Below are 111459 nucleotides of genomic sequence, written 5' to 3'. Positions count from 1 at the left end.
TGTGGGCTCCTGTGATCTCAGCTCTTGAGAGATTCACTGCGGGCCTGACATCATTCGGTGCCTTCCATGTGAGCCGTTGAGCGTCCAGCGTCAACGTGCCACCACGCCAGAGGGTCCCCTGGGCCCGAGTTTCCCGATACCACGCATGCTCTTCCATTTTTGATGGCGTCCCGACCTCCGACTGGTCATCCCTCGACGTGGAAAGCCTAATCTCGGGGCGTTGTTGTTTAATCATGTCGCAGATACGAGCCGGGGCAACCGCCGAGAGAGTCGTAGCATCACCACTGTTGGTGTTCACCAGGAATCGTGTGCGTACTTCTGAGCCTATGGTTTGCTCATCGAATAAGCTCAGCGCGGTGATATCGTCCAGCGTGCTTTCCCAGAGGACTTCCTTTGGGTCGCGTCGATATGCCACGAGCCGTTGATTTGTGACGAAGATACTGCCTGGACGCCAAGTGTCACTGAATCCCTGCTGAAAATGCCCACCAGCCATTTTGGCGATGACTTCTTCACCGTCTTGCAGCGGAAAATGCCGGGCCACTGATTGTTGTACCCAAGCGCGTGTTTTTTCGTCCCAGTCACGCATCATGCCATATTCAAGCATTGTTTCCATCCCGGCGATGGTAGCTCGGAGGTTGATTCCGATCAGTGGTATATCTGCTACTGCAATGATCAGATCAAGGTTCAGGTAGGTTCCCTTATCCAACAGAACGGTGATGAGATCTGGCAGCGTCACTTCTGGGTTACGCGTCGGTTCCATCGGCCCCGATGAGGTGAGGGCGCCGGATAGTTCTGTCATGACCGCTCCTCGCTGGCTTCGTCGAGTTCTGGGTCTTCTTGGGTGCCTTCTGTCGCCTTCGGTGTGCTGTCCGAGGAGTTTTGTAGCGCTTGGGCCGATTGCCAACCGCACCAGGGGCAGAAATCATTGAGTAATTTAGTCACCGGCGATGTTTTCCCGCAGTTTGGGCAGCTTTCTTTCGCCTCAATGGCGTCTTGCCAGGCGACGGTTTCGGTGTTCGTGCCAGCAGGGAACTCGAGACCGTACCGAGCGGCGGTTTCAAAAGAGGCAAGCGCAGCTCGGATTCGTATGCCTAGCAGCTCCACACCGGCGACAGAGACCATGATGTCTGCGTTGAGCACCAACCCTTTGTCCAAAAGAGTTTCTACCACGTGCATTAGGGTGCCTTCGCGGCTTCTTTCCGGCTCCATACCGCCGCTGCTTCCGCTCCGTGCAACCGTCATCTCATGCTGCCTTCCTGTGTTCTTCCGTCGGCTGTTTCCCTCAATGGTGATGTTTTCTATTCATCTCGGGTACGACCGCGGAAGTACCTCGCACCACGAGCATATCCAGCCAGTTCACCGCTGCCATCGATATCCACATCGTATTCAGCCATGATGTCTGCCGTGTCTGGGATTCGCGCGGACTCGATTACTTCGACGGTCACGCGCCAACCGCTGCCACGAGGTTCAACCCCGGTGACAGACTCTGGGGTTCTCGTCGTCAGTTCTTGTAGCTGTTTAAGAGCTGCCGCTGCAGCCTTTCGTGCTGAGAGTTGGGGCTTGACTGGTTTCCGCTTTTTCGCGCTCGTCGACGAACGCTCTGTTGACTCGGCTGACCGTTCGGCGCTTTTTCGTTGCGGCCGTTTCTGTGTTGTACTTTCACGTTCATTTGATGAGCTTGGTCGCCGTTGACGGGTCGTTTTCTCATCTGATTCATGGGCTTGTTGCTCAGTCATAGTCTGTTACCTACTCATCTCCAAGCGGTGTAGTGCTGGTCCCAGTTACTGCTTACTTGTCTCGGCGTGGTCTTCGGTTTGAAACCATGAGCCGTTGGACCAATTCTTTTTCCATCTCTCGAGCTTCTTCATCCGAGAGCTGTCCCTGCCTACGAGCTTGTGCCACTTCTTCCAGCTGACGCCGTATCGCACCGGGATCGTAGTATTGTCGTTCAGCTTCGTCTTGAATTTTTTCTGCGACCCAGACCGTACCTTTGATGGGTGCAAAGGGTGCCATGAATATCCCAGATAGCAGTCCCATGAACTTGCTCCTTACTCGTCACCTACGAAGTCGTAGGGCGCTTGCGGTCCTAACAGCTGGAAATCGATCCGGCTATGCAATTGAGAGGCAACGTCTTCTAGCGCCTCTTCAAATATGGTGATGTTTTGATGTGCAACGAGTACAGCCAGTTCAACGACGTCTTCTACTTGGCCGACGTCACGCTCTTTTACATCTTCTGCGGTGGGGTGCACGGCGTCGAAGATCTGATCTGCATGTTCCGGGCGGATCCGATCGAATGCCTGTACGATCTGTTCGCCCAGTTGAATACGTTCTTGGCGCGTTTCATCTTCAGTAGTCCCGGCGATGATTTCACGCAAGCGCGCTACTGATGAATTCTCTTCCACCAGATCCGTAAGTACTTCGTCGCGTAAATAGCGGGCACGAACAGTAAATTGAACGGTACCTTCGAGTCGTTGCAGAGCCGCCAGGTGATCGTCCTGATGCACTTCAAGCACGGTTTCTACCATGTCGGTTTCCGAGGGCGCGACCGTTCCAAATGCCATCGGTAAGACTGCAGTGTGCGAACCAATGACATCAAGCACTGAAGTGTGGGCGAGGAGATTATCGGGGGTGCCAATTTCATCGTCTGAATCGAGACTCGTCACAACGGCAGCGAGGGGACCATACATGATGGCCTCCACGCTCCGTTCCTCCACACCGAGAAGCTCAGGTGGCAGGTCGGCTTCTGCCGCGACGATCCCATAGACATACAGCGGACCTATATCCCGCTGCTCAGTCATCTGAGAAGGATCTGTTTCTGTCATATTGGTTACTCGCTCGATTGTTTCTCACGTTTAGGCGCTGGCTTCTTCTCTTGGTCATCATCGTCTGGAGTTAAGGCGTCCTTGACTCCTTCGACGGCACCGCCAATTTTGCCTTTCGAACCGCTTTCGGTCATGCCTTCCATTAATTCAGTGAGGTCTTTACCACCCTGTTGGGTGAGGTCAAGGCGATTGGTTGCCTCAGCAAATCGAAGATACGTATCCACACTGGCGATGACAATTCGGGCATCGATCGTCAGAATTTCAATACCAACGAGCGAGACGCGAATGTATGCATCGATGACTAGTCCTTTATCCAGAATCAGTTCAACTACATCGGCGAGCGAACTGGAGGATGGTCGATCGACGTAACTTCCTTGGGATCGTGTAGTCGTTGTCATGGTGTCTGCTTTTCACATTTGGTGTCCTGGCTGACCTAACATTCCGATCGGCTGCGTTTAGTTTGTTTCCGCGTACTGGTGGATCGGGTGGACTTGGAACCGCTGCCAGATTTCGAGCCGCTCGAAGAACGCTTGCTAGTTGAGCGAGTGGATTTCGAACCGCCGCTGGATTTAGAACTGCGCGCTCAACAATACAAAGATTCGAGCTGAAGCTAGGCTCCCACCGCCCTAACGACGTCCCAGAGCTTGATCAACATAATTCATTATGTCCCGAACGCTGAAACCCTGTGCGCGCATCTTTGTGATGTACTCATCAGTGAGCTGCTGTGCTTGAGTCTTTGGATCGCCCGAAACTTGCGGCGCCACGACGGTGCCATTGCGTCCGCGTGAGACCAAGTACCCCTCGGACACCAGTTCCTTATACGCACGGGCTACAGTACCGGGGGCCAGGGCAAGGTCTGCGGCAAGACGCCGGACCGCTGGGAGTCTCGTCTCAGCTGCAAGTTGCCCCGTGGTGATCTGTTCAATCAGCTGTCGTCTGAGTTGCTCGAATGGAGGGAGTTCAGCGTTGGGGTCGACGACCAAAGTTTTCATGAGTCCACCCCGTGAGGCCACAGTTGCCGTTGCTCATAGCCACGACGAGCCCCACTGAGCCATGCCTTCAGCGGCCCAGCGCTAAGCACTCCGAAAAGCGCACCAAAAACCAGCAGGGAGACGATGCTAAGCACCATCGTTGCCTGCTCGTGATCGCGGTAGAAACCATCGGTGGTGAGCGCGACGCCGATGAACAACAGCCAGAACAATAGCGCGGCAGCGGCAACAACGATGATTAAGTTGGCGACTTGTCGCAGACTATCGGCGCGTTCGGCGTCATCCCAAGCGAGTTCAAGGTCAGTTTCACTTCGCGCCGGGGCATCGAGCACTTTTCGTAGCGCATACATCGACATAGCCCACGCGAGCAACGCTAAAACGGTGACAGTCGAAGCGGTGACAAAAGCTCCAGATCGCTGGTCCTCGGGCAGTTGCAGCAGGATCACGATGCCGGCTGCTGCGCCCGCTACCAGGGTCGCTGGAACCACCCAGAGACCAAAACGTTCCCCGCGTGTCAGATAATCGGAAAATTGTACTGACCGCACCCGGGCAACGACTGGACGGTGGATGTGTTCGGTGGGACGGTGCGAAATGATGGCCCAAGCCCCACCAAGGGCTGTCCCCATGGCTGCTACGAACAGCACCAGGAACCCGACGGCGCCGTCGTCATTGTCGAAAAAGATGATGTAGATCAGCGTGGCGACCACGATGCCGATGGTGCCCCCGCTTGCCATCCCTCGCTGACGGCGACGAATACGTTCCGCCACGGGAAGCATGAGGTGCTCGGGCAAAGGCAACCCAACTTGTACAGCATGTTGGTTGAGCTTGGAGCGTTCTGGGTTCCGTTTTCCACCATCAGTCAGTGAGGTTGCCGGTAAAACGAAACACACCAGGGCAATGACGATCCATATTGCGATGTTCATGGAGACCTCTTTTTGTATCAATACGTTTAGTGTACTAATACAAAATTGTGGACGTCAACACCTTCGATGGATCAGTGTGGAAATCAACACAAAACATCCGCTGGAGATCGAGGTGATCTCCAGCGGATGTCTCGCGCGAGAAGCCTAGGCTGTCGCGGCAGCTGCTGCTTTGGCGGCAGCCGGTAGTGCGTCAGCGATGGTGTTCATGGCTGCGTCATCGTGAGCGGCCGAAACAAACCAGGCTTCGAATACTGACGGTGCCAGATAGACCCCGGCATCGAGCATGGCGTGGAAGAAAGGACCGTAGCGGAACGCTTCTTGCGCTTGGATGTCCTCATAGTTGGTGACACCTGATTCGGCGGTACCGAAGGCGATGGAGAACAGGGAGCCTGCCGACTGGATTGAGTGGTTGACCCCTTCGGCGTTCAATGCTTCGGCGACCATGTTTTGCAGCTGCGTTGAGCGCTGTGCGATGGTTGCATAGGCCTCATCGGTCGCGTTGGACAGGGTGGCATAGCCGGCTGCCATGGCGATCGGGTTCCCCGACAGCGTGCCGGCCTGATAGACCGGGCCCAGCGGTGCAAGTTGGTCCATGACCGCTGCGGTTCCTGCGACCGAAGCGACCGGTAGTCCCCCACCGATGACCTTGCCGAAGGTGAACAGATCTGGTGCCCAGTCGGCGTTTTCGATTCCCCAGCCACCGGTTTTGGTGGCGCGGAAGCCGGTGAGGACTTCGTCCATGATGAATACGGCTCCGTGCTGGGTGGTGATGTCGCGCAGGAATGTGTTGAAGCCCGGTTTTGGCTGCACGACGCCCATGTTGGCCGGGGCGGATTCGGTGATGATACCGGCGATCTGGTCGGGGTATTTTTCAAACGCTTGTTTGACCGCGTCTTCGTCGTTATATGGCAGCACGAGGGTTTGGCTGGTAATCGCTTCGGGAACGCCGGCGGAGTCTGGCAGCGCGTGGGTTGCAAGTCCGGATCCTGCTGCGGCCAGTAGACCGTCAGAGTGACCGTGGTAGCAACCTGCAAACTTGATGATGAGGTTTCGTCCGGTGGCGCCGCGAGCCAACCGGATTGCGGTCATAGTGGCTTCGGTTCCGGTTGAGACAAAGCGAACGCGCTCTACCGGCATGATGTCGGCGATCAATTCGGCCAGGCGCGCTTCGCCGGGCACTGAGGTTCCAAACGATAGTCCGTCGTCGACTGCTGTATGGACGGCTTCCACGACTGCCGGGTGGTTGTGGCCCAGCAGCATCGGGCCCCACGAGCCGACGAGGTCGACATAGTTCTTGCCTTCGATATCGGTGAGATAAGGGCCGCGAGCTTTGACCATGGCGGCTGGGGTGCCTCCCACGGAACCGAATCCACGGACCGGGGAATTTACCCCGCCGGGAATGATGGCGCGGGCGGCGTCAAATACTTCTTGGTTTGTGGTCACTGCTTGATCTCCTAGGCGAGTAGACGTGCGGCTTCGGTAGCGTAATAGGTCAAAATGTTTTGGGCACCAGCACGGCGGATGGCGGTCAGGGATTCCAGCATGGCTGGTTCACGTTCAATCCAACCATTGGCGGCAGCAGCTTCGATCATCGCGTACTCTCCGGAGATTTGGTAAGCGGCAACCGGTACCGGAGACATGTTGGCGACGTCGCGCAGGATATCCAGGTAGGACATGGCAGGTTTGACCATGACCATATCGGCGCCTTCCTGGATGTCGAGTTCGGTTTCTAAAATGGCTTCGGTGCGGTTTGCCGAGTCCATTTGGTAGGTTTTGCGGTCGCCGGTTAGTGCGGAATCGACGGCTTCGCGGAACGGCCCGTAAAACGCCGAGGCGTATTTGGCCGAGTAGGCAAGGATCGCAACGTTGATGTGGCCTGCGGCGTCCAAGGCTTCGCGAATGACTTCGACCTGGCCGTCCATCATGCCGGAGGGTGACACCACGTGGGCGCCGGCTTCAGCCTGTGCGACCGCCAGTTGGGCATAAATCGCATTGGTGGCGTCATTGTCCACGTTGCCGGCGTCATCGAGCACGCCACAGTGTCCGTGGTCGGTGAATTCGTCCAGGCAGGTATCAGCCATGACGACCATGTCGTTGCCAACTTCGGCCACTACTTCGCGCAGGGCCACGTTCAGGATGCCGTTGGGGTCTATGCCTGCGGTCCCCTGGGCATCGAGCGTTTCTGGTACGCCGAAGAGCATGATGCCGCCCACGCCCGCCACGGCTGCATCGCGTGCCGCAGCTTTTAGTGAATCGAGGCTGTGCTGCTGCACGCCCGGCATTGAGGAAATGTCGATGGGCTGTTCGGCGCCTTCTTTAACGAATACCGGCAAGATCAGGTCAGCTGGGGCGAGTCGATTCTGGGCCACCAGGTTGCGCATCGGGCCGGATTGGCGCAGACGACGAGGGCGATGAGTGAACATGAAGTCCTTTCGAGATTGCTACTCAAGTGTATCGACGACGGCGGCGATGCCAGCGGCGTCAGGGGATGTGGCCGTGGCTGCCAAGCTAATTCCGGTTTCGTAGGCGGCTCGCCGCGTTGGCTGACCGATCGCAATGACGGCCTGGACCGGCACTGCGCTGGTTGCCCAACGCCGAGCCGCGCTCGGTGCAGTGAGCACGACGACGTCGTGGGTATTCAGGTCTGTTGGTTCCAAGATACCGGACTGTGCGGGCATGAGGGCAAGGTCGGCCTGCGCCGGGTAGTCGACCGTGTGGTAGGCGGCGACGTGGGTGACGTGCCAGCCACGCTGGGTGAGCCCGGCTCGCATGGCGTCGCCGGCCGCAGCGCCCTGTGGAAGGGCAAGTGTGCCGGGGCCGGTCGGAAATTGTTCAAGGATGCCGGCTGCTGAGGCGTCGTTTTTCGGCATCCAGGGTGTTCGACGGGCCCCGAAATCATGGAGTACTCGTGCGGTTCCAGGGCCGGTAACCGCGATGGTCGTGTGATGTTCGGTTACGGCTGGTTCCCAACCGCGGGCCACGAGAGCCCGAATGGTGTTGGGGCTGGTCAATAGGAGCGTGTTCCAGGTCCCAGCGTGGAGGCCGGCTACCAGTTCATCAAGCGCTTCGGTGTCTTGGGGATATTGGAAATCCGTGAGTGGTAAGAACCCGATGTGGTGGCCCAACTGCTGCAGGCCGGCCTCAATACGGCCGGCCTGAGCAGGTTGACGGGTCAGAATGATTCTCATCGAGTGCCGCGTGGCGGTCCAGCGCCCAGCAAGTCGGCGCCATCGGCGATCAACATGTTGGCCACTTCGACGCCCAGCGCGTAGGCGGTCTCGCGGGTTGCGTCGGTGACGGCCTCGACCTCGATGCTCGTGGAGGCTTCGCGTCGCATGGTTTTGCTACCGTCCATGGCGGTGACGATCGCGTCCATGTGCAATGTGCCGTTGCTGTACCTGGCTAAGCCGCCCAGTGGTGCTGCGCAACCGGCCTCTAAGGTTTCTAGCAGTGCGCGCTCGGCTGTGGCTTCCAACCGTGCACCGGCCTGTTCAAGATTGTCCAGAGCAGCTGCCAACGGTGCGTCCAGAGCATGCTCGGCAGAGACTTCGACGGCCAGCGATCCTTGCCCGGGTGCGGGCAACATGCTGGCCGAATCGATGCGCTCGGTGATGGCCCACTGGAGTTCGAGACGATCGAGTCCGGCACAAGCCAATACGACGGCGTCGAGGTCGCCTTTGGGCGAGCCCGCTGCCGCAGGCGCATTATCGTGATGCTGTTCGTAACCAGCCACGCGTGCTAGCCGGGTATGCACGTTGCCGCGAATATCGACCAGTTCAAGATCGGGACGGAGCGCCAAAAGTTGGCCGACACGTCGTGGTGAACCGGTTCCGATTCGGGCACCGGTGGGTAGCGTCTCAAGCGTCCAACCGTTCGATGCGCACAGTGCGTCGCGGACATCTGCCCGTTCGGGAATGGCCGCAATACGCAGCTCGGGTGGCTGTTTGGCCGGGAGGTCTTTGAGCGAATGCACCGCCATATCGACTTCCTGGTTGATCACAGCCTGGCGCAGCGCGGTGGCAAACACGCCGGTACCGCCCAGGTTGGCCAGCGACCCGGTGGTGACGTCACCCTTGGTTGTAATGATTACCTGTTCGAATACGGCGTCCTCGCTCGACATCGCATCTGCCGCCCATTGGGTTTGGGTGGTGGCAAGTGCGGAACCGCGGGTTCCAATACGGTAGGCCATTAGGCCAACACTCCTGCAACTTCGTCGATTTCAATGTAGCGACCGGTGTAGAACGGTACTTCTTCGCGCACGTAGTGGCGGGTTTCGTTATTGCGTAGCGAGCGCATCATATCGACCAACAAGTCGAGGCGCGGCGACTCCAGGCCGAGCAGCCATTCCCAGTCGTTAAGGCCGAAGGCCGAGACGGTGTTGGCCCAAACGTCCGGGAATTCTTGACCGAGCTGACCGTGGCCACGCAGCAGGCGGGCGCGCTCCTTGGGATCGAGCGTATACCAGTCATACGAACGGACGAACGGGTAGAAGCAGAGCCATTTGCGCGGCTTGCGACCTTCGGTAAAGGCCGGGACGTGCTCCGGATTGAATTCTGCCATGCGATCTGCACCCATCGCGGTGAACACCATGGTCGTGGTTGAGAACAGTCCTGTGCGACGTACCTGACGGATAGCGTCCTGCAGCGCTTCTGGGGATTTGGACCACATCCACACCATAATGTCAGCTTCGGCACGCATGCCGGAGACGTCGTAGAGTCCGCGGACCGTCACGCCGTTGGACTGCAGAGTTTCGACCAGAGTGGCGAACTCTTGATTGTCATCAGTGATGTCTGCATCGGACTTGGCAGGCGCGTCGTTCTTGCGGGCAAATACGGTGTAGGTGGTAAACCAGCTCGTGGCAGACTCTTGGCCTTGCACGACTTTGGTTGATTCAGTCACTTCTGCTCCTTGTGATTTTCTACAGGCTGTAGAAATTACTGTAGTGGATTAAAACTTAATGCTAAAGAGTGGTGGGCGATAGCTGCGAGCCCCGTTCCGGCAAACCATGCACCGGTCAGGTGCAACCCGTCGATATCTTGGACGGCTTCTTGGAGCCCTGCGATTCGGCGGGAGTTTTCCGGTGTTGTCAGCGGCATCGAAGTGCGCCAACGAATAATTGCAACCTGGGCCAGGTTATCGCCGATGTCTTCTTCGGCAACGTCGAACATCCTGGACAGGTCCTTCCGCGCCAGCCGCAGGAGTTCTTGCTCTGCGGTGTCATGGCCGGGCGCCGATCCGTCAGCCGAGTCGGTGACTCTGCCGTAGCTCAATCGCACAATATGCCGGTGCTTCTTCAGTTCCTGGGCGTCGTCACGGGCCCATTGCCATTTTGCTGTGACGTGGGTGGCAGCCTTGGCTGCGACGTCAGTGACGTTTGGTGACACCAGGATGCCGGTGCCGCGCGGCTGCGCATCCAGCGCGTTACAGTCCACCGCCATAATGACCAGTGCGACGCCCGCGCCAAGTGCTGGTTGCGCCGGAAGTTCGGCACGCTGCGGCAGTGCAGTGCTGGTGGCAAGCAAGTCGTGAACGGTTGGAGCATCTACGGCCAAGACGATGTGGTCGCCTTGAACACGCTGCCGTGTTTCGGTGACGACGGTGCGGGTTTCCATATCCAACGCAATAGCTTTAGCCCCATATTCGAGTTGACCGCGCGCCTGCACGAAAGTAACTAATGCGTTGACGAGTTGTTGCATGCCCCCGCGCACGGATTTCACAGCGGCACCGGGTGGCGCTGCCGCTCTCAGGTCCGCGATGGCCTTGGCGACCGAACCTTGCTCGATGGCTTTATCGACGAGACCCGGAGCGATTTTGTCGATATCGACGTCATAGGGGTCGGCAGAGTGCACACCGGCCACCACCGGGGCAACGAGCCGCTCAACGACGACGGGGCCAAAGCGGTCGGCCACTAGCTCGCCGACGGTAATGGCTGCACCGGCGGCACGTCGTTTGGCCCAGAGATCCATGGGGGTGTGCAGATCTTGAGCGGCTCGAGCAGCCCCGTCCACACCCAGCGCTGCAACGACCTCTTGTGCCGTTGGATCCCCGGGGATGCCCCACATACCCACCCGCGGGGCGGGGACCGCACCGACATCGGGCAGGTACATCCAGGACCCGGCAGGATTTGGGGTCACGATGTCGTCGGCGAGTCCAAGATCTTTGAGGAGCTCGTCGAGCACGGTGGAACGTGCAGCGTAGGCTTCTGCTCCGGCATCAACCGCAAGCACCCCTTCGGGCAGCTCCAGGTGTTCTGCTTGCACGGCTCCGCCAGGCCGTCCGCTGGCTTCCAGGACAGTCACAGTATGGCCGGCCTTGATCGCAGAGTATCCGGCGATCAGACCGGCCATTCCGGCACCGACTATGACAACGTGGGTCATTTAGTAGTCGATGGAGTGGATGAGTTCGACCAGGCGCGTCAGCACGGTTGGATCCGTGGTCGGTGGCACCCCGTGACCCAAGTTCAGTACATGACCGGGGGCCTTGGCGCCCTGGGCGATGACTTCACGGACGTGGGTTTCGAGAACGTCCCAGTCTGCATCCAACAGGGCGGGGTCAATGTTGCCCTGTAGGACGACGTTGGTTCGACCATCAGGACCAGGCGTATTGCCCAGGCGGCGGTTGGCTTCGTCCAACCGGAGTCGGTAGTCGACGCCCACCACGGTTGCGCCGGTGTCGCGCATGAGATCGAGGATTTCTCCTGTCCCGGTGCCAAAGTGAATCAGTGGCACCCCGTTGTCGCCGGTCAGATCTTCGATGTGTTCCAAGGCTTGCTGTGAATACGGCATGACCTTGTCTAAGTAATTGGTGCGAGACAGCGAGCCCGCCCAGGAATCAAAGAGTTGGGCAGCGGAAGCACCCGCCATGATCTGAGCGCGCAGGAACCGTCCGGAGGCTTCGGCTGTCCACGACATCAAACGGTCCCAAGACTCAGGGTCGTTGTACATCATGGTGCGAGGTCCAAGGTGATCCCGGGACGGGCGGCCCTCGACCATGTACGCCGCAACGGTATAGGGTGCACCCGCGAACCCGATCAGTGGGCGTGGTCCGAGTTCCGCAACGGTCAATTTCACGGCTTCAGTGATCGGCTCGAACATTTCATCGGTGATCTCCGGGAGATTCGCGATGTCCTGGGGTGTCCGGATTGGCGCGTCCAAGACTGGTCCAACGCCGGGCTGAATTTCCACACCCACACCCGCAAGTTTGAGCGGAATGACAATGTCGGAGAAGAAAATTGCAGCGTCAACGTCATGGCGACGCACCGGTTGCAGTGTAATTTCCGATGCCATTTCTGGAATGAGGCACGAATCGAGCATGGTGGTGCCTTCGCGTAGCTTGCGATATTCCGGCAGGGATCGTCCGGCTTGGCGCATAAACCAGACCGGTCGACGATCTGGCACCTCGCCTCGATAACCTTTAATGAGGGCTGACTGGGCAGTAGACTGTGCCGAGTCTTCAGTTCTGAGCGGGTGATTGGCCGGCAGTACCGGAGAAAACTCTTGGTTCATGCCTGCCTATTATTCCAGCATCTACTCATCAATTCCTGCACGTTTCCCCAAAAGCCCCTCTGTACCTCCAACAGCGAAACCTGCCAGGGCATTTTGATCCGGTCTTCAAATTTCGTACGATAGGACGCATTGTGGTGATGTTTTCATTAGTCGCTGCGCACACCTGGTTAGACCTCGAGACGGTGGCGCAACTTGCTAGCGGCGCCTCAGAGGTCTCAGAATCGCTCTCGTCCGACACAGTCTCCGGTCTCGTAACCCTGTCGACGTGCAACCGGCTAGAACTCTATGCTGAGGCCGGCACCTCAGATGTTGAACAAGCAGCCGATGAAATCCTGCATGCCATTGCTCACAGCGCAGGCCTCTCCTATGAGGACGTTGCTGCCGCATTTCGTCTCCACCGCAATGATGCTGCCGTACGACACCTCTTCGAAGTCGGCTCAGGCCTCAAATCAGCTGTTGTAGGCGAACGCGAGATCGCCGGGCAGGTACGCCGCGCTTTAGCCGATGCACGCGAAGCTGGCCACAGCACCGGCTCACTCACAAAACTTTTTGAATCCGCCAGCCGTACCGCCAAAGATATTGGTGCGCAGACAGCGCTGGGTTCAACTGGTCGTTCAATTGTTTCAGTAGCCCTGGACTTGGCGACCGAACTCCGGGCCGGCACCTCAGTAGTTGGGGCACGCCGGTTCTGGGAAGACGCCAACATTTTGATGGTGGGCACCGGTGCCTACGCTGGCACGACGTTGGCCCAGCTCGAAGCTCGCGGCGCCAAGAATGTGGCAGTGCATTCCTCATCTGGTCGCGCAGAACAATTCGTAGCCGATCGTGGCGGTTGGGCCATGGCATTAGGCGGCTCCGAAGTTGAGGGTGCCTTTGCTGAAGCTGACGTCCTGATTGGTGTTTCCGGTGGCGAACGCACTGTCAGCGCAGATCAACTGGCAGCACTTCGCGAGGGAACGCCCAATCGACTCACCGTGCTCGACCTGGCCCTGACACATGACTTCGATCCGGCCATTGGTGATCTGCCTGCTGTCGACCTGATCACCCTGGAATCTGTGAAGATGGCGGCGCCAACCGAGCAGCAAGCATCCATCACGCAGGCACAACAGCTGGTAGATTCTGCCGTCGATGACTATTTGACCGCCAAGCGCGAACGGAATGCCGCCGATGCCATCGTGACCCTGCGCAGCCACACCATGGCGGTCCTCGAAGAAGAAATGCAACGAGTCCGGGATCGACACGGATGCACCGCTGCGGCAGAAGAAGTTCAGCTTGCCATGCGTCGCATGGTGCGTCAGATGCTCCACGAACCGACTGTTCGCGCACGTCAAGCAGCCGCCGACGGTACGCTCGAAGAGTACGAAGCCGCGCTCGAGACGGTTTTTGGTCTCAACGTCGAAGAGTCCGCACCACGACGCAACAGCGACCGCTCCGAACCTACCGTCGAAACACTCGATGCCACAGCCGTTCGTCAACGGACCGCATAACCTGCCGCATACGGCAACGTAGAAGAGCCAATCCCGAACGGAGTGCTGCATGCCAAAGAGCAAAAAATCAGCAACTCGCATGACCAGGGAACAACGTCGCGCCCAGCTTATTGAAGTTGCTCTAGATATCTTCGCCCAGCACGGTTATGCGCACACCACCATGGATGAAGTTGCGCTGCACGCTTCTGTCTCAAAACCGGTGTTGTACCAACACTTCCATAATAAGCGTGACCTGTATTTCACGCTGCTTGACGTGGAATTTGATGCGCTACGAGATGCCATTACTTCGCGGATGAAGGCTGTGGACCCAGATGCCGAAGACGCGGATGAACAGCAGGTTTACCAAGCTGTCTACGGTGTCTTTGAATTTACGTCGGATCCACGTGGCCTCTACCGTTTGATCCTGGATACGACCATGGATAATCCGGCAGAGCTTGAAGATCGTAAGAAACAGTTCCTCGAAGAGCTCGTAGAGTTCATCTCACCGTATCTGCTCGATAATTCGATCTTGAGTCCAACAAGTTCCGAATTTATCGCCGGGGGTATTGCCTCGGTGGTCATTTACATGGCCGTTCGTTGGGCAGAACACTATGTCGGCGAAGAGTCGGGTGGCGAACGCCTCCCGCTGGAAGCTGCAGTAGAAGATACGTTTCGCTTCGTCGCACACGGCGCTATCGGATTTGATCTGTCCAATAATCCATCAGCGTAGTGATGACGCCCCTCAACCAATCACCCAATAATCTCATCTAAGCTGAGTGGTGGAACTGAAGCTACCACTCATTGTTTTTCTAGGAGGACTAGAACCGTGGAAATTCGTATTGGCATCCAGAACGTCGCTCGTGAAATCGCGTTTGAAACCGACATGTCCAAAGACGACGTTACCGAAAAAGTCCGTGCCGCAGTCAACGACGGCACCAACCTCGAACTGACTGACAACAAGGGCGGCACCGTTGTTGTGCCAGCTGGTGTGCTCGGTTATGTCGAAATTGGCGATGCTAGTGCACGCCGTGTTGGTTTCGTAGCTGGCTAACCGACACCAACTCTGTTTTAACAAGGTAGACTTGGATGCTGGTCCACATGTTTGGATCCCCTGACTTACACTGAAGGATGACCGGTCGTACGTGAATGCGTATCTGTTGCTTTTGACTTATCCACGATCGGCTCCGTAGGCACACCTCTTGTGCTGAACATCGATCATTAAGGAATTACTCGATAGTGACAAATACTCACAACGAAACGTTTGCAGACTTTAACTTAAGCCCCAGTATCGTTGAGGCGCTGGCAGACCAAGGTATTGAGCAGCCGTTTCCCATCCAGTCCATGACGTTGCCCATCGCACTTGATGGCCAAGACATCATCGGACAAGCAAAAACCGGTACCGGAAAAACCCTGGGCTTCGGACTACCCGTGCTGCAGCACATCGTCGGCCCAGACGATGCAGGATACGACCAGTTAGCATCACCGGGTGCACCACAGGCACTGATCGTGGCACCAACACGTGAACTAGCAGTCCAAGTCTCCAAAGACTTAGAAAATGCCGCCAAAAAATTGTCGGTACGGATCGGGTCCATCTATGGTGGCCGTGCCTACGAACCACAAATCGCAGAACTCCAACGCGGCGTCGATGTGATTGTTGGTACACCCGGTCGACTCATCGACCTCATGAAGCAGCGTTACCTCAACCTGAACCAGGTCAAAACCATCGTCTTGGACGAAGCCGATGAGATGTTAGATCTGGGCTTCTTGCCAGACGTCGAGACGCTGCTGCAGGCCCTGCCTGAAAAACGTCAGACCATGCTCTTCTCGGCAACCATGCCGGGAGCTGTGATCAATATGGCTCGTCGCTATATGGTGCAGCCGACCCATATCTCAGCCTCTGATCCCGAGGATGATTCGCTGGTCAAACGCGATATTCGTCAGCTGGTCTACCGTGCTCACCACATGGATAAAGACGAGCTGTTGGCCCGTGCCCTGCAGGCACGTGGCCGCGGACTGACCATCATCTTCACCCGCACCAAGCGTACTGCCGCGCGGGTGGCCGAGGAACTCGAGCGTCGCGGCTTCGCAGCCGGTGCCCTCCACGGTGACCTCGGACAAGGCGCTCGCGAACAAGCGCTCCGCGCGTTTAGAAATGGCAAAATTGATGTGCTCGTAGCCACCGATGTGGCTGCCCGCGGGATCGATGTGGAAGCAGTAACGCACGTGTTCAACTTCCAAGCACCCGACGATGAAAAAACCTACCTCCACCGTGTTGGCCGTACCGGTCGCGCTGGACTCACCGGCATTGCCGTGACCCTGGTGGATTGGGAAGACATGCCACGTTGGAAGCTGATTGCTCAGGCCCTGGAAATTGAGCAAGTTGAGCCAATCGAAACGTATTCAGCTTCACCACACCTGTATGAAGACCTGGATATCCCAGAAGGCACAAAGGGCCGATTGCCGAAAGCTCAGCGTACCCGCGAAGGTCTGGACTCCGAACATACTGAAGAGCTCGGTGGACCAGATAAACGCGGCCGCAAGCAGTCGTCACGCGGACGTCAACGCTCAGGTAAAGGCGGCAATCGCGGTGGCGGACAAGGTCGGCAGCGTCAGCGTACCCGCTCAGGCAAACCAGCAGCCGAGAAGCAAGGTGACGACCAGCAGTCCAACCAGCAGCCACGCCGCCGTCGCAACCGCACCCGTCGTCGCAACGGTCAGGTTGTTAGCCGCAATGACAAAGGTGAGTCGACGAACTAACCCATGACCACGATATTCTCGGGTGCAAATAAGATTATCCAGGCCGACAACCTTGAGTTCTTAGCGTCGGTACCGGATGAATCGGTCACCATGATTTATGTTGACCCACCGTTCAACACCGGGCGTACACAGGAGCGGACGTCTACCAAGACCATTCGAGTCGCCCACGGCGAGGGCGACCGGGTGGGGTTTGGTGGACACTCATACGAAACGCTGCGCGGCGCGCTTGCTTCCTATGATGATGCGTTCACGAACTATTGGGACTTTTTAGAGCCCCGAATCGAACACGCCTGGCGTCTCCTCGCCGAAGACGGCACACTGTATTTGCACTTGGACTATCGCGAGGTCCACTACGCCAAGGTCATGCTAGATATGATCTTTGGCCGAGAACACTTCCTCAACGAAATCATCTGGGCGTATGACTATGGAGGCCGATCACGCAGTCGCTGGCCGGCCAAACACGACACCATCCTTGTGTATGTGAAAGACCCCAAAAAGTATTGGTTCGATTCAAACGAGGTTGATCGGGAACCGTATATGGCCCCGGGTTTAGTCACCAAGGAAAAACGCGAACGCGGTAAGCTGCCCACCGATGTGTGGTGGCATACCATCGTGTCTCCCACCGGCAAAGAAAAAACGGGCTATCCAACGCAGAAACCCGTTGGTTTGGTCCGGCGTATGGTTGCTGCCTCATCGCGTCCCGGAGACTGGGTTTTTGATTTCTTTGCCGGTTCCGGCACGTTAGGCGCTGCCGCAACACAACTCGGCAGAAACTATGTCCTGGTCGATCAGAACCCACAAGCCATCGACGTGATGAGCAAGCGACTCCCCCAGGCCGAAGTTTTCAGGGCTTAGTTACCGTTCCAAAGCACTTTGAAATCCGAGGTAGCTTGGGCCTCAATAGCCTCCACTATGTGGCGTGGCGTGGTGTTCTCCCCGAGTTTATTCGACTTCCCTGCCCCGTGATAGTCCGATGATCCCGTCACCAGCAAATTATGCTCGTCAGCAAACTCTCGTAACCAGGCCTTCCCGCTACCGCTGTTATCACGGTGCTCAATTTCCACCCCGGCTAACCCGGCATCGAGCATGTCATAGAACACCTGTTCGGAAACCACCCTGCCACGAACCTTCGCCGCAGGATGAGCAAAGACGGGCACACCCCCGGCAGCGCGGATCAGCTCAACTCCCAGCACCGGATCTGGCGCATAGTGTGGCACATAGTATTTTGAGCCGCCGCGTAAAATCGAGTCAAAAGCAGCAGATCTATTGGGCACGGCACCAACCTTGACTAACGCATCAGCCAGGTGGGGGCGGCCGATGGTGGCCTCGACTGTGGTCTGTTGTTTCACCAGTTCCCAAGTAATCGGGTAATCCTGGGCTAACAGTTCGGTCATGCGTTTAGCACGGGTATATCTGGCGTTGCGTGACTTCGCTATTTCGGCGAGAAGATCAATATTAGTGGGATCATGCAAATATGACAGCACATGGACGGCCACCCCGTTCTCGGACACGGTGGATAATTCCATGCCACGTATCAGGGCAATACCGTGCTGCGCTGCGGCCGCTTCGGCGGGTTCCCAGCCGGCTGTTGTGTCATGATCCGTCAGTGCCACGCCCAAGAGACCAGTCTGCGCAGCCGACTCAACAACCTCTGTCGGCGAGGTCGTGCCATCCGAAAAACGCGAATGAGTGTGCATGTCGAAAGCCATAATTTGCCAGTCTACTAGGCGGTCTGTGATTCTGGGATACTCGCTCTGCTCGGCACCCCACCAGCGCGTCGGCTCTCCACAAGCTTGTCGCGAATTTAGTGATTGTTTATAGACTCCCAAATCAATCGTGGCAGGATATGAGTATGACTCAACCATCTGATGCTTCACATAACCCTGCCCAGGAACAACCGTTACAAGACCGCGTCGAGAATCGGTCCCACCGACCATCTTCAGATGCGTTCAAAGCCTTCATGGGCTCACAATGGCAAGAAGTAGAAGCAATCGACTTCCAGCCCGATGCAGCTGCTCCCTATGCGGCGCAGCGTCGTGCCGCCGTATCACGCCAATTCCCTACGGATCGTCTGGTCATTCCAGCTGGCGCGCCTAAAGTGCGTTCCAATGACACTGACTATCGTTTCCGTCCGCATTCAGCATTTGCGCATCTAACGGGCCTTGGCGTCGACCACGAGCCGGAAGCGGTCCTCGTGATGCAACCGGTAGCCGAGGGCTCCGGGGACGACGGTAGTAACCACGAAGCAACGTTGTTCTTCCGCCCGCTAGCCGGCCGTGATTCCGAAGAGTTTTATTCCAACACCAAAACCGGTGAATTTTGGGTTGGGCCGGTCCCCACGCTTAAGGAGCTCAATCAGCGCACCGGTCTGCCCACCAAAGATCTCACCGAGTTGGAATATGCGGTGACGGTTGATGCTGGGGTTGTGGAAATCGGTGGCACGCGGATTCGTTTGGTTCGCGAAACCGATCAGAATATGGATGCACTGGTTGATACTTCACGGATTAATACCGGGGTCGATCTGGAAATCTCGGATGCCCTGGACGGCGAACTTGCGGAATTCCTTTCAGAGCTCCGTCTTATTAAAGATGAGCACGAGATCGCCGAAATGTGCGGATCCGTCGAGTCAACCATCCGTGGTTTCGAAGACATCGTGCGTGCTATCCCCCAGGCCACCAAACATGACCGTGGTGAACGCGTCATCGAAACCGCGTTCTTTGCTCGTGCCCGCCTGGAAGGAAACGATCTCGGCTACGACACCATCGCGGCCGCCGGCAATAACGCCACGGTCTTGCACTGGATCCGTAATACCGGTCAGGTCAAAGAGGGCGATCTGGTGCTGGTCGATGCTGGCGTTGAAGCGGATTCACTCTACACCGCCGACATCACTCGCACACTGCCGGTCAGTGGCACATTCACTGAGATACAGGCGAAGATTTACAACGCGGTCCTGGAAGCAGCAGATGCAGCTCTGGCAGCGGCAAAGCCAGGGGTACTCTTCCGTGATATTCACCTGACCGCCATGGAAGTATTGGCTCAACATTTATCCGACTGGGGCATTTTGCCCGTATCGGTAGAGGAAGCGCTCTCGGCTGAAGGTCAGCAACATCGGCGATGGATGCCACACGGCACGTCACACCATCTGGGTTTGGATGTCCACGATTGTGCTCAGGCTCGTCGGGAAATGTACCTCGATGCGCCGCTGCGTCCCGGGATGATTTTCACGATCGAACCTGGTCTGTACTTCAAGAACGAGGACCTGGCGATTCCGGCCGAATTCCGTGGCATCGGTGTCCGCATTGAAGACGATATCTTAGTCACCCAAGACGGTGCAGAGTCCCTGTCAGCACACCTGCCACGCACCGTCCAGGAGATTGAGTCCTGGATGGCGCAAGTGTGGAACTCCTAGCGCTGCTCTGAGGAATCCTGTTCTGCACGCTCCGGATCCTCGTTGGGTTCCTGTTCTGCAGACTCGTCGACCCGCACTCCAAACTGTGGGCGGCCATCCGGCAAATCTGGGATACCCCGTGAGGATTCGGTGTCGTTCGACTCGGCTGGTTCTTGCACCGATGTGGACGAGTCTACGGAAGGTTGTGCCGGTGGCTGGGCTGGCGACTCGGCCGCAGGTGGTGGCGTTGGAGCTTGACCCTTAGGCTGGGAGCCCAACGCCGAAGTCACCTCGCTTGCAACGGCGTTATCGACCACGATGTCGTAGGAGACAGCGGACATTGACGGAATAACCGCGTATTTGAGTTGTTTGCGACGCATGACCTCACCGATCACGCCGAACAGCACCCAGATCACGGCACCCATGACCACAGTAGAGCCCAACGTCATGGTCATGTCTTGCCCGCCAGACATCATGCTGATCAGTAAGCCGATGAACAAACCAAAGAAGGCGCCTTGCAGCGCACCTCGACCTGCGACTGCGGCGTAGCTTGGCCGGTGACGCAATCGATAGACCGAACGTAGATCACGTCCTACGATAGAAAGAAACCGCGGATCGACGCCAGCTCCTACCGCCTTATCTATCGCAGCCATCGCTGCTTCATAGGACGGGTAGTTGCCGACCAGCTGTCCTTGCGGCAGTGGCGACCCAATTTGTGCTCCAGGACCAATCATACTCATAGCTCCATTTTCTACCCTGTGGCCCAGACTTTCCACCACACCACTCACTTTGAGCTGTGAGCAAGGAGAATACTGACGACTATGACCACCACCGACCTCTACCCCACAGGTCTTCTCGCTCCGGACGTAGTACCTGAGTCAGAAGGACAGATCGCGGCCTGGCGCGCGCTGGCCACGGTTATCGACCCTGAAATCCGGCAGCCCATCACAACACTGGGCATGGTCTCGGCTGTCGAGTTCTCCGAAACCGATGACGTTACGGTGGTCATTCGGTTGACGATCGCCGGCTGTCCTATGCAAGATACGATTCATTACGACGTTGCCAAAACCCTTAGCCGTGTCACGGATGGCGAGGTCAGTGTTCGACTTACTTCGATGACGCCGGAACAGCGCGTTGAGCTCCAGGAAAATCTGACGGCAAATCGTCCGAGAAATCCTTTCGGTAAAGAGTCGCTGACCAAAATCTATGCTGTCGCGTCCGGCAAGGGCGGGGTCGGCAAATCGACCATCACTGCAAATCTGGCGGTTGGGCTCGCCGATCAGGGGCTGTCGGTTGGGCTTATTGATGCGGATATTCACGGTTTTTCGATACCCGGTCTACTCGGCATTACGACGAAACCAACCAAGGTCCAAGACTTGATCATGCCGCCGGTTGCATACGGGGTAAAGGTCATGTCCATCGGCATGTTCTTGGACACCGATCAGCCGGTGGCCTGGCGTGGACCCATGCTGCACAGGGCGTTAGAGCAGTTTGTCACCGATGTGTACTGGGGTGATCTTGATGTCCTTCTGATTGATCTGCCGCCGGGTACCGGTGATATTGCTATTTCGACGGCTCAGCTGCTCCCCAATGCGGAGCTCTTAGTCATCACGACTCCGGAGCACACTGCAGCTCAGGTGGCTGCTCGAGCAGGTCAGTTGTCGACGCAAACTGATCAGCCGGTTTCTGGTGTTATTGAAAACATGGGACCAATGCAGCTGCCCGATGGCACGACCATCGAGGTGTTTGGTTCGGGCGGCGGTCAAGCGGTAAGCCAGCGTCTGACCCACGTCTTGGAGCAAGACGTTCCCTTACTGGGATCCATCCCTCTTGATCCAGTTCTGCGGTCCGATAGTGAGCAGGGCACGCCCACCATTGTGACCTCACCTGCCTCGGGCGCAGGCCAGGCACTTGGTGACATTGTCGCAAAGCTGGCTAGCACGCCGCGCGGATTATCCGGCCGAAAATTACCGGTTACCCCTCGCCATTCAACATCTTAACAGAGCAAGCTTAGGTTGCTTCGGCGTCAAAGGGTGTTCCCAAAACGGCTGGGGCTTCAGGCCCATTGTCTGCTGTTAGCTCCGTGGTGTCTTCAGCGGCAACCTGGTCGACCGGGTTCTCTAGAACCGGCTGATCTGCTTCCTGCGGTTCGGTCCGTGCAGCGTCGGCACTCGGTTTTGGCTGACTAGGATCAGGGAACTGTGACTGTTGTTCTAGCTGGTCTATCGGCACCGCAGCGGCCATGATCTCCGCCTGCGATAGTGCAGGGCGTGCTATGGGCTTTTGGGTAACGGTATCTGCAGCATCTTGAACAGTATTTTTCGCATCCTTCATGGATGCTTCGATATCTTCTATCGGTTCTGAGAGTGCTTCACGGATGACACGCCGTGGGTCATACTGACGAGGGTCGTATTTCTGCCAGTCAACCTCGTCGAAATCGGTGCCAGTTTCTTCTTTGAATTGATCTTTTGCACCTTCGGCAAAGACGCGTGCTTTGTGGATCCATTCACGCAGGGTGCGCAGGTATTGCGGGATCTTTTCTGGTCCCAACAGCATCAGGGCGAGCACGATTAAGACAATGAGCTCGCCACCATTAATACCGAAGATGTTCATACTGGCTCTAGCTTACCCGAAAGAGATATTGTCAGGCGCTTCGGGCTGGGTTATCGACCCAGGAGGCGATCAACACCGCGTTCAAAGCGTTGGCTAACGCCTTCACGCATATCGGAGCTGCCACTACTTAACCGGGATTTTTCTTCCACGTAGAGCGTGGACATGATACCGGCTGCGTAGTCGGAATCTGATGTCGAATCGACCCGATATTGGGACTTATTGGTAGCCATATAAGCGGTCCATGAGCCATCGGGGTAGGTGTAGACCCAAACGTCTTCAGCCACCGGCAGGGAAACTTCAACGGCCGCAGAGTCGGTGAAGTCCAGTGCATTACATGCTGAAACGCTACCGTCGTCCTGTTCCACGCGGCATTCACGGACAACAGTTTGGTCTTCGGCATTGACTGACGAACCGTTAAATAACGAGACGACGTTGACCTGGTTGCCTTCTTCGTCAACGACCGCAGATTCAAAACTCATGCCGAGCGCCTGAAACTGTGGAATCGTCCAACCTGCTGAACGCAGTTCGCTGACGGAATTCAGTTGGACAGGCGTACCATCAATACCCAGCGGGGCACTGCTATAGGAAAGTTCTGCGCTCGGGGAATTAAAATCCTCTGGAACTTCGGTCGAGTCATCGCTTGGAGTCGGCCGGATAAGTTCCTGCGGGTCAGCTTGGACGATTTCAACGTCTTCGGGGACGAGCGCCGGCGCACCAGAGTTTGCATTATCAATGGCACTCTGACTACCGCCGAGGATCCATAAACTCAAGACCAATCCGACAACAACTAGGCCAACGATGCTAGCTCCTGCAACGAACTTCCATCCGGACACTCCAGAAGACTCCATCACTGCGGGCTGGGCTGGCACAAAATGTGGGCTTGTCGCCGGGGTTTCTGGTTGAGCTGTGTTCGAAATGCGGTCGAGCTGCTGAGTCACAGAAAGCGCGGATGACCGCTGTTCTACTTCCTCAGCGCAACTGGTGCACACTGCCAAGTGTGCACGCATTCGTTTGTCGCCTGATGCCGACAGCTGACCTTCTAAGAACGCGTCGAACTTGGAGCGTGGATGAAAAGAGAAGCTGGGAGCACTTCTACTCATTCAACATATCCTTGCTTCCATGGTCGATTCAATGATTCATTTCAAAACTGTTGTTCTTTCATTGTCACAAATGATCCTGAGAATATTCTGAAATATTGGTGGTTGTTTCTCATGAAGCGGATATAGGTGGTCGCTACCTCTACAATGAAGTGTGCAGACTAGGTGCACATGATTACGACCCACGGGAGTAGACAGTTTATGAAGGCGCTGAGCCCCCAACAGACCGGCAAACATGCAAGCTGGGCTTATGCTGAAGCGCGTCCGGTTGAGGACGACGTGTTGTTGATGGCGCGCGATCGGTCGGCAGAACTTGGCATCACGCCGATTTCTGAAGGCACTGCCTCGTTACTGACTCTCTTATCGGCGGCGGCTCGACCACAAACCATGGTCGAACTCGGCACCGGTGCCGGGGTGTCTGGCTTAGCTCTGATGCGTGGTGCACCCGATGGTGCCGTCTTGACGACGCTAGACCCGGATGCTGAAGCACAGCGTGCTGCGCGCGAAGTGTTTGGTGCCGAAGGCTATCCAAGTTCTACAACCCGGCTCATCGCGGGGCGCGGCAGAACCGTTCTCCCCAAGTTATCGGCCCGGGCCTACGATTTAGTGTTTATCGATGCCGACCCACTGCTGTTGGAGTACCATGTCACCGAAGCAGCGCGTTTACTCCGCTCCGGTGGCATGATCATCATCCATGACGCCTTGGACCAAGACCGTGTGCCAAAGCCTGCTGTCCGCGAGGCCGCGACCGTGATGTTACGCGATATTGGCAATGAGCTGCGCGACAATACCAAAGTATGGCGCACCTCTACACTGGTACCAACCGGTACCGGTCTTTTACTAGCGACGAAGCACTAGCGTTTTTTAGGTCGCTGAAACAACGCCTGATAGAGCAGCTTTGAGTTCTTGAGCTTCCTCGTCGTTGAGTTCGACGACGAGGCGTCCCCCACCGTCGGTTGGTATACGCATTACGAGCTTGCGTTGTTGACGAACTACTTCCATGGGGCCTTCACCGGTACGGGGCTTCATAGCAGCCATTACAGTTCCTTTCCTGGCGCGTCATGACCGTGACGCAAGCGGTTTTTGAAAAACACCGACATTTATTCGTTGGTTTGATGCTGTTGGCGCTCGACCATTTCTTGCAGCTGGGAAATCTGTTGATCGCGATCTTGTACTGCAACGGTCAGACGTTCAAGCACCTGATCGACCTGATCGGTGCGGTAACCGCGAAGTCCAACAGCAAATCGAATGTCGCTGATATCTTGGGCTGCAATTTCATGTGCTTCGGGTAGGACTACGGGAGGTAATGAGGGCAGCGGCTCAGCAAGTGGTTCAACCATGCCTCGATCTCCGCGGGTCATAATCATTGCGAAGAATCCTATTACGAGTATGCCCAGCACCAGAATTTCAATCAACAATATTGCATCGCCCATAGTTCTATTGTCTCACGAAGTCGTTTATCCTGCTTGTGGGACCCAAAAACACGTGGGATTTTCGACTAGTGTCTGATCGTGGCTAAAAAACGACTGCAAAATTTTCGGGCGCTGTCCAGCATGGTAACTGCACTGGGCACTATCTTGATCTTGACGGGTTGCGATAACTCCGAAGGGGATCCGGATTCATCCACCGCCGAACAGCAGCCGCTAACAACTATCGGAATATCGCTTGCTGCACCCGGCCTCATCTCCGGTATCGATCCGGAACACGTGACTGGTGTTGAGGTCGACTTGGCAGTGGATCTCAGTCGGCAACTGGGCGTCATCAGTTCAGCCGAGGAAGTCACCTGGGTTGCCACCGAGGGATCACAGTCGGCCACACAACTAGCATCCGGTGAACTCGACCTCGTGATCGGCCAAATTAGCGGAACAAACCTCGAGGACGACATTGCCTGGGTGGGTCCCTATCTCAAGGTCGAGGCAGGCTTGCTGGTGCGATCGGGCTCGGGCTCAGAAGCCGAAACGGGCCCAGACCACATTGCTACCAGGACTGTAAGCTCCCTAGAAGCCCTTGAAGATGCCACAGTGTGTGTCGTAGCCGGTTCCCTGGCTGATAGTGAAGCACTTCCGGGGGAGCATCACACGACACAGCAAACAGTGTCCGCGTGTGAGACAGGCATGCGTTCTGGCCGTTATGACGCCATCGCTGCAGACGACGTGCAGTTGGCCGGGCTACTCGAAAACTCCTCAACGGCTGAGTCCTACGAGATGGTGCTGTGGGATGAATTGGCTGCTGCTAGCGACGAAGAGCTACCGGATCAGTTCCAGACTTCCGGGGAATATTGGATTGGCATAGCCTCTGACCAGTGCGAAGCTACATCGACGGCTCTTGAACAAGCACTCACAGACGGCGTGGTTGAACAGCACTTTAGCCGGTGGGATGAGCAAGGCGAGTATGTCGCGGAGTATGTCGACCCAGACGAAGTCACGACCCAGCACTGCAGTAGCTAAGGATGAGCAACAAAGCCCCGCACCATATGGTGCGGGGCTTTTGCTTCACTATCGACTAAACGCCTGGATAGCGGCGGAGGTCCTGGCCAACGTAGACCTGACGTGGACGTCCGATACGAGTTGCTTTGTCCTCGATCATTTCACGGTACTGTGCGATCCAGCCTGGCAGACGGCCGATGGCGAACAGCGGGGTGAACATGCGCGGTGGGAAGCCCATAGCGCTGTAGATGAGGCCGGTGTAGAAGTCGACGTTCGGGTACAGTTTGCGTTCCACGAAGTAGTCGTCGTTGAGGGCTTTTTCTTCGAGACGCATCGCGATTTCGAGGCGTTCGTCGCCAGCACCGAGTTTGTTGAGGATCTTCTCGGCGGTGGATTTAACGATGCGCGCGCGTGGATCGTAGTTCTTATAGACGCGGTGGCCGAAGCCCATCAGGCGAATGCCAGACTCTTTGTCTTTGACTTTATCCATGAATTCTTCTGGGGACAGACCTTCATCTTTGATCTGGTCCAGCATGGTCAGGACAGCTTCGTTGGCGCCACCGTGGAGTGGACCGAACAGTGCGTTGATGCCGGCCGAGATCGAGCCGAAGATGTTGGCGTGGGATGAGCCAACCAGACGGACCGTGGAGGTCGAGCAGTTCTGCTCGTGGTCGGCGTGCAGGATGAGCAGCATGTCGAGTGCATCGACGACGTCCTGGTCGAGTTCATAAGCTTCGGTTGGCACCCCGAAGGTCAGACGCAGGAAGTTTTCGGTGAGGTTCAGGGAGTTATCCGGGTACAGGAATGGGTGACCGATGGACTTCTTGAACGCGTAGGCGGCCAGGACCGGCACCTTGGACATCAGACGAATGGTCGAGATGTGGACTTGTTCCTCGTCGAAGGGATCCAGGGAGTCTGCGTAGAAGGTGGAGAGTGCAGAGACTGCTGACGACAAGACGGCCATTGGGTGAGCGTTGCGTGGGAAACCGTTGAAGAAGTCTTTGATGTCTTCGTGCAACATGGTGTGTTCACGAATGTTGGTGTCCCAGTTGGACAGTTCATCGGCTGTTGGCAGCTCGCCGTAGATGAGCAAGTAGGCGACTTCCAAGAATGACGAGTTCTTGGCCAGGTCTTCGATGGGGTAACCGCGGTAGCGCAGAATGCCAGCATCACCATCGATGTAGGTGATAGCAGACTGGGCGTTTGCAGTGTTCATGAAACCTGGGTCGTAGGTGACCGACTGGGTGTCGCGCAGAACTGAACCAATGCTGAGACCGTCGTTACCGACCGCTGCCTCAACACGTGGAAGATCTACGTTGATGTCGCCTACAGTCAACTTACCGTCGTGTTTTTCAGTCATGGTTTTCCCTCTTGTCTGTGCAGTGTGATCTGTGCACTTCGGCCACAGGTTCGGTGGCACTATTGGTTATGTCTCTGCCGTACAAATTTATCAACTTTGGTGACGCTTAGTACATTATGGCCAAGCGTTGTAATCTATATCCCTGCGTTCAGCCGAGTCACGGCCTGATCGATCGCATCGTCCGTGGCTGTGATGGATGCGCGGATGTACCCGTTGCCCGCTGCTGAGTAGAACACGCCTGGGCCAACGAGGATGCCGGCGTCAGCGAATCTTGATACGAGCGTCCAGGAGTTGTCGGCGGTGGGGGCGGTAACGTGCGGATCGCGGATCCACAGGTACAGGCCTGCCTCGGAATGTTCCACGGTCAGACCGGTTGCCTCGATGGCGGCCTTGAGGTGTTCTCGACGCTTGCGATAACGATCTTTTTGTTCGAACACGTGATCCTCATCGGCAAGTGCTGCGATCATGGCGTGCTGAATCGGTCCGGGGACCACCATGCCCGTATGGGATCGGAGGTTAATGAGCGCTGCGATGAGTTGTTCATCGCCGGCGACGAAGGCCGCCCGGTAGCCTGCCATATTCGATTGTTTCGACAGCGAATACACGGAGAGTAGATCGCGAAGGTCTCCTCCGGTTACGTCCGGGTGCAGGATCGATGGGACCGGTTCGTTTTCCCACCTGCCCCAGCCAAGTTCTGCGTAGCACTCGTCGCAGGCAACCACGGCGCCGATAGATCGCGCATCCTGCACGATGGTAGCCAGTGCTTGAGTGTCTTGGACGATGCCGGTGGGGTTGGCCGGGGAATTGACCCAGACCAGTTTGACCTTGGCGCGGGTGGTCGCATCGAGATCCGCAAGGGAATCGGCTGTTACCGATGTCGCCCCAACAATTTTGGCGCCGATATCGTAGGTCGGGTACGCAACGGTCGGGTACACAATGACGTCGTCGGGACCTAAGCCCAACAGCACGGGCAACCACGCAATAAACTCCTTGGACCCCACTGTGGCGGCAACGTGGTCTTTGGTGAGGCCGGGGACTTCACGCCGTCGGTTATACCATTCGGCAATGGCTTCACGCAGTTGGTCGGTACCGGATGATCCCGGGTATCCCGGCCAGTTCGACGCTGATTGCAGCGCCGTTTGAATGACAGCCGGTGTGGGATCGACCGGTGCTCCGATGGACAGGTCGACCATCCCGTTGGGGTGTTCACTTGCCGACTGTTTATAGGGGGCAAGCAGGCGCCACGGGTACTGGGGCAGGTCAAGCATTAGACGTTCTGTTCCTGGAACGGCAGAGCGGCCACCAGCGGGTGGTCTTTTTCGATGAGCCCGAGTTTTGCGGCGCCGCCGGGTGACCCGATGTCATCAAAGAATTCGACGTTGGCGTCGTAGTAGTCGGCCCACTCTTCCGGGGTGTCGTCCTCGTAGTAGATGGCTTCAACCGGGCAGACCGGTTCACATGCCCCGCAGTCAACGCATTCATCCGGGTGGATGTACAGCATGCGTTCGCCTTCATAAATACAATCGACCGGGCATTCGTCAATGCATGACTTATCCTTCAGGTCGACACACGGCAAGGCGATCACGTAGGTCATTTGGGTGCTGCTCCTTCACACGTTGTTGTTCCGATAGTCTACCGGTTATCCCACGCGGTGGCACTCGAGTGTAGGCCCGAGTAGTCGTCACGTTCCGTTGCTTGTTCGCGTATCCGGCGTACTTGCCGGCTGACCAGCAGCACGGAAATCATGGTCAGTATGACGATGCCTGCGTGCCACACCAGGGTGGCGATCACCAGGTGGGGCACGAACTGCCAGGTTTGAGCATTCAGAGCCACGCTGAAGTGGTCACCGGGTAGTAACCCGGTCAGCGCCGCAAGTGTAGCGTATTGGGAAATTCCGGTCAGACCTGGGGCCAGCATATTGGCGGTCATCAAACCTGTCCACCACTGGCCCAGGCCTGCAACGAGTATGGCTAGTGCCACGCCCCAGGGGATGCCGAAACTACCGGTCCAAAACGAATTCAGGTGCATCACGGTACCGATGGCACCGGTGACGATACCTACCGCGACGGTGCCCAGGATCCAGCCGATCCCGAGGCGGCCAGAGGTTTTACTGGGCTTCGGCGCGTGCCCGAGCTCGGGCGAGTTTGACACGTTCGTTTGCATCCAGCACAACCTTACGGATCCGGATTGCTTCCGGAGTTACTTCTACACATTCGTCGTCGCGTACCCACTCGAGTGATTCTTCGAGAGTGAGGACACGCGGTGGGGTCAAGCCCTCAAAGTTATCCGATGAGGCAGCACGCACGTTGGTCTGTTTCTTTTCACGGACGACGTTGACGTCCATGTCTTCGTTACGGGAGTTCTCCCCAACCACCATGCCACTATAGACTTCTGCACCCGGCTGGACGAAGAACTCTGCGCGTTCTTGCAGGTTGATCATCGAGTACGGGGTGGCGGTACCGGCACGGTCAGAGACGATCGATCCGCTGGAACGGTAGACGATGTGGCCCGCCCATGGGGCAAAACCGGCGCCGTAGGAGGATGCGATACCGGCGCCGCGGGTCTCGGTCAAGAAGCGTGTGCGGAAGCCGATGAGGCCGCGTGCTGGGACTTTGAAGTCCATCCGGACCCAGCCTGTGCCGTTATTGACCATGTTTTCCATGACGCCCTTACGTCCGGCCATGAGCTGGGTGATGGAACCCAGGTGTTCTTCTGGCAGGTCGATGGTCATGATTTCCATCGGCTCGTGGAGCACGCCGTCGATCTCTTTGGTAACCACCTGTGGTTTGCCGATGGTGAGTTCGAAGCCTTCACGGCGCATCTGTTCTACCAGAATCGCCAAGGCCAGCTCACCACGACCTTGCACTTCCCAGGTGTCTGGGCGGTCGGTTGGCAGCACTTTCAACGACACGTTACCAATGAGCTCGCGGTCCAGTCGATCTTTCACCTGGCGTGCGGTCACCTTGGCGCCTTTGACCTTGCCAGCAAGCGGCGAGGTGTTGATACCCACCGTCATCGAGATCGATGGCTCGTCAATGGTGATCTGTGGCAGTGGTTTGGGGTCGTTGGGATCGGTGAGGGTATCGCCAATCATGATGTCTTCGATACCGGCTACGGCCACGATTTCGCCCGGGCGGGCAGATTCGGCCGACACGCGTTCCAGGCCCTTGGTTTCCAACAGCTCGGTAATTTTGACGTTCTTGATACCGTTTTCGGAGGACCAAGCAACGGTCTGGTTCTTATTCAAGGTGCCGTTACGGACGCGCAACAGTGCCAGACGTCCAAGGAAGGACGAGTAGTCGAGGTTGGTCACGTGTGCCTGCAGTACTTCGCCTTCGGTGTAGGTCGGGGCAGGAATGTGCTCCATGATCGTGGCGAACAGCGGTTCCAGATCTTGGCTATCAGGCAATTCGCCGTCGGCAGGCTGTTCGGTGGAAGCAACTCCGGCTTTACCTGAGGCGTAGACGACCGGCACGTTCAGCACAGCGTCCAGGTCGAGGTCCGGCACATCTTCGGCAACGTCTTCGGCCAAGCCCAGCAACAGGTCCATGGAGTCGGAGACCACGCCGTCGATGCGCGCATTGGGGCGGTCCACTTTGTTGACAACCAGAATGACCGGCTTTTTGGCTTCGAGTGCTTTACGCAGCACAAAGCGTGTTTGTGGCAGTGGGCCCTCGGAGGAGTCGACCAGTAGGACGACGCCGTCGACCATGGAGAGTCCGCGTTCGACTTCGCCGCCGAAATCAGCGTGCCCGGGGGTATCAATGACGTTAATGGTGACGTCTTCGCCGTTGGAAGCCGGTCCGGAGTAGAACACGGTGGTGTTCTTCGCCAGGATCGTGATGCCCTTTTCTTTTTCCAGTTCACCAGAGTCCATCACACGGTCGCCAACATCTTTGTGGTCGCCGAATGCACCGGTCTGGGTCAACATGGCGTTGACCAGGGTGGTTTTGCCGTGGTCTACGTGAGCGACGATGGCAACATTTCGGAGATCTTCGCGTGTGGTGGTCTGATTGGTCATGGGCATACCTCGTTTGAAGGTAGAAAATGAAGGGTTTGCTTGGGGCCGAAGATACCTAGGGTGTGTACGTGACGACCACGGTACTAGTGTAAAGCACAGCGGGACTCATGCAAGAAGTTCCGCGTCGCATAGTTGTACGTGACGAAACACAGCGTTGCCGGTAGAACTGTGTCTATGCCACAAAACACACCACAAGCATCAACGCCAACACGACTCACACTTGGGTTGATGTTCCTTTCAATTCTGGCGCTAGCGCTGAATCTTCGCGCCGCTGCCAGCTCAGTTGGGCCACTGCTGGCGGAAATAGGGCGGGGCATGGACTTCGGTGGCGGGGCGCTTGGGTTCTTGACGTCACTTCCCGGTTTGATTTTCGGGGTGATGGGCCTGTTCGCCGTGCGCATTGGACGGCGTGTTGGTATCTCAGCCACGCTGTTCCTATCCGCCGCCGCGCTGACCCTGGGGATCGGGTTGCGCGCCTGGGTGGATAATGCCTGGCTGTTTCTCGGGCTCTCTATCCTGGGACTCACGGGGATCGCGATAGCCAATGTCTTGATGCCAGCGTGGATCAAAATCCATGCACGGCAGCATACGGTCAAACTCATGACCGTCTATTCGGTGTGCGTCGTGGCGGCAGGCTCCCTAGGCGCTGCAGCAACCGCGCCACTGGCCCAGGTCTTTACTACCGTGTTCACCGCTGAAACTGGCTGGCGTGCTGCACTGTCGACCTGGGGGCTCGTCGCCGCGATCCCACTGGTGCTGTGGGTGATTATTGCCAAGAAGATTGGCTACGACTACCCACAGAATCCAGCCCGTGCGGTGCCGACCCAGCGCATGTATCGTTCGAGCGCGGCCTGGGCTATGACAGCGTTCTTTGCCCTACAGTCCACCCAGGTGTACGTGCAATTTGGGTGGCTGCCACAGATTTATCGAGACGCTGGTATCAGCTCAACCGAAGCGGGATTGCTGCTGGCCGCCACGGCACTGATTGGACTGGTGGGCAGCTTGCTGATGCCCACCGTGGTGGATCGTTCCAAGCGGTTGTGGATCTGGCCGGTCGCGTTCGGTGCCCTCAGCACGATTGGCTATCTGGGCCTGTATTTATGGCCGGCCGAAGGTCGCTGGCTGTGGGTCCTGCTGTTGGGGCTTGGCGGGATGGCATTTGCAACAGCGATTTCGCTTATACCTGCCCGCAGTATCGACCCAGAAATTACCGCTCGACTCTCAGGGTTTGTGCAGCCGGTCGGCTATATCCTTGCCGGGATCGGACCGCTGGGGGTTGGCATGTTGTATTCGGCATCAGGAACCTGGACCAGCACGTTGATCTTACTGATGGCCACGGGTATTGCCATGTCCGTTGCGGGTGCATTTGCTGCCCGCAATGTGATGGTGGATGAGCAGCTCTAGTTTATTTCTGCTTCATCTAAAGTTGCGGTGGCCCGGTGGATCTCGCCCTCTTCGCTCTGCCAGACCACCTCGACTTCATCTCCCGGGTTGCGATCACGAACAAAACGGGAAATAAACGACGAGTTCACGACGTCTTCACCGTCAATTTCAAGCAGCACATCCCCGGGTGTAAGACCTATGGCTTCACCGGCAGAGCCGGGCGTGACCTCCATAACGCGAGCCCCACCGTTTGGTTCAGAGGACACCACGATGCCGAGTGCACCTCCGGAACCGATGACCACTCCCCCGGATTCGTCTCCGTTGAGTACTTGTTCGACGACCTCTAGGGCGCTCACGATCGGTACCGCGTAACCGTACGCGTCTTCGGTGTTGTTGGTCTCTTGAGTTGCGGCTGTCGAAATGCCAATCACCTGACCGTTACGATCAACCGTTGGTCCGCCCGAATAACCGGGCACAATATCGGAGGTAATCCTGATGAGGTTTTCATATAATTGCCCTCGTGAACCGGGTTCCGGAGGTTCAATGTGGATGGTCTCATTGAGTCCATCGATTTCACCGACCACAGAGGTCAGGTAGCCCTGTCCTGCGCCATTACCGACGCCTGCCACCTGATCGCCGACCTCAATATTGCCGGCATGGATCGAGGCAACCTGGAGTCGTTCTTCGGTGTCGATTTGTAAGACCGCAATGTCTTGTGCGGCATCTCGTCCCAGCACGGTGGCGGAATACTGTTGTTCGGTATCGGCCATGGTGATGTTCACGGAGGTTGAGGATTCGACTACGTGGTAGTTCGTGATGGCCAGACCACTCGAGCTGACGACCACTCCGGTGCCGAAGCCCATGTATTGATAAACCTGAGTGTCGACCATAAAGACACCGGGTGCAGACCCAACTTCTTGACCCGGGTCTAAGCCCGGTCCGGTGTGTTGGCCGCCGGCTTCCCAATCCACCGCGATGCCTTCGTGAACGTGCTCGAGACCGGCAATGAGGCTGTCGGCAGAGCCTTCTCCGTCAGGGACAACCTGTGGTGCTTGGGGTTCTGGATCAAAGAATTCTTGGACGGGATTACTCTGGGTGTCCCAGTCAAAAATCTGTGAGAGTAAGCCGATGAGTAAGAAGGCGAAGCCGAGAATGCCTGCGCCGGTGATCAGTGCATTGAGGGGGCCACGTCGTCGTTGCCGACGGTTGGCCGGCTCTACCGGCTCGAGGCCGTATGAGAAATATGGGATCTCGCGTGATTCATCGCGTGATGGGTGCGGTGAATAGACCCAACGGCGGTCATACCGCGGATCACCGCCCAGGCCCATTGTGGGTGGCCCGGGCGGTGGTGGCGGTGGTGCATCAGCTAAGTGTTCCTCAGAAGATTGGGCTTCGTTGCGCCGCGGGGGTTCTTCGGAGAAGTGTTGCTGATTCACTAGGTACTTTGTGTGTTTTGGACGTTAGGAACCCAGGTGTTCCATGACTTCGTCGTAGTTTGGTTCACTGGTGATTTCATCGACGAGCTGGGTGTAGGTGACTTCGCCGTCTGGGTTCACAACGATAACGGTACGAGTCAACAGACCGGTCATGGGTCCGTCGGCTAGCTGTACGCCATAGTCGTTACCGAAGTCCGAACGGAATGCGGACGCTGTGTGAGCATTTTCGATGCCTTCGGCACCGCAGAAGCGACCCTGCGCAAATGGCAGGTCCATGGAGACGTTGAGGACGACGGTGTTGTCGAGTTTGGCGCCGCGTTCGTTAAATTCGCGCACGCTTGCAGCACAGACGCCGGTGTCCAGCGATGGGAAGATGTTCAGTAAGACCCATTTGCCAGCATAGTCTGAGAGTTTGACCTCAGAGAGATCGGTACCCACGAGGGTGAAGTTCGGGGCTTTCGATCCGACCGCTGGGATATCGGCGACGGTGTTGACAGAGTTACCTTGAAATTTCGTAGTAGCCATATCCCTACCTTAGGCGTCGCAACCATAATTTATCGACGGGTGTTCGCCGCACAGTGGAAAGTATTTTTGCGTTACGGTGCTCACACTGTCGCTAGCGTCCATAGTTGGCGGCAGGCTCTGGTAGTCCAAAGACCCGGTCAAAGGTCCAGGCGTAGACGGCCGTATAGATCAGGAAGAAAATCAACAGCACAATTTCGAGCATGAAGGCTTCGAAGAGACTCACGCCGAGAACCCATGCGATTGCGGGAATCAGCATGAGGATCAGGCCGCCTTCAAAGAGTATTGCGTGACTGGCGCGCATATACCAGGGCCGGTGGGTCACGCCGATACGGCGTTCGAAGGCTTCGAAACCCCAGTTGAAAATGAGGTTCCAGGTTAGTGCCACTGTCGAGGAGATGACCCCAACGATAAAGGACGCACTAGAGTCGTTGCCCAACAGTGCCAGGATGAGGGTGGTGAAACCGACGGCAAGCACTTCGAATATCACGGCGTAGGTGATGCGGCGGCCAAGTGGCGAGGGGAAGATACGCCGACCAACGAGCGCCTCCCGACCGCCCGGTCCAACCGGAACTTCAGGGATGCTCACTTCGGAATCTTGATGTGTAGTCACGCCCGTTAGAGTATCAAATTCGCTTACCGGTGGCAGCGATACTCATTGCCAGCGGAATATCAGGCGTCGTCGTATCGGCCAGCGATGTAGTACTTGAGTGTTTCGATGAAGTGTTTAGGCTGTTCGGCGTGAATCCAGTGACCGGCATCGCGGATTTGTATGCGCCGGGTCATCGGGAAGAGCTCGCGCATGACCTCACCGGATTCGTCGTTGATGTAGTCGGAATGTTCACCCTTGATCCACAGCACCGGATGGTCCTCGAAGGTTCCTTCGACCTCAGGGAAGGCCACGATTGTGTCCAAGTGGTCGTACAACATGTGGATATTGGGTTCCCATTTGAAACCGTGGTCGTCATCGCGGGCGAGGTTTTGAAGTAAGAAGCCACGCACTGCAGCGTCGTCGATATCTTGTTTGATGGCCGCATGTGCTTCCCTGCGGGAGGAAATCCCGGTGAGATCAACTTTCGACAGCAATGTACCCAGCAGGTGTTTGAATTCACTGGTGGTGGAGCTGGTGGGAGCAATATCTTCAATGATGAGACCGGCTAGCAGTTCTGGATGACGCAGGGCCAACAGCATGGCGACCTTACCGCCCATCGAGTGGCCCAGCACGACAGCTGGCTCGTCTTTACAGAAGTCCCGGCGCAGCTCATCAGCGACGAGATCGGCCATCTCAACATAGTCGAACGCATCCGTCCAGCACGAGAGGCCGTGGTTGGGTAGATCGACCAAAAGGGAGGTGGCGGTTTCCGTCATCCCCTTGGCTATCGTCGTGAAGTTCTTGCCACGGCCCATCAATCCGTGGAGAAACACGATCCGTTGAGGACCGCCTTCGATGAGTTCAGTATGGATACGAGCGGCAGGGTCCGAACAGTTCAGCATGTCTCCCAGCCTAGTGATTTCTTAGGAGCTTGGGTCGATTGGGTCGGGGCTCAACTTGTATTCAATATAGCGTCGCGGGTGTTTGCGCTGCTCGTTGCGGTTTCGAGTGTGGTTGATGACGCCGATAAGAAAGAGTACTCCGGCAAGCAGCACGCTCACCGCGCCGATCAGGATGCCTGCGATAGCCGTGCCGTTCATGGTGTAGCTGCTACCGTCGCTGAGCAGACCAAACTGTTCGCAAGAGATCGCGTAGGTCCCCTTGGTGGTCTCGAAGCTTGTGTAGATCACATGATTGATACCGGTGAGCTCGTATTCAGAGGTGTCGACTTCTGATGCTTCTGCCGACTGGGTTGAAGTTTGGACCGGAACCTCGTCGCCGTGCTCGTCGCTGATCGAGCATGATTCAGCTTGTTCAGCCGGTGTGGGCTGGCTTGGATTATCAGAGAAAGACAGCAGCGCATAGCTTGCGTCTTCGAGTTCAAGCGGGGTCGCGATCGGGCCGATTTCGATGCCCGTTTCAAAGACATCTTCGTAGCTGGTCGATACTTCACTAAAATTATTGAGGATCCCAGATACGGTCAACACAATGGCTGTCACCAGCCCGATCACGCCCACGATGACGCTGCCCAGAATAAACCCGACGACGTGTCGTCGCGGCTGGGCCGTTGCAGTGTGGGTCATGCCTGTGGCGGCTGCTGCCCATACTGCTGTGGTGGTACACCATATCCTGGATAGCCGCCGCCATACTGTGGACCCGATGGTGGCGTCTGACGCTTGGATTTCGACCGAACAACGGCACCGATAATTGTGAGCACCAGACCTGCAAGGAAGATGATGCCACCGGCAATCGCCGCGCCGATTGCACCGAAGATCCCGCCGAGTGGAACCATTCCGCCGATCGCAACCGGATATGACGAGCACGAAATTTGGTACGTGCTGCCCGCTTCCGAGCTAAAGGATTGTACTGCCTCGTAGTCGAGCTCATTCGTTGAGACCGACGACGACATGTTGTTGCTGACGATGTTCTCGCCGGATTCATCGGTCACTTCACAGGTGATTGAACCGCCTGCCGCACCGGTTTGGTAGATGTACCACCGATTGTCACCCAGACCATCCATAGTCACCGACTGTTGGATTTCGTAAGTGTTCTCTTCGAAATTCTCAAACTGACCAGCGGCGGAGAAACCAAAGATCATAGCGCCGACGACCCCGCCGATAATGCCAACAGCCATCAGGATGATGCCCCACGTCAATCGGCGTTTTCCTCGGCGTCGACCAGGCTTATTCGGCACATGATCTGCTGGTCCTGGTTGTCCTGGATTGTACCCTGGCGGTGGTGGCCCCTGCGGGGGTTGTTGATATGACATGATTTCCTCAAAATGCTGATGATAGTCGATGCATCCTGCGGCAGGGTCGCCTACAGATACTGCACCTAGTCTGCCAGATTTTCCTCGTTCCTCGGCGGAATTCACGGTGAGGTGTCCGCCTTGCCAACGGCCCTCACGAAACTTCCACTCCCACACGGTTTCCGCTACAGTCCAGATGTAGCCCTAATCACACGTTAGGGCTACGACAAGGAGACTACGTGACACAGCGGCACACTCGTGCAACCGCAGTATCTATCGATGACAGTGCAGCGTCGACTGCGGCTATTCCGCCAGCCACCACGGTGGCTACTTCGGAACGTACTACACGGCGCCGCACCACCGTGGTGTTCGCGGTGGTGGCCTTCCTCCTGCTGGCCGCCGGGTGGTCGACGAATCACTTCGCCACCATGATCGCTGTGCTCCGCGACCAAGAACTCTTCACCCCGATCGTGGTGAACGCTGCCTTCGGGATCTACGCAGTGGGCCTGGTGCCGAGCTTGCTGATCGGTGGCATGTTAGCGGATCGTTTAGGCTCCCGCCCGGTCGTTCTCACCGGAGCATTAGCCGCAGCGACCGGGAACATGTTGATCTTGCTATGGCAGTCGACTCCCGGACTGTTTCTGGGTCGGCTGGTCATCGGGCTGGGTGTTGGTCTAGCCATCAGCGCAGGAACCGCCTGGGCCGGACGGTTGAAGGGGGCGGCAGGTATGGTGCTCGCCGGTATTCTATTGACCGCCGGGTTTGCCCTGGGCCCCATAGCTTCGGGCGTGCTCGCTTATTTACTCTCCGATACTGCCGCCGTTGCTGTGCCGTTTATCGTTGCGGCAGCTCTGACGTGTCTTGCGGTGATTGCCTCCCTGATCGTTGGCGACGCTCGGACGGCTCCGCTTGTTCAGCCGACCCAACCCACTGCCACAGCAGCATCCGTCCACCAGCCAAGTATGAGACGGGCACTGGCAACGTCTATTCCCATGGCTCTGTGGGTCTTCTCCACGGCCATCATCGCTCTGGTCACCCTGACCGAGCGGGTGGCACCTCAGGTGAATGCTGGCGTGTTATTACCCGGTATCGCTTCACTGTTGGCGTTTACCGCCGGGGTATTTGCTCAAGGGCTGGCTCGCCGCTTCACGTGGGGGCCGAAAGCTGGCATCGTGGCCGCCAGTATCGCCGGTGCCGGGTTTCTCTTGGCAGGTGTGGGTGGTCAATCACCACCGATTTGGTTGTTTGTAGTGGCCACGCTGTTCTTGGGCACCGCGTATGGCATGGCACTTCGCGAGGGGCTCTTAGATGTCGAAATTTATGCCCCTCCGAAACGGCGCGGCACCACATTGGGTATCTATTACGTGTTTACCTATGTCGGATTTGCCATACCGGTGCTGTTTTCCTGGATGCTTCCGGTCACCGGCTACGTCATGCCTCTAGTGGTCTTGGGGCTCCTGGCGCTTGGCTGTGCTGGCATCCGCGCGGTGCAAATACGACGCGGCATACTGGACCGACATTAATTCGACGGTTTTGGTAGCCAGATCCAGCCCTCCACGCACGCCACTTTTCGCTCATCCTCATCTGATCCCTCACAGTTGCCCTGGGCGATTTGATATGCCACCAATGCCGCCAGCACAGCGTCGAGCACATTATCGTCTGCGATAGCCGAAGCTTCGAATCCCTGCCAGTCAAACTCTGGAAATACCGTGGCAATCGCCTCCACCATGTGGTGCCGAACAGCGGTCTGCTGCGCACCCTTATACCCCCGATGTGGCAGACCCCAACGGTAGAGTGCCGCTGCCGGATACACTTCGGCTACTGCTCCGCTGCCATCTCGACTGGTGTCGATTCCTTCGTTCCGCAGCGTGGCTTCAATCCCAGCCCACCGGAACGCTGGATAGGCGATCAGGTTGGCTGCCACACTCATCGGTGCAATCCCGGTGCGACGATGCACCGCTATATCTGTGGCCCGTAGCGCTACACTCCGGCGCCAGTCCACATCGGTGGATTCAGGTGGTGGCAGCCGGTGCGCCGCGTGATCCTCGAGCAGCTCGACGAACCGGATTGGCCACCCGATCGGAACATCGACGCCTGTACCATCAGCTTGATGCACGGCGTCAACAATATGAGTATCACTGACTCCAACTGCGGTGGTAGTGACCATTAGGACACCGTCAATGTCCCGCAGAACAGCCATACCCGTCTGCTCGGGATTAGCTGCAAGATCAATACCGAGATACATTGTGTTCCATAGCGTCGCGGCTGTACCCAAATGCATGTGGATCCGGTTGTTGCAAATCTACGCGCCACTCTTGGGGGACTGACCCAATAACTGTCCCGGTCTGGGTTGAGGAGAAACCGCTTTCACCGCATCGTGGGCCGCCTTGTCCGCGAACTCTTTGGCCTCAAAGCGGCCGGCGGCTGTTCTGGCCCAAAAACATGCAGTGCCTAATTCCCAGAACAAGTCTTCATCGCCCACGTGCGCCCTAGGCACAGTTTTGGGCGGATCCATCGGGTTCGTCGAATGAACGAACCATTCTTTGCCATCCGCGGTTACATCGTGGAAGGTACCAAAGGATGCTTTGCCCTTTTCATCTTCATCGCGCGAACGCGCGTGCACCAGTTGCCGAGAAATGTAGCCAAATGGTCGACCATCCCATTTATGTTCACTGAAGTACTGCTGAATTTGTGCTCGAATCTTGAGCAGAGCACACCGTGCGTGGCCGAGGATCGGATAATTTTTGAGGACCCAGGAACGCTTGCGGACGAGATCATAAATGGCAGTGAGACCAGCCAGTACAGAGGCCTCGCCCGTCAGTTTGGCGGCAGAACATTTAGCAGAGCCCGTTCTGAACCATTTGTTGAGCATCTCGCCTCGTCCTCCTTCTGATGTTCAGAAGTTCCACTTGCCACTACTTCTTGCCGCGTGGTGGGTGCGAGTCTACGACCATTTACCACCAAAACCGAAGCTTCAGACTCCACACAAAAGTTACTCACAGGTAAGTTTCCCATCACATTTACGAAAGTTCGTCTTGTGTTATAGCTAACCTTGCAAGGGTATATCTTGATTTCAACTGATTTTGGGCTCTATGGTTGCGATAGTCCAGGCTTCTAAAACCACTCACACTGTGCCTGGTACGTATTCTGTTTTCAACGAGAGGACTATCATGGCGGATGCCGTGGACTCGCCTGATGCGAAACATGCTCAGGGATTGAAGAGTTCGGGAACCCCGGAACCCTTAGAGAGCGCGCCAAAACACGCTCCGGTCAATAAACCTGTCTTCATCACATCGGCACTGATTATTGTGGCGTTTGTGATCTGGGCTTCGATCTGGCCTGACCAAGCCGACACCGTGATCTTTGGATCCATGGACTGGATCGGCGCTAACCTCGGTTGGTACTACGTCGTCACCGTTACTCTGGTGGTCATTTTCGTGCTCGTTGTAGCACTGACCCGGGTCGGACGCGTCAAAATGGGACCCGACCATTCCAAACCCCGGTACAACCTCTTTACCTGGGCCTCGATGCTATTTGCCGCCGGTATCGGCGTTGACCTGATGTTCTTCGGAATATCCGGTCCGGCAACCAATTACCTCACCCCGCCAGAAGGCGCTGGACTATCCGATGAGGCAGCGCGCATGGCCCCACTGTGGACCATGTTCCACTACGGCACCCCCGGTTGGGCGCTGTACGCACTGATGGGTATGGGCATCGGCCTGTTTGCCTACCGCTACCACATGCCATTGAGCATCCGTTCAGCGCTTGCACCAATCTTTGGTAAACGTATCAAAGGTACCGCAGGCCACGCCGTCGATGTTGCCGCGGTCTTGGGCACCATCTTTGGTATCGCCGTCTCACTGGGTATCGGCGTTGTCTTCCTCAACTACGGGCTAGCGCACATCTTTGGTGTCCCACAAGGTATGAGTGTCCAAATTGCCCTGATGGTTCTGGCCGTTGGTATCACCATCATTTCCACCGTCACAGGCGTGGACAAAGGTATTCGCCGCCTATCTGAGCTCAACGTGCTACTGGCAGTAGCCATGATGCTCTGGGTGCTCATTTCCGGTGAGACACCGAAACTGATGAACCAGCTGGTCCAAAACATTGGCGACTACTTCTCACGTTTGCCCTCCATGTTGATGAATACCTTTGGCTACACCGACGGTGACCCCACATATTCGTCACAAGCCTGGATGCAGGACTGGACGCTCTTCTTCTGGGCCTGGTGGATAGCCTGGGCCGCCTTTGTTGGTCTATTCTTGGCTCGTATTTCCCGCGGCCGCACCTTACGCCAGTTCATTTTGGGTGTACTGCTCATTCCACTCAGCTACATCGTCCTGTGGATCTCAATCTTTGGCAATGGTGCACTGGCCTTCTTCCGTGCTGGCGATGAGGCTTTTCTCAGCGCAGCAATCGAAAACCCCGAATCCGGGTTCTTCAACCTGCTGACCCAGTATCCCGGCCAGACCTTCAGTATTGGCCTTGCGGTCCTCACCGGACTGTTGTTCTACGTAACCTCGGCTGACTCTGGCTCCCTGGTCATGGCAAACCTGACCTCCAAGCCAACGACCAATGACTCAGATGGTGCGCCATGGTTGCGCATATTCTGGGCGGTTGTCACCGGTGCCCTCACCTTATCGATGCTGTTCATTGACGGGGTCTACACGCTCCAAGCCGCCACCGTATTGATCGGGTTGCCGTTTTCGGTCGTGATCTACCTGATGATGATCAGCCTGTACAAAATCCTACGAACCGAAGTTCAAAGCTTCGACTCCAAACAGGCTGCTATGCCGGGCGTACTCTCCAGTTTGCGTGACAGTGGGAAATCCAGCTGGCAGCACCGACTACGTCGCCGGATGTCGTTTGCTACCGCACAGCAGACCACCAAGTTCATCAACGAGGTCGCTACTCCGGCAGTTGAAGACGTCGCTGAAGAACTCACCAAGCTTGGTGCCGATGTCACCTGCCATCGCGGTGAACACCCCGATTACCCAATCCCGTATGTGGACTTGATGGTTCGATTCCCCGAACAGGACGAATTCAAATACCAGCCGTATCCGGTTGCCTACGACGTGCCCAACTACGCATCCAACCTGGCTGCAGTCAAAGAAGTCTTCTTCAAGGTCGAAGTCTTCACCCTGACAGGCTCACAAGGCAAAGATATTATGGGATACACCAGTGACCAGATCATCGCTGACATCCTGGATGCCTACGACGCACACGTGCTGTACATGTCCATGATCGGAGATAAGGGTTCACCTTCTGGCATTGTCGAAGTGAATGTTCCCGACGAATGGACCGACAGCGACCAGGCTGATACTTCAACCACCTCGATTCCGACCGTGTCCGAACAGACTTCAACCACTGATGATCCCAACGATCAAGGAGGCGCCGATCATGAGCGCTGAAAACGTCAAATCTCTGTTTATTGATGGCCAGTGGGTGGCCTCATCGAATCAAGCCACCCGCACTATTTATTGTCCCGCTGATGGCAGTAAAGTTGGTGTGGTCTCTGAGGCAACAACCGAGGACACCGAACGCGCCATCGCTGCAGCGCGCGCCGCTTTTGAATCCGGTGTGTGGGCAGATAAGCCTGCCGCCGAGCGAGGTGACTTCTTGTTAGCCGTTGCCGAAGGTATTCGCGAACGCAAGGACGAGTTCGCCCGCGCAGAAGCTCTCGACACCGGTAAACGTCTGGTCGAGGCAGAAGGCGATATGGACGATATTATCTCGGCCTTCCGCCACTTCGGCAAGATCGCAGACCACTACCCCGGTCGTCTAGTCGACGCTGGTGACCCTACCGTCATCTCGCGTGTCGTGCATGAACCCATCGGTGTGGTCGGCATGATCACCCCGTGGAACTTCCCACTGCTGCAGGCGTCCTGGAAGATCGCCCCGGCGATTGCCACCGGCAACTCGTTTGTGATCAAACCAGCAGAACTTACCCCGCACACCACCATGTTGATCGTAGATGTCATGGACAAGCTCGGTCTGCCAGCAGGGGTTGCCAACGTGGTGTTGGGTGACGGCGGCACCGTTGGCGCACCGCTGTCCACCCACAAGGACATCGATCTGGTGTCCTTCACCGGAGGGCTGGTCACCGGTCGAAAGATCGCAGAATCAGCTGCTTACACGGTCAAGGATGTAGCACTGGAACTCGGTGGCAAGAACCCGAACGTGATCTTTGCGGATGCCGACTTCGAAGCTGCCGTCGACAACGCACTGAATGCGGGCTTCCTCGATTCCGGGCTCGTCTGTTCAGCCGGTACCCGCCTGATCGTTCAGGACACCATCGCTGACAAGTTCGTCGACGAACTGGTACGCCGCGCCGGCAACATTATCATGGGCGGACCATTTGATGAAAAGGCCGAAACCGGACCACTGATCTCCAAAGAACACCGCGATAAAGTCACCGACTATGTCAATCGCGGCATCGAAGCCGGTGCGCGTCTACGCGTTGGTGGCAACTGGGGTGGACCCGAACACGAAAAGGGCTACTTCTACGCGCCAACCGTGCTGGACCAGTGCACCGCCGACAACCCGGCCGTCATTGAAGAGGGCTTTGGCCCGGTCATTACCGTTGAAACCTTCGCAACCGAAGATGAAGCCATCGCCATTGCTAATAACACCGACTACGGCCTGGCAGGCGCTGTCTGGTCATCCGATACGGGTGTTACTACCCGCGTTTCGCGCAAGCTGCGTCACGGCACCATCTGGATCAATGATTACCACCCATACCTGCCACAGGCAGAGTGGGGCGGATTCAAACAATCCGGTGTTGGCCGTGAACTAGGTATCACCGGTATGGAAGAGTACACCGTTTCCAAGCACATCTACGAGAACACCGAACCGGCTGTCTCCGGCTGGTTCCCACAGAAATAGACGGCAACACGAATGGAGCATAACGTGGCAAAAGATAACTATGACTACCTGGTGATCGGTGGTGGCTCCGCCGGAGCCGTCGTGGCCGCTCGGTTGAGTGAAGATCCAAACGTTTCGGTTGCACTGCTAGAAGCCGGCCCAACTGATATTGATCAGGACGTTGTTCTGCAGCTCAACCGCTGGCCAGAATTGCTGGAATCTGGTTTGGACTGGGACTACCCGATCGAACCCCAAGAAAACGGTAACTCCTTTATGCGTCACTCCCGAGCACGTGTACTGGGTGGTTGCTCATCGCACAACTCCTGTATCGCGTTCCACCCACCGGCCGAAGACATGGACCTGTGGGAAGAAATGGGTGCGGAAGGCTGGAATGCTGAAACCATTCTGCCGCTGATCAAACGTCTGGAAACCAACGAGAACACGGCAGACCACAACGGTACCGACGGCCCAGTGCACCTGATGAACGTGCCAGAAAACGATCCCGTCGGGAAGGCGCTGCTGGATGCTTGTGAACAACAGGGCATCCCAAAGGTGCAGTACAACACCGGTGAAACCGTGATCAACGGTGCCGGCTTCTTCCAGATCAACTCGAAGAAAGACGGCACTCGCTCATCATCATCGGTGTCCTATCTGCACCCGATCATGGATCGTGAAAACCTCGATATTCTCACCGAGCACTGGGTCACCGAGATTCTGTTCGATGAAGACAATCGAGCAACCGGCGTCAAATACCTCAGCAATGCTTTTGACCGCATGGAAACCTTGACCGCCAACCGCGAGATCGTGGTGTCTTCCGGAGCCATCGACACACCAAAACTGTTGATGCTGTCGGGCATTGGTCCGGCAGACCATCTGGCAGAGCACGGCGTGAACGTTCGCGTCGATGCTCCGGGTGTTGGTTCCAATCTGCAGGACCATCCAGAAGCCGTCATTTCTTGGGCATCGAAGGTTCCGATGACCCGTGATGCCACCCAGTGGTGGGAAATCGGTATCTTCTCCCCGACCGAAGACGGCTTGGATCTACCGGATCTGATGATGCACTACGGCTCCGTGCCGTTCTCGATGCATACTCGTCGTCACGGCTACCCGCACGAAGATGAGTCGTTTGCGCTGACCCCAAACGTTACCCACGCTCGTTCGCGCGGTACCGTTCGTCTGCGCTCGCGCGACTACGCCGATAAGCCAATGGTCGATCCACGCTACTTCACTGACCCAGAAGGTCACGATATGCGTGTTGCCGTACACGGCATCAAATTGGCACGCAAGATCGTCGCGCAGTCTGCCATGTCTGAGTATGCCGGCCGCGAGCTCTTCCCGGGTGAAGACGTTCAGTCGGACGAAGACATCGCAGCCTATGTATCCAAGACACACAACACGGTCTACCACCCTGCTGGCTCATGCCGCATGGGCCCGGTTGATGATGAAATGTCGCCACTGGATCCACAGCTGCGTGTCAAAGGTACCAAGGGCCTGCGTGTGGTTGATGCTTCCGCCATGCCACAGTTGCCTGCCGTAAACCCGAACATCACTGTAATGCTGATGGGTGAACGTGCTGCTGATCTGATCAAAGCAGACCAGTAACCGCTCACCGCATAAAGCAAACGGCGCTTCGAACCTCGTATTCGAAGCGCCGTGTTGTATTGTCTGCAAGCCCGACAATACGGTCAGCTACTGAAAAACTCTACAGGTATATCCCTGGCAGTGTGCAGTACCCGATGAATCCGCACCACCTCGACTTCATAGGTGTAGAACGCCAAGTACGGAAATTTTTTCAAAGCAACGGTTCGCATCTCGGGGATACCTATCTCGATACCGATACGGATTGAGCCCAATTGTGGGTGCTCACCAATGATCGTCTTGACCTCCTCGAGAGCATCGACGAAGCCCATCGCTGCTTCAGGGACACCTTGACCAAGGTAGTGATCTATTGTCCAAGCAATGTCTTCATCTGTGCGTCGGGTCGTAACTACACGACGACTCATACGGCGCCGGTTGTTTGTATGCGCTCACGCAACTCTTCGAAGTACACTTCATCCATCTCAGAACCGTGTCCCGAGTTCATGCCGTCCTCAAGCATTGCACGAAGTCTCGTGCGCGATTGTTCACGTCGGATCAGGTCGCGGATGAACTCACTACTGGTCCCGTAGTCCAGCTCAACGACCTGCGACTCGACGAACTTTTTAAGCCCCTCCGGCAGAGATACATTCATTGTTACCATGAAGCTATTCTATTATTCTTGGCAAACTTTGTCATCAACGAGAATTCGGATTGTTGACTCTGGTTGGCCAGCTCTAGCTGCGTTTCCAGTGGGTTGTGAATAAGTGGAGTCCATGCACTACCAGGTCGAACATCCAAAACGTTGGAGCTGGTTTTTCGCCGTTGGGTAGCGGCGCGGGAGTGCCATGCTCCCACCCGACGCCCGCGTGCCACAGTGCTGTCGTTATTTTTCGATGCTCCATGCTTCACGAATTGCAGACACCTTGAGGGAATGTTTTCACAAATGCTTGGCCAAATACGGCTTGTATTCCAAGGATTGGTGCGAATTTCATGATTGATTGCTCATACAAATGTTAAATCATCACTGAGATAAATGATCGTGATAGGCAGAATATGTGGGTAACCTGACTCTCGCAGCAGTAGTCGAATATATTCCTCTGAGAATTCAAAACCAGATGTCGGCAAGCAGGTGCAATGAGCGATTTCGCACGGCCGGATCATAAGCATAGGTGACGGTCATGAGTTCATCGGCGCCTGTGCGCTCAACAAACTCTTCCAACTGTGCTTTGGCGGTCGTCGGTGAGCCCACGGCTTTAACTCGCAGCATCGGACTGTTTCCGCCACGGGGGAGAGTCTCCGGATCCACCGGCGGCTGGATCTTGCCGTGGTTGCCGATAATGCGATTGATAAACATCTGTACGACCGTCGTATATTCTCGTTCCGCTTCGACGTCGGTGTCGGCGATCATCACGTTAACCGCAGCCATCACGTATGGTTTATCGATCTGGGCGGTCTGCGCATCTGGGTTGAAAGATTCCCGGTACGACTGCAAGGCCTCATCAATCTGGTCCGGTGCAAAGTGCGATGCCAGCGAGAATGGTAAACCTAGCTGACCAGCAACGGACGCACCTTTGGGGCTTGAGCCAAGCACCCAGATAGGCACTTCAGTCCCAGCAGAAGGAGCCGACAGAGTCGAGCTGTTCGGGTCCCGACCGGTCTGGCTAAACCAGCCCTGGAAGTCTTCGACGCTGCGAACAAATGCTTCTGGTTCGGCCGAGGAACGCCTGAGCATTTGAGAGGTTTTCCCATCGGTGCCCTGTGCACGTCCCAGACCCAGGTCGATTCGGTTGCCATGAATATGAGCCATAGTGCCGAATTGTTCGGCCACCATTAACGGAGCATGGTTGGGCAACATGACACCGCGGGAACCTAACCGGAGGCGTTCAGTCACGGAAGCCGCCTGAGAGATCAGCAGCGCGGTAGCGCTGGAGGCCACGCTTGGGTCATTGTGATGCTCGGCGAACCAGAACCGCCGGTAGCCGAGTTCATCGGCCAAACGGGCCGCTAGCATAGAGGCTTCGATTGCGTCTCCAGCGCTGGAACCTTCAGCGATAGGGACCAAATCAAGAACGCTAAGTGGTACGGACAATGCGTTGTCTTCTGCCCTCACCTGTTGGTCCTCTGTTCCTGGCCTGTTTTACGGAGCCTCAGGTAGATGAACAGCATCAGCACAGCACCCATCGATGCCGAAGTGGCCAGGGGAGCGAGATTATAGGCTTCGTCATGGGATGTCATGACGCCTATTATGCCCAACGTAATCGCTGTTAGCGCTAGCAGAATTGTCAGACCAAAAACTATTCTCCGCCACATAGTTTCATGGTGGCAGATCTGACTGCATCAGACCAGGGTTGGATCGTTCATCACCCACTTCAATAGTGTTGGGGCTGTCTGATGCCACCACCTCTTTTTCGTTTCGGGTAGCCTCTCGAACACTGAAGACGACCGTTGCCGCAAATGTGAGGCTCTCCCCCAAATAGATTCCAGGCCCAGGTAACGCATTCAGCGCTCCAACCATCCAGATCGGGTGGGCCACGCTGTTGAGTATGCCCATCGACCGACTAATGCGTTCGTCTTCAACGGTGGGCTCGGCTTTGAACTGCGCAGCATGACGCATTTGGTGCATCCCACGAATTCCGACAACCACGGCGTAGGTTGTCGCGACTGCAAGTGCTGCAGTCCCAGCTGTTCCCCGGGCAAAGGGCCATCAGATGCTATAGAGCAGCACGTATGTGCTCATGAGTATGGGAAAAGCCGCAATCCCGCGAGCTGTGGCACCAAACCATGGTGGCACGTGCTCAGTCATGTGTCGATGACTCTCGATCCCGCTGCTCTGTGGTAACGCTCCACCACGTTAGGGCTCCAGCAACTACGCCCATGACCAACCGTGGGGCCCGGACTCCGGCTCGGCGCAGGGCACGATCCATTTTCTCATCGGCCCACAGTGCAACTGCGATGGACCCGGAGAACACTGCCCCTATCGCAACGCCTGGGATCAGCATTCGCGTGGCACCACGAACCCCACCACTGGTTTTCTGTTCCCCAGCATATTTGCCGTTTTCTAATGCATCGGAGTCATCAGAGTCGTCTTCTGCAACATGCTTGCGCACCAACTGTTGCATGACCTGGGGCTTTGCACCGAAGTATGCACTGGCGATGCTGGCTGAGGCCAGCGGGCCCCAAACAAGACTCCGACGCAGCCACCGCGGGTAATTTCGAGCGGGAATGAGCGTGAGCACGCCTGTGATAATCCCCTGGGTCCAGGGATGGCCAAGGAGATCGGCGATACCTGGGTCGTGTGCATGATGTGGGTGGCTCATACCGGTCATTGTAGTCATCCCGCTTTTTTCCATGCCACGATTGATACGGTGAGTTGCATGTCACTCACACTCACCACAGCTATACGACTGCCACGCGCCCATATCGCGATCGGGATGTGCGCGGGTGCGCTCGCGTTGACCGCCTGTGGATCGGGTACCGATGACGCGGTCGCGCAGAGCGTGACGGCGCAGTATTATATGTTCGCCGGTGAACCCAGCGAGAACGATATCCCGGATGTCGAGCTAGATGAACCTGCGCTCGAGGATACGGAGGATCACTATTTTCGGTACCTCGGTGTACACGGCTCAACCGAGTTCTATATGGCCCGCACCGATCATGAGGAAACCGTAGCGCAGGGGCTGTGCTTCATTGCCGTGGATACGGAAACCGACGAGCCCACCACCGCATGTAAGGGCCCCGACGAGCTCGACCCCATGGTGGTGCAAGTAGATACGCCGGTTGAAGCGTTTCTTATTCCGGATGGGACGCACATCGATGAGCTGCCCGAGGGATGGGCTCAGGTTCGCACAAACGTTCTAGCGGTCACCGAACCTGATGTCGCCGCAGACGAAGCTGAAGTCATGCTGCCCGTCGACTCAGAACCCCCACAAGAGTACACGCTACAGCGCAACTAGCCGTCGTGATCGATCCAGTCGATTTGGAAGGCCTGTTGGACACGATCTTGGAGTCGCTGCCACTGATCTTCTGGTTTGAGATCCATCGATAGAGTGTGCACCTCGGCGATGGTGTGCTGGTCGGTGGTTCTGACGCGTTGGATCATAGAGCCGGGCAGCAGATTCATCAACAGATAGCAGACTTCTCGTCCCGGTCCGGAAGGGAGTTCTACCGGCACCTCGACGACTTCAGGTTCGATATCTACGTTCCGCGTGAGCGCACGGCGGGCAACATCAAAACCACCACGGATGGACTGTTGCAAAAACCAGACGGCGAGCACAAGTGTTCCCCAGATTCGTGATGGCCATCGTTTGGGTTGTAGGTGCCCCGGTGGCAACAAAGCTAGGCTCAAAGCGGTCACAGCAAGAATGGAAACGATCCCATAGACCAGGGTGTCTGCTGACATGCCGGCGAGGCCGATCCAAATGCCGGAGAACACGATGATTCGTAACAGGGCACCAAGTATCCAGCGCATTAGCCTGTTCCTCCGATCCAGAGACTCAAAACCAGGATCAGCGTCAGCAGGAGCATGATGCCGGTGCCAAAACGTGGCCACTGGCGGACGTTGTCTTCGGTTTTTTCGATCGAAGCATTGGTGGATTCGGTGATGTTTGCCATCAAGGTCGCGGCGCCCCCTCGGGCTTTTCCGGTGTAGTTGTGCACAGAATCTAATGCGGCACCGCCTCGATCTTGAAGAATCCTGGCCCAGGATTCCTCTGCCGCCACTAAGTCCCCTGCGGGAATAGCGGGCTGGTCACGCTCGCGCCGTGGGAGCCAACCACGTTTGCTTAGCCACCAGAAGATGCCACCTAGGGCCAATCCCAGGCCGATGGGCCAGGTGGAATCCCACAGGGTTTGTGGATCGGCCCACTCTGGCAGGCTCAGCGGCGACCATTGAGCCCCAATCATCCAGGGCACCACGATGCCGGCGATGCAGACTCCCAACCAGGCCAACAGCTCGCCGTCGAGGCTCCGCTGTGGATCGCGTTGTTCGGTAAGCACGACCCATAAAAATCGCAACAGTAAAACAATTGAGCCGGTAGCAACCAGCGGCAGAATGTATTCGAGTCCTACGCCAGCAATCTTGAGTCCTTCGACGGCATCTTTGGAAACATATTTGCCGATGCCTCCGGAAGTGATTGGGGCACCGGCAACCGCAAAACCAGCGCCAACCATACCGATGGTCACCACAATCCCGGACAGGCCGCGTCCATAGTGTTTGATGACCGGGACCCCAAGGAACAGTGCTCCCTTGGCAAGTCCATGGTGAACGGCATACAGCACGGCGGCATCCACGGTGTCTTCGGCTAGGGTGCGGTCCAGCAGTCCGGCGGCGATGAGCGCACCGATGAAGCCCATCTGCGAAATGGTCGAGTAGGCTAATACGACTTTTCCGTCGGTCTGTGCCACACCGATCAGTGCGGCGGCGAAGGCTCCCAACAGCGACAGGATCATGAGGACCCAACCGAAAATCTCTAGGGTCGCGGCGGTATCTCCCGCAGCGGAGTTGTCAGTCTGAAGCGGGAAGAACCGGAGGAAACCCACCATGCCGGCCTTTACCATGGCACCGGATAGCACCGCTGAAGCGGCCGGTGGGGCTGCAGGATGGGCCAGTGGTAGCCACACGTGCAGCGGTGCCGTCCCCGCTTTCACTCCGAATGCGATGAGCAGCAGGGTCAAAATGAGACCGGTGCGTTCAGAAGCGAGCACTGCTTCGGGAGCGTCAGAAAGGATATTACCGCCGATGTGAGCGGTGAGTAGGAGCCCGGCCAGCAGTGCGGTTTCTGAAATGACCGTCATGATCAGATAGATTGCGGTGGCTCGATACGATTCGGGCGCACGATAGTGCACGATTAGTCCGACCGCAGAGAAGCTCATGACGGCAAATGACAGGTAGAAACTAATTGTATCGGCGGCCAGATAGACACCGATGTTGCCGGTATAGCTGGCTAGTAAAAATGCTGAGAGCGTGCCGAAGGCTTTTTCAGTGTTGCGCAGTTTGGCCCATGAGATGGACATCAGAGCTGCACCGTAGAGTAATGCACCGATCAGGAGCAGTCCACGAGAGATGGTATCGACCGCGAACGTGACCCCGAAGAGCAGCCATGGTACGTCGAGTTCAGTGCCCGGTCCAGCGATGGCGGCTGCGATGGACGGGAGGATGGCCGCGGGCGCCCCGATCGCAAGAACGCGGCGTGCGGTGTCACGTACGGCTGGGCGAGCCACTCCCGCCAATGGGATGAGGGCCGCGATGAGCGCGGGTAGGAGCAAGCTAAGGGCTATCAACATCGGAAAACACCCCTTCGCTTATTTGTTCGGCAATTTCTAGCGGCGCATAGGCGATGGAGGCTCCGGCACCGATGCCCACGACGAGACCGGCGGTAACCAGGGCTGGCCACAGCATCATTTTGGGTTCGGCCACGGCCCGAGCATCGGCGATCTGCGGGTAGAAGAACCACATCCGGTAGATGATGGGTAAGAAGTACATCGAGTTCATGAGTGATGACGCCAGCAGGATCGTGATCACCCAGGTGTTGTCAGAGTCCAATGCGCCGATGCCCAGTTGCCATTTGGAAATAAAGCCCGCGGTGGGTGGTATACCGATCATGCCCAGTGCGCCGATGGTGAAGGCCAACGAAGTCAACGGCATACGATAGCCAATACCGCGCATATCCCGAATGTTGGTGACGCCTGTGGTTTCTTGAAAGAGCCCAGCACAGAAGAACAAGGTGATTTTCATGATGCCCTGGTGCACCAGATGGACCACTCCCCCGGTGGTTCCTGCCACTGTGGCCATGGTCAAACCAAGGACCACGTACGAAACCTGCGAGACCGTGGAATAGGCCAGTCGTTTTTTCAAGTCCAACTGACGAAGGGCTTGATACGAACCGTAAATAATCGTCAGACTGGCTATCACCAGCAGCGGCGTGAGGAGACCGAGTTCGCTGGCCACCTGGATGCCGTAGACGTCATCAACCACACGCACAATGCCGAAGACCCCGGCTTTGACTACCGCTACGGCATGCAGCAGTGCGGAAACCGGTGCCGGTGCGACCATGGCCAACGGCAACCAGCCATGTAGCGGGACCAGCGCAGACTTTACGCCCAGGCCACCGATGAGCAGGATGAAGATGATGATGGCGATGGTCGGTGAGTACTCCGCAAGTTCGGTGACACCCTCGGCCCCGCCCGACTGGAAGTCCACATCACCGGTATAGATGGTCAACCAAACCACGCCAATGAGGAGGACGAGTCCACCGGTCAGGGTGTACCGCAGGTAAATGCGGGCGGCTCGAACAGCTGCTGGGGTGCCCCAGTGGGCCACGAGCGGGTAGGTGACCAAGGTGAGCATCTCGTAAAACAGCAAGAACGTCACCAGGTTGCCCGACAGTGAGATCCCCACACTGGCGGTGACACACAGGCTAAAGAACCCAAAGAATCTGGACTGGTGAGGTTTTCCGTGCAGATACCCGATGGCATAGATGGTGGTGAGCAGCCACAGTGACGACGACAGGGTAGAAAACAACAGTGCTAGTTCGTCGACCCGCAGCACGAGGTCGATGCCCGGCACAAAGGACATCGAGAACTCGGGGTGCAGACCCTCGCCCAACACCACGGGAAAGAGTGAGACGATCAGGGCGACTTTGACGGTAGCGATGGTCAGGTTCACGATGGCACGGAGTTTGGTCTGGCCCTCGCGCATCGGGAAGATCATGATGGCTGCCGATAAGGACAACAACACCATCAGCAGCGGGATCACGTAGTGCAGGTTTGTCAGCTCCATGGCGCCCCCACTTCTAGGAGGTCAAAGATGGGTGTCCCCATGAACCCGGTGAGGAGGGTCAAGACGCCTAGGGTAAATGGTGCCACCTGGGCGACGACTGGCATGGAGTTGCGGTGTAGTTCGGGGTGCGCTGCGTTCTCCTGGTCATTATCCATCATCAACGGCCCAAATGCGCGCAACAGGTACGCGGCTGATAGGAGCGTGGCCACGATGATCACCGGCAGGATCCAGTAGTGACCACCCGCCAAGCTTGCGCTGGTGAGCTGCCATTTCCCCGTGAACGACAGTGAGAATGGCAGTCCCGCCAGGCCGATGGCGGTCAATCCCATGGTCATGACCATCATCGGGTGGGAACGTGCCTCGCCGCTGAGCGCGGCAATTTTTTCTGTGCCGTACAGTTCTTTGAAATACCCGGCCGTCAAGAAAAGGGCAGATTTGGCAAGGCCATGTCCTAGAATCAAACCCACCGTGCCTGCGAGCGCGCCGGCAATGACTTCGGACGCATCGAAGGTGGTAACGCCCGGATCGCCCAGTGACGCAGATGTTGGCATGAAGACCACTGGCAACAGCAGGAACCAGTACCCGGCCTGTGCCACAGTGGAATAAGCGATCAGAGGTTTCAGTCGGGTCTGGCGTAGTGCCATGATCGCTCCGACGATCAGCGCGATGAGACCGAGCAGCGCAAAGACCCAGGCGACGATGCTTAGCGCCTCAGCGACATTCAAGGGCGCTTCCCCCGAAGTTTCGGTCAACGCCGGGGAGTAGGCCGGTGCAGCAACGTAGAGCCAACTACGGAGGAATACGAACAAGGCACCTTTGATAACCAGTGCAGAAAGGATTGGAGATACCGCAGATGGTGCTCCGGAGTGTGCCGGCACTAACCACTGGTGCATTGGGACCAGGGCAACTTTCATGGCTAGCCCGATGCTGAGAAGCACCATCGCCACTGTGGCAACACCAGCGGCTTCCGGGTTATCGGTGAGCTGTTGGGCCGCCTGGTTGATGTCCAAGGTGCCTGTGACGGAAACCAACAAACCGACGGCGACTAGGAACAGCAAGGAGCCCAGCACGGCGATAAAGAGATAGCGTAGGGCTGCCGGCCAAGACTTTTGACCACCCAGGGCGACCAATCCGACTGCTGTCAGCCCTACGAGTTCTAATCCAACGTAGGTGTTGAAGAGGTCTCCGGAAACAAAGACAGCATTGAGGCCTGCCCAGCAACCAAACCATAGCGGCCAGAAACCCGCATGTTCGGTCTTGCTTTGTCCATTGGCTTGGATGCGCTCCCCGGTGGCTTCAGGGGTGGCAGCTGCGAAAGCGGTGATCCCCAGGCCGACCAGGCTAGTCATGGCGATAAAAAGCACCGAAAGTCCGTCTGCTCGCAACACGATTCCCAGCGGAGCCCCGTAGGCGCCCAGGTCAACTTCAACAACCTCACCGGATCCGAGGTGTATGACCACCGGTACGGTAAACCCCACGATGAGCACTGCAACAACTACACCAAGGAGGCGGCGGAGCACATGGGTGCAAAGGGCCATGACTGCTGCGCTCAACAGTGGCGTTAGCACCAGGGCGCCTGTGCTGAATTCGGCAAGTGTCATGAAGAGGCCTCCCCGTCTTCAAGATCGGGGGTGTCTTCAATGCGGCGGATGAGTACTGCGGCCGTCGCCGTAAACGCGGCGGTGATGACCAGTCCGGTGATAACCAAGGCTGATAAGACAGGGTCGATTGGTTCAGAGCGGGCAGCCAACGATACCAACACCATCAACGAGCCCGCACCGGTGATATTCAGTGCGATCAGTCGCGCGACGAGATCTTGCACCGTGAGCAGCCTCAGGGCTCCGATGGTCACCACGATGACGCCAAGCAAGAGATACCAGGTGGCAGTTGTCATGGCTTCGCCTCCTGATGCACTGGCTCCCCTGGGTTGTCGAGCACATTGCCCAATGGGGGCAGCATGGCGAGGTAAAGCATAAAGAGGGCTGCAGCGATACCGGCGGTGAGCGTGATTTCCACGCTCAGGATGGCGCCGTAAGCGAAAGCAGACGGCCAAGTGAACCAGGCTTCGCCGCTTAACGGGCCCAGCAAGCCGGCGAGCACAAAGACGCTAACGCCCGCGATTGCCAGCGGAGTAAGCCAGTAACGGATGAAGTGGTCGAGTTGCACGCCGGCAAGGTGCAACAAGATCAGCATGCCGGCGATGACAGCACCCGATTGAAACGCTCCGCCGGCTTCGGTGGTCCCTGCAAACAGCAACCACAGGCCGACCAGGAACAGTAGCGGGGTCATGAGCCGAAAGACCCAACTAAAGCTGGCAGCTTGGGCCTGATGGAGTAGGTTGGCTCTGGACCGGGTAGCCGATCGCAACGAGTTGTCAGGCATGAGCGTCAGTGCTAGCAGGGCCGCAAACATGAGGACGGCGGACTCCAGCAAGGTGTCATAGGCACGGAATGCCAGCAACACACCGGTAATTCCGTGGTCGACTGGCAGCTGTCTCATTGCCGGGTCCAGCGCTGTTTCCCACTGAGGCAAAACGTGTTCAGTGCGCCACCAGATTCCGGCGACCACCGTGGTTATCACCACACCACAAATCCCGCCTAAGAGTCCGGTAAGCCAACGCGGGGCAGCCTTGAACTGCATCGCCTGCTGGCGCGTTTCTGCGGCTTGGCTGTTGGTTGATGCCGCGAGGACGACGAGCACGGCGCTGAGGATACCGCTGCCGAGTGCGGCTTCCGCCAGTCCGATGTCAAGGCTAGTGAGCCGAAACCAGACCAGGCTCAACACCACGCCGAGCCCTAGGAACGCCATAACCTCTCCCTTGCGGGAACGCATGAATACCGTGAGGGCGACGCCTACGAGCACGACCGCACTCAACGCAAAATCTACCGGTGTCACCTGCGCCATGAGTCCTCCCCCGTTTGATCAGCAGAGGCGGGTTCAGTTCCGGCCAGCACTCGCGCAGAAACGGAAGCAGCGATCAGCGCTAGCAACCAGATGAGTAAGAGAATCAACGCCGTGGACCAGCTGCCCAAATGGACCGCAACACCGGCAAACATGAGACCGAGACCTAAGTTGTCTGCCTTTGTCAGTGCGTGTAGCTGACTGCGAAGATCGGGAAATCGAATGATCCCCACGGTTCCGGCGGTGAAGAAGAATCCTCCCGCCAGCAATAACACTGCAACCACAAGATCACTCATCACAGGCACCCCTTGGTGCAGCATCGGCCCGGCGGATCAGCATGACCCGCATGACCACCGGCAGGGCGGCCAGCCCCATGAGGACGAGGCTCAAATCGGTAAACCGTGAAAGTTCTTCGGCAAACAAGGCTGCCATAACCGCAGCCAACGCAGCTCCGGTAGTGCCGGTGAGTAACAGCCCGAGCAGCCAACCGTTACCGTTGGTGCGGCGTCCGACGACAATCAGTGCCATCACCAGGTTAAACAGCAACAGGATGACGATGCTGATCATCACGATGTCCAGCATGTTTCATCCTCCCAGCGGCAGCGGCGAACGGCGATCTACTTCATCTTGTCCGGAATGGTTTGTAGGCGTCTACCTCTGACAGTTGATCCGCACCGATGTTCACGCTGCGCTTGAGGACTTTACCTGCAGGTGAGTCATTGAAAGCTTGGGGCACACTTGCTGCTGCAGTATCGTAGATTCGGCGTGGAGCATCAGTCTGCACATCACCATAAAGGAGCCACACAGCGTGAAACCGCAACCTGATATTGCCTGGAATGCCGGAGATATGGGCTGTGGTGAACTCGTCGTCAAACTCAAATTGAAACTGCGCGATGAACTTGCACCCGGTGAGGTTATTCAACTGACCGCCACCGATGCCGGTGCACCCGAGGACATTCCAGCATGGTGTCGACTGACCAGCAATCCGCTGTTATACCAAGATCACCCCGAGTATTTCATCCAAGCCAAGGAGTAAGACCATATGTCGGCAACTGGAAAATTCTGTGTCTCGATCACGAACGCCAAAAACGATACCGATAAAGCCACAGTGGGTTTCGTAGTAGCAAACGCTGCAGTCGGCTCAGATCAGGACACCATGGTGTTCCTATCCACCGAAGGTGTGCGCCTAGCCGAGCAGGGCTATGCGGATGACATTCACGAAGAGGGCTTCGCCCCGCTTGGAGAATTGATCTCAAACTTTGTTGAAGCCGGTGGCCAGGTCTACGTATGTGCCCCGTGTGTGAAGAAACGCGGCATTGAGCCCGAAAACTTGATCCCGGGCGCAACCGTTGTGGGCGGCGCAAAGCTCGTTGAGTTCTTGGCCGACGGCACCCCGAGCGTCACCTACTAAACCTCCGGATTCGAAAGGAGCAGCCATGACTGAAACCACCGTGCACCCCTATCCCCCACACGACAGTTTTGATGGTGGAGACTTAGATTGTGGCAACGGGCTGCTCCTTTTGATCCGTAAACACATTGATCCATTGACTCCCGGGGAACTCTTAGAAATTATCTCCCGGGATTCCACGGTGGAAGTTGACTTACCTTCCTGGTGCAACCTGACCAAAAACGAACTCATCAATGTGCATACCGAACCTGGTGTATGGCGCTTCTTGGTCAGCAAGGGACCGTTCACACCACCAGCAGATGTTGTCGAGCCGGTCCAAGCTGTCAGCACCACGAATGTGGATCCTGATATCGCGCTTCAGCCGCTAAAACTCAAGAAGAAGCGCAAGAAACCGCAAATGGCGATCACCCAAGAGGTGGTCGAACCGTTCATTCCCAACAGTCTGCCCGAACCAGCTGGCGCCGCCCCGATACTCCCCCTCTCCGTCCTGAGCCTGGGCAGTTGGCCCCGTCCACGGTGGTTGCTGTCTTCACTGCATCAGCACCTCGAAGGCCGCCTGAGCGCCGAAGATTTCGAAGCCGACGCTGACGATGCCGTACAACTGGCGCTCGCTGCACAAGAACGCGCCGGAATCGATGTCGTCACCGACGGTGAACAGCGCCGCGACAACTACTCCTCATTCGTCGGTGGCATTCTGCAAAACTGCCAGCTCATTCCAGTCACTGATCTTTTGCCTTACGTTGATGATCCTGAACAGTTCAATCAAGAACTGCAGGCTCTTGATGTACCGGCCGGCGAAGTCCGTCACCCTGCCGTCTTTGGTCCCCTGGGACGAGACAACCCCCTCACCGTGCACGAGGTCGAGTTCGCACAGTCAGTGGCGCGACAACCGGTCAAATTGAGCCTGCCCGGCCCGTACCTGCTGACACGAACCATGTGGATGGAATGCATTTCAGACCGCGCCTACGATGACCGGGAGGCCCTTGCCACCGACATCGTTCGGATTCTGCGCGAAGAAGTTGCACACCTCCTTGCTCAAGGCACAAGCATTGTGCAATTTGATGAACCCGTCCTCACCGAGGTGCTTTACGGGGAACAAGGCCAGGGTGGCCGCACGTTCATGTGCGGTGCATTGGGCGAACGAGGAGCCCAAGACGAAGAGCTAGCCTTCGCACAATATCTCTTAGAACAGGTCACCGAAGGCTTCCCCGCAGACCGTCTCGCCCTACACGTCTGTCGTGGGAACTGGACCACCGACGAGTCCTCGGCGCTGTCCGGCGGATACGCACCGCTGGTGCCATTATTCAGATCGATTAATGTTGGTACCCTCATTCTGGAACTATGTACCCCGCGAGCTGCTGAATTGGAGGCACTCGCTGGGATCCGTGACGATCAACGGGTTGGCGTTGGTGTGCTCAATCAGAAAGACTCGGCCAACGATACCGTCGACGATGTCATGGCTCGAGCTGAAAAAGCCATCGAGTTTTTCGGATATGACCGAGTACTACTCAATACCGACTGTGGCTTTGCCACATTTGCCGATAATCCGATCCAGTCTGCCGGGGCAGCAGAGCGAGACCTCGGTCTCCTGACCCAAGCGCGTGACCAATTACGAGTAACTTATGGTCACTCAGTCTGATCGAGTGAACCATTTTCGGCGTAGTGCTCAAGCTGCGTCCACAGACGTCTCGATACTTCCACTGACTGCGGCACGTCAGTCAGCTTTGTCACCCGAATCTTACTACCATGATCACGGGTGAAACTGTGCAACAACTCATCGATGCGTGCGGTATACCCGGGCATTTTCCCAGTATCAATAGCAATGATGCTTGCGCCGATCCCCTGTTGGCGCGTCCCGTCAATATACGGGGCCGCTTCATAGGACGAATCTCCGCCGCCAAGCATCGCAATAAATTCAACCAACAACGTTATATTGCCACCTTTATACCCGCCGAAGGGCAACAGTGTCCCAGCCAATGCCTCAGCAGCCTGGGTTGTCGGTTGGCCATGCTTGTCTAGGGCCCAGTCCTCGTGAATCGGCTGGCCTTGGTTTGCATATTTTTGAAAATTTACTCGGGCCGTTGATGATGAGGCTTGATCAATAACGATCGCCCGGTCGTCAGCCAGCGGTACGCCGTAGCTCAACGGATTCGTCCCCACCAGACGGTCATAGCTCCCGCCGACACTCATGACAGCTGGGCTATTAGCCATCGAAATCGACAGTATGTCCCTTTGGGCTAGACGGCGTGCATAATACCCAAGCTCTCCGCCAGCAAAAGCATTTTTTATCAGCAATACAGCAATCCCGCTTGTCTGGGCAGCCTCGAGCAACGCTGCTTCGGCTTGTCGGTACGCGAATTGCATCGGACCGTGATCAGCATCCACAGTGATCATCGATGGTGTCACTGATGCTTGGCTTATCGAAGGTGCCACATTGATCAGATGTTTGGCTGCGGCTTGAAAGTAGTAGAACAGGTGGTCCAATCCTACTGATGACTTCCCCCGCAGTTCTGCGTCCGTGGTCGAATCAGCAAAAATTTCTGCTACGGCCGACACAAAACCAGCTCGTCTGGCCGTTCGATATACCAGATTCCAAATGTCTTGCGAAGCGACAGATCTCATAAGGCCCCCAGTCCGCGAACATCTCGTGTCCACACTCTACCGGTAGGTATATAGTCCGCGTTCGGCATCGCGACAAAAATTCAGACAAATCGACACAGCAAAGCCCATATGCACCGGAACCAAACTGGATTCTGCACAGTAGAAACCACATTACTCAACAACCACAAAATCATCCAAGGATGTTTCAAGCTGGGCTTTGGTATTGGTGAGCTGTTTGATCAAACCAGCATCGATGACGGTGCTAAAGCGATCCTGTGGAATCGAAACGCTCAAGCCCGCGATTGGTGCACCTTGACCATCGTGTATGGCAACCGCAACGGCGCTGACTCCGACTTCTGTGGCCTCGAAGTTAATGGCAAACCCTCTTGCTCGTATGATCGCCAACTCGTTAATGAGACTGTCTAATCTCGACGTGTCAACGGGGGCGCCTCGGAGTTCTGCAGCACGCCGAAAGATCGACTGCACTTGCTCTTTACTCAACTGCGCAAGCACCGCCTTACCACCGGAAGCTTTATCAGCTGGTAGCACCACTCCCCTACGATCCCCCACAATATCGAGCTGACCCGGCATTGCGTCTGCAGCAACGTCGAGCTGCGAGGCATGCTTATGCTCAACCGAGGCAAGAAACCGCACGGCGTCACCAGCCAATATCACCAGGTTCGAAGTCTCACCAACCTGCTGTGTCAGCTGCTCCATATGGGTCCGGGCTCGATGTCGCAGTTCTGCACTCCACGACAACCCAGCTGGTGTGAGCCCCATGGCAGGACCTGGAACGTACCGGCGCGATGCATCCTGCTCGGCATAACCGCGATACACCAACATCGCCATCAAACGGTGTGCCGTAGAAACCGAAATCCCAAGCAGCTCAGCAGCCACGCTGACTCGGACACGGCCAAAATCTCGGACCATCTCCATCAGCGCCAATGCGTGGTCAACTGACTCCACCGGATATCGGGGTGGATCACGAAAAAACTGTGGTTTCTGCATACCAGAATAGTTTTGCACATTGACTGTACCCGCAGTCACAATGTGTCTATGACTACTGCCACACGCTCGAGGACTGCCACAGGCCAGACTCCTGATTCCCCTGCTGCGAATACAGCATCACCAATTTCCCGCCGCCAAGCATGGATAGCCGTCTTGGTCTGCTGGTTACTGGTGGTGTTCGATGGCTACGACCTGATTGTGTATGGCACCGTCCAGTCCTCACTGCTAGCCGAACCCGGTTGGGGGCTGAGCGAAGCCTCACTGGGCACCGTTGGATCGATGGCTTTTATCGGCATGATGATTGGCGCTCTCTTGGCGGGACGCATAGCCGATGTGCTCGGGCGGCGACGTACCATCTTGGCCTGCTCTGTGCTCTTTTCCGTGTTGACCATCGCGTGCGCCTTTGCGCCAAATGCCTGGGTGTTTGGCGGACTTCGCCTGGTCGCAGGTATTGGTCTTGGTGGACTCGTTCCATCGGCGAATGCCATGGTGTCAGAACTGGTGCCGCAGAAATGGCGCTCATCGATCGCCACGCTCATGATGTCCGGTGTGCCAATTGGTGGCTCACTGGCAGCCCTGCTGGGGATCCCACTCATCCCAGCGTTTGGCTGGCCATCCATGTTCTTGGTCGCAGCAGTAGCACTTGTGGTCATCGTTCCGCTGGGCTTCAAGTACCTGCCCGAGACGCTGCCATCCGCGGAACCCGCGACCGAGCAGACCGCTGAAAAGTCCGAAGCTGATACTTCCAGCGCCGGTTTCTCTTCCTTGCTCCGCGCACCATATTTGGGCATTTCTGTGCTGTTTGCCCTGATCACACTCTTCACGCTTTTTGCTTGGTACGGGCTTGGCACTTGGTTGCCGAACCTGATGGAGCGTGCAGGATACGACCTTGGTTCCGCCCTGACCTTTGCCCTGTCGCTCAACATTGGAGCGGTCGTTGGTTCAGTTGTGACTGCGTGGGCAGGCGATCGCTTCGGCCCGGTTCCCGCGGGTGCAGCAGCCGCGGGCCTGGCCGGCGTGGCACTGCTTGTCCTGCTGGCCAGCCCACCGGTCTGGGCTGTGTATGTCGCGCTGGTGCTAGCAGGTGTTGGCACCCACGGCACCCAGTGCCTCGTCATTGCAGCCGTGGCGAATCATTACCCGAGCCACCTACGCGGTACAGCATTGGGTTGGGCGCTGGGCGTGGGCCGTCTTGGCGCTGTCGCTGCACCACAGGTCGGCGGTCTCCTCTTGGCCCTAGGTTTCGGCACCGGATCCAACTTCATTGCCTTTGCCATGGGAGCCGTCCTCGCAGCGATCTTGCTCATCGTGGTCGCCATTGGGTACCAGCAGCGCAACAAGGCCGCCGCTGGATAACTCAACCGCCCTAGGCTTGCCCGCCCTGGCCACGTATCGTGGGGCGTATGGAGTTCGCATGGGTCTCAGAAACGCTGATCACCGAGTCGATACTGCTGGTGTGCTCATTCGTGCTGTCCGGGATCATCGGTCTTGAACGTGAACTCCGACAGAAGTCAGCCGGCGCCCGGACCCATATTCTTGTAGGGATGGGGTCGGCACTCTTCACGCTGGTGTCGTCATACGGGTTTGCCCATGTTTTAGGTGACGACGTCGTCTTGGACCCCTCGCGTATTGCGGCACAAATCGTCACCGGCATCGGGTTTCTGGGTGCCGGTGTCATCTTCGTTCGACGCAATATTGTTTCCGGTCTGACCACCGCGGCTTCCGTATGGGTGACCGCTGCGGTGGGAATGGCCTGCGGCGCCGGCATGCCAATCATCGCAGCTCTCACCGTGGTCCTATATCTCTTTGCGGTGACGGCCCTGACCTCACTGATCCAACGTTTGCCCCGCCAGCACGGAACCGAGGTCTACACCGTCCGGTACACCGACGGCGCCGGTGTCCTCCGCGACATTCTGCAGGTCGCTTCGAATAAAGGTTATGACGTGGCCCTGTCCCAAACCCGGCGCCAACGCACCGAGCAGGGACATGTCGTGGATGCCATCATGGAGTTTAACCATGGAAAGCAAAAACCACCCGAGCCACTCTTACGCCATCTCAGTGAAGTCGTCGGTGTCGTTGAGGTCACGGCCGAGGACCAAGACCACGATTAACGCAGAAACCGCACCCGGGGTTCCGCACAGAACACCGGGTGCGGCTATCTCCAGCGGCCTTAGCTGCGGTGTGTAGTGGTCAGCGCTTCCAACTGATCAAACAATCCGTTTGCTTCAGCGCTATGACGTTCCGCCGGTGAAAACGCACCGTCCTGCCAGTCGAAGAACATGTTGAAGTTCAACTCTGCCCTCACCACCGGCATCGAGAAGTTTGCGACAATCTGACGCCACTGTTCAATGGCACGCACGCCACCAACAGAACCGTGTCCAACAAACGCCACTGGCTTGCCAACCCATTCTGGGCCAAGCGAATCCACGGCGTTCTTAAAGCCGCCGGGAACGCCATGGTTATATTCAGGAGTAACAAAAACGAAGGCATCGAAGCTATCGATTTTATCCGACCAGCGCTGGACATTTGCATCCTTGTGGCTCTTATTGGCAACCATCGGATGCACCGGGCTGGTCAGCAACGGCACGTTGTAATCAACGAGGTCAACGTATTCGTATTCGAAGAAACCGTCGCGCTGTGCAGCAATTTCGTGTACGAATTTTGCGACGGGTTCGGTCGCGCGTTCGGCACGAAGTGAACCGTTGAGAATACCGATTTTCATAAAGAGTTACTCCTTGTAGCGGGGTGCTTTCCAGAGAGTTACTCTATCGACTCTGCAGACTGCAACGTTCCGAAACGTCATAGAAAAGCTCGTTCCTTGCCATGTATTTCAAATTTGCAACTGCTGGCTGAAAAGTTTGACGAGCGAGGCTGCACTCCTGACAATCTCGGTGCTGGGTTTTAGGCTAGCAACATGACACATACACGTGACGCGCTGGTACTCGTAGACCTACAAAACGCCTTCTTTGATGAGGAAGGGTTAGCTGAGCGTCAAACCGAAATTGTTGACGCCGCCAACCGCTTGATTGATGCGGCACACGCAGCGGGCTTGCCAATTTATATGATTACCACCGAGCACAGTCGCGATGAGTCCACCTGGACCCTCAACATGTTGGAGGCGGGTACAGGATTCCTCTTTCAAGGCGATGAAGGAACTCAGATTGTGCCGGGGCTTAAGACGACTGACACCACCAAGGTTGAAAAAACTCGTGACAGCGCTTTCTTCGGCACTGATTTGAACATGCGCTTCGTCAACAAACGCATCGGCAGGATCATCCTGGCCGGCGTCTCTACCCACGGGTGTGTGGCACAAACGACGCGCGATGCGTTTGCGCATAATATTCGAGCCACCATCGTCACCGATGCCGTGGCTGATACTCGCGATGATTACCACCGGACCCAAATCAACCAGCTGGAAGCCGACCGGCAAGCAACGCTTGCTACCGTCGACGAAATCATCGCACGGTGGCAAGCAGAAGCTTCAAGAAGCTAGACACCGTGGTTCGCACTCTTAGCCTGGCTCAGGCTCGCCGCGTCGCAATCGCTGCCCAAGGATTGGATCGCAGAGAACCAGAAACCGTGAGCATGCGAGATATCACGGCCACCATCAAACAGATTGGGCTGCTGCAGATTGATTCGGTGAATGTGCTTGCGCGTGCGCATTTGTTGCCGCTCTTTGCTCGCTTAGGGCCTTATGACACTGCCCTGCTGGATCGAGCCACCGGGCGTGCCCCGAGACGCATCTTAGAAACCTGGGCGCACGAAGCCACCTACGTGCCAGCCAGTACATTTCCTCTGCTCACGTGGAAACGTCGTCGGTGGCCAGGTATGAATCCAGCAGCACTGGAAGCGGAGCACCCTGATCTCTTTGCTCTGATCCGACAAATTGTCACAGACCACGGGCCACTGACGAGTCGAGAGATCACAGAGCGCATCGACCCACGCTATACACAGCGCGATAACAGCCGATGGGGCTGGGCGTGGAGTCCCGCCAAAGTTGCTTTGGAAATCCTCTTCGATGCAGGCGAACTGACACCGGCTCGCAGGAGCGGACAGTTCGAACGAGTCTACGATCTGACAGAGCGCGTGCTGCCGCCAACCGTGCGGACACAAGGCCCGGTCTCTAAGGATGACTCCCTTGTGGAGTTGGTCCGAATCGCTTCGCGTGCCCACGGCATTGGGACCATCCGGTGTTTTGCCGACTACTTTCGACTGGATCAGCGTGATGCTCGCCGGGCCGTTGAACAACTCGAGTCGGCGGGCGATCTCCTACCGGTCTCAGTAACCGGCTGGGAACGACCAACCTGGCTGCATGCCAAAGCGCGTGTTCCTCGCCAGACGTCTGCGCGAGCGCTTCTGGCGCCGTTCGATCCCCTTGTGTTCGAGCGACGTCGTCTCCTGGAACTCTTTGGCATGCACTATCGTCTTGGTATCTATACGCCGGCCCATAAGCGGACCCACGGCTATTACGTTCTGCCATTTCTTCTGGGTGAACATCTTGTTGCTCGCCTAGATCTCAAGCATGACCGTCACCGCGGTGCACTAGTCGTCCGGACAGCCTTCGCCGAGACTCCGGGCCCAAACGAGGAGGCGCTCGCGACGTGGCCAGAACGTAGCATGATTCTCCAAGAACTGGCTTCAGAACTCGCGGTAATGGCTCACTGGTTGGGCGCAGAGCGTGTCACTGTCGATCCGCAGGCGCACGGTGACCTCGTTGCCGAATTGGCTAGCCAGGTCTCGCGCTAAAGACCTTCTACGACAATGCTGGCCCAGCGCCAGCTTCTAGCCTATGGACGGGTTTGCCGAAACGCGCGTACGGTAAATGTGGCGGTGTTCATCGTGGACACCGCCACATGCATCCCAAAGCTCACGGAGGTTACTGTGGACATCACGGCAGCAATTACCCGAAATAAAGGCGAAGCTTTCGAAATCGCGACACTACAACTCGATGACCCGGCCTCAAACGAAGTACGGGTCAAACTCACCGCGACAGGAGTATGCCACACAGACGCTATTACCCGAGATCAGGTATACCCCACGCCACTTCCCGCGGTGCTCGGCCATGAAGGTGCCGGAGTCATTGAAGCCGTTGGAGAGGCTGTTACCTCTGTACAACCTGGGGATCGGGTCGTTCTTGGCTTCAATTCTTGTGGTGAGTGTGCCACATGCCTCAACGGGCGGCCCGCCTACTGCAAGAATTTCTACGACTACAATTTCGGCGGAACGAGACCGGATAACACCACGGCGCTGTCAGAGAACGGATCAGCCGTATCTTCGCATTTCTTTGGCCAGTCATCGTTTGCAAGTTATGCGAATGTGTCAGTTCGATCAGTCGTACCAGTTGGTGACGATGTGCCGCTTGAACTCCTTGGTCCACTCGGCTGCGGTCTCATGACCGGCGCCGGTTCCGTTATCAACTCGCTAAACGTTGGGGCAGGCGAATCCGTTGCAATCTTTGGCACCGGAGCTGTTGGTTCGTCTGCGATCATGGCAGCCGCGGCAATAGGGGCGACCACGATTATCGCGATTGATCTTGTCGATTCCCGTCTCGAGGCATCTCTAGAGTACGGTGCGACACACACCGTCAACTCTGGCAACGAAGATCTTGCAGAGCGCCTTTCAGAAATTACCAACGGCGAAGGGGTCAATGTCGCGCTTGATACGACCGGTGTTACAGCCGTTACGCGTCAAGCAGCAGATGCAGTTGGCATCAATGGTCGCGTTGGCCTGGTGGGCGCACCAAACTTAGGCGATGAGGTCAGTTTCGAAGTCGGAGCATCCTTGCTCAAAGGCTGGTCGTTCCAAACGATTATCGAAGGCGATGCTGTACCGCAGGATTTCATTCCGAAGCTGGTACACCTTTGGCGTCAGGGGAAGTTCCCCATCGAGAAATTAGTCACGACGTATCCGCTCGACCAGATCAATCAGGCTTTTGAAGACTCCGCCTCAGGCAAGACGATCAAACCTATTGTGACGTTCTAGCCAGACACTAAAAACGCCAGTGTTCGGCCCGAATTTACGGGCCGAACACTGGCGTTTGCAGCAATATTCTTTAGAACGTGACGATCATACCGCTGCGGTCTCTCGACTCGGTACGACGTCTTCAGCTTCAATTACCGCGGGCCTGAAGGCTTGTTCCTGAATGCTCCTCGCCCTGGTAACGCGCTGTCCTATCGCAACACAGAGCCACCCCATGGCAACGCCGACGATGCTGTCGATCAAGTAGTGCCAGCCAAAGTAGACGGTGGCAATAAATGTGGCGCCGAAGAAGATCCAGCCCGCCCAGCGGAGGATCTTGCTCGCGGTTGTCTTATGCGCGAAGAGAGCGATTGCAAAGGTAACGGAGCAGTGCAGGGAAGCAAAGGCTGCGACACCGTGAATCGTTTCTCCCGCGAGGGGATCTGCCAAGAATTCCAATCGATTATCCCAGAGCGCGGCTTGTAGCGCGCTCGTACCTGTCTCGGGCAGTACTTGGTAGTACTGGTCCTGATAATAGACCGGGCCGACCGCTGGGAAGGCGTAATAGCTGATCGTGCCGACAACCCAGTTCAAACTAATCGCGGTGACGTACCATGCTCCAATGGCCAGATTGCGGCATAGCACCAGCACCACCCCGATCGACAGCGGGATCAGTGGCATGTAGGCCAGATAAATAATGGAGAGGAATTCGGCGCTGAGTCCGATGCCGAAAAAGTCTTGCATGACGAAGGCTGGGTTGGTGCCTCCGAACATCCATTTATCAAGCTCAGCAAGCTGGGAGTCGTAGAGCACCCCGTCGGTGTAAATGGGCAACACGCTCTTGAGGTTGCGGTAGCCGACGTAGCAGAGATAGAACGCTAAGAAACCCGTGCAAATATACAGGACACGCTTCCATGTCCACTCGTGCTTCACAACGTCGAGCATCCCTTGCGGAATGTTTCGCCAGCCGGATCGTCGGATCGCTGCGGGAATGAGCCCAACGGCGAAGAGTAATGCTGCAATAAGGGGAAGTCGAATATACGCAGGGCCCAGGAAGCCCTCCGGGTCGCGCAGCGGTACCCCAGTATGCAAGGATGCTAGGATAGCTGCAACCATGGTGATTATGGCCACACTGATGATGAACGTGTAAGGCCGATTTCGAACGGAATTCATCTAAATAACATACATCCGTAATCGCGCAGATGGTAATTTTCTGCGCCCATTTTACGCTGATGGGGCTATTTTCCGCATGCTTGCAACGATCTGGGTGTGTCAACAAAATCGGCGTGTCGCCGTTTATTAGATTAACGCAATAATCTACGAACCATACGAAGGATTCCTCGTCGGCCAGCACGCTTTCCTAGCGCTTTGGGTCCTCGACGAGCAGCCCGAGCATCACCACGCATCCGACGTAGTCTCAATAGCCAGTTCAGCATGTGAACCTCCTGAAAAATTCTGTTCGGTCTGCTGATCGCAAGTTCGTGACGCTCATTATGCCATTGGTCCACCTAGTGCGGAACCACCGCCCTGGCACCTGTAAACAGTTACTGCTTTAGGGGATCCATGTTTTTAGGGGATCCATGTTGAAAGTTGTTGGGCCGAGACTTCACCGAGCCATTTCTGCCACAGTGGTCCGAAAGTAATACGACGTGCGCCCAGTTCTTTGAGCGTTGCTACATCGCCGGCGGCGTGGCCTTCGACCGGATGGGCAGTGAGATTGACTGGTACAGAAACGGCCTGCACCAGCCGGGTAATTTCTGCTGCAGAGGAGACGCCAACCGGATACACCGCGCGTGCTCCAGCTTCTTCCATAAGCGCCACGCGTTCAGCGGCTTCGGCTAGCGGATCAGGAAAGACTTCAGTCCCCAGTTTGATCGCGTCGGTTCGTCCGTTAATCACAAAAGAGATTTCGGCTTCATCAGCCACTTGACGTGCTGCAGCGATATAATCGGCGTGTTCAGCACGATCACGAACACGGCTGTTTTCGCTGTGCACGACGTCTTCAATATTTGCTCCGACCGCCCCGGCTTCCAGCAGCCGTTGGATGAGCTCTGCTGGTTCCAAACCGTAGCCCGACTCAACATCGGCGCTCACCGGCACATCGACGGTTTCGGTAATCCGTTTGATGACCTCAAGGTAGTGCACGAAGTCCATGTGCTCACCGTCAGCGCTCCCAAGGGCATCGGCCACCGGGTGACTTCCAACCGTCAGTGCTTGAAAACCGGCCTCAGCTGCGACATCGGCACTCCAGGTGTCCCAAACCGTCGGCAAGATGAGCACCTGACCTGATTCATGTTGTTCGGTCAGCGTTGCGGCGAGTGCTTTAACGTTCGACATAAGAGCCTCCTTCAAGAGTTTCATGTCCCAGCCTAAGACCGTGTTACCTGCCGCGGCTAGTCAAAGTTTGTGACATCGACTAGAAAAAGCCGCCCACCCCAACCGAACAAGCGTGTGCTGGATCGGTTGGGGCGGGCGGGCTGTTATACAGCGCGCTGGAGTTGGTCTGAGCCCAGCATTTTTCGGCGGACCAAGGAACTGAGCTGTTCTGCCAGGAACACGACCACCAGGATCATCAAGATGATCGTCAGGGCTGTGTCAAACTGCCGCAACGTAAAGGCCGGGGTGAGTTCCATACCGATACCGCCAGCTCCAACCATGCCCAAGATCGTGGCGCCGCGGATGGCCTTTTCTAAGCAGTAGAGGCTGGTGGCAGTAAATGATGCGAAGGAAGCCGGCATGACGGCGCTCGCGACCACAGCGATTCCGGTCGCGCCGGTTGATCGCAGTGCGTCAATCGGACCACGTTCGACTTCTTCAATCCGTTCGGCGAAGAAGCGTCCAGCAAATCCGACCACGTCCACGGCGATCGCGAAAATCCCTGCGAGCGGACCGAGACCGACGGCCATCACAAAAATCAGTGCCCACACCAGCTCCGGGATGGAACGCAGCACTGTAAGCATGAACCGCATTGCCACACCGACCGGCCCGAACGGGGTCGTATTTTGTGCGGCCAGCACCGCAGCTGGCACGCTGAGCACCACGCCAATGGCCGTGCCGATGAGAGCCATCTCTAATGTCTCGAGCATGGCCTCTGCCAGGTTTGGTGCACGTTCCAGATTCGGTGGGAAGGCACCGGTGACGAAGTCCCAAATATTTGCTGGGCCTTCGGCCATGCGTTCCCAGGAGATGTCCATCCGAATGAGACCGTTGATGGCTAACGCGAGAAGGAACAGTCCGATTGCCACAGACGTCCATTTAGGAAACGTGAAGCGCGGCGGCAGCTCATCTGCAGTCTGGTCAATGTCAGAGCCTGCCGTTGTTGTGGCGTCGAGGGGGTTCATCGGCCGGCTCCTTCCAGCACAACCTGCTCTGTGCTGTTACTGGTATAGAGACCCTCGAGCTGACGATCGGCCAGTTGTGAAATATGGGTATCGATATCGAGGTGCCCCTCGCGCAACGCGACAATCCGGCTACCGTAGGCTCGGGCCAACTCCAGCTGGTGCAGCGTGCACACCAGTGTGAGGTTCTGCTCCTCGGTAATTTCCCACAGCATGTCCATGACAGCTCGTCCAGCATGTGGATCCAGTGCTGCGACCGGTTCGTCGGCCAGTACAATCTTGGGCCGTTGCATCAACATGCGCGCGATAGCGACGCGTTGCTGTTGGCCACCGGATAGCTGTTCGGCACGTTTCCCTGCGGTGTGTGCCAGCCCAACGCGGTGCAGAGCCTCCATGGCTTCATCGCGTTGTTCTGGTTTTGCCGTGGCGCCAAGCCAATTTCGTGGGCTGGGGGCCCGTCCTAGGGCACCGTGAACGACATTTGTCAGAACCGAGAGTTCTCGAACCAGGTTGATGCGTTGGTGCACCATCCCGACTTGGCGTCGCAGTGTTTTGAGCTGCTGTTTATTCGCGGACGTGACGTCGGTGTCGAGGACTTTAACGGTGCCGCTGGTTGGTTCGACGAGCCGGTTGAAGCACTTCTGCAGGGTTGATTTTCCAGATCCGTTGGCGCCTAATAGCACGACGGTCTCCCCCGCCGTGGCCGTAAAGTTGATGTCCTTTAGTGCCTGGGTGCCGGTGCTGTACACCTTGTTCAGCCCGGCGACCCGGATCACCTGGGACCCTGTGGTGTCAGACTGTGGCATTACTGTTCGTCCTCGTCCGGCAGGTCAGCGTACTGATCAAATCCTGCTGCTTCAAATGCGCGACGGGTTGGGTCGTAGTCAGCGTCTTCTGCATCAACGAATTCTGAGTCAATGTACTTGTCGTTCTCACCGGTCTGTACGATCGCCTCGAGTAACACGTCCTGGTTTTCGTTCAGGCTATCTTGGAGGTAGCTGGCACATTCTTCGCCCAGGCCAGTGCGAGCGATGAACAGGTCGTTGGGAAGATCGGGGCCTTCTGCCAGGATTTCCACTTCTTCCTCACCCATGGCTTCTTCCAGCGCCTCTAGGTCAGAAATACCGGTACCGAGCGCATCCCCATCACCGGTGGCAAAAGCTTCGATGTGCGTATCGGACAGCGGGAGGACTTCGACATCACCGGCGTTGGGGTCAAGCCCAGCTGAGTCCAGCATTTCCAGTGGCCCAAGGTGACCAGAAGTGGAGCCGACTTCCTTGGTAATCATCTGGGTGCCTTCAAGGTCTTCGACTGATTCAAGGTCCGAGTCGGCACGTTTGAAAATGGCGGCCTTGTAGTTATCGCGAGTAACTCCGGTTAGTGGAATCGCATCGGCTTCTTCTTTGAGCACCACGTATTCGGCGGGGCCTGTGAGCAGGACATCCAGGTCGTCGTACTCTAGGGCGGTCGCAGCAGCTGTGCGGGAAGCCATGGGTTCAAATTCGACGTCTAGGCCGGTTGTTTCTTCGAGAGCAACACGGAAGTCTTCGAATTCTAAGACGAGGGTTTCTAGACCTTCGACGCCGGTGTCCGAGAAACGCAGCGGTTCAAATTCTGCACAAACTCCGGCATCACCGGATGCTACGGTTTCGTCACTTGCGTCGGCGGAGTCTGCATCGCCGCAGGCGGTCAAGGCAAGTGCTGTGGCTACAGCTACAGCTGACAAGGTGAGTAACTTTCGTGACATGACGGATGTCCCCCTCAAAGCAATCTAAGTGTGAGCGGTCGACGCGGACCAACACTGAGCTTCCTTGAGATATATGAACCCGAGGTGACGCAATGGCCAATGAAACATCTCGTCAGCTTGAATTTCTGTCGAGCAGGAGAAAACAACGCTACGAAAACATATTCTGAGGGCGACGATCCTGGACGCGCACGGCGGCAATGACCGGTATGAGGACCAAGCCCAACAGTGCTATACCTGCCCAGAGCCAGAAACTGCCAACCGTGGCGGGATTTTCAAAAATGACGAACGCCTGCCATATGCCGACCCCAGCTATGATGATCCAACCGACGCTACCGATAGCACTGGTTGGGAGCCATTTCCCGATGAATCCTAGGCTCGCAACGGTGGTCCAGGCATACAGCGCAATCACGAAGACGGCTACCAGGCCAAAAGCTATGGGATCGTTGTGATACTGGGCCAACGCGCCCTGCCGTGGGACGCTCTCATCTGCCACCAGTGGCCATGTTAGCATCAAAAGCGCCTGGAATACTGCTGCCAGCACAGTACTGACCAACAGCAGGCTGGGTAGACCACGGGTTCGAAACCCGTTGTCGTCACGGCCCAATTTGAGTTGTTCAATACCCCAGATGATCGGTGCGCTTCCCAAAAGCATCGCAGCCCATAAGGTATCTGCCTCGACGACCCCGGTGTCACTAATGGGTCGGTTTCGAAGAAATCCAGTACCTGCGATCAGCATCAGACCGGTGATGATCACCGCAACAAGAACAGCTCCGGTGAACCGTTTTTGCAGGTCTGTTCCCCATCCGCCAAGCGGCTGAGTTTTATCTTTCGCGGCTTCTGCAGGTGGCGGTGGTGGCGGGCCGTTTGACCAGTGTTTCTCGGTTCGCATGGCACTATTGTGCACGTTTGGCCCAGGCATTGCGAGGACATTAGGTTTTGCGCGCCGCGGCTATGCTTGGCACCAGCACTATGCCCAGCAAGGCAATCCCGGCCCAGGCCCAGAAACTACCAATCGTGGCGGGATTTTCGAACATGACGATCCCCTGCCACGCACCGACTCCAGCAATGATGAGCCAACCGGCAGTGCCCAGAGCACTGGTCGCGGCCCCCTTGCCAGCAAAGCCCAGCGTCGCCACGGTAGTCCATGCATACAACGCAATCACGAAGACTGCTACCAAGCCAAACGCTAAGAGATCGGTGTGATACTGCGCTAGCACGACATCTCCGGCGAGACTGTCATCAGCTACGAGTGGCCACGTCAGCATCAAGAGGATCTGGAGCAGAGTTGCCAACCCGGTACTGACCAGCATCAAACTCGCTAAACCGTGAGTACGAAATCCTTTATCAGCACGAGCGAACTTGACTTGCCCAAATGCCCAGATGAGCGGTGCAGCCACGACCAGAATGCCGGCCCACGCAGCATCTGGATCGACAACAGTTCCGGTACTACCGGCTCGAGTTCGCAGTAATCCAGTCCCTGCGAGCAACATCAGAACGGTAACGACAACAGAGGCGACCCCTGCACCGATCAACCTGTCTTTCAAATCCTTCTTCCACTCGCCAAGCGGAGCATTGCGGTGCTTAGCTGCTATTGGGGGCGGAGGCGGCGGTGGTCCACCGGGCCAGTGACTCTCAGAACGCATAGCACTATTGTGCACGTTTGACCCAGGCATTGCGAGCACTAAAACAGCACTGCAACGAAGTTATCGGCTGGCGTCGAGTCGTCGTCGTTGTTCAGCGATATCGAAGGTTGCTGGTGGATAGGTCAGGTCCAAAGACGCCAGCGTTTCAATGAGTAATTGTTGCACTGCCAATCGCGCGTACCATTTTCGGTCAGCGGGGATCACAAACCACGGGGCGTCTTCGGTATCGGTCTCTTCGATGGCTATTCGGTGGGCTTCCATATATGCGTCCCATCGCTCCCGGGCGTCGACGTCGGCCGGGGTGAATTTCCAGTGCTTGGTTGGATCATCGAGTCGTTCCGAAAGCCGCTGATACTGTTCCTCGCGACTGATGTGCAACATGACTTTCAGAATCACAGTCCCGTTGCCCACGAGGTCTTGTTCAAACTGCCGAATGGCGCCGTACCGACGCTGCAGGCGAGCCGGTGGTGTGAGGCCTTCGACCCGATGCACCAGGACATCCTCGTAGTGCGAGCGGTCAAACACCGCGATCTCTCCGTGTTTGGGAGTGTGGTGCCTGATGCGCCAGAGAAAGTCGTGCTGGAGTTCTTCGGGCGTTGGTTTCTTGAACCCCACCTGGTGGATGCCCTGCGGGTTCATCGAACCAACGACGTGTTTGGTCACACCACCTTTACCGCTGGTATCCATACCCTGGACGATCAATAAGACCGAGCGTCGTGAGCCAGCTGCCTCAGCATTCGCAAACAGCAAGGTCTGGAGCTCTTCCAACCGATCAACGTCACCGGCAACACGTTGCGTGCCCGCCTGCTTCTTTGAGGTTGCGCCATATGCGACTGCAAATGCCGGTGTGGCCCGACAGTCAAGGGCTTCAAGCGCTCGTAGCGAGCCCTGGTCGAAGGCAAACTCTCGCAGTGCTTGATGAAACGGTCCCGAATGTTTGTGCTCCATGACGCTTCATCCTATCGGGTGGACTTGGTGAACAATTTTGCCCACCGCGCCCTTAGCCACACGCAGGCCTGCCAATCGTGCTTGACGCGGCTCGTTCGGTCAGCGTATTTTGCAAACACTCCGTACGAAAGGCCCCGTCATGGCCATCACATCGCTTGAGATACATCGCGAAGCGCTCACCGTAACGATCCTTGCCGATTTTCCTGTTCCGGTAACTCGCCTATGGCAGGCGTATATGGATCCCCGGCAGCTTGAACGATTTTGGGGCCCGCCAAGCTGGCCGGCAACATTCACTCGGCATGATGTTCGTCCAGGGGGTCGTTCTGAGTATCACATGACCAGCCCGGACGGTGAGCGATCCGGCGGTTTCTGGGAGTTCATCAGCACTGACCCGCCACATCGTTTTGAAGTGCGTGATGGATTCACTCATGAGGATGGCACACCTAATACCGAGCTGCCGGGCATGCGCGTGGTCTTCGAATTCAGCCCGTCAGACTCCGGGTCCCGACTCACGACGACCACACATTTTCCATCAGCAGAGGCCTTGGAGCAACTCGTAGAAATGGGCATGCTCGAAGGCACTCGCGAAGCGATGGGGCAGATCGACGAGGTTGTTACCGACGATGTCACGATCCGGGTGAGCCGTGTGCTGCAGGCAAGCCCCGAGCACATTTGGCAGGCGTATCACGAGCCAGAAATCATGCAGCAGTGGCTGTTGGGGCCCGATGGTTGGCGTATGCCCGTATGCGAGATCGGCCACCAGCCCGGTGATACATACCGTTATGAGTGGGAATCGGATGCGGGTGAGGATCGGTTCGGTTTCACCGGTGAAATCCTCGAGTCCGATGCGCCCTATCGTGAAGTGGCAACCGAGAACATGATTGGTATGGAGGGTCCAGGCACCGTCAATGCCATGCATCTCACGGAGATCACAGATGGCACGCTCCTGATCGTGGTGATTACCTATCCAAGCCAAGAGTTGCGCGATATCGTTGTGGCCACCGGCATGGTCGATGGGATGGAACTCAGCTATGCGCGCCTGGAGTCACAAGTGCTGTAGAACGACGCCATGCATCTCTGGGCCGATCGAAACCTCAGCGATTAGGTCACAGCCGAGGCCTGCATTCATGATAAAACTCAACAGTATGACTATTCGGCAGGGTCCGCGGCAAACACTTCAGCAGGTGTTCCTCTGGACCATTATCGTATCCTTTTCCCTCTCAGCGCTCTATGGGATCGCAGTCCTGCTCGGCGCAGATGCAGACGCCATCGTCGGCTCCCAGGTCGTAGCATCCACACTCATCGTCGGTTCCTTCAGCTTGGCGATGCTCTGTTGCGGCGCACTCTTCAACAAGCCCGAGCGCCCGCTGGGTATCACCGGTGTTGTAATCAGCGCGCTCAGCATGGTGGGATCACTGTGGTTCATCTGGTCCGAACCCAGCATGCCCACCACCGCAGTCGAAATCCTGTTCACGGGCATCACCCTTACGGCAGCATGCACGTTTGTCGCATTATTGTTGGCCGCCACCAGCTACCGGGACACCGTCATCCGTCCACTCTTGGGCGCGACACTGGTATTTGTGGCCATCACGACCGCCCTGGTGCTGCTCTCGATTTGGAGCATCACCGCCGTAACCCATGAATATTTCAGCAGAGCGCTGGGCATCGCTCTCATTCTTTCGGTAGTCACCGCAATCATCACACCGATCCTTGGTTTCCTGCGACGAAAAACCAACCAACACCGCACATCGCCGTACACCGCGGCTCAGACGTCCGATCCGTATCGCCTTGACGCTGCAACCGCCGCGGCGCTCGAAGCCGAAGCCCGCAGACAAGGAATCAGCGTCACGCAACTCGTAACGCCGATATTGGAGACAAGGACAGACGAATGAAGCGACGGCATGATTCTGGTGATATTCGCGGCCTATAAACACCACATCAATGTGGTTCCCACCGGTTTGATCGCGGCCCAGGTTGATGAGCGCCTGCGGGAGTATCTCGAAGACGGGGCCACTTGGATGTGAGCATTGCCCCCACGGGTCGTAAAGGTTACATTTACAGCATGGAGGATCTTGACCCAGCAGTCACCCCGGCCCAAGACGCGACACACTTTCGCAACATCCGCGCCGCTCGAGCCAACCTCGAGCAGGCCAAAGCCGACCTCCAAAAAGCAGTGGACCAAGCACGCGCTGCCGGAGATTCCTGGACTCTGATAGGTGCCGCGTTGGAAACAGGCCGGCAGGCCGCCTACCAGCGCTTCGGCCGCGACTAACTACACCCCCGATGACTAGAGGTGGCGGCTTGACGCGCACGTGGATCAGTCTGCCAAACAGCGGGAGCATGTTCGGACAACAGTAACGGTGCTGTTGGTCATCTACGCCCGCAGGGGCCGGTCCAGACTTTTCCTATACCTCCAGAAGTGTTGGACTGTGTCCTAGAAGAATTTTGAGAACCAATGGGTAGGAGCACCATGACGACATCACCGATGATTGCTTTTTACGATGGCCACCAGATCCCACAGCTGGGCTATGGCGTATGGCAGGTTGAAAATGATGTCACCGAAGATGTTGTGGGTCAGGCACTGGCAGCTGGCTACCGGCACATCGATACGGCGCACATCTACGGTAATGAGTCCGGAGTTGGCGCAGCACTTCGTGCCTCAGGACTGGACCGTGACGACGTCTTCATCACGTCAAAACTCTGGAACGATGACCACGGCTATGACGCCACGCTCAAAGCCTTCGACGCGACCATGGAAAATCTCGGGCTGGACGTCCTCGATCTGTTCCTCATCCACTTCCCCGTCCCTTCCAAAACCTTGCGTGTCGAGACGTGGAAGGCATTCATTGAGTTACACAAGCAAGGTCGGATCCGGTCAATCGGCGTCTCAAATTTCCGAGTCGAAGACCTTGAAGAACTGGAGGCTGCAACAGGCATCATTCCGGTGATCAATCAGATCGAGCTGCACCCCTATTTTGGGCAGCAACAACTGCGTGAATATCACGCATCCAAGGCCATCGTGACCGAGTCGTGGTCTCCCCTGGGTCAAGGCGGCGGCGAACTCACTGATCCGGTCATCGCGGACATCGCCACAGCCCACGGCGCAACCCCGGCTCAGGTGATCATCGCCTGGCACCTGGCCCTGGGGCTAGTGGTTATCCCGAAATCCGAGACACCAGAACGAATCGTGGCAAACTTCGAATCGCTGGATCTCCGACTCTCAGCTACCGAGATCGCAGCCATCAGCGCTCTGGATAAGGGCGAATCGGGCCGCCAGGGTGCAAACCCGAATACGTTTTCCTAATGCCTGATCTGCATATCCCCTCGGGGCCAGGCGCCCCACAGGGACTTGTTGTCCCCGCTGCCGAACTGGGCGAGCAATTCAGCCATGCTTCAGGCCCTGGCGGTCAGGGTGTCAACACGACTAACTCAAGGGTTCAGCTAAGTTTGGATATCGCCACGACCACGGCATTGGATGACAAACAACGGCAACGTGCCCTCCGGGAGCTGCACACACGGTTGGCCGGCACGGTCTTGATCATTGATGCGGCTGAGCACCGCTCGCAGTGGCGCAACCGCAAAGCTGCCCGCGAGCGCCTGAGCACACTGCTGCGTGATGCGGTTATTCCGCAGCGGCCACGCAAACGGACCAAACCCACCCGAGGCTCGCAGCGTCGGCGGCTCAAAGCAAAGCGGATCCGGTCCGAAGTAAAACAGAACCGCAAGCGCCCGAGTTCTGACTAGCCCACCGACCAACAAGGAAACTTAGTCGTTGTGTTCAGCGATAAAACGACCGATGACTCCACCCTTGCGGAGCTTATCGATAGCTTCTGGAATCGCAGCGTGGGTGAAGTGATTCAACGGCGGGTTGAGTTTGCCGGAACGCAGGAGCTCATAACTTTCAGCTAGGTCTTCTTTCGTCCCGGACTGTGAGCCCTTGATGGTCAGCTGGTTGACGATGATCGGATCATGGGTGACAGGCCAACACGGTCGCCAACGTTCCAGTGATCCATCCCTTCGCCAAGGCGCTGCTCACGTCGGCTGATTCATGACCCATGGTGCGTGGTAGACCCTGTTGGAATAACGCCATCCAGCCTGGATCCTCCAGCGCGGACACATCTGTGTGGCATACGCCAGAGGCTTGGACATCAACGACGACTTCGCCTTTGCTAGCGGTTGGCTCGGGGACGTCGTTGAATTCTAGAGGTTCGCCCTTGGCGGGCCCTTCAGCTGGTCAGGTAGCCTTCTTCACCACACTGGATTTCAACTGCATGTGACCAAAGCCCGGCACGCGAGCATCGATATCGTGTTCATCGACGACAAATTCGCTCAAGCGGATATCGCGAACCTTTGTTCCGACTTTCACGACGCCTCCGGCACCTTTGACCTTCAAATCTTTGACGATGGTGACGTCATCGCCATCGTTGAGTTCATTGCCCACTGCATCTCGTATAACGGGCTGTTGCTCGACGCTGGGCTCGGTTTCTGAGACGGTCGACCATTCATGACCGCAGATTGGGCAGACGAAGAGTGCACCATTTTCATAGGTGTAGGTTTCGTCGCATTCGGGACAAGCAGGTAAATGTTCAGCCATGGATTCTTTCACTCGTATCTGACGCCTGGTACAGCCATCATAGGCCGTTTGGGTTTTCCCCAATGCGAGCGCTCAGGTGAATGAACCGGCGATAGGCCCGGTGAAGTAGGCGATATCCGTTTCCGATACTGCGCCTTTGTGTTCCAATGTTGCCCCTTAGAGATCGAGGCGCTTTGCCAGTTCGTGGCGAACATCAGCACCACGGAACACCTGCAGCATCACCAAGGCGATAATACTGATCGCACCACATATGGCCGACGGGATCGGTGTGGTGACCCACCCAAACACCAAGAAGCCAATGGGTGCTAAGCCCAGCAGCACCGTGAGCCCGCTATAGACGATGTGCTCCCCCACCTCTGTGCGTAGCACTCGGACGGTGATCAGCAACGCGAGGATCGAAGTGCCACAGACGATCGGCACCGCATAGCTTAAAGCCCAGCCGTGCCAGCCGGTGAGATAGTCCCAGTACACACAGATCAACCCCACCAGGAGCACCAGCGTGACCGTATTTTTGGCGATATTGCGCTGGTTTCGCGCTGCCATAACGACGAGAAGCCACATTGTAATGACGCCGAGCCACACGGACCGCAGCGAGCCGATACTCGCGCTACCGCGTTCCAGTAGCAGTTGCGCAGCAAATGACCCCAGGATTACGGCGATAGAACTGAAGAACAGGATCCGCACCACACGACGACGAGAATAGTTCAGCGGTATGGCAGGAAACGGACTGTGCGAGGGCTCACCCGGTGTCGGGGTCTCGCATAGCGGGCAGTGTTGCCAGTCGCCTTCGATCTGCGCTGTGCATTGTGTACAGTGCTTCATATTTCGGAGTCCTCAGCGAATTCAGCTTCGGTCACGCGGGTGGCCGCGACTGATACATCCACGCCCTGGGAAGTGAGCATCCGAACGAATTCTCTGATGTGGTCGGTTTCGACGAAGGGCGAGGTAAAACTGACGGTCAACAGCCCGGCGTGGGACATCGCGCACATCTGTGGTCGCACCGCTGAGACGTGGAAACCCATCCGTCCCACATGTGATTCAACCGGTTCGGGCAAGATCACGCGTCCAAGGTTGGAAACCGAAACACTCAGGCCACGATTATTGACCCAGTTGATCACGCGCAGAACCACGTCCTTGATGGGCCGGGGCACAATCCGCAGCATCGGCGATCGTTCAAACTTCGCGTAGCGACGCACCTTTTTCTCAAGCGCCTCGGGGGTAGCTTTCGGGCGAAACTGTCTGTCCAAGGCTCTGCCGACCGTACCGATATCATCGGGGCCGTTGCCGTAGGTGTGTTCTACCCGAACGGTCGCAAAGAAATTCCGTGGTGAAACCGATGGGAAGAACTGCCGCAGGTTCACCGGCACGGTTGCCGCCAAGGTACGGGACTTGCCCAGGCCATCTGCCGCACACCGGATGGATTCAAAAAATAGGGCGGTCAGATACATCGTCAACGAGATCTCTTCGGCCCGAGCCAAGGCAAGTACATCTTTGACGGGCATCGTCAGCTCCACCGCACGTGTGCGGCTATCGGGTGTCCTGGTCCCTTTGACGCGGTAGGCCGTCTTGGTCGGTGACATGCTCGGCGACGAGGTTTTCGGGTGCTCCGTTGGGCGTTGTTTGCCTCGGAAGTAGTGCCGGAAACTATCGGTGGTCAGCTCGCGGGCCTGGGTGTCTTCGGCACCCCCACCCGGTTGGGCGGTCAGTTGTGCTGTATCGGTGTTCTCGGGGAGATCCTGCTGGCGATATCGCAACCGAGTATATTCGGCTACCAAATCGGTGAGGAACCATAGCGCACCTGTTCCATCCGAAAGAGCGTGGAAGACTTCAAGGTTGATGCGCCGGTGGTGGTAGACGACGCGAAAGAGCAAGCCGGGGCGCCGCGCATCATAAATCTCAGCGCACGTGTACTGGTTATCCGTAGTGACTTCGGGCCGCAGGTCGCTGTCCTGCAGGTAGTACCAAAAGATGGCTCGGCGCAACACCGCATGGTACAACGAGTACCGGTCATAGGTGGTATCCAGTGCTGTCTGTAAGAGCTCCGGATCAATCTCATGGTCCATCTCGGCGCTGATGCGGAAGACCTTGGAGTCAGTCTCACTGCGTGCTGCCAGAAAAATATTGGAAGCGTTATCGAGCCGAACCCAGTTGCGCCGCGTCATGTCGTCTCCTCAAAATCACGCTGCTCACTTGATCGGTCTGCATCGAGAAATTCATTGATCTTTTCATAGGCGTCTCGAACGGAGCGCGCCATCCAGGGCAGTGCAATGAACCCGTGTAAGGCTTCTGCCACGCGATGGACTCGCACCGTATTACTAGCCCGTTGCAGCGCGAAACCATATTCTTCACCTTCATCACGCAAGAGGTCCAATTCTGCCGACAACACCAGGGTGTCCGGTTGATTCGAAAGGTCCTGTGCCGTCAGCGGAGCAACGAGCTTATCCCTGCGCTGCCCCGGCTTCGGAACATACAGGGCCATATAGTCCTGTACCTCGGCGTTGGTGAGTCGATAGTCTTCGCCGTGTTCGCGCACCGAGTCGAAGGGAGAAGTCAGCGAGTTGTGGTTCCAATGTGTGACCGGATACAGCAAGATCTGTCGTGTCACCCTGCGCTCGCCACGTTCGCGTCGCAACAGCGAAACGGCCGCAGCCAGGTTTCCACCGGAAGAATCCCCGATCAGTACGATGTCGTCTGCAGTGGCAGCACCCACGAGTTCCGGTTGGTCCATCACGGTTCGTGCCACGTCATAGCAGTCGGACAATCCCGCAGGAAACGGGTGTTCTGGAGCGAGCCGATACTCGACCGAGATGACGGTGCATCCGGTCAGGTCAGCCATTCGGCTACAGGTTGGTGTGTAGCTCTCAACCCCGCCAGTGACCCATCCACCCCCGTGGAAAAACACGAGTACTTCATCCCGAAGATGTTCTTTGGGACGGAACATCCGAACGGGAATGAGATGATCACCGTGCGAGGACTCGACTGTGTAGTCTGTCGCTTGTGCAGGGAGGCCCAAGGGTGCGACCAACTTGCGTTGACGACGCCTGATTTTTTGATAATCCCTACGAATATTGACCCGCGGTGCAGCGAAGAATCCCAGGAATGCTCGCAGGGCCCTGTTGACGGGCGTAGCATGTTCGGAGACGGCATGCTTGCGACCGGGAGTGCGTGATGTCCGCATAGTCCTATCTTTCCTACGGAATGGTTCCGCTCACTAGTCTAGATCCAGATGCCAACGTCAGATGCGCTCCACTATCGGGCGATTCTGGTGGACAGTTCCTCTTGGACCCTACCGAACGTGTCGCAGCAGTGGCACAATGGCCAACATGCAGGGCACACTGAGGCTTCACTATCCCTTCACGGGCCGGTGGCAGGTACGCAATAGTCCAGCCGATCGGGTACCAAGTCATGGCACACCGATGTTTGGACTGTCCTACGCCATAGATTTCGTGCCGGTCGATGAGCGGGACAGCTCCGCACCTTTTACCGTTTCATCATTCTTTCGGCCAGAACCACCAACGCGCTTTGCTGGCTTTGGTCGACTCATCACTGCGCCGGTGGATGGCACCGTGCTCCGCGCGCACCATTCTGAGATCGATCACAAGGCGTATCGAGGTATACCTTCTGTGAGGTACGCACTCACCCAACGACGCCGATTAGCACGCGGGATACATACCATCGTTGGGAATCATGTGCTGATTGAAACCACTGACCGCAACAAGCAAACAGCAATCGTCGCCCTGTGCCACCTGCAGCAGCACAGCATCACGGTAGAACCCGGCCAACGAGTACGGCACGGTGAGATCATTGGTAGGTGCGGCAATTCTGGCAATAGCACCGAACCTCACCTACATCTTCACGCGCTGGACGGGGCCGACCTCGTCAATGCAGCAGCCGTGCCCATCAGCTTTCAAAGCCACCTGCCGGCCAACGGTGAGACCATCAATATACGCTCAACGTGACCGCCTTCGAAGAGGTATACAGTGCTCCTATGAAGCCAAAACACTGGGACTCCGCAGCACGATATAGACGCACAGAGCGTCGAAGATCGACCGCCATGTTCATCATCGGCACCCTCTTTACCATCACTGGCGTGTTCATCTGGTTCACAGACAGTCTGTGGTTGGGCCTGACCAGCATCGTGTTCGGCCTAGCCGTGGTTCTGGGCGGGGTGCTCAGCTGGAGTCAGGCACATGGCTCCGACGGTTCACTCAAAGTTGCTGTGATTGGTTGCCTGTTATTCGTGGTGCTCAGTGCACTCATGATCATTGGCGCGGTGGTCTCGCCAGAAGACTTCGATGGGCAACGAGGTCCGCTCTATGCGGTCATTGCAGGTTCACTCGGTTTAGCCTTCTTCGGCCCGGGTCTCATCGTGCTCATCGTGAAACTCGTCCAAAGGTCCCGTGCCGATCAAACACGCCCAGGCAAGGCTGGAGGGGACGAGATCCTATGACACAACAGCGCCCTAACCCGGAGTTTGAGTACTTTCTGAACTCGAATCCTGAACTGTACGCCGATATGCAGAAAAACCTTCGCAAAGAACGTCGAGACTCCGTCCTCATGATCATCCTCGGGATGGTATTCGCCGCATGTGGTGTGTTCATTTTGTTCATCGGCAACGGCTGGATGGCTCTGACCAGCATCACATTTGGTGCGGCAATCGTGCTAGGGGGAATACTCAAGCGGAGCCAGGCAGACGGTTCGGAAGGCTCGATGATCGTCGGCATCATTCTGTGCCTCGTATTTACCGTCTTTAGTCTGTTCATGCTGTTATCTGGCGTGCTGGCGCCTGCGGCCTGGGGACATCGCGGCCCACTAGCGCCCATTATCGCCGGCGGGCTTGGCTTACTGTTCTTTGGGCCGGGTTCGATCGTTCTTATTATCAGACAAGTCCGACGTCACACGCGATCCAATGCTCGACGGCAACCAAGGAACTACCCGTATGGCTAGGCAGCAATGCGTCCTGGTTCTCGGAGCGACAGGCTACGCCGGTAGATACCTCGTGCAGCGGCTCCACAATGCCGGCTATCGCATCCGTGCCGTGGTCCGCGATCAACAGCGAGCGCTGGCACCCGGCAGAAATCTGATCCGTGGACGGTCGACTTTGCATTGAACCTTCACTACCTGAAATTTGCCGAAAAACAGCGCGTGAAATCATTCATGTATATCAGAGTGATGCATGCTGCCGAGGGTACTTCCACGGTGTCTCGAGCAAAACATGCTTTCATGGAAATCTTGAGCCGGTCACCGCTGCGCTGGCACATCATCAACCCATCCGCGTATTTTTCAGACCTCACCGAAGTCTTCAACCTCGCCCGTCGAGGTATCGCATTCGGCCTGGGGGCTGGAGACGTACGACTCTCCCCCATCCACGGCGCCGACCTCGCAGACTTCTGTCTCGCCAAACCTTCTGACGACACCGGCACGTGGGACGTTGGCGGCCCAGAAGTATTGACCTACCGTCAAGTGGTCCAATTGGCGTTCGACGCGACAGGGCGCAGGCAGCGCTACATCCGATTCAACCGGCACCGCCCACGGGCAGCGAACACTGGCTGAGTACTATGCTTCGCTACGGTAATCATTGTGTTTCTTCACCCAAAACCCACGCACGAAACGAAGGTCAGTTTTGGGACAACCGATGGACGCGGTCTTTGATCAGGTCTGTGATGAGCATGAGGCTCACGGTAATCGCAAATTTACTTGCAGAACCTGCAACCAAGGGAAGTTCGATTGCTGTTCATTGAATCCCCACGAAGGCGGCCACCAAGGTTTACATAGCCGGATAGCGACGTCACATCAGCGAAGCACCACGCCTCAAACAAGCAATGTTGTGTGCCTCAACTTCGAGGTTTGTCGCCCCAGCCCGAGGGGAGTTCGCCGGGTACTGCACAGAGCCAGTAATCAGGAAGGAGTTCCCCCAAGGTTTTCAAACCGGAACGGTCACGTCATCGGGCGAAGCAACTGCAACCTGAACTTGGGGACCATGAATTGCCAGCCGCTCTCGGCACACCCCGCACGGGCTAAACACAAGAAAGCGTCCGGCGGATTCTTTATGCAAGCAAATGGAAGCCAGAACAGGCTGCTGTAGTCGAAACGCCGCCGCGAACGGTTCAACCTCGTGGCACATCTCGACAGATGCATTCAATACGTCGGGACTCGTGCCACAAAGTGTTGTGCCATCACCAAATAGCATCGCTGCTCCCCCACCGCCACCGGCAGGCCATCGCAAATCAACGAATTCCCTACATGCCTCTGCCAGCTTTGGCAGGTCGTCTTGTTCCATGCGGCACAGATTACAACGATGCTGGCAGAACAGGACAGCCCGGGCCACGCTTCGCAACGGAAAATTTAGCCGACAGTGAATTATTATTTTCAAATTTCGACCTTCGTTCGAGTCTGCACAAAAACACATCTCGATCACACCAGCTTCACTGTCAACGAGCCTCGGAACGCCTCTAGCTCAACAAGAAAATCGGACGTCACCTGGACGAATTCTTCTCCAAGGCATGCTCCAGCATTGCCTCCACAAGAATGGCCCACCTCACAACAAGACCAGTCGAGGACTTGCGCGGCACAGAAAAATTGAAGCCTTCATCGACCTCCCGAGCGGAACATTCGACACGAAAAGGTCACGATGAATTGCCTTTTGATAACGAAACGATAAACTGAGTCACGGTTCGGTAACGACGCAAGGGTGAGTGTGCTCCGTCGATACGCCGAAAAAGACAACGTCACTGTTGGTGCGCCCGACGAGATTGACGATTTTAGACATTTGAATAGATCACTCATTTCCGAAGGATTATTTATGATTTACGCTACTCGCCGCGAACGGATCGCAGCCGAGAAACTCCAGCAGCGCGGTCGCCGCATGCGCTCCATGAAACTTGGCGTTGCCAGCTTCGCGACTTTCGCAGGCGTTTCGGTAGCCGGTATTGCACCAGCTCACGCAAACCACACCGTTGAAAGCGGAGACACCCTCAGCGGCATCGCTGCTCAGAACAGCGGCGTCACCGTTTCCGGCCTCATGGAAGCGAACGGCCTCTCATCACACCTGATCTACCCGGGCCAGAACCTGTCATTCCCAGGTGACTCCGATAGCTCAGCTACCACGACCTCCAGCTCAAGCGGTACACACACCGTTGTATCCGGCGATACCCTGGGCCAGATCGCAGCTCAACACGGAACCTCCGTTTCCGCGCTGATGAGCGAAAACGGTCTGTCATCGCACATGATCTACCCAGGCGACCAACTGACCATTCCTGGTGCAGGTTCCTCCAGCTCGAGCTCATCCAACAGCTCAGCTGCAGCACCGTCGACCACTTCGTCGAGCTCAAGCTCCTCTAACAACTCGAGCTCATCCTCGTCGAGCAACACCTCTTCGAGCAGCTCGTCCAACAACACCAGCGTTGACTCAAGCAACAGCGAACGCGTCAGCCAGTCAACCAGCACTGCTAGCGCTTCGACTTCAGGTGCTTCCTGGGCGGCCAACATGGCAAACAGCGGCCAGGCATCCTACCGTCTCGGCGCAAATGGTGCCGGTAACGTGTATGACTGCTCAAGCTTCTCCCAGACTGCCTTGGCGCAGGACGGCAAGAGCCTTCCACGTACCTCGGCAGCCCAGTACGCTTCTGCACAGAAAATCTCTGCAGGTCAGCTGCAAGCCGGCGACCTGGTCTTCTACGGCAGCGGTAGCGTTACCCACGTAGCTGTCTACGTTGGCGGTGGCCAGATTGCTCACGCACGTAACCCAAGCGCTGGCGTGACCACTAACAACATGGCGACGTACAACCAGTACAACAACGTCATTGGATACGGACGCTACTAAGCCGCACTAGCGCGCTAACGCTCCATATCTAAAAGCTCGGGCCCCGATGATTTTTCATCGGGGCCCGAGCTTTTTACTGACACACCATCATGAAGATGACGCCGGCAGGTCTGATGCCTTGCCAGCCCGAGTCAAAACGAGTAAACGGGAAGGAAATTTTGCAAACACCCTAGGCTCAGGCTCAAAGGTGAAGCTGGAATCATGACCGGGGAAATTAGCTGGGGCATCGACTCTCGCCTCGGCACGTACTACTTCACGTTCACTAAGCCACGGGTCGTCGGTGCGGCTGACGATTCAACACTCACGGTGGATTACCTGTCCTATGAGTTGCAAGATCTCGCCCAGCATATGGAGTACAACCATCAGCAGATCGCAACCCACGATCCTAAAGCGCTGTTCTGGGCGATCGCTCTTGCCGTCTGGGCTGCAGTACAGACCTTGCTCTTTCTCGGTATGACCGTTGTCGAGACTTCTCGTCGATTCGAAAACACACAAGAAACACGGCAACAGCTCGCTGAACTTGAACTTCAATTGGAGCAGCTGGCGATCGAACTCGATATGTCACGGCTAGATATGTGGCCAGGCGGAACTAGCCTCAGCGTCGTCGAAGCCCGACTCGCCTTCGGGTGACTCCTACCACAAGAATTATGCTCAACTGGTAAGACATGTCGGCCGCATTGTATATTATGACGATATGGCTACATTACATTTCACAGACACGAAATCGAATTATACGTATCACAAAACTTTTGCGAATTTTGAGGACGCAGACGCGCGCTACTCCCGACTGCTCGAGGATGTAAAGGCGAAGGGTGCCGCCCAGATGCTGGCCATCTCCAACGACACTGGAGATTACGCGCTCATTTCAATCGATAACACCTACACTCACGAGCTTTCCCCCGAGGATCCTTCATAGAACCATCGCCGTGAAGTCATTGCATCCCCCACGCTTTTCCATGCGCACGTGGGGGATTTTTGCATCTACCAGTCTGTAAGTTGGATCGCCAATGTAGCCCCGAGATCCTCAGCAGCGGCAAGATGCTCTTCGGTAACGTCCCCCATCGATTCCAAGGTTTCGGCACCAAGCTGCCAGTCCAAGGCACCAACGATTGCCTCTATCGAACGCACCGCGCCAGTGGTGTCGTACCGCCCGTGGACAATCAGACCATACGGGCGACGGTGCGTGGTGGCACCACTGCCACTTGCACCTCCGGATTCGTCCAATGAACCACCGATCTTCAGGAAGCTGCTGTCGAAGACGTGTTTGAGAGCGCCACTCATGTAGCCAAAGTTGGCAGTCGTAATGAATAAGTAGCCCGCAGCCTGCTGGATAGTGGTTTCGTCTGCCTCTCCCCTGGCCCATGCCAGTGCCGGCACTGCAGTAACCTCAACACCTTCAATATCAGGATGATTTGCTCCCCGGATGGCGGCGTCCAGCAGTTGCTGGACGCTCTCGGTCGGAGCATGATGAATCACCAGAAGTTGTGTCATAACCCCAGGATGGCATATTCAGCTAATTACCACGAGGGTCGTCATAGGATTCCTGCGGCCATTGATCACGGTCCCCAAGCACTTCAGCAAGACCGGCGCGGTTATCTGTCACGAGTCCATCGACACCGATTTCTAATAAACGCCTCATCTGACTTTGATCATTCACGACCCAAACATGAACAGCAATCCCCGCCCTATGGCACGCAGCCACGAACCGTTTGGTCACGACCCGAATCGGCCCTTGCCGAATGGGTACCTGAATGGCATGCAGTGGTAGATCATTGCGGAGCAACCGGACGGCGGTAGTCAGTATTCCAAGATGATGTGCCGCCAATAATTTTGCGACTGTTTCAACCCCGCCGGAGGAGGCTACTTCGGGATCGTCGGCATGTATGTGGTTGAAGAACTCTCGGCGATGCGAATCCCGAAATGAAGCAATGAGCACACGGTCCCAGGCTCCGGTACGGCGCAGAATCACGGCTGTGGGAGCCGCCGAGGCCAGGTCTTTGAGATCCACGTTGAACCGAGTCGTCGGAAACGTCTCAAGCATTTCTTCAAGGAGTACGAGCCGCTCCCCTGCCTGCTCGTCATGTGGCTTGGGTCCAAGCACTTTGAGTTGCGACAGTTCGTCCCAGGTGTACTCGCAAATTTTTCCGTTTCCACTGGTGATGCGGTCGAGTTGATCATCGTGAAAGACCACGACTTTGCCGTCGGCGCTGGTCTGAACGTCGATTTCGATATAGCTAAAACCTAGTTCAACGGCGTCACGCACTGCCGCCATCGTATTTTCGCGTTGGATGTCGGCCCCGCGGTGGGCAAGACCGAGCGGCCAACCAGCTTTACCGGGGAATGACTCAGAAAAATACGCAGGCAAGTGCGGTTTTGTCATGGGGCTTCGAACCTGTTCTTGACGGAAGCATTTTCTTTGTACCGAAGTGTGCGTCTATGCCGCCTAACTTACCGCAGGTGTTCTGCGATAAGTTGCACCAGGTGTTTGCTACTCGTCCCGTCTAGGTCGGTGATTTGGGTGCGGCAGGAGAATCCATCCGCTAGTACTTCACGGTCGGGTGATCTGTTAATGTTGTTGAGGATGCCTTCTTCCGCGATTTTTACTGAGACCTCATAATGACCGCGTTCCATGCCGAAATTGCCTGCCAGGCCGCAGCAGCCGGCAGAGATTTCGACGTCACAACCAAGAGTCTCCAATAGTTTTTGGTCTGTTTCGAAGCCCATAATCGCATATTGATGGCAGTGCGGTTGGATCAGGAGTTTTCGATCCAACCGAGGTGGCTGCCAGTCCAGCGTGGTCAAGAGTTCGGCAATAGTTTTGACCTGTTGGGATACTTCGTGGGCACCAGGTTCTTGTGGCAGGAGTTCGACCAGATCTGATCGAAGCGTCGCAGTACAACTAGGCTCTAGCCCGACCACCGTATAACCGGCCGCAACATAGGGGTGCAAGATCTCGACGGTATTGGTGAGTTCTCGTTTGGCGGCTGTGAGCTGGCCGGTGCTGACTAGCGTGAGGCCGCAGCAGACACCAGGCTCCGCGATCGTGACCTCACAACCGGCTGCTTCCAAAACAGTGATGGCGTCCAATGCGATCTCTGGTGCCAAACCGTCGGTAAACGAATCAACCCAGAGCACTACCTTTGTAGCTTCTGGTTTTGCTGTGGTGTGCACATTCTTGCGCAGACGTCGAAACGGTTTGGCAGCTAGCTCAGGTAGTGAACGTCGACCATCGGCACCCATGGCAAACAGCATGGCTTTACGCAGTGGCGTGATCTTGCCCAGTGCGTTGACGATGCGACCAAACGGACCGACCAAACGTAGCCACTGTGGCAGTCGTCCAAGGGTGTAGTGCGCGCGTGGCCGTAGTCTCCCCTGGTAGGTGCGGTGCAGGGTTTCGGATTTATAGGTGGCCATATCAACGCCCGTTGGGCAATCACTGGCGCAGGCTTTACAACTCAGGCATAAGTCCAGAGCTTCGTGTACTTCGGGGGAATCCCAGCCGTCCGAGACCACTCCACCATTGAGCATCTCCTGTAGTGCACGTGCTCGGCCGCGGGTGGAATTTTTCTCGTCCCCAGTGGCGATATACGACGGGCACATAAATGCGCCTTGTTCTCGGCCATCGGCACGACATTTCCCGATGCCTACGCACCGGTGCATGGCGTTGGTGAAGTTTCCGTCGTCGGAGGCAAACGCAAAACCATCTGTCGCCATCATGGTCGCGGCAGCAGGACGGCGCAGATCAGCATCAAGCGGTTTGGGCCGCACCACCACGCCGGGGTTCAACAGATCGTCTGGGTCCAGAAGGCCTTTGAAGCGAGCCATCACATCGAGTGCTTCGTCGCTATACATAGTATGTAGCAGCTCGGAACGAGCGCGACCATCGCCGTGCTCACCGGACAGGGAACCACCGTAGCTAGTCGCGAGCTCGGCGGCTTCTTCCATGAACAGGCGCAGGCCTTCGGGAACGGTAGCCAGTGGAAAATCAATCCGCAGATGAATACAACCGTCGCCGAAGTGTCCGTAGGCCAGCCCGGATAGCTGGTGTGCATGCATCAGCGCTTCTAGTTTCCGTAGGTACGCGCCCAGGTGTTCTGGTGGCACGGCTGAATCTTCCCAACCCGGCCAGGCTGCTTCACCGGCCGGGGTACGACTGGCCAGACCGGCACCGTCGGCCCGAATCTGCCAGAGTCGAATGGCTTCTGGCCCGGCTGAGTGAACCACCGTATCAACCGCCGTTGCATCGGCAATCAATGCTTGAGCATTGCGTAGTGCTTCCTCAGTATCGGGCCCATCAACTTCGATCATCAACCAGCCGCCACCTTCGGGCAGCCCGGGCGTCGCCGCGTCGCCCTTGGTCCGACGAATCACATCGACCATGGCAGCGTCTAAGCCTTCCAACGCCAGGGGTTTGTGTGGGAGGAGGTTGACGACGTCGTCAGCTGCAGTTGCCATATCGGCATAACCCAGCACGGCCAGTGCCGGAGCTGCGGACCGCGGGACCACGCGCACGGTGGCTTCTAGAATAATGCCCACGGTGCCTTCTGTTCCGGCAATGGCAGCCGCGAGATTTCGGTTGTTTTCGGGCAAAAGGTGTTCCATGGAATAACCGGAGATCTGGCGGTTGAAGCGGCCGAATTCGGTGCGCAATACCGCTAGCTCTCCCATGACCAGCTCATCCAGACCGGGCACAGCATCAAGGCCATTGGGGCCAACGCCAACCTCCAGGATCTCGCCACGACCGGTGAGCAGTTTAAGCGTGACGATGTTATCGGCGGTGCACCCGTACGACAGCCCATGGGGCCCGCAGGCATTATTGCCGATCATCCCGGCGATCGTGCAGCGGTTCGCACTGGAAGGATCGGGCCCAAACCGTAGTCCATACGGGGCGAGCTGGTGTTGTAGGTCCGAGAGCACGACACCCGGTTGTACGGTTGCTGTGTGGTTTTCAGGATCAATGTGCAGCACGTTGTTCATGTACTTGGAGAAGTCCAGGACCAAGCCCGGGCCAATAGCGTTACCCGCCATCGAAGTGCCTCCACCGCGAGCGGTAACGGTCAGCGAATATTCGCGGGCAATATCGAGTGCAGTCACAACGTCGTCAGAGTTTTTCGGTAGCACGACGATATCGGGCACGACCCGATAGTTTGAGGCATCGGTCGAGTACATCGACCGAGTCAACGATGATGCATCAACATCACCGTCCAGCAGTTCTGTCAGGCGCGCCGTGATGTGCTCGACGCGGTCCAAGATGGTGGGCGCTATATCAGTCATCGCAAATGGTTCCTTCCCCAACCTTGTCTTGACTCCACTACACCCGCCGCGATGCGGTCAACAGTTGCTAAGAAGAAGTCGAGAGTTTTAACGCGTACTGCGGTGCGAGGGTGGACAGAACCAGCCGGTCACCCGTGCTTTGCTATGGTGCGCGAAAGGCGCTTGGATGGTTTCACAAACTTGGGAGTACCGCACGTATGACACGCACCATCGTGGTTACCGGAGCTGCATCAGGGATCGGCAAAGCAACTGCCGAATTATGCGAAGCACAAGGTGATGACGTCATTCGTGTGGACCTACATGAAGGGGATACCACCGGAGATTTGGGCAGTCTGGAAATGGTTGCCCGAGTAGCACAAGATATTAACGACCGGACCGGTGACGTGCTTGATGGCTTAATTGCAAATGCGAACGCCAGCATGACAGGCCAGGTTATTTTTGCTGACGGCGGCTACGACGTCGTTGCTCGTGGAGATGACATCTGGAAGTCGGTTTAGCGTTGAGCTCGGCCTGGCCACTGGTGGGCCTTGACCAGACTAGCTCTGTTGTTCTCCTGGCTCATAACCGTCCTGGTCCAGCACTCCCCCGCCACGCTTATACGGCTTAGGCCCGGAGTTTTCGGCAATTGTTCGTAGCGACCTCGCAATTGATATCAGGGTGAGCAGCAATATGAGTCCACCGACCACCAGCAATAGTTGGTACAACACTGAGATGTAAAACCACCAATTCAAATACATCAAGACTCCCAATTTCCACGATGTTCCCTACCGCTTCTATCAGACTGTCACGGTAGCAATCGGCCTGTCGTAGAGCACAGGTCCGACGTGCTGGAACCACAACAATTTTCCTTGTATTACCCCCAGACAAACGTGTCGTTCAAGGTGAGAGCTGTTAAAGCACAACGCCTCGGTGGTTCGTCATGAACTACCGAGGCCTTGCGGTTTTTACGTGAAGTGTAGGTTTACCAGAAAACAGCGATTGCTACGTTGATCAGCGTCAGTCCACCGACCGCGTGTGCGATACCGGTCGATACTTCTTCACCACGTTTTACCTTGCGACGGCCGATAATTGCGGCGACAAGGATAGCGATCAGAATCACGAGTTTGATACCGATCTTCATATGGTTCAGACCGGCACCGTCATCACCAGCAGTCATCTCAGCAAGGCCAACTAGCATCAGACCGCTGATGAGTTGAAGCCAAGCACCAAGATGCTGCCAATAACCGACCGTTGGGGTCCTAAAGTTTGCCAACCAGCCACCAAGTAGGGCTGCTGCACCTACAAAGTGCAAGAATAAGAAAAGAGCATAAAGAAAGTCCATATTTTCAGCCTACTCGAAGTTTTCTACACCGTGTCGAATTCGTCCACTGAGCACGAAATTACCGGGTGGGCTTTGTCACTACGATTCTGACTTTGCCACTGACCACCGCCACAGGGAATCGTCGTGGCTTACGCCAGAGACCCTTGTAGTTGTTCTAATGCTTTGGTGTGGCCACTACGGTTTCCCTCGACCATGCCAGGCCCGACGTATGAAACAAGTTGGTTCGTGATCATCACGTGCGCAGTGTTGCCACTGGGCTCGAACGCCCAGGTCACAAGACCCGTAGCCAAGAGTTCAGCACCAGTTGTGACTGTTTCTGTGTAGACGATGAAGTTATGTGGAGTGACCTTGTTGTATTGCACAACCGCGTGAAAACCAAGCGATTCCGGTGGCCCACAGCGATAGTGATCCTGACCTCCTTCACGGAAGTCTGTCTGGTCAAATACCATGGCTTCACCCACCGGTACGCTCCATTGAGCATGCGCTATTGGATCAGCATAGGCATTCCACACCGCAGCCACCGGAGCATTGATTGCTCGTTCCAAGATGATGGTGTCGTGTACGATCTGGCCCATATCATCTCCTTAGACGCGGGTTTTCGACCCTGCGAGGACAGTCATGTGTTGAACAGCGGGTCGCCAGAAAGCCGCCCGCACGGCTGTGAGTTCTTTGAAACGCGGCGGCGTTACCTCATCGAGCGCCCGCAGGTAATCTGGCACCATCTCGCGCGGTAGCCGCAATCCAACTGTCAAATGCGGATTCCATCGCGGGCCCCGACCGTCCGGGTTCAACGCGCTAATCTCGCGAGCTGCAATCTCAAGAGCATCTGTAGTTTCCAGAAGCCACGCAACGGTCTGTTTTCGCTTCGTACCGAAGACGACGGTGCCTACCCTGTGAAAACTGGCAGGGATGACCGCTGGTAGCAACTCTGCAGCACGATCCACAACATCTTCTGACATGGAGGGTGAAAAGGTGATGGTGATATGCGGGGTCTGGTGTTGTCTCGGAAAGCCGCGTTCCTCGAGCCTGGAGAATATCTCGCGCACCTGCTGTTCTTCCTCGTCGGGAAGGTGCAACAGAATGTTTTCAGGTGATGCCATCGCGTTGTGCCCTTCACTCTGTCTGAGGCAAATATCTGTTCTTACGCTGACAACGGTATCCGTTAAATCTCCACTCGACTACGTTTCTCCACCAGAAACTAGAGCGGACCGGGGAGCGAATTTTCGCCACCCGGTCCGTACTTACTCGTCAAGCGCGTTCGATCGGGAACCAGAGATCACACGTGGCTGTGCTGAAGTCTTCGGAATGATCGAGCACCGACACAATGGATGGTCCTGGCCCCAACCGCCAGGGGTTCGAGGGGAACCACTCCGTGGCGGATGCAGCGTATGCAGCCTGCAGCGCCGCGGGGTGTTCTCCAGACGTCCTAGAGACCACCCATGACCCTTCGTCGACTTCGATCACGTCGAGGTCGTCGGGCACATGTGTGTTGGCGCTTACCGCAGCACCGTGCAGATACGTTAGCTTGGAGCCCTCCGTATAGTCGGGGTCGACATCGTGGCTTACCTGCAATAAGCCAGTGGGTTCTATGTCGCTGAGCTGTTCGAGTCGTTCATGCTCGGCAACCGACACTGAAGCTACATGCTTTTGAATGTATGGATTTATGCCTTCGTAGAGCAGCGGCACGCGTACTCCATGGCCGATCAGGCGGAAAGCGGGTTGTTGGATGATTCTTGCGTCCATTGGGGCACTCCCTTCGACTGTCAGGTGAAACCTGAGTTGCGGATAGTTCCGAAGGGGACCACCGTCTCTGCGAACATCGCCGTGGCTCGCGCCGTGTACAGCGCGGAACGCTCGACCAAACGCTTCAGTTGACCCATAGCCATACCGAACGGCAATGGTTAGGAAATCCTGGTCGCCCACAACATCAGCAGCTGCAACCGTCATGCGACGGCGGCGAACGTATTCAGATACAGGCATCCCCGCAAGAGACGAGAACATGCGCCGGGCATGAAAACCAGTCGTTCCTAATGCTGCCGCTAAGGCATCGACGTCAAGATGTTCTCCGATATGTTGTTCAATCTCACTCACGAGACGATTCAGGATGTCGATCACGGTAGCCTCCTTCCTGAACTACTCTCGCGGAGAAGAAGCTATTGCGTCCGACTTCTAGTGTTCGGTTTTATCGGGGTAAGTATCCTTCGCCGATATCTTCTTTCCAAGTTTCCTCATTCACGGCCATGAAGCGCTGCATCAGTTCTATACACTCCGCATCATCGACGACGAGGACTTCAACGCCTGCCTCACGAAGCCTGTCCAAGTCTCCTCTGAAGGCAGTCGCTTCGCCAACAACCACGCGTGGAATTTTGAAAAGCAGTATCGCCCCCGTACACATTGAGCATGGCGCGAGTGTCGTAAAGATGGTGCAGTCTTGGTAGTTACCGCGGAGCCCAGCATTCCGGAGGCAAGAAATCTCACCGTGCGCTGTCGGATCTGCTAACTGGACCCGCTGATTATGCCCGGCCCCGATGATCTCGCCGCTACCATCAACGAGCGTGGATCCGATGGGCAGGCCACCCTCGTCGAAAGATTTTTGTGCCTGACTTTTTGCGAGCGAAAACGCTTTGCTATCCGATGTCTGCCACATGGCTGTCATCGTAACAATCAGGCTGCTATCCATCTATAGCTCGTGAGGTCTTCCTGCCATGCGAAAGGCCCGCCACCGGTCAATCGGTAGCGGGCCCTAGAGGTCCAATTCAAAATTTTCTAGTCACTCACGCTCAATGAACGGCAGCACACTGGATCCGTCCCCCATCGAGTCTGACCCGATGACCCCAAGTGTTCCGTCTGCCTGCAGGATCACGGCCTGCACATCGGCGAGTGACCCTTGACCGGATTGACGGGCAGCGGTGTGAACGTCGATGTCGGTGAGTCGGTGCCGACGCAAAGCTTTCTGTTGCAGCTCGCCGTCGTAATAGAGCAAAACCGGGGGCGAGTCGAGGAGTCGACGCATGAACTTCCACCGCGCACGTAAGGCAGCGAGCACCCACTGGATGATAACCAGCAACACCAATGCCACGACCGCCTGCGCGAGGCCCACGTCGACCGCTGTGACAACACGACCGAAGACCGAGCCGAGGCTGACTGCGATGACGAAGTCCAACGGGGTCATCTTGGCCATCGTGCGCGGGCCCGTCCCTCGCAGCAGTATGACCAGGGTTAGATAGCCGACCGTGCCGATCAGTAGGGTATGCCATATCGCTTCCCAGCCGGTCCAAAAGTAACTTAAATCCATACGTTCATTTTTACACGTACATACTTTGGGATCTAACACCGGCATGCGAAAGACCCGCCACCGATCAGTCGGTAGCGGGCCCTTGAGATCAGCCCCTCAGCGCAGGGAACGATTATGTAGTCTGTTGACGGTGCTTACCTTCCGCAGCCTCTTCAATGAGCTTGGCGTTGAACGCATCAAGATCGCCTGGGTTCCGTGAAGTAGTCAAACCGTTGTCTACGACGACTTCTTGGTCCACCCAGTTGGCTCCGGCGTTCTTCAAGTCGATGGAAATCTTATCGACACTCGTGACCTTCCGGCCTTCGACGACGCCGGCGTTGATTAGCAGCCATGGGCCGTGACAGATCGACGCGACCGGTTTCTTCGCCGAGAAGAACCCACGCACAAAGTTGAGTACGTCTTCGTTGGTACGCAACGTATCAGCGTTCAGAGTGCCACCAGGCAGCACGACAGAGTCAAAGTCTTCAGCTTTTGCTTCGCTAATGTTGCGATCCACTGTGAAAGTATCTCCGTGCTCCCAGTCGCCCTGCATAGCGGTGATACTGTCTTGCTTATCTGAGACCAACACCGGAGTAGCTCCGGCATTTTTCACAGCGTCCCATGGTGAGGTAAGTTCCACTTGCTCAACGCCGTTGGTAGCGACGAATGCAATAGTGTGTCCGTTTAGGTTTTCAGTCATACAGACCTCCTTGAGTCCTTGATGTTGGACTTCATGGTCCAGCCAAACAGTCTCACGTCATCATGGCAAGCCCTGTTCAACGAATATGCTTACGCGAACCTCTCTTAGGCTTTGAGCACGTACCGCAGAGTCTCTACCACTTGATCGGTGGTTGTGCACCAGGCCTGCGCCTCGGCATCGACTTCCTTGAGCGGATGAACAATATCCTCATCGTGCAGTGTCACGTAGGGCTTACCTAGTGCTGCGGCGTAGCCGGCGTCAAAAGCGGCATTCCACTGCTTATACTGGTCGCCGAAACGCACCACGACCATATCGCTCTGCTCGATCAACGTGCGTGTGCGAATCGCATTGACCTTTGCCGACTGGTGGTCCCGCCAGAAGTTGTTCTCTGGCTTACCGAGGTGATCACCCGCTGCATCGCTAGCAGGGTGGTCAGTCACTGGCGCGGTAAAGACTATATCCAAGCCCTCAGCCTCAGCACCGCGCTGAATTTCCTCGCGCCAATCGGTATGGATCTCACCGGAAAGATAAACATGAAAAGTCATGACGACAACCTCCTCTAACGGGTATGGGCAAATCAAACGTCGTATTCACCATACTCGAGAAGCCCCGAGGGTACGTTACTGCTGTGAACCGTAGTACTCAGGATGCAGTTCCTGCACAGCATCACTCCACTGTTGAAAATCTTCGGGACACATATGCTGCATGCCGTACACCATAATGTCTGCCATGCTCATCTGTGCCTGCTCTCGTTCGGCCTCTGGAAGACTTTCCGGAATCTGGTTCATAAACAGCGGTGACGTATCGATGTGCATTTGGACAGTTGAAGCATCCGTATCGTGATTGTTCAGGATTGCTGTTTCACACGCATCAGCGGTCAAGGCAAGCGTTAGACTTTCGGCCTCTGGGGACCAAACCCCGCCTTGTTGCTCGACGTGGGTGCGCTGCTCTTCAATAAATTGCTGCTGTTCTGGTGTGACCGCTGACAGCTGCGAACCGTCCAGTGGAAGCTGTTGATCCTCCATAAACTGGTCCCGCTCGGCCAAGGCATCTTCCATACCCGGCTGCTGAGAATCGTTGCCGTCGGTCGCTGGTGCCTCCTGGGCTTCTGACGAGTCGGGGCCTTGGACGCCGTTTGCCGGTCCCGTTGCGGCGTCACTGGCAATTGGGGTTATCTCGGGTGACACTTCTTCGTCAGAGGAGCACCCTGACAAGACCAAACCAGTGATCATTGCCGAGGCTAGGACTATTTTGTGAGTGATGGAGCGAGACATAATACCCGTTCAGTAGTAGACAGTGAGTCTAATCTAGCGGTTTCGTGTAGGACAGATGGGTATATTTATCGTTGACGTCGTCAGAGCTTATTTTTCGGCAATCCGTTTGATTGCGGCCAAGGTAGCCGGTATCCCCTGGTGTGCGTCTTCAATGCGTGCTTCGATCAGACCAGGGGCTTTATCGCCGTATTTTTCATGGAACATCTCGATCCCAGCGGGCAGGAACTCCCAAAACTCTGTCAGTTCAGTCCCCTCGTCGAGCGGAGCCATGGTGTACGACCAGCGCACATAGCCCTCCCCGACCACCCAGGCGAATTCTCGGCCTCGTTCTGCCACGACGACTTCACTGACCGTTTCCCAGGTATGACCGTCACGCTCATTTCGTCCGGTAAAGTGTGCACCAACTTGTGCGGAGTCTCCGTCGTGCCACCAACAGCTTTTGCAGATTGGGCTCCACTCGCCGGTTCTGGTCACATCTGAAATCAGGTCGTAAACCGCTTCTGGGGAGGCATGTATCGCGATCGCTTCTTGACGTTCATAGCTAGCCATAGCCAAAGTATTCCAGGCTTCAACCAGACCCACAACGGTTCGCTCAGCGTAGTCAGCTGACACGTAAGCGCCGTCCTCAATCCCGAATCCACGAAAGGCCTAATCTAGCGGCTTAGGAGTCGCCTTGTCACGGCACTGGTGGTTAGGCTGGGCTCTATGGCCACAGTTATTCTTGTGCGGCACGGTCGCACCACAGCTAACGCCGCCGGAGTGCTGGCGGGTCGGTCCCCCGGGGTCAAACTCGATGAGACCGGACATGACCAGGCAGCGGACACCGCAGATCGTTTAGCTCCGATACCCCTCGTCGGCGTTGTTTCCAGTCCACTGGAACGATGTATTCAGACTGCCCAGGCCGTGCTGCAACGCCAGGCACAAGCACACGACCTGCCGACGGACTCGGATTTGAACGAGTGTGATTATGGGTCCTGGCAAGGTCGCACCCTCGCCGAGCTAACCAAAGAGGACCTCTGGTCGCAGGTTCAATCACACCCGTCGGGGGTGACGTTTCCAGGCGGGGAAACCATGGCAGGAATGCAGGCCCGGGCAGTGTCGGCTATTCGCCGTCACGATGCAGCTTTCGAGGTTGAGCACGGACAAGGCGCGGTGTGGGCAGCAGTCAGCCATGGAGACATTATCAAGTCCATCCTGGCCGATGCCTTAGGAATGCACCTCGACCTTTTTCAACGCCTGAGTGTAGGCCCAGCTTCCGCTTCGATTGTGCATTACGGTACGAATGGTCCGCGGGTGTACGCGATCAATACCGAAGCCGGGGATCTTTCTTGGCTCGCTCCCGGCTTACTGAGTTCCGAGGCCCCAGTAGGCGGCGGAGCAGGCCACCAAACATCATGAACGCAACCGGTCTAGGATATTAAAATGCCCACTACAACCCACGAGTTCAATTGGCCCGATCGTGTTGTCATCGGCACCATCGGTAAGCCCGGCGAACGAGCCTTCTATTTGCAGGCGCGTTCCGGAGCAGAGTTGGCCAGCATCGCTCTAGAAAAACAGCATGCGGCACTCGTAGCAGAAATGTTCGACGAGATGCTAGATGAGCTCAGCACACTCGAAGGCAATCCACACAGCGTCCCATCGCATACCCCTGTGGAAATAGTCGACAATGAACCGCTGGAAGGGGTCGTGGAACTCTTCCAGGTTGGCTCCATGAACCTTGGTTGGGACCCCACCGTGGCACAGGTTGTGCTGGAGGCCCACGCTTTCCGCGACGCTGATACCGAAGAGGGCCTGCCCCAGCAAGAACCAAATGCTGATGAGGTTCTCCGAGTGCGGATGCCAGTCGGTATGGCGCGAGCTTTTGCTAAACGCACCCATGAAATCGTGGCCGCTGGACGTCCGATCTGCTCCAGCTGTGGTCACCCCATGGATCCTGACGGGCACACCTGCGCCGGACCCGAACAGTAATGCCCGACCAAGAACTGCTCACCGCCGAGCTGGAACTCGCCGGCCGCATCACAACGGCGTCCAATGCAACATTTTTCGGGACAATCGGCGATGTCAGTGTCGTGTACAAACCTATCGCAGGCGAAAAGCCACTATGGGACTTTCCGCACGGTACCTTAGCCCACCGGGAGGTGGCGGCCTTTCTCGTATCCGAGGCCCTCGGCTGGGATGTAGTGCCGCGCACCTGGTTGCGCGATGGTCGCTTCGGTGAAGGAATGGTACAGCTGTGGCAAACAGCAGATCTCGAACAGCATGCGGTAGACCTGATGCCAACCGACGACCTGCCAGCTACGGGGTGGAAAACCGTGCTGCACGGTCAGGATGGCGACGGTGAACAGGTCACGCTGCTGCACGAAGACACCCCAGAACTTCGTCGCATGGCCATATTTGACGTGCTGGTCAACAACGCCGATCGGAAAGGCGACCATATCCTCCCCATGCCCGACGGGCACCGGTACGGTGTGGACCATGGACTGTGTTTTCATGCAGAGCATAAGCTCCGCACCGTGCTCTGGGGGTGGATTGAGGAGCCACTGAGTGAAGACGAGTTGCAGGCAGTCGACCAACTCAACGATGCATTATCTGGCGAGCTGGGCCAAGAGTTAGCCAATTTTCTCAGTGAAGAGGAACTATCTGCGTTAGTCACCCGTTGTTCTGAATTAGCCGACACCGGGCAGTTCCCCGCACCAAGCGGTCATATGCCTGCGGTGCCTTGGCCACTGTTCTAAAACGAAACCCGAGCGCACCTTAGCGCAACATTATGACCGCAGGGCTCCATGAAATCGTTATTGATTACGCCACCCGTAGTGGGGTGATTTCGTCAAGCTGATCACTGATCGCTTCCCGTTCGACTTCGAGATCGTAGTGCGACTGCAAGTTAATCCAGAACTGCGCTGTCATCCCGAAGTAGCGGCCCAGCCTCAGCGCGGTATCTGCCGAAATCCGACGCTTACCGTGCACAATTTCATTGATCCGGCGTGGCGGAACACCAATGGACACCGATAGCTTGTGCTGCGTAATCCCCATCGGTTCCAAAAACTCTTCCATTAAAATCTCGCCGGGATAGATGGGTGGAATTTTGTCACTCATGTCGCCTCCCAATGGTAGTCGGTGATCTCTACGTCACCAGGACCGGCTGGCGTCCAAACAAAACAGATTCGCCACTGGTCGTTAATCCTTATGCTGTGTTGACCAGCGCGATCACCTCGAGGAGCCTCCAGCTGATTCACCGGTGGGACTCGAAGCTCATCAAGTTCAGTTGCACCATGCAACAAGAGCAATTTGGAGAGCGCTCTCCGTCGCAGTCGAGGATCGAGCCGCTTGGCGCGTCGCGTCAATAACGTTAGACGTTAAATCTAAATTCCACGACGTCGCCATCCTGCATGAGGTATTCCTTACCTTCAAGACGGACTCTGCCTTTTGCCTTGGCTTCGGCCATTGAACCAGCATCGAGCAGATCTGCGAATGAGACAATCTCGGCGCGAATAAAACCACGCTGGAAGTCAGTGTGGATAACACCGGCAGCTTCTGGAGCAGTGTCACCCTTATTGATGGTCCAAGCGCGTGCTTCTTTTGGCCCTGCGGTCAGGTAGGTCTGTAGGCCAAGGGTTTCGAAACCAACGCGAGCGAGTTGGTCCATTCCGGATTCTTCGCGGCCGGCCATCTCGAGCATTTCTTGGGCTTCTTCTTCTGACATTTCCACGAGTTCGGATTCGAACTGGGCATCGAGGAAGACTGCACGTGCAGGTGCCACTAGGTCGGCAAGCTCTTGCTGCTTGGCTTCGTCGCCCAGAATGTCGTCATCAGAGTTGAAGACGTAGATGAATGGTTTTGCGGTGAGCAGGTTGAGTTCCTGCAGGTGTTCCATGTCCAGTTTGTCGGAGTCGATGGAAGAGAAGATGGTGTCGCCGCGTTCAAGAACGGCTTGCGCTGCAACCATGGCATCCAGGACTGCTTTATCCTGTTTTTTGCCTTTGACTTCTTTTTCAACGCGTGGGATGGCACGTTCTAAGGTCTGCATGTCCGCGAGAATCAGCTCGGTGTTGATCGTTTCCATATCCGAGCTGGGGTCGATTTTGCCGTCGACGTGGATAACGTCGGAGTCTTCGAATACGCGAACGACCTGGGCGATGGCAGAGGATTCGCGAATGTTGGCGAGGAACTGGTTTCCTAGGCCTTCACCTTCGGAAGCACCTTTGACAATGCCGGCGATATCGACGAACGATACGGTGGCGGGCAGGATTTTTTGGGAGCCAAAGATTCCTGCGAGCTGGTCCAGGCGCTGGTCCTTGAGATCGACTATTCCAACGTTGGGGTCGATGGTTGCGAACGGGTAGTTCGCGGCAAGAACCGTCTGGCGGGTAAGGGCGTTAAAGAGCGTTGACTTGCCTACGTTGGGCAGTCCGACAAAACCAATTGATAAAGACACGGCGCCTACTCTACCTTGTCGAAAATGTCCCTCGCTCACGTATACCGGTTTTTGAAATTGACAGCGGAATGCTGGCCGGTCGATGGTTCGCTGTGCCAGCGAACCATCGACCAGACCACGTTATTTATTCAACGAGTTTGCCCTCGGTGCTGACTTCGCGGATCAGGGAGCTAATGTCCTCCGGTACCGGTGCAATTTCTTCTCGAGTGACGCCGTCGGTAGGTGACCACACGAGGTTGACCTGCATATCCGGGTCCATCTCTGGATAGTCGCTGCGGTTGTGGCAACCACGCGTCTCTCTGCGCTCGAGTGCTGCTTCCAGGGTGGCGCGTGCGGAAAGGACTGAGGATTTCAGATCATACGCGTGGGCAAGATCCTGGAACCCGGCGATATCTGGGTGAATTCCGACGTTGGCCATGCGCGCTTCAATTTCTTCCAGCTGTTTTAGTCCAGCGGTCAGCCCCGCTTCGGTTCGCACCACACCGGCGTATTCGGTCATCATGTCGCGTATGGCACGCTGCAGTGCGCGGACATTTTCTGTTCCGTCGGCAGCAAGCAGTCGATCGACTTCACCGCGAGCTTTCGCAACCACCTCGGCCGACCGGGTGTGTGCCTGCAGATTGGCTGAGTAGTTTGCCGCAGCCTGTCCCACGATGCGTCCGAAAACCAGCAATTCGATCAGGGAGTTGCCACCCAAACGATTCGCTCCGTGCAGTCCACTGGAGGCTTCCCCTATTGCATAGAGACCAGCTACATCTGTTGAGTGGTCTTCTGGTCGCACCCAGACACCGCCCATGGAGTAGTGTGCGGTCGGTGCGATCTCGATGGGTTCCCGGGTCACATCGAGCATCTGTACTTCCATCATGGTTTGGTACACACGTGGCAGTCGTTGCAGGATCACTTCTCGAGGTAAGTGCGATAGGTCGAGCCAGACTCCCCCGTTTTCAGTACCCCGACCTTCTTGAATCTCGGTATAGGCTGCGAGCGCCACGCGGTCTCGAGTGGAGAGTTCCATGCGCTCTGGGTCGTAGCGTTCCATGAACCGCTCCCCCAATGCGTTGCGTAGAATGCCGCCTTCGCCGCGAGCTGCTTCTGAGATGAGGGTTCCGGCCGCATTTTCTGGCTCAATGATCCCTGATGGGTGGAACTGCACCAGTTCTGGGTCGCGAAGCCGAGCACCGGCTTCGACTGCCAGACGGAATGAATCACCGGTGTTCTCGTCGCGGCGAGAGGAGGTACGGCGCCAGATGCGGTTGTGTCCTCCGGCCGCCAGTATCACGGCGTCGGCGTGGATGAGGTATCGTCTGCCGTCGTTGACGTCGAAACCATAGGCACCGAAGACGGTATTGCCTTCGGTCAGGATGTCGGTGATGTAGACGGTGTCGAGTATGGCGATCTCAAGTTGCTCGCTGCGCTTGACCAGGCTGCGCTGGATTTCCAGGCCGGTGTAGTCGCCAGCGAATGCAGTGCGCCGGAACGTATGGGCGCCAAAGAAGCGCTGAGAAATGCGGCCATCGTCTTCGCGGGCAAAGCCCATACCGTAGCGTTCCAGGTCTGCGATGCCTTGCTCTGCGCCTTTCGCCACGATCTCCACGGTTTGTGGGTCCGCTAAGTGATAGCTTTCTTTGATCGTGTCTGCTGCATGCTGCTGCCACGAGTCCTCTTCATCCATGGTTGCCAGCGCTGCGTTGATGCCACCTGCGGCCAGCGAGGTGTGTGCGTCATGACGTGGACGCTTTCCAACCGCTAGGACATCGACGCCAAGTTCGGCCAATTCGATCGCGGCCCGAAGGCCTGAACCTCCAGTACCGATCACTAACACGCTGGTAGAAATTTGCTGTTCTTGGGTTTTGTTCTTCAACATGCTCCCACGGTAAGAACCCCACTGACGATCAGTCCAATGAATTATCCGACTCGTTTCGATGCATATATGCTATTGACATGAATCTTGAACAGCTGCGAAGTTTCCTGGCCGTGGCGGAAACCGGTCATTTCACCAAGGCTGCAGCCAAACTCCACGTCGCTCAACCGACGTTGAGCCGGCACATTTCGGGTTTGGAAACCGAGCTTGGCTCCGAACTCTTCAACCGCGCTAGGGGCAATATCACACTGACTGCCGCCGGTGAAACACTACTGCCGGTAGCCTCTCGCATGCTGGCCGATGCAGAACATATCCGATTCCAAATGCACGAAATGGCTGGGCTGCGCCGCGGCAGAGTCCGGCTCGGAGCACCGCCAAGTATGTGCGTTTCCGTGGTCGCCGAGGTTGTCGGCCCGTATCACCGGGATTACCCGGGTGTTGATCTGCACCTGCGAGAGTCTGGGTCGCATCATTTACTGAACGAGCTGGTCGGCGGAACGTTGGATCTTGCTTTGATCGTTGCCTCGGAGCACGATCCCGCCTCTGCAGAGAGTCTTGAACACACGCCGTTATTCGTCGAAGAACTTGTAGTCGTTTCAGCAGATCCACAACATTTTGTAGGCCATGAGGCAGAGCTCTCGCTGCGTGGACTGGCAGATATGCCGCAAATCGTCTTTTCGGAAAGCTACGACCTTCGTGCCGCCACGATGGGGGCGTATCGTGCACACGACCTAGCACCCAATGTCGTTCTGGAAGGCGCTGAAATGGATGCTGTGCTGCGCTTTGTTGAGCGAGGGCTGGGTGTGGCCGTGGTTCCGGCAACCGTTTTGTTAGACCGACCTGGTTTGGAGTCGCGTCGGCTCATCGAGCCTTCACTGACCCGGACGATCGCCCTTGCACATCGCAAAGACGTGCAGCTGAGCCGAGCGGCCGGCGCGATGCAAAACATGATTCTTCAAACCGTGGCTGAATTAGCGGCCCAAAACCCGGCCATCCGACTGATTGAACCCGAACTCTAGGACGTTGCCCTTAGGCATTCTGGAGGACTGCTTGCGTGCTGGCTTCAGGTCTGAGGTCAATCCGACGTAGCAGCTGTGCATTCAGTGCCACCACAATCGTGGAAAGCGACATCAACACCGCTCCAACTGACATTGGTAGAACAAATCCAATGGGGGCCAAAATACCAGCGGCCAACGGCACAGCCAGGATGTTGTACGCCGCAGCCCACCACAGGTTCTGTTTCATCTTTGCATACGCTGCTCGGGACAGGTCAATGACAGAGATGACGGAGCGAGGATCCGAGCTGGCGAGGATGACGCCTGCGGAAGCGATCGCTACGTCGGTGCCTGCCCCGATCGCGATACCAACGTCTGCTTGGGCAAGAGCTGGAGCGTCGTTGACACCGTCACCAACCATGGCCACCCGTTTGCCTTCATCTTGCAGCTGGGAGACTTTTGCAGATTTATCTTCCGGGCGTACACTGGCAAAAATCCGGTCGATACCAAGTTCGTGTCCAACAGCATGGGCTACGGCTTCTGCATCCCCGGTGATCATCACAACTTCAGCACCGAGACGGTGCAGTGCTGTGACTGCATCGTAGGATTCCGGGCGAATTTCATCCGCCAGTTTCAGCCCACCGATCATGGTGCCGTTACGCAACACATGCAAGATGATCGCACCCTCGGTTCGCCAGTTATCGGCGGCCTCGATTTCTGGTTGGTGGGTTTCTTCCAGCAGTGCGGGTCCACCTACTCGTATTTGGTGTCCATCGACCGTGGCTGTCACTCCAACCGCGGGTGATGAAGCAAACCCCGTGGCTGCTGGTACGGCCAGGCCTCGTTGCTTGACCGCACTGACGATGGCTTTTGCTAGCGGGTGTTCACTATCTGCTTCTGCCGCTGCGGCCAGGGCCAGTACAGTGTCTTCCTCGAAATCACCCGTGATTTCAACGGCATTAACAACCGGATCGCCCTTGGTCAGGGTGCCGGTTTTATCAAACAGCACAGCATCAACGTGGCGCATGGATTCCAACGCCAAACGATCCTTGATGAGCACTCCCCCGCGTGCTGCCCGTTCGGTGGCAATGGAGACGACCAACGGGATAGCAAGCCCAAGGGCGTGTGGACAGGCAATGACCAACACCGTGACAATACGGACGACTGCGGCGTCGGGCTCACCGATAGCAAACCATACGATGGCGGTGATTGCCGCAGCACCCAGTGCAAACCAAAAGAGCAAAGCTGCTGCACGATCTGCAATGCGCTGCGCACGAGATGAGGATCCTTGGGCTTCAGCAACCAGACGGTTGATCCCCGCCAGGGCGGTGTCATCACCGATCGCGTTGATTTGTATTCTCAAACCTGAATCGGTGGCTACCGTTCCCGCAATCACGATTTCGCCTTCTCCGCGGATGACCGAGTGTGATTCGCCGGTGAGCATCGATTCATCCATGGCCGCCCTACCATCAACGATCTCACCGTCTGCTGGGACACTGCCACCGGGGCGAACCACCACCACATCGCCAACCTGCAGCTCGGAGGGGTCAACCGTGATGATGTCGTCCCCTTCAATGCGCTCGGCTTCATCAGGGAGCAACGCTGCAAGTGAGTCGAGAGCGGAGGTGGTCTGTTCCAGGGAACGCATTTCGATCCAGTGCCCCAACAGCATGATCACGACCAGTAAAGCCAGTTCCCACCAGAATTCGAGTTCTGGTTCGATGATGCCAAGTGTTGCCGCCCAGGAAGCGAAGAAGGCAACGGTAATACCTAGGCTGATCAGCAACATCATGCCCGGTTGTCGGGCTTTGATCTCTTCCTTGGCGCCGGTCAAAAATGGCCAGCCGCCCCAGGCATACATGACGGTGCCCAGTAGCGGTGAGATCCACAGCGACCAGTCTGGAACGGTATAGCCAAGCAGACTGGCGAACATCGGCGAGAAGATCACGACCGGGATGGCGATGACGAGGTTAATCCAGAACAGCCTACGGAACTGCCCTACGTGGTCACCGTGGTCGTGATTCCCATGATGGTCGTGCTGACCGTGACCTTCATGCTCGTGTTCAGTGGCGGTCTGCCCACCATGGTTGTGATGAGTATGGTGATCAGCCATCAACGCTCCTTTGCTGCGACACTGTTAACGAGATCAGTTAAACAGCAGTCTGGCATAATGTCGCGAATTTTGCGTTGATTCAGCTATCTTCGGCTGTGGTTATGCCAACAAGTAAGTACGAAGCTAGTGGTCGTGGCTCATCGGACCGTACCCGCCCAGGTAAGCGCCCGGGATATGTTGGAGGCGGCAGATGCACGATTCGACGAATTCGCCAAACGTTTGGTCGTTTTGACCGTAGAACCGCGCGGTGACATAGGCTTCAACGTTGAGTGAGAAATGTGCCTCTTCTGCGTGCAGCATGAGCACCCATGACTCGCACGTAGGTTCATCCTCAGCTACCTGGAGACCTTGAATGATCCAGTTTCCTAGCAGGTATCGCAGCAGGATATCTCCGAGACAGATGGTCAGATCGACTATCAGTTCTTCCCACAACACCATGGCAGCTTCGGTGTCTCGTTGGTGCCAAAGCGTCCCAACTTTTACACACAGCGCATCGAGTTCTTCCGGATCATCGGTGTTGGCATATGGTGCAAGACGGGCGTCTGCTTGGTGACGATGTTCGAGTTCGTGACATTCCAACTGCCGGATGTACTCTGCTGTCTCTTCCATGCGGTTTCCTTTCGCGCTACGAGCGTCCGCTAGGCAGCCAGGTAATCTTCTGGTTCGATGTCGTTGCCGATCACCCAGGGCGTTTCGACCTCATCTCGGATCAGATAGCCCTGATTCCAATCGATAATCTGGTCAAAGATTTCATCAAGGGGCATCGGAAACCGATCAGCGACAAAAACGCGAGTGTAAATAATGTCGGCGATCATCACGGTCTGGCCGGCGAACCGGTCGACGAGTAGCCGTCCGGGTACGGCACTCCAGTACTGTTCTACCGCCTCGGCGTCGGGGTCTTCCGTCACGGTGAGGTCAGTAGCCAGTCGTGCAAGGGTAGTCTCGTTCATGAGCTCTTCGCCGAAGTAGCCAGTCAGACCACGGAACAGTGCGAATGATTTGTCCGTGAGCTTCCCGGATTCATCGCGTTTTATCCGGTCGATGACGAAATAGGCATAGTCTTCAAAAGTGCTCACCCCGTGGTCCCGACCGATTTTCTGGAAGCGTTTTACATCTTGTCGAAGAATAGTTTTCTCACGGCGGTTGAACGCTCTCGGCGTGAGGTTGAGTAGTTGTGCGGTGGTCATGGCAACTCCTGTTGTATCCGAGATTGTTTGGATACCAAGAGTTTGCAAGATGCACAGTCCACAGGTGATCGTGTCAGCCAGATTGTGGATAACTCGGTTGGTGGATCGGAGTTAGTCTTGCTCAGGAGTCAGTAGTCGAATCTCATCGATAATCTCACCGAGCTGGCGCCTGGTGGTAACTCCCGACTTCGCGAACACATGCTTCCCGTTGCGGAAAGCGATCAGTGTAGGCAGTGAGCGCACGCCCATAATCCCGGCGAGTTCTTGTTCTTCATCGGTATTCACCGTTGCGAACACCACGTCGTCGAATTGTTCGGCGACGTCCGAAAAGATCGGGCTGAATCGCATACACGTGGTGCACCAGGGTGCCCAGAAGTCGACGATAACGGTCGCGTTGCTCTCCACTGTTGGCGCCAAGGTGGCAAGTGTGAGTTCTCGCATCGTCGTTCCTTCTCTGCTGGTTAAACACAGGTGGTCCGAGGCAACTGCCCCGGACCTCACCCTAGTGGTTTTTACTAGTCGACGAAGATGTCTTTTTCTAACTCATTGGGATCAATGCCCGGCGAGTATTTGGCAAAGTCAGTCACGCCTGCATCTTCCAGTACATCTTCACACAGCATGGTGCGACCAGCATATGTTGTCGGCTCTGCCGTCAGGACAGCATGTGCGGAGTCTGAGTAGACTTCTGGAGTCCGCGAGCGCTCATACATTTCGCTACCGCCAAGTGCGTACTGCACCGCGGCGGTCTGGATGGTGGTTTTGGGCCACAAGCAGGTCGCTGGAATCTGATACTGTGCTCCGATGCCCAGGGCTGCAAGACTCATGCTGTATTTGGCCATCATGTAGGACGGTGCTGCTCCGAGCCACTTTTGGCTCATGTTCAACGGTGGTGACAGACTCAGAATGCGTGGGTCCGCAGATTTTTTCAAGTGCGGTAGGGCGGTTCTGGTGAGCAAGAATGTGCCCCGTACGTTGATGTCGTGCATCAGATCGTAGCGTTTCATATCGATCTGGTCTGCTGGTTCCAGATTGATCGCTGAAGCGTTATTGATGACGATGTCGATGCCGCCAAACTCTTGTACCGCAGCGTCCACGGCAGCCTGAACGTCAGCTTCCTCGCGTACATCTCCGACGACTGGCAGGGCCTTGCCACCGGCTTCGCGAATTTCTTCAGCGGCGGTGTATACCGTTCCGGGCAGTTTTGGATGTGGTTCTGCCGTCTTGGCCAGCAGGACGACGTTGGCGCCGTCTTCTGCCAGTCGCTTGGCGATTGCTAAGCCGATACCGCGG

Annotated in this window: 129 protein-coding genes (2 of these 129 running past the window's edge); 42 read left to right on the top strand and 87 right to left on the bottom strand. The window is 56.5% G+C overall.

Translation table 11 applies throughout. The features are described from left to right. From G583_RS16750 to hemE, 15 genes are all read right to left on the bottom strand, one after another. A protein-coding gene (locus G583_RS16750; protein ID WP_022871173.1) for a gas vesicle protein crosses the window boundary here: on the bottom strand, window positions 1-799 show its 5' portion. Its footprint begins 170 nt before the window's first position; 799 of the gene's 969 nt are visible here — the first part of the coding sequence; its start codon is at window positions 797-799; its stop codon lies off the left edge, out of view. Continuing rightward, window positions 796-1170: a gas vesicle protein gene (locus G583_RS17080; RefSeq protein ID WP_281162107.1), complete on the bottom strand. Its 375-nt coding sequence runs from the start codon at window positions 1168-1170 to the stop codon at window positions 796-798. Before G583_RS17080 ends, G583_RS16750 begins: the two co-directional genes overlap by 4 nt. A gap of 128 nt (window positions 1171-1298) precedes the next feature. Further along, entirely contained in the window at window positions 1299-1736 is a 438-nt protein-coding gene (gene gvpO, locus G583_RS16640; RefSeq protein ID WP_022871171.1) for a gas vesicle protein GvpO, read from the bottom strand. 52 nt (window positions 1737-1788) lie between these two features. Further along, entirely contained in the window at window positions 1789-2037 is a 249-nt protein-coding gene (locus tag G583_RS0110665; protein ID WP_022871170.1) for a gas vesicle protein GvpG, read from the bottom strand. A gap of 11 nt (window positions 2038-2048) precedes the next feature. Beyond that, window positions 2049-2822, bottom strand: a complete 774-nt coding sequence (locus G583_RS0110660; protein ID WP_022871169.1) for a GvpL/GvpF family gas vesicle protein — start codon at window positions 2820-2822, stop codon at window positions 2049-2051. Window positions 2823-2827: 5 nt separating this feature from the next. After that, entirely contained in the window at window positions 2828-3220 is a 393-nt protein-coding gene (gene gvpJ / locus G583_RS0110655; RefSeq protein ID WP_022871168.1) for a gas vesicle protein GvpJ, read from the bottom strand. A 228-nt stretch (window positions 3221-3448) separates the two neighbouring features. Then, window positions 3449-3814 (bottom strand): GntR family transcriptional regulator, encoded by a 366-nt coding sequence (locus G583_RS15630; RefSeq protein ID WP_022871166.1) that lies wholly within the window; start codon window positions 3812-3814, stop codon window positions 3449-3451. After that, a complete protein-coding gene (locus G583_RS0110640) occupies window positions 3811-4755 on the bottom strand; it encodes a hypothetical protein (protein WP_169558787.1) in 945 nt (314 codons plus the stop codon). Before G583_RS0110640 ends, G583_RS15630 begins: the two co-directional genes overlap by 4 nt. A gap of 123 nt (window positions 4756-4878) precedes the next feature. Next, window positions 4879-6177, bottom strand: coding sequence for a glutamate-1-semialdehyde 2,1-aminomutase (hemL, locus tag G583_RS0110635; RefSeq protein WP_022871164.1), 1299 nt, complete (start codon window positions 6175-6177; stop codon window positions 4879-4881). 11 nt (window positions 6178-6188) lie between these two features. Further along, on the bottom strand, window positions 6189-7157 hold the full coding sequence (gene hemB / locus G583_RS0110630; RefSeq protein ID WP_022871163.1) for a porphobilinogen synthase: 969 nt from the start codon (window positions 7155-7157) through the stop codon (window positions 6189-6191). 18 nt (window positions 7158-7175) lie between these two features. Then, window positions 7176-7922, bottom strand: a complete 747-nt coding sequence (locus G583_RS0110625; RefSeq protein WP_022871162.1) for a uroporphyrinogen-III synthase — start codon at window positions 7920-7922, stop codon at window positions 7176-7178. Continuing rightward, window positions 7919-8923, bottom strand: a complete 1005-nt coding sequence (hemC, locus tag G583_RS0110620; protein WP_022871161.1) for a hydroxymethylbilane synthase — start codon at window positions 8921-8923, stop codon at window positions 7919-7921. Before hemC ends, G583_RS0110625 begins: the two co-directional genes overlap by 4 nt. Then, window positions 8923-9633 carry a hydrogen peroxide-dependent heme synthase gene (gene hemQ, locus G583_RS0110615; RefSeq protein WP_022871160.1) on the bottom strand — a complete coding sequence of 237 codons (711 nt, stop codon included), beginning with the start codon at window positions 9631-9633 and terminating at the stop codon, window positions 8923-8925. Before hemQ ends, hemC begins: the two co-directional genes overlap by 1 nt. Before the next feature lie 35 nt (window positions 9634-9668). After that, the gene (locus G583_RS15625) at window positions 9669-11111 is read right to left on the bottom strand and encodes a protoporphyrinogen/coproporphyrinogen oxidase (RefSeq protein ID WP_022871159.1); all 1443 of its coding nucleotides are present in this window, start codon (window positions 11109-11111) and stop codon (window positions 9669-9671) included. After that, a complete protein-coding gene (hemE, locus tag G583_RS0110605; RefSeq protein ID WP_022871158.1) occupies window positions 11112-12239 on the bottom strand; it encodes a uroporphyrinogen decarboxylase in 1128 nt (375 codons plus the stop codon). A 131-nt stretch (window positions 12240-12370) separates the two neighbouring features. Between hemE and G583_RS15620 the strand changes: the two genes are divergently transcribed. The 5 genes from G583_RS15620 (at window position 12371) to G583_RS0110580 (ending at window position 17317) form a co-directional block, all read left to right on the top strand. Further along, entirely contained in the window at window positions 12371-13726 is a 1356-nt protein-coding gene (locus G583_RS15620) for a glutamyl-tRNA reductase (RefSeq protein WP_022871157.1), read from the top strand. 49 nt (window positions 13727-13775) lie between these two features. After that, complete coding sequence (locus G583_RS16425) at window positions 13776-14435, top strand: TetR/AcrR family transcriptional regulator (protein ID WP_022871156.1); 660 nt, start codon at window positions 13776-13778, stop codon at window positions 14433-14435. Window positions 14436-14531: 96 nt separating this feature from the next. Beyond that, window positions 14532-14756: a DUF3107 domain-containing protein gene (locus G583_RS0110590; RefSeq protein ID WP_022871155.1), complete on the top strand. Its 225-nt coding sequence runs from the start codon at window positions 14532-14534 to the stop codon at window positions 14754-14756. 185 nt (window positions 14757-14941) lie between these two features. Beyond that, a complete protein-coding gene (locus G583_RS15610; protein WP_022871154.1) occupies window positions 14942-16462 on the top strand; it encodes a DEAD/DEAH box helicase in 1521 nt (506 codons plus the stop codon). Between the two features lie 3 nt (window positions 16463-16465). Continuing rightward, a complete protein-coding gene (locus G583_RS0110580) occupies window positions 16466-17317 on the top strand; it encodes a DNA-methyltransferase (RefSeq protein ID WP_022871153.1) in 852 nt (283 codons plus the stop codon). Here the strand turns inward: G583_RS0110580 and G583_RS0110575 are convergent. Beyond that, window positions 17314-18171: a PHP domain-containing protein gene (locus G583_RS0110575; protein ID WP_022871152.1), complete on the bottom strand. Its 858-nt coding sequence runs from the start codon at window positions 18169-18171 to the stop codon at window positions 17314-17316. The genes G583_RS0110580 and G583_RS0110575 overlap by 4 nt on opposite strands. 143 nt (window positions 18172-18314) lie before the next feature. Here G583_RS0110575 and G583_RS0110570 point away from each other — a divergent pair, with 143 nt between their 5' ends. Continuing rightward, window positions 18315-19871: an aminopeptidase P family protein gene (locus G583_RS0110570; RefSeq protein ID WP_022871151.1), complete on the top strand. Its 1557-nt coding sequence runs from the start codon at window positions 18315-18317 to the stop codon at window positions 19869-19871. On the opposite strand, the gene G583_RS0110565 is transcribed toward G583_RS0110570, so the two are convergent. Next, window positions 19868-20590 carry a general stress protein gene (locus G583_RS0110565; RefSeq protein ID WP_156832103.1) on the bottom strand — a complete coding sequence of 241 codons (723 nt, stop codon included), beginning with the start codon at window positions 20588-20590 and terminating at the stop codon, window positions 19868-19870. The two genes, G583_RS0110570 and G583_RS0110565, sit on opposite strands and share 4 nt — an antisense overlap. A gap of 81 nt (window positions 20591-20671) precedes the next feature. On the opposite strand from G583_RS0110565, the gene G583_RS0110560 reads away from it, so the two are divergent. After that, entirely contained in the window at window positions 20672-21850 is a 1179-nt protein-coding gene (locus G583_RS0110560; RefSeq protein ID WP_022871149.1) for an Mrp/NBP35 family ATP-binding protein, read from the top strand. Window positions 21851-21860: 10 nt separating this feature from the next. On the opposite strand, the gene G583_RS16420 is transcribed toward G583_RS0110560, so the two are convergent. Next, window positions 21861-22463 (bottom strand): Sec-independent protein translocase family protein, encoded by a 603-nt coding sequence (locus G583_RS16420; protein ID WP_022871148.1) that lies wholly within the window; start codon window positions 22461-22463, stop codon window positions 21861-21863. 50 nt (window positions 22464-22513) lie between these two features. Continuing rightward, a complete protein-coding gene (locus tag G583_RS0110550) occupies window positions 22514-23563 on the bottom strand; it encodes an anti-sigma factor family protein (RefSeq protein WP_022871147.1) in 1050 nt (349 codons plus the stop codon). 168 nt (window positions 23564-23731) lie between these two features. On the opposite strand from G583_RS0110550, the gene G583_RS0110545 reads away from it, so the two are divergent. After that, window positions 23732-24418 (top strand): O-methyltransferase, encoded by a 687-nt coding sequence (locus G583_RS0110545; protein ID WP_407635168.1) that lies wholly within the window; start codon window positions 23732-23734, stop codon window positions 24416-24418. Between the two features lie 6 nt (window positions 24419-24424). Here the strand turns inward: G583_RS0110545 and G583_RS16635 are convergent, their stop codons facing one another. Together G583_RS16635 and G583_RS15600 are read right to left on the bottom strand one after the other, a co-directional pair. Continuing rightward, window positions 24425-24598, bottom strand: a complete 174-nt coding sequence (locus G583_RS16635) for a DUF3117 domain-containing protein (protein ID WP_022871145.1) — start codon at window positions 24596-24598, stop codon at window positions 24425-24427. 62 nt (window positions 24599-24660) lie between these two features. Then, on the bottom strand, window positions 24661-24993 hold the full coding sequence (locus tag G583_RS15600; RefSeq protein WP_022871144.1) for a DivIVA domain-containing protein: 333 nt from the start codon (window positions 24991-24993) through the stop codon (window positions 24661-24663). Window positions 24994-25071: 78 nt separating this feature from the next. Between G583_RS15600 and G583_RS0110530 the strand changes: the two genes are divergently transcribed. Then, window positions 25072-26007: a transporter substrate-binding domain-containing protein gene (locus G583_RS0110530; RefSeq protein WP_022871143.1), complete on the top strand. Its 936-nt coding sequence runs from the start codon at window positions 25072-25074 to the stop codon at window positions 26005-26007. A gap of 55 nt (window positions 26008-26062) precedes the next feature. On the opposite strand, the gene G583_RS0110525 is transcribed toward G583_RS0110530, so the two are convergent. The 5 genes from G583_RS0110525 to typA all read right to left on the bottom strand — a co-directional run bounded on the left by G583_RS0110525 (window position 26063) and on the right by typA (window position 31367). After that, window positions 26063-27346, bottom strand: coding sequence for a citrate synthase (locus G583_RS0110525; RefSeq protein WP_022871142.1), 1284 nt, complete (start codon window positions 27344-27346; stop codon window positions 26063-26065). Window positions 27347-27480: 134 nt separating this feature from the next. Beyond that, complete coding sequence (gene dapC, locus G583_RS0110520) at window positions 27481-28614, bottom strand: succinyldiaminopimelate transaminase (RefSeq protein ID WP_022871141.1); 1134 nt, start codon at window positions 28612-28614, stop codon at window positions 27481-27483. Continuing rightward, window positions 28614-28940, bottom strand: coding sequence for a ferredoxin (gene fdxA, locus G583_RS0110515; RefSeq protein ID WP_022871140.1), 327 nt, complete (start codon window positions 28938-28940; stop codon window positions 28614-28616). Before fdxA ends, dapC begins: the two co-directional genes overlap by 1 nt. A gap of 38 nt (window positions 28941-28978) precedes the next feature. Then, window positions 28979-29509, bottom strand: a complete 531-nt coding sequence (locus G583_RS0110510; RefSeq protein WP_022871139.1) for a hypothetical protein — start codon at window positions 29507-29509, stop codon at window positions 28979-28981. Continuing rightward, a complete protein-coding gene (typA, locus tag G583_RS0110505; RefSeq protein WP_022871138.1) occupies window positions 29454-31367 on the bottom strand; it encodes a translational GTPase TypA in 1914 nt (637 codons plus the stop codon). The genes G583_RS0110510 and typA overlap by 56 nt, the downstream gene beginning before the upstream one ends. 174 nt (window positions 31368-31541) lie before the next feature. Between typA and G583_RS0110500 the strand changes: the two genes are divergently transcribed. Then, window positions 31542-32771 carry an MFS transporter gene (locus G583_RS0110500; RefSeq protein WP_022871137.1) on the top strand — a complete coding sequence of 410 codons (1230 nt, stop codon included), beginning with the start codon at window positions 31542-31544 and terminating at the stop codon, window positions 32769-32771. Here the strand turns inward: G583_RS0110500 and G583_RS15595 are convergent. From G583_RS15595 to G583_RS0110470, 6 genes are all read right to left on the bottom strand, one after another. Further along, window positions 32768-34186 carry a S1C family serine protease gene (locus tag G583_RS15595; protein WP_022871136.1) on the bottom strand — a complete coding sequence of 473 codons (1419 nt, stop codon included), beginning with the start codon at window positions 34184-34186 and terminating at the stop codon, window positions 32768-32770. The genes G583_RS0110500 and G583_RS15595 overlap by 4 nt on opposite strands. A 24-nt stretch (window positions 34187-34210) precedes the next feature. After that, window positions 34211-34711 (bottom strand): thiol peroxidase, encoded by a 501-nt coding sequence (tpx, locus tag G583_RS0110490; protein WP_022871135.1) that lies wholly within the window; start codon window positions 34709-34711, stop codon window positions 34211-34213. A 91-nt stretch (window positions 34712-34802) separates the two neighbouring features. After that, window positions 34803-35321 carry a PACE efflux transporter gene (locus G583_RS0110485; protein WP_029629490.1) on the bottom strand — a complete coding sequence of 173 codons (519 nt, stop codon included), beginning with the start codon at window positions 35319-35321 and terminating at the stop codon, window positions 34803-34805. Window positions 35322-35380: 59 nt separating this feature from the next. Continuing rightward, the gene (locus G583_RS0110480; protein WP_022871133.1) at window positions 35381-36202 is read right to left on the bottom strand and encodes an alpha/beta fold hydrolase; all 822 of its coding nucleotides are present in this window, start codon (window positions 36200-36202) and stop codon (window positions 35381-35383) included. Between the two features lie 21 nt (window positions 36203-36223). After that, a complete protein-coding gene (locus G583_RS0110475; protein ID WP_022871132.1) occupies window positions 36224-36883 on the bottom strand; it encodes a hypothetical protein in 660 nt (219 codons plus the stop codon). Continuing rightward, the gene (locus tag G583_RS0110470; RefSeq protein WP_156832102.1) at window positions 36880-37674 is read right to left on the bottom strand and encodes a hypothetical protein; all 795 of its coding nucleotides are present in this window, start codon (window positions 37672-37674) and stop codon (window positions 36880-36882) included. The genes G583_RS0110475 and G583_RS0110470 overlap by 4 nt, the downstream gene beginning before the upstream one ends. A gap of 113 nt (window positions 37675-37787) precedes the next feature. Between G583_RS0110470 and G583_RS0110465 the strand changes: the two genes are divergently transcribed. After that, window positions 37788-39071 (top strand): MFS transporter, encoded by a 1284-nt coding sequence (locus G583_RS0110465; protein WP_022871130.1) that lies wholly within the window; start codon window positions 37788-37790, stop codon window positions 39069-39071. On the opposite strand, the gene G583_RS0110460 is transcribed toward G583_RS0110465, so the two are convergent. Beyond that, a complete protein-coding gene (locus G583_RS0110460) occupies window positions 39068-39793 on the bottom strand; it encodes a DUF429 domain-containing protein (RefSeq protein ID WP_022871129.1) in 726 nt (241 codons plus the stop codon). The two genes, G583_RS0110465 and G583_RS0110460, sit on opposite strands and share 4 nt — an antisense overlap. Window positions 39794-39850: 57 nt before the next feature. Then, a complete protein-coding gene (locus G583_RS0110455; RefSeq protein ID WP_022871128.1) occupies window positions 39851-40420 on the bottom strand; it encodes a hypothetical protein in 570 nt (189 codons plus the stop codon). Window positions 40421-40718: 298 nt separating this feature from the next. On the opposite strand from G583_RS0110455, the gene betT reads away from it, so the two are divergent. From betT to G583_RS0110440, 3 genes are read left to right on the top strand one after another with little or no spacing between them, the layout of a single operon-like run. Then, a complete protein-coding gene (betT, locus tag G583_RS15590) occupies window positions 40719-42959 on the top strand; it encodes a choline BCCT transporter BetT (RefSeq protein ID WP_022871127.1) in 2241 nt (746 codons plus the stop codon). Then, window positions 42949-44433, top strand: a complete 1485-nt coding sequence (locus G583_RS0110445; RefSeq protein ID WP_022871126.1) for an aldehyde dehydrogenase family protein — start codon at window positions 42949-42951, stop codon at window positions 44431-44433. Before betT ends, G583_RS0110445 begins: the two co-directional genes overlap by 11 nt. Window positions 44434-44457: 24 nt before the next feature. Next, window positions 44458-46014, top strand: a complete 1557-nt coding sequence (locus tag G583_RS0110440) for a GMC family oxidoreductase (RefSeq protein WP_022871125.1) — start codon at window positions 44458-44460, stop codon at window positions 46012-46014. 83 nt (window positions 46015-46097) lie between these two features. On the opposite strand, the gene G583_RS0110435 is transcribed toward G583_RS0110440, so the two are convergent. The 5 genes from G583_RS0110435 to G583_RS0110410 all read right to left on the bottom strand — a co-directional run bounded on the left by G583_RS0110435 (window position 46098) and on the right by G583_RS0110410 (window position 49307). Next, complete coding sequence (locus G583_RS0110435) at window positions 46098-46415, bottom strand: type II toxin-antitoxin system RelE/ParE family toxin (protein WP_022871124.1); 318 nt, start codon at window positions 46413-46415, stop codon at window positions 46098-46100. Then, window positions 46412-46651, bottom strand: a complete 240-nt coding sequence (locus tag G583_RS0110430) for a ribbon-helix-helix domain-containing protein (protein WP_022871123.1) — start codon at window positions 46649-46651, stop codon at window positions 46412-46414. Before G583_RS0110430 ends, G583_RS0110435 begins: the two co-directional genes overlap by 4 nt. 444 nt (window positions 46652-47095) lie before the next feature. After that, window positions 47096-48100 (bottom strand): LLM class flavin-dependent oxidoreductase, encoded by a 1005-nt coding sequence (locus tag G583_RS0110425; RefSeq protein WP_022871122.1) that lies wholly within the window; start codon window positions 48098-48100, stop codon window positions 47096-47098. A 204-nt stretch (window positions 48101-48304) separates the two neighbouring features. Beyond that, entirely contained in the window at window positions 48305-48613 is a 309-nt protein-coding gene (locus G583_RS0110415; RefSeq protein ID WP_022871120.1) for a hypothetical protein, read from the bottom strand. A gap of 172 nt (window positions 48614-48785) precedes the next feature. Beyond that, the gene (locus tag G583_RS0110410; RefSeq protein ID WP_156832101.1) at window positions 48786-49307 is read right to left on the bottom strand and encodes a hypothetical protein; all 522 of its coding nucleotides are present in this window, start codon (window positions 49305-49307) and stop codon (window positions 48786-48788) included. A 57-nt stretch (window positions 49308-49364) separates the two neighbouring features. On the opposite strand from G583_RS0110410, the gene G583_RS0110405 reads away from it, so the two are divergent. Further along, complete coding sequence (locus G583_RS0110405; RefSeq protein ID WP_022871118.1) at window positions 49365-49943, top strand: hypothetical protein; 579 nt, start codon at window positions 49365-49367, stop codon at window positions 49941-49943. Here the strand turns inward: G583_RS0110405 and G583_RS0110400 are convergent. The 8 genes from G583_RS0110400 to G583_RS16745 are packed head-to-tail and all read right to left on the bottom strand — an operon-like array spanning window position 49940 to window position 57250. Then, window positions 49940-50458, bottom strand: a complete 519-nt coding sequence (locus G583_RS0110400; protein WP_029629486.1) for a Na+/H+ antiporter subunit E — start codon at window positions 50456-50458, stop codon at window positions 49940-49942. The genes G583_RS0110405 and G583_RS0110400 overlap by 4 nt on opposite strands. Continuing rightward, on the bottom strand, window positions 50458-52272 hold the full coding sequence (locus tag G583_RS15585) for a proton-conducting transporter transmembrane domain-containing protein (protein ID WP_040895588.1): 1815 nt from the start codon (window positions 52270-52272) through the stop codon (window positions 50458-50460). The genes G583_RS0110400 and G583_RS15585 overlap by 1 nt, the downstream gene beginning before the upstream one ends. Next, window positions 52256-53767, bottom strand: a complete 1512-nt coding sequence (locus G583_RS0110390; protein ID WP_022871115.1) for a proton-conducting transporter transmembrane domain-containing protein — start codon at window positions 53765-53767, stop codon at window positions 52256-52258. The genes G583_RS15585 and G583_RS0110390 overlap by 17 nt, the downstream gene beginning before the upstream one ends. Continuing rightward, window positions 53758-55368: a complex I subunit 5 family protein gene (locus G583_RS0110385; protein ID WP_022871114.1), complete on the bottom strand. Its 1611-nt coding sequence runs from the start codon at window positions 55366-55368 to the stop codon at window positions 53758-53760. Before G583_RS0110385 ends, G583_RS0110390 begins: the two co-directional genes overlap by 10 nt. Continuing rightward, window positions 55365-55661 carry an NADH-quinone oxidoreductase subunit K gene (locus G583_RS15580; protein WP_022871113.1) on the bottom strand — a complete coding sequence of 99 codons (297 nt, stop codon included), beginning with the start codon at window positions 55659-55661 and terminating at the stop codon, window positions 55365-55367. The genes G583_RS0110385 and G583_RS15580 overlap by 4 nt, the downstream gene beginning before the upstream one ends. Continuing rightward, window positions 55658-56671 (bottom strand): MnhB domain-containing protein, encoded by a 1014-nt coding sequence (locus G583_RS0110375; RefSeq protein WP_022871112.1) that lies wholly within the window; start codon window positions 56669-56671, stop codon window positions 55658-55660. The genes G583_RS15580 and G583_RS0110375 overlap by 4 nt, the downstream gene beginning before the upstream one ends. After that, on the bottom strand, window positions 56659-56964 hold the full coding sequence (locus G583_RS15575; protein WP_245540619.1) for a cation:proton antiporter: 306 nt from the start codon (window positions 56962-56964) through the stop codon (window positions 56659-56661). The genes G583_RS0110375 and G583_RS15575 overlap by 13 nt, the downstream gene beginning before the upstream one ends. Then, the gene (locus G583_RS16745) at window positions 56957-57250 is read right to left on the bottom strand and encodes a hypothetical protein (protein WP_022871111.1); all 294 of its coding nucleotides are present in this window, start codon (window positions 57248-57250) and stop codon (window positions 56957-56959) included. Before G583_RS16745 ends, G583_RS15575 begins: the two co-directional genes overlap by 8 nt. Window positions 57251-57476: 226 nt before the next feature. Here G583_RS16745 and G583_RS0110365 point away from each other — a divergent pair, with 226 nt between their 5' ends. The 3 genes from G583_RS0110365 to G583_RS0110355 are packed head-to-tail and all read left to right on the top strand — an operon-like array spanning window position 57477 to window position 59715. Further along, window positions 57477-57704, top strand: coding sequence for a sulfurtransferase TusA family protein (locus G583_RS0110365; protein WP_022871110.1), 228 nt, complete (start codon window positions 57477-57479; stop codon window positions 57702-57704). A 6-nt stretch (window positions 57705-57710) separates the two neighbouring features. After that, window positions 57711-58079, top strand: a complete 369-nt coding sequence (locus G583_RS0110360; protein WP_022871109.1) for a DsrE family protein — start codon at window positions 57711-57713, stop codon at window positions 58077-58079. 25 nt (window positions 58080-58104) lie between these two features. Next, on the top strand, window positions 58105-59715 hold the full coding sequence (locus tag G583_RS0110355; RefSeq protein ID WP_022871108.1) for a sulfurtransferase TusA family protein: 1611 nt from the start codon (window positions 58105-58107) through the stop codon (window positions 59713-59715). Here G583_RS0110355 and G583_RS15570 read toward each other — a convergent pair. Both G583_RS15570 and G583_RS0110345 read right to left on the bottom strand, forming a co-directional pair. Then, the gene (locus G583_RS15570; RefSeq protein ID WP_022871107.1) at window positions 59703-60698 is read right to left on the bottom strand and encodes an Ldh family oxidoreductase; all 996 of its coding nucleotides are present in this window, start codon (window positions 60696-60698) and stop codon (window positions 59703-59705) included. The two genes, G583_RS0110355 and G583_RS15570, sit on opposite strands and share 13 nt — an antisense overlap. 150 nt (window positions 60699-60848) lie before the next feature. Then, window positions 60849-61685 (bottom strand): IclR family transcriptional regulator, encoded by an 837-nt coding sequence (locus tag G583_RS0110345; protein ID WP_022871106.1) that lies wholly within the window; start codon window positions 61683-61685, stop codon window positions 60849-60851. Between the two features lie 48 nt (window positions 61686-61733). On the opposite strand from G583_RS0110345, the gene G583_RS15565 reads away from it, so the two are divergent. Then, on the top strand, window positions 61734-63041 hold the full coding sequence (locus tag G583_RS15565) for an MFS transporter (RefSeq protein WP_022871105.1): 1308 nt from the start codon (window positions 61734-61736) through the stop codon (window positions 63039-63041). A 47-nt stretch (window positions 63042-63088) separates the two neighbouring features. Next, on the top strand, window positions 63089-63796 hold the full coding sequence (locus G583_RS0110335; RefSeq protein WP_022871104.1) for an MgtC/SapB family protein: 708 nt from the start codon (window positions 63089-63091) through the stop codon (window positions 63794-63796). Between the two features lie 59 nt (window positions 63797-63855). Here the strand turns inward: G583_RS0110335 and G583_RS0110330 are convergent, their stop codons facing one another. Further along, the gene (locus tag G583_RS0110330; RefSeq protein WP_022871103.1) at window positions 63856-64407 is read right to left on the bottom strand and encodes an NADPH-dependent FMN reductase; all 552 of its coding nucleotides are present in this window, start codon (window positions 64405-64407) and stop codon (window positions 63856-63858) included. 192 nt (window positions 64408-64599) lie between these two features. Here G583_RS0110330 and G583_RS0110325 point away from each other — a divergent pair, with 192 nt between their 5' ends. The 3 genes from G583_RS0110325 (at window position 64600) to G583_RS0110315 (ending at window position 67667) form a co-directional block, all read left to right on the top strand. After that, complete coding sequence (locus G583_RS0110325) at window positions 64600-65178, top strand: cysteine hydrolase family protein (RefSeq protein ID WP_022871102.1); 579 nt, start codon at window positions 64600-64602, stop codon at window positions 65176-65178. A 5-nt stretch (window positions 65179-65183) separates the two neighbouring features. Next, window positions 65184-66431, top strand: a complete 1248-nt coding sequence (locus G583_RS0110320; RefSeq protein WP_022871101.1) for a winged helix-turn-helix domain-containing protein — start codon at window positions 65184-65186, stop codon at window positions 66429-66431. Between the two features lie 93 nt (window positions 66432-66524). After that, window positions 66525-67667 (top strand): NAD(P)-dependent alcohol dehydrogenase, encoded by a 1143-nt coding sequence (locus G583_RS0110315; protein ID WP_245540618.1) that lies wholly within the window; start codon window positions 66525-66527, stop codon window positions 67665-67667. Window positions 67668-67751: 84 nt separating this feature from the next. On the opposite strand, the gene G583_RS15560 is transcribed toward G583_RS0110315, so the two are convergent. The 8 genes from G583_RS15560 to G583_RS15550 all read right to left on the bottom strand — a co-directional run bounded on the left by G583_RS15560 (window position 67752) and on the right by G583_RS15550 (window position 75319). Then, window positions 67752-68816, bottom strand: coding sequence for a phosphatase PAP2 family protein (locus G583_RS15560; protein WP_022871099.1), 1065 nt, complete (start codon window positions 68814-68816; stop codon window positions 67752-67754). 396 nt (window positions 68817-69212) lie between these two features. Next, a complete protein-coding gene (locus G583_RS0110305) occupies window positions 69213-69980 on the bottom strand; it encodes an isocitrate lyase/PEP mutase family protein (RefSeq protein WP_022871098.1) in 768 nt (255 codons plus the stop codon). Window positions 69981-70123: 143 nt separating this feature from the next. Beyond that, entirely contained in the window at window positions 70124-70984 is an 861-nt protein-coding gene (gene phnE, locus G583_RS0110300) for a phosphonate ABC transporter, permease protein PhnE (RefSeq protein WP_022871097.1), read from the bottom strand. Further along, window positions 70981-71787 (bottom strand): phosphonate ABC transporter ATP-binding protein, encoded by an 807-nt coding sequence (gene phnC, locus G583_RS15555; RefSeq protein ID WP_022871096.1) that lies wholly within the window; start codon window positions 71785-71787, stop codon window positions 70981-70983. Before phnC ends, phnE begins: the two co-directional genes overlap by 4 nt. After that, window positions 71787-72728: a PhnD/SsuA/transferrin family substrate-binding protein gene (locus tag G583_RS0110290; protein ID WP_051129706.1), complete on the bottom strand. Its 942-nt coding sequence runs from the start codon at window positions 72726-72728 to the stop codon at window positions 71787-71789. Before G583_RS0110290 ends, phnC begins: the two co-directional genes overlap by 1 nt. A 148-nt stretch (window positions 72729-72876) precedes the next feature. Beyond that, window positions 72877-73617, bottom strand: coding sequence for a hypothetical protein (locus G583_RS0110285; RefSeq protein ID WP_022871094.1), 741 nt, complete (start codon window positions 73615-73617; stop codon window positions 72877-72879). A 40-nt stretch (window positions 73618-73657) separates the two neighbouring features. Next, the gene (locus tag G583_RS0110280; protein WP_169558786.1) at window positions 73658-74371 is read right to left on the bottom strand and encodes a hypothetical protein; all 714 of its coding nucleotides are present in this window, start codon (window positions 74369-74371) and stop codon (window positions 73658-73660) included. Window positions 74372-74431: 60 nt separating this feature from the next. Further along, a complete protein-coding gene (locus G583_RS15550) occupies window positions 74432-75319 on the bottom strand; it encodes a PPK2 family polyphosphate kinase (protein ID WP_022871092.1) in 888 nt (295 codons plus the stop codon). A 139-nt stretch (window positions 75320-75458) separates the two neighbouring features. Between G583_RS15550 and G583_RS0110270 the strand changes: the two genes are divergently transcribed. From G583_RS0110270 to arfB, 6 genes are all read left to right on the top strand, one after another. Then, window positions 75459-76379, top strand: a complete 921-nt coding sequence (locus G583_RS0110270) for an SRPBCC family protein (protein WP_022871091.1) — start codon at window positions 75459-75461, stop codon at window positions 76377-76379. A gap of 85 nt (window positions 76380-76464) precedes the next feature. Then, window positions 76465-77211, top strand: a complete 747-nt coding sequence (locus G583_RS0110265) for a hypothetical protein (protein WP_022871090.1) — start codon at window positions 76465-76467, stop codon at window positions 77209-77211. Between the two features lie 9 nt (window positions 77212-77220). Beyond that, window positions 77221-77343: a hypothetical protein gene (locus G583_RS17075; protein ID WP_022871089.1), complete on the top strand. Its 123-nt coding sequence runs from the start codon at window positions 77221-77223 to the stop codon at window positions 77341-77343. A gap of 38 nt (window positions 77344-77381) precedes the next feature. Then, window positions 77382-77591 (top strand): hypothetical protein, encoded by a 210-nt coding sequence (locus tag G583_RS0110255; protein WP_022871088.1) that lies wholly within the window; start codon window positions 77382-77384, stop codon window positions 77589-77591. A gap of 198 nt (window positions 77592-77789) precedes the next feature. After that, a complete protein-coding gene (locus G583_RS0110250; RefSeq protein WP_022871087.1) occupies window positions 77790-78623 on the top strand; it encodes an aldo/keto reductase in 834 nt (277 codons plus the stop codon). Further along, entirely contained in the window at window positions 78623-79063 is a 441-nt protein-coding gene (gene arfB / locus G583_RS0110245; protein ID WP_022871086.1) for an alternative ribosome rescue aminoacyl-tRNA hydrolase ArfB, read from the top strand. Before G583_RS0110250 ends, arfB begins: the two co-directional genes overlap by 1 nt. 223 nt (window positions 79064-79286) lie before the next feature. Here arfB and G583_RS17005 read toward each other — a convergent pair whose 3' ends face one another. From G583_RS17005 to G583_RS15545, 5 genes are all read right to left on the bottom strand, one after another. After that, the gene (locus tag G583_RS17005; protein WP_245540617.1) at window positions 79287-79436 is read right to left on the bottom strand and encodes a hypothetical protein; all 150 of its coding nucleotides are present in this window, start codon (window positions 79434-79436) and stop codon (window positions 79287-79289) included. A gap of 117 nt (window positions 79437-79553) precedes the next feature. Then, a complete protein-coding gene (locus G583_RS0110235; protein WP_022871084.1) occupies window positions 79554-79913 on the bottom strand; it encodes a zinc ribbon domain-containing protein YjdM in 360 nt (119 codons plus the stop codon). A 156-nt stretch (window positions 79914-80069) separates the two neighbouring features. Then, window positions 80070-80735 carry a DUF6320 domain-containing protein gene (locus tag G583_RS0110230; protein ID WP_022871083.1) on the bottom strand — a complete coding sequence of 222 codons (666 nt, stop codon included), beginning with the start codon at window positions 80733-80735 and terminating at the stop codon, window positions 80070-80072. After that, entirely contained in the window at window positions 80732-82075 is a 1344-nt protein-coding gene (locus G583_RS0110225) for a hypothetical protein (RefSeq protein ID WP_022871082.1), read from the bottom strand. The genes G583_RS0110230 and G583_RS0110225 overlap by 4 nt, the downstream gene beginning before the upstream one ends. Beyond that, window positions 82072-83091, bottom strand: coding sequence for an alpha/beta hydrolase (locus G583_RS15545; RefSeq protein ID WP_022871081.1), 1020 nt, complete (start codon window positions 83089-83091; stop codon window positions 82072-82074). Before G583_RS15545 ends, G583_RS0110225 begins: the two co-directional genes overlap by 4 nt. A gap of 145 nt (window positions 83092-83236) precedes the next feature. Between G583_RS15545 and G583_RS0110215 the strand changes: the two genes are divergently transcribed. The 5 genes from G583_RS0110215 to G583_RS15540 all read left to right on the top strand — a co-directional run bounded on the left by G583_RS0110215 (window position 83237) and on the right by G583_RS15540 (window position 85466). Beyond that, the gene (locus G583_RS0110215) at window positions 83237-83872 is read left to right on the top strand and encodes a M23 family metallopeptidase (protein ID WP_029629481.1); all 636 of its coding nucleotides are present in this window, start codon (window positions 83237-83239) and stop codon (window positions 83870-83872) included. A gap of 29 nt (window positions 83873-83901) precedes the next feature. Then, window positions 83902-84363 (top strand): hypothetical protein, encoded by a 462-nt coding sequence (locus tag G583_RS0110210; protein WP_156832099.1) that lies wholly within the window; start codon window positions 83902-83904, stop codon window positions 84361-84363. Continuing rightward, on the top strand, window positions 84360-84860 hold the full coding sequence (locus tag G583_RS0110205) for a hypothetical protein (protein WP_022871078.1): 501 nt from the start codon (window positions 84360-84362) through the stop codon (window positions 84858-84860). Before G583_RS0110210 ends, G583_RS0110205 begins: the two co-directional genes overlap by 4 nt. Beyond that, the gene (locus G583_RS16625; protein WP_169558785.1) at window positions 84853-85023 is read left to right on the top strand and encodes an NmrA family NAD(P)-binding protein; all 171 of its coding nucleotides are present in this window, start codon (window positions 84853-84855) and stop codon (window positions 85021-85023) included. Before G583_RS0110205 ends, G583_RS16625 begins: the two co-directional genes overlap by 8 nt. Before the next feature lie 113 nt (window positions 85024-85136). Then, complete coding sequence (locus G583_RS15540) at window positions 85137-85466, top strand: SDR family oxidoreductase (RefSeq protein ID WP_169558784.1); 330 nt, start codon at window positions 85137-85139, stop codon at window positions 85464-85466. Window positions 85467-85836: 370 nt separating this feature from the next. On the opposite strand, the gene G583_RS16840 is transcribed toward G583_RS15540, so the two are convergent. Continuing rightward, window positions 85837-86193: a cytidine/deoxycytidylate deaminase family protein gene (locus G583_RS16840; protein ID WP_245540616.1), complete on the bottom strand. Its 357-nt coding sequence runs from the start codon at window positions 86191-86193 to the stop codon at window positions 85837-85839. 522 nt (window positions 86194-86715) lie between these two features. Here G583_RS16840 and G583_RS0110195 point away from each other — a divergent pair. The 3 genes from G583_RS0110195 to G583_RS0110185 all read left to right on the top strand — a co-directional run bounded on the left by G583_RS0110195 (window position 86716) and on the right by G583_RS0110185 (window position 88651). Beyond that, window positions 86716-87735 carry a C40 family peptidase gene (locus G583_RS0110195; protein ID WP_022871077.1) on the top strand — a complete coding sequence of 340 codons (1020 nt, stop codon included), beginning with the start codon at window positions 86716-86718 and terminating at the stop codon, window positions 87733-87735. Window positions 87736-87936: 201 nt separating this feature from the next. Further along, complete coding sequence (locus tag G583_RS0110190) at window positions 87937-88365, top strand: hypothetical protein (RefSeq protein WP_022871076.1); 429 nt, start codon at window positions 87937-87939, stop codon at window positions 88363-88365. 64 nt (window positions 88366-88429) lie between these two features. Further along, window positions 88430-88651 carry a hypothetical protein gene (locus G583_RS0110185; protein ID WP_022871075.1) on the top strand — a complete coding sequence of 74 codons (222 nt, stop codon included), beginning with the start codon at window positions 88430-88432 and terminating at the stop codon, window positions 88649-88651. A gap of 65 nt (window positions 88652-88716) precedes the next feature. Here G583_RS0110185 and G583_RS0110180 read toward each other — a convergent pair whose 3' ends face one another. From G583_RS0110180 to G583_RS0110170, 3 genes are all read right to left on the bottom strand, one after another. After that, complete coding sequence (locus G583_RS0110180; protein WP_022871074.1) at window positions 88717-89226, bottom strand: flavodoxin; 510 nt, start codon at window positions 89224-89226, stop codon at window positions 88717-88719. Window positions 89227-89248: 22 nt separating this feature from the next. Beyond that, a complete protein-coding gene (locus tag G583_RS0110175; protein WP_022871073.1) occupies window positions 89249-90115 on the bottom strand; it encodes a glycerophosphodiester phosphodiesterase in 867 nt (288 codons plus the stop codon). Between the two features lie 68 nt (window positions 90116-90183). Then, window positions 90184-93009 carry an FAD-binding and (Fe-S)-binding domain-containing protein gene (locus G583_RS0110170; RefSeq protein ID WP_022871072.1) on the bottom strand — a complete coding sequence of 942 codons (2826 nt, stop codon included), beginning with the start codon at window positions 93007-93009 and terminating at the stop codon, window positions 90184-90186. A 197-nt stretch (window positions 93010-93206) separates the two neighbouring features. On the opposite strand from G583_RS0110170, the gene G583_RS16835 reads away from it, so the two are divergent. Beyond that, a complete protein-coding gene (locus G583_RS16835; protein ID WP_022871071.1) occupies window positions 93207-93506 on the top strand; it encodes a Rossmann-fold NAD(P)-binding domain-containing protein in 300 nt (99 codons plus the stop codon). Between the two features lie 39 nt (window positions 93507-93545). On the opposite strand, the gene G583_RS0110160 is transcribed toward G583_RS16835, so the two are convergent. The 11 genes from G583_RS0110160 to G583_RS0110110 form a co-directional block, all read right to left on the bottom strand. Continuing rightward, window positions 93546-93746, bottom strand: a complete 201-nt coding sequence (locus tag G583_RS0110160; RefSeq protein ID WP_022871070.1) for a hypothetical protein — start codon at window positions 93744-93746, stop codon at window positions 93546-93548. A gap of 224 nt (window positions 93747-93970) precedes the next feature. Next, on the bottom strand, window positions 93971-94330 hold the full coding sequence (locus G583_RS0110155) for a hypothetical protein (RefSeq protein WP_022871069.1): 360 nt from the start codon (window positions 94328-94330) through the stop codon (window positions 93971-93973). A gap of 128 nt (window positions 94331-94458) precedes the next feature. Next, window positions 94459-94905, bottom strand: a complete 447-nt coding sequence (locus tag G583_RS0110150; protein WP_022871068.1) for an SRPBCC domain-containing protein — start codon at window positions 94903-94905, stop codon at window positions 94459-94461. A 9-nt stretch (window positions 94906-94914) separates the two neighbouring features. Then, window positions 94915-95430, bottom strand: a complete 516-nt coding sequence (locus G583_RS0110145; protein ID WP_022871067.1) for a 2'-5' RNA ligase family protein — start codon at window positions 95428-95430, stop codon at window positions 94915-94917. 148 nt (window positions 95431-95578) lie between these two features. Next, entirely contained in the window at window positions 95579-96445 is an 867-nt protein-coding gene (locus G583_RS0110140) for an AraC family transcriptional regulator (RefSeq protein WP_022871066.1), read from the bottom strand. Window positions 96446-96512: 67 nt separating this feature from the next. Next, window positions 96513-96977, bottom strand: coding sequence for a nucleoside deaminase (locus G583_RS0110135; protein WP_211210759.1), 465 nt, complete (start codon window positions 96975-96977; stop codon window positions 96513-96515). A 123-nt stretch (window positions 96978-97100) separates the two neighbouring features. Then, entirely contained in the window at window positions 97101-97625 is a 525-nt protein-coding gene (locus tag G583_RS0110130) for a DUF421 domain-containing protein (protein ID WP_022871064.1), read from the bottom strand. 112 nt (window positions 97626-97737) lie between these two features. Next, window positions 97738-98304, bottom strand: coding sequence for a type 1 glutamine amidotransferase domain-containing protein (locus G583_RS0110125; protein ID WP_022871063.1), 567 nt, complete (start codon window positions 98302-98304; stop codon window positions 97738-97740). Between the two features lie 104 nt (window positions 98305-98408). Beyond that, window positions 98409-98849, bottom strand: coding sequence for a YtoQ family protein (locus tag G583_RS0110120; protein ID WP_022871062.1), 441 nt, complete (start codon window positions 98847-98849; stop codon window positions 98409-98411). A 75-nt stretch (window positions 98850-98924) separates the two neighbouring features. Then, window positions 98925-99578: a hypothetical protein gene (locus G583_RS0110115; RefSeq protein ID WP_022871061.1), complete on the bottom strand. Its 654-nt coding sequence runs from the start codon at window positions 99576-99578 to the stop codon at window positions 98925-98927. 87 nt (window positions 99579-99665) lie between these two features. Further along, a complete protein-coding gene (locus G583_RS0110110) occupies window positions 99666-100190 on the bottom strand; it encodes an SRPBCC family protein (RefSeq protein ID WP_022871060.1) in 525 nt (174 codons plus the stop codon). A gap of 93 nt (window positions 100191-100283) precedes the next feature. Here G583_RS0110110 and G583_RS0110105 point away from each other — a divergent pair, with 93 nt between their 5' ends. Genes G583_RS0110105 through G583_RS0110095 form a run of 3 tightly spaced genes read left to right on the top strand, consistent with a single transcriptional unit; the run spans window position 100284 to window position 102313 of the window. Continuing rightward, window positions 100284-100976 (top strand): histidine phosphatase family protein, encoded by a 693-nt coding sequence (locus G583_RS0110105; RefSeq protein WP_022871059.1) that lies wholly within the window; start codon window positions 100284-100286, stop codon window positions 100974-100976. A gap of 24 nt (window positions 100977-101000) precedes the next feature. Beyond that, window positions 101001-101546 (top strand): DUF3090 domain-containing protein, encoded by a 546-nt coding sequence (locus tag G583_RS0110100; RefSeq protein WP_022871058.1) that lies wholly within the window; start codon window positions 101001-101003, stop codon window positions 101544-101546. Next, a complete protein-coding gene (locus G583_RS0110095; RefSeq protein ID WP_022871057.1) occupies window positions 101546-102313 on the top strand; it encodes an SCO1664 family protein in 768 nt (255 codons plus the stop codon). The genes G583_RS0110100 and G583_RS0110095 overlap by 1 nt, the downstream gene beginning before the upstream one ends. A gap of 64 nt (window positions 102314-102377) precedes the next feature. Here the strand turns inward: G583_RS0110095 and G583_RS0110090 are convergent, their stop codons facing one another. From G583_RS0110090 to G583_RS0110075, 4 genes are all read right to left on the bottom strand, one after another. Next, on the bottom strand, window positions 102378-102674 hold the full coding sequence (locus G583_RS0110090) for a HigA family addiction module antitoxin (protein WP_029629478.1): 297 nt from the start codon (window positions 102672-102674) through the stop codon (window positions 102378-102380). Next, window positions 102671-102922, bottom strand: a complete 252-nt coding sequence (locus G583_RS16615; protein WP_084677362.1) for a type II toxin-antitoxin system RelE/ParE family toxin — start codon at window positions 102920-102922, stop codon at window positions 102671-102673. The genes G583_RS0110090 and G583_RS16615 overlap by 4 nt, the downstream gene beginning before the upstream one ends. Before the next feature lie 5 nt (window positions 102923-102927). Next, entirely contained in the window at window positions 102928-104013 is a 1086-nt protein-coding gene (gene ychF / locus G583_RS0110080) for a redox-regulated ATPase YchF (RefSeq protein ID WP_022871056.1), read from the bottom strand. Between the two features lie 124 nt (window positions 104014-104137). Further along, the gene (locus G583_RS0110075) at window positions 104138-105877 is read right to left on the bottom strand and encodes an L-aspartate oxidase (protein WP_022871055.1); all 1740 of its coding nucleotides are present in this window, start codon (window positions 105875-105877) and stop codon (window positions 104138-104140) included. Between the two features lie 77 nt (window positions 105878-105954). Between G583_RS0110075 and G583_RS0110070 the strand changes: the two genes are divergently transcribed. Next, window positions 105955-106893 (top strand): LysR family transcriptional regulator, encoded by a 939-nt coding sequence (locus tag G583_RS0110070; RefSeq protein WP_022871054.1) that lies wholly within the window; start codon window positions 105955-105957, stop codon window positions 106891-106893. Window positions 106894-106903: 10 nt separating this feature from the next. Here G583_RS0110070 and G583_RS0110065 read toward each other — a convergent pair whose 3' ends face one another. The 5 genes from G583_RS0110065 to G583_RS0110045 all read right to left on the bottom strand — a co-directional run. Beyond that, complete coding sequence (locus tag G583_RS0110065) at window positions 106904-108982, bottom strand: heavy metal translocating P-type ATPase (protein ID WP_022871053.1); 2079 nt, start codon at window positions 108980-108982, stop codon at window positions 106904-106906. A 123-nt stretch (window positions 108983-109105) separates the two neighbouring features. Next, entirely contained in the window at window positions 109106-109591 is a 486-nt protein-coding gene (locus G583_RS15535) for a hypothetical protein (RefSeq protein WP_022871052.1), read from the bottom strand. Window positions 109592-109620: 29 nt separating this feature from the next. Next, window positions 109621-110169: a hypothetical protein gene (locus G583_RS0110055; RefSeq protein WP_022871051.1), complete on the bottom strand. Its 549-nt coding sequence runs from the start codon at window positions 110167-110169 to the stop codon at window positions 109621-109623. Between the two features lie 111 nt (window positions 110170-110280). Then, window positions 110281-110610, bottom strand: coding sequence for a thioredoxin family protein (locus G583_RS15530; protein ID WP_022871050.1), 330 nt, complete (start codon window positions 110608-110610; stop codon window positions 110281-110283). Window positions 110611-110684: 74 nt separating this feature from the next. After that, window positions 110685-111459 carry the 3' portion of an SDR family oxidoreductase gene (locus G583_RS0110045; protein ID WP_022871049.1) on the bottom strand. The gene runs 53 nt beyond the window's last position, so the window shows 775 of its 828 coding nt (coding positions 54-828); its start codon lies off the right edge, out of view — the gene reads right to left on this strand; the stop codon is at window positions 110685-110687.

This window comes from Yaniella halotolerans DSM 15476, assembly GCF_000420805.1.
GTDB lineage: Bacteria > Actinomycetota > Actinomycetes > Actinomycetales > Micrococcaceae > Yaniella > Yaniella halotolerans.
This window is presented reverse-complemented; position numbering and strand designations above follow the sequence as displayed.

What these genes read in the sequence shown, in the direction of transcription:
- gvpO (WP_022871171.1), bottom strand. Translation starts at nt 1,736, where the DNA reads ATGACTGAGCAACAAGCCCATGAATCAGATGAGAAAACGACCCGTCAA.
- G583_RS0110665 (WP_022871170.1), bottom strand. Translation starts at nt 2,037, where the DNA reads ATGGGACTGCTATCTGGGATATTCATGGCACCCTTTGCACCCATCAAA.
- G583_RS0110660 (WP_022871169.1), bottom strand. Translation starts at nt 2,822, where the DNA reads ATGACAGAAACAGATCCTTCTCAGATGACTGAGCAGCGGGATATAGGT.
- gvpJ (WP_022871168.1), bottom strand. Translation starts at nt 3,220, where the DNA reads ATGACAACGACTACACGATCCCAAGGAAGTTACGTCGATCGACCATCC.
- G583_RS15630 (WP_022871166.1), bottom strand. Translation starts at nt 3,814, where the DNA reads ATGAAAACTTTGGTCGTCGACCCCAACGCTGAACTCCCTCCATTCGAG.
- hemB (WP_022871163.1), bottom strand. Translation starts at nt 7,157, where the DNA reads ATGTTCACTCATCGCCCTCGTCGTCTGCGCCAATCCGGCCCGATGCGC.
- G583_RS0110625 (WP_022871162.1), bottom strand. Translation starts at nt 7,922, where the DNA reads ATGAGAATCATTCTGACCCGTCAACCTGCTCAGGCCGGCCGTATTGAG.
- hemC (WP_022871161.1), bottom strand. Translation starts at nt 8,923, where the DNA reads ATGGCCTACCGTATTGGAACCCGCGGTTCCGCACTTGCCACCACCCAA.
- G583_RS15625 (WP_022871159.1), bottom strand. Translation starts at nt 11,111, where the DNA reads ATGACCCACGTTGTCATAGTCGGTGCCGGAATGGCCGGTCTGATCGCC.
- hemE (WP_022871158.1), bottom strand. Translation starts at nt 12,239, where the DNA reads ATGAACCAAGAGTTTTCTCCGGTACTGCCGGCCAATCACCCGCTCAGA.
- G583_RS16425 (WP_022871156.1), top strand. Translation starts at nt 13,776, where the DNA reads ATGCCAAAGAGCAAAAAATCAGCAACTCGCATGACCAGGGAACAACGT.
- G583_RS0110580 (WP_022871153.1), top strand. Translation starts at nt 16,466, where the DNA reads ATGACCACGATATTCTCGGGTGCAAATAAGATTATCCAGGCCGACAAC.
- G583_RS0110575 (WP_022871152.1), bottom strand. Translation starts at nt 18,171, where the DNA reads ATGGCTTTCGACATGCACACTCATTCGCGTTTTTCGGATGGCACGACC.
- G583_RS0110570 (WP_022871151.1), top strand. Translation starts at nt 18,315, where the DNA reads ATGACTCAACCATCTGATGCTTCACATAACCCTGCCCAGGAACAACCG.
- G583_RS0110565 (WP_156832103.1), bottom strand. Translation starts at nt 20,590, where the DNA reads ATGAGTATGATTGGTCCTGGAGCACAAATTGGGTCGCCACTGCCGCAA.
- G583_RS0110560 (WP_022871149.1), top strand. Translation starts at nt 20,672, where the DNA reads ATGACCACCACCGACCTCTACCCCACAGGTCTTCTCGCTCCGGACGTA.
- G583_RS16420 (WP_022871148.1), bottom strand. Translation starts at nt 22,463, where the DNA reads ATGAACATCTTCGGTATTAATGGTGGCGAGCTCATTGTCTTAATCGTG.
- G583_RS0110550 (WP_022871147.1), bottom strand. Translation starts at nt 23,563, where the DNA reads ATGAGTAGAAGTGCTCCCAGCTTCTCTTTTCATCCACGCTCCAAGTTC.
- G583_RS0110545 (WP_407635168.1), top strand. Translation starts at nt 23,732, where the DNA reads ATGATTACGACCCACGGGAGTAGACAGTTTATGAAGGCGCTGAGCCCC.
- G583_RS16635 (WP_022871145.1), bottom strand. Translation starts at nt 24,598, where the DNA reads ATGGCTGCTATGAAGCCCCGTACCGGTGAAGGCCCCATGGAAGTAGTT.
- G583_RS15600 (WP_022871144.1), bottom strand. Translation starts at nt 24,993, where the DNA reads ATGGGCGATGCAATATTGTTGATTGAAATTCTGGTGCTGGGCATACTC.
- G583_RS0110525 (WP_022871142.1), bottom strand. Translation starts at nt 27,346, where the DNA reads ATGACTGAAAAACACGACGGTAAGTTGACTGTAGGCGACATCAACGTA.
- dapC (WP_022871141.1), bottom strand. Translation starts at nt 28,614, where the DNA reads ATGCTTGACCTGCCCCAGTACCCGTGGCGCCTGCTTGCCCCCTATAAA.
- fdxA (WP_022871140.1), bottom strand. Translation starts at nt 28,940, where the DNA reads ATGACCTACGTGATCGCCTTGCCGTGTGTCGACCTGAAGGATAAGTCA.
- G583_RS0110510 (WP_022871139.1), bottom strand. Translation starts at nt 29,509, where the DNA reads ATGCAAACGAACGTGTCAAACTCGCCCGAGCTCGGGCACGCGCCGAAG.
- typA (WP_022871138.1), bottom strand. Translation starts at nt 31,367, where the DNA reads ATGACCAATCAGACCACCACACGCGAAGATCTCCGAAATGTTGCCATC.
- G583_RS0110500 (WP_022871137.1), top strand. Translation starts at nt 31,542, where the DNA reads ATGCCACAAAACACACCACAAGCATCAACGCCAACACGACTCACACTT.
- tpx (WP_022871135.1), bottom strand. Translation starts at nt 34,711, where the DNA reads ATGGCTACTACGAAATTTCAAGGTAACTCTGTCAACACCGTCGCCGAT.
- G583_RS0110480 (WP_022871133.1), bottom strand. Translation starts at nt 36,202, where the DNA reads ATGCTGAACTGTTCGGACCCTGCCGCTCGTATCCATACTGAACTCATC.
- G583_RS0110475 (WP_022871132.1), bottom strand. Translation starts at nt 36,883, where the DNA reads ATGACCCACACTGCAACGGCCCAGCCGCGACGACACGTCGTCGGGTTT.
- G583_RS0110460 (WP_022871129.1), bottom strand. Translation starts at nt 39,793, where the DNA reads ATGTATCTCGGTATTGATCTTGCAGCTAATCCCGAGCAGACGGGTATG.
- G583_RS0110455 (WP_022871128.1), bottom strand. Translation starts at nt 40,420, where the DNA reads ATGCTCAACAAATGGTTCAGAACGGGCTCTGCTAAATGTTCTGCCGCC.
- betT (WP_022871127.1), top strand. Translation starts at nt 40,719, where the DNA reads ATGGCGGATGCCGTGGACTCGCCTGATGCGAAACATGCTCAGGGATTG.
- G583_RS0110445 (WP_022871126.1), top strand. Translation starts at nt 42,949, where the DNA reads ATGAGCGCTGAAAACGTCAAATCTCTGTTTATTGATGGCCAGTGGGTG.
- G583_RS0110435 (WP_022871124.1), bottom strand. Translation starts at nt 46,415, where the DNA reads ATGAGTCGTCGTGTAGTTACGACCCGACGCACAGATGAAGACATTGCT.
- G583_RS0110430 (WP_022871123.1), bottom strand. Translation starts at nt 46,651, where the DNA reads ATGGTAACAATGAATGTATCTCTGCCGGAGGGGCTTAAAAAGTTCGTC.
- G583_RS0110415 (WP_022871120.1), bottom strand. Translation starts at nt 48,613, where the DNA reads ATGCACCAAATGCGTCATGCTGCGCAGTTCAAAGCCGAGCCCACCGTT.
- G583_RS0110410 (WP_156832101.1), bottom strand. Translation starts at nt 49,307, where the DNA reads ATGAGCCACCCACATCATGCACACGACCCAGGTATCGCCGATCTCCTT.
- G583_RS0110405 (WP_022871118.1), top strand. Translation starts at nt 49,365, where the DNA reads ATGTCACTCACACTCACCACAGCTATACGACTGCCACGCGCCCATATC.
- G583_RS0110400 (WP_029629486.1), bottom strand. Translation starts at nt 50,458, where the DNA reads ATGCGCTGGATACTTGGTGCCCTGTTACGAATCATCGTGTTCTCCGGC.
- G583_RS15585 (WP_040895588.1), bottom strand. Translation starts at nt 52,272, where the DNA reads ATGTTGATAGCCCTTAGCTTGCTCCTACCCGCGCTCATCGCGGCCCTC.
- G583_RS0110390 (WP_022871115.1), bottom strand. Translation starts at nt 53,767, where the DNA reads ATGGAGCTGACAAACCTGCACTACGTGATCCCGCTGCTGATGGTGTTG.
- G583_RS0110385 (WP_022871114.1), bottom strand. Translation starts at nt 55,368, where the DNA reads ATGACACTTGCCGAATTCAGCACAGGCGCCCTGGTGCTAACGCCACTG.
- G583_RS15580 (WP_022871113.1), bottom strand. Translation starts at nt 55,661, where the DNA reads ATGACAACTGCCACCTGGTATCTCTTGCTTGGCGTCATCGTGGTGACC.
- G583_RS0110375 (WP_022871112.1), bottom strand. Translation starts at nt 56,671, where the DNA reads ATGGCGCAGGTGACACCGGTAGATTTTGCGTTGAGTGCGGTCGTGCTC.
- G583_RS15575 (WP_245540619.1), bottom strand. Translation starts at nt 56,964, where the DNA reads ATGAGTGATCTTGTGGTTGCAGTGTTATTGCTGGCGGGAGGATTCTTC.
- G583_RS16745 (WP_022871111.1), bottom strand. Translation starts at nt 57,250, where the DNA reads ATGCTGGACATCGTGATGATCAGCATCGTCATCCTGTTGCTGTTTAAC.
- G583_RS0110360 (WP_022871109.1), top strand. Translation starts at nt 57,711, where the DNA reads ATGTCGGCAACTGGAAAATTCTGTGTCTCGATCACGAACGCCAAAAAC.
- G583_RS0110355 (WP_022871108.1), top strand. Translation starts at nt 58,105, where the DNA reads ATGACTGAAACCACCGTGCACCCCTATCCCCCACACGACAGTTTTGAT.
- G583_RS15570 (WP_022871107.1), bottom strand. Translation starts at nt 60,698, where the DNA reads ATGAGATCTGTCGCTTCGCAAGACATTTGGAATCTGGTATATCGAACG.
- G583_RS0110345 (WP_022871106.1), bottom strand. Translation starts at nt 61,685, where the DNA reads ATGCAGAAACCACAGTTTTTTCGTGATCCACCCCGATATCCGGTGGAG.
- G583_RS15565 (WP_022871105.1), top strand. Translation starts at nt 61,734, where the DNA reads ATGACTACTGCCACACGCTCGAGGACTGCCACAGGCCAGACTCCTGAT.
- G583_RS0110335 (WP_022871104.1), top strand. Translation starts at nt 63,089, where the DNA reads ATGGAGTTCGCATGGGTCTCAGAAACGCTGATCACCGAGTCGATACTG.
- G583_RS0110330 (WP_022871103.1), bottom strand. Translation starts at nt 64,407, where the DNA reads ATGAAAATCGGTATTCTCAACGGTTCACTTCGTGCCGAACGCGCGACC.
- G583_RS0110325 (WP_022871102.1), top strand. Translation starts at nt 64,600, where the DNA reads ATGACACATACACGTGACGCGCTGGTACTCGTAGACCTACAAAACGCC.
- G583_RS15560 (WP_022871099.1), bottom strand. Translation starts at nt 68,816, where the DNA reads ATGAATTCCGTTCGAAATCGGCCTTACACGTTCATCATCAGTGTGGCC.
- G583_RS0110305 (WP_022871098.1), bottom strand. Translation starts at nt 69,980, where the DNA reads ATGTCGAACGTTAAAGCACTCGCCGCAACGCTGACCGAACAACATGAA.
- phnE (WP_022871097.1), bottom strand. Translation starts at nt 70,984, where the DNA reads ATGAACCCCCTCGACGCCACAACAACGGCAGGCTCTGACATTGACCAG.
- phnC (WP_022871096.1), bottom strand. Translation starts at nt 71,787, where the DNA reads ATGCCACAGTCTGACACCACAGGGTCCCAGGTGATCCGGGTCGCCGGG.
- G583_RS0110290 (WP_051129706.1), bottom strand. Translation starts at nt 72,728, where the DNA reads ATGTCACGAAAGTTACTCACCTTGTCAGCTGTAGCTGTAGCCACAGCA.
- G583_RS0110285 (WP_022871094.1), bottom strand. Translation starts at nt 73,617, where the DNA reads ATGCGAACCGAGAAACACTGGTCAAACGGCCCGCCACCACCGCCACCT.
- G583_RS0110280 (WP_169558786.1), bottom strand. Translation starts at nt 74,371, where the DNA reads ATGCGTTCTGAGAGTCACTGGCCCGGTGGACCACCGCCGCCTCCGCCC.
- G583_RS15550 (WP_022871092.1), bottom strand. Translation starts at nt 75,319, where the DNA reads ATGGAGCACAAACATTCGGGACCGTTTCATCAAGCACTGCGAGAGTTT.
- G583_RS0110270 (WP_022871091.1), top strand. Translation starts at nt 75,459, where the DNA reads ATGGCCATCACATCGCTTGAGATACATCGCGAAGCGCTCACCGTAACG.
- G583_RS0110265 (WP_022871090.1), top strand. Translation starts at nt 76,465, where the DNA reads ATGACTATTCGGCAGGGTCCGCGGCAAACACTTCAGCAGGTGTTCCTC.
- G583_RS17075 (WP_022871089.1), top strand. Translation starts at nt 77,221, where the DNA reads ATGATTCTGGTGATATTCGCGGCCTATAAACACCACATCAATGTGGTT.
- G583_RS0110255 (WP_022871088.1), top strand. Translation starts at nt 77,382, where the DNA reads ATGGAGGATCTTGACCCAGCAGTCACCCCGGCCCAAGACGCGACACAC.
- G583_RS0110250 (WP_022871087.1), top strand. Translation starts at nt 77,790, where the DNA reads ATGACGACATCACCGATGATTGCTTTTTACGATGGCCACCAGATCCCA.
- arfB (WP_022871086.1), top strand. Translation starts at nt 78,623, where the DNA reads ATGCCTGATCTGCATATCCCCTCGGGGCCAGGCGCCCCACAGGGACTT.
- G583_RS0110235 (WP_022871084.1), bottom strand. Translation starts at nt 79,913, where the DNA reads ATGGCTGAACATTTACCTGCTTGTCCCGAATGCGACGAAACCTACACC.
- G583_RS0110230 (WP_022871083.1), bottom strand. Translation starts at nt 80,735, where the DNA reads ATGAAGCACTGTACACAATGCACAGCGCAGATCGAAGGCGACTGGCAA.
- G583_RS0110225 (WP_022871082.1), bottom strand. Translation starts at nt 82,075, where the DNA reads ATGACGCGGCGCAACTGGGTTCGGCTCGATAACGCTTCCAATATTTTT.
- G583_RS15545 (WP_022871081.1), bottom strand. Translation starts at nt 83,091, where the DNA reads ATGCGGACATCACGCACTCCCGGTCGCAAGCATGCCGTCTCCGAACAT.
- G583_RS0110215 (WP_029629481.1), top strand. Translation starts at nt 83,237, where the DNA reads ATGCAGGGCACACTGAGGCTTCACTATCCCTTCACGGGCCGGTGGCAG.
- G583_RS0110210 (WP_156832099.1), top strand. Translation starts at nt 83,902, where the DNA reads ATGAAGCCAAAACACTGGGACTCCGCAGCACGATATAGACGCACAGAG.
- G583_RS0110205 (WP_022871078.1), top strand. Translation starts at nt 84,360, where the DNA reads ATGACACAACAGCGCCCTAACCCGGAGTTTGAGTACTTTCTGAACTCG.
- G583_RS16625 (WP_169558785.1), top strand. Translation starts at nt 84,853, where the DNA reads ATGGCTAGGCAGCAATGCGTCCTGGTTCTCGGAGCGACAGGCTACGCC.
- G583_RS15540 (WP_169558784.1), top strand. Translation starts at nt 85,137, where the DNA reads ATGGAAATCTTGAGCCGGTCACCGCTGCGCTGGCACATCATCAACCCA.
- G583_RS16840 (WP_245540616.1), bottom strand. Translation starts at nt 86,193, where the DNA reads ATGGAACAAGACGACCTGCCAAAGCTGGCAGAGGCATGTAGGGAATTC.
- G583_RS0110195 (WP_022871077.1), top strand. Translation starts at nt 86,716, where the DNA reads ATGATTTACGCTACTCGCCGCGAACGGATCGCAGCCGAGAAACTCCAG.
- G583_RS0110190 (WP_022871076.1), top strand. Translation starts at nt 87,937, where the DNA reads ATGACCGGGGAAATTAGCTGGGGCATCGACTCTCGCCTCGGCACGTAC.
- G583_RS0110185 (WP_022871075.1), top strand. Translation starts at nt 88,430, where the DNA reads ATGGCTACATTACATTTCACAGACACGAAATCGAATTATACGTATCAC.
- G583_RS0110180 (WP_022871074.1), bottom strand. Translation starts at nt 89,226, where the DNA reads ATGACACAACTTCTGGTGATTCATCATGCTCCGACCGAGAGCGTCCAG.
- G583_RS0110175 (WP_022871073.1), bottom strand. Translation starts at nt 90,115, where the DNA reads ATGACAAAACCGCACTTGCCTGCGTATTTTTCTGAGTCATTCCCCGGT.
- G583_RS0110170 (WP_022871072.1), bottom strand. Translation starts at nt 93,009, where the DNA reads ATGACTGATATAGCGCCCACCATCTTGGACCGCGTCGAGCACATCACG.
- G583_RS16835 (WP_022871071.1), top strand. Translation starts at nt 93,207, where the DNA reads ATGACACGCACCATCGTGGTTACCGGAGCTGCATCAGGGATCGGCAAA.
- G583_RS0110160 (WP_022871070.1), bottom strand. Translation starts at nt 93,746, where the DNA reads ATGTATTTGAATTGGTGGTTTTACATCTCAGTGTTGTACCAACTATTG.
- G583_RS0110155 (WP_022871069.1), bottom strand. Translation starts at nt 94,330, where the DNA reads ATGGACTTTCTTTATGCTCTTTTCTTATTCTTGCACTTTGTAGGTGCA.
- G583_RS0110150 (WP_022871068.1), bottom strand. Translation starts at nt 94,905, where the DNA reads ATGGGCCAGATCGTACACGACACCATCATCTTGGAACGAGCAATCAAT.
- G583_RS0110145 (WP_022871067.1), bottom strand. Translation starts at nt 95,430, where the DNA reads ATGGCATCACCTGAAAACATTCTGTTGCACCTTCCCGACGAGGAAGAA.
- G583_RS0110135 (WP_211210759.1), bottom strand. Translation starts at nt 96,977, where the DNA reads ATGTGGCAGACATCGGATAGCAAAGCGTTTTCGCTCGCAAAAAGTCAG.
- G583_RS0110130 (WP_022871064.1), bottom strand. Translation starts at nt 97,625, where the DNA reads ATGGATTTAAGTTACTTTTGGACCGGCTGGGAAGCGATATGGCATACC.
- G583_RS0110125 (WP_022871063.1), bottom strand. Translation starts at nt 98,304, where the DNA reads ATGACTGAAAACCTAAACGGACACACTATTGCATTCGTCGCTACCAAC.
- G583_RS0110120 (WP_022871062.1), bottom strand. Translation starts at nt 98,849, where the DNA reads ATGACTTTTCATGTTTATCTTTCCGGTGAGATCCATACCGATTGGCGC.
- G583_RS0110115 (WP_022871061.1), bottom strand. Translation starts at nt 99,578, where the DNA reads ATGTCTCGCTCCATCACTCACAAAATAGTCCTAGCCTCGGCAATGATC.
- G583_RS0110105 (WP_022871059.1), top strand. Translation starts at nt 100,284, where the DNA reads ATGGCCACAGTTATTCTTGTGCGGCACGGTCGCACCACAGCTAACGCC.
- G583_RS0110100 (WP_022871058.1), top strand. Translation starts at nt 101,001, where the DNA reads ATGCCCACTACAACCCACGAGTTCAATTGGCCCGATCGTGTTGTCATC.
- G583_RS0110095 (WP_022871057.1), top strand. Translation starts at nt 101,546, where the DNA reads ATGCCCGACCAAGAACTGCTCACCGCCGAGCTGGAACTCGCCGGCCGC.
- G583_RS0110090 (WP_029629478.1), bottom strand. Translation starts at nt 102,674, where the DNA reads ATGAGTGACAAAATTCCACCCATCTATCCCGGCGAGATTTTAATGGAA.
- G583_RS0110075 (WP_022871055.1), bottom strand. Translation starts at nt 105,877, where the DNA reads ATGTTGAAGAACAAAACCCAAGAACAGCAAATTTCTACCAGCGTGTTA.
- G583_RS0110070 (WP_022871054.1), top strand. Translation starts at nt 105,955, where the DNA reads ATGAATCTTGAACAGCTGCGAAGTTTCCTGGCCGTGGCGGAAACCGGT.
- G583_RS0110065 (WP_022871053.1), bottom strand. Translation starts at nt 108,982, where the DNA reads ATGGCTGATCACCATACTCATCACAACCATGGTGGGCAGACCGCCACT.
- G583_RS15535 (WP_022871052.1), bottom strand. Translation starts at nt 109,591, where the DNA reads ATGGAAGAGACAGCAGAGTACATCCGGCAGTTGGAATGTCACGAACTC.
- G583_RS0110055 (WP_022871051.1), bottom strand. Translation starts at nt 110,169, where the DNA reads ATGACCACCGCACAACTACTCAACCTCACGCCGAGAGCGTTCAACCGC.
- G583_RS15530 (WP_022871050.1), bottom strand. Translation starts at nt 110,610, where the DNA reads ATGCGAGAACTCACACTTGCCACCTTGGCGCCAACAGTGGAGAGCAAC.